Origin of the sequence: Rhizobium sp. WYCCWR 11128, from assembly GCF_013416305.1 — a bacterium.
Classification (GTDB): Bacteria; Pseudomonadota; Alphaproteobacteria; order Rhizobiales; family Rhizobiaceae; genus Rhizobium; species Rhizobium indicum.
The window spans coordinates 1-115343 of record NZ_JACCEZ010000003.1 but is presented as its reverse complement, the minus strand read 5'-3'; the positions used below and the strand labels follow the sequence as shown (position 1 = coordinate 115343).

The following is a 115343-nucleotide window of genomic DNA, read 5'->3' as shown; positions in this document are numbered from 1 at the left end:
CGTAGGCCTCGGCTCTGTCCATCAGTCTTTTCAGCGCATCGACATGCAATGATCTCGTCTCGCTGGCAAGCGGAATGAAGCCGAGATGGTCGATGACGATGGGCAGGCGGATGCCGGACAGCGTTGCCGCAATATCGGGAAGTTGTTCGGGATTGATCTGCAACTGCAGCGACCAGCCGAGAGGGGCAATGCTTTGCGCCAATGTCCTGGCGGCGGCGAGCGGGAGGCCGCCCTTGTTGCGCGTATTGATCCGCACGCCGCGCACGCCGAGCCGGTCAAGCCGCTCTATCTCGGTCTCTGTGGTTTCGGGATCGATGACGACGATGCCACGCAGACGATCTGGATAGGCGGCAAGCGCCTCGAGCAGCACCCTGTTGTCGAGGCCATAGACGCTTGGCTGCACCAATACGCCCTTGGCGATGCCAAGGCTGCCGGAGAATTCGATCCAGTCGGAAATCGTCGCGATGTCAGGCGTGTAGCTGCGTGGGGTGTTGAGCGGAGCGCCGGCGCGAAAGACGTGGAAATGCGTATCGACCGTGCCTTGCGGCAGTGCCGCACGCGGCAGCCGCGTCAGCGACCGACGGGGCAGGCAAAGCGGTGCCTCCATATCAGCGGCGCTCATCGCGCGTCGAGCTCCTCGCTTTGCAGGAAGTCGAAGTCGGCGCCTTCGTCGGCCTGGAGCACGCGCTCCTGATAGAGCTTCGCATAGCCGCGCGACGGCGCAGGGGAAGGCCGGTTGACGACATCAAGCATGCGGCGATCGAATTCCGCCTGGTCGATATCGAGATCGATACGCCGGCCCTCGACGTCGAGGCGAATGCGATCGCCGGTGCGTACGATCGCCAGCGGGCCTCCATCGGCAGCCTCAGGCGCGATATGGAGAATGATCGTGCCGAAGGCCGTGCCGCTCATGCGGGCATCGGAAATCCGCACCATGTCCTTCACACCCTGCCGCGCGAGCTTGCGGGGGATGGGTAGATAGCCGGCTTCCGGCATGCCGGGCGCACCCTTTGGTCCGGCATTGCGCAGAACCAGAACGTTATCGGCATGGACGTCGAGATCGTCGCTGTCGATGCGCAGCGTCATATCCTCGACGGAATCGAAGACGACGGCGCGGCCGATATGCTGCAGCAGATCCTTGGAGGCAGCGGATTGTTTGATGACGGCGCCGCGCGGCGCAAGATTGCCGTGCAGGACGGCGATCGTCCCGATCGGCTTTAGCGGTTTCTCGACGGTGCGGATGATGGTCTGGCCCGGCTCGTCAACGACATCGTCGATGATCTCGCCGATCGTTCTGCCGTAGACCGTCGGAGCGTTGCCGTCGATTTCATGGCGCACCGCCTTCAACAGAGCCGGGACGCCGCCCGCCTCGTGGAACTGCTCCATATAATGCTGGCCGGAGGGCTGCAGGTCGACGAGCAGGGGAATGCTTCGGCCCAGCCGGTCGAGTTCGGCCATGTCGAGGCGTAGGCCGAGGCGGCCGGTGATTGCGGCAAGATGGACGACGGCATTGGTCGACCCGCCCATTGCCTGCAGCGCGACGAGACCGTTGCGGATTGCCTGCGGCGTCAGAATATCGCGCACCGTTGGGGCAGCCTCATCCATGGCGAGACGCGCGGCCACACGCCCCGTCTCCTCGGCGAGGCGGACCCGTTCGGATTCGACGGCGGGCGCCGAACCGGCGCGAGGGAGGCAGAGACCCATGACTTCGGTCAGGTTCGCCATGGTGCTCGCCGTGCCCATCACCGTGCAGGTGCCGATCGAGCTGGCCAGCTTGTTGTTGACCTCGGCGATCTCGGCCTCGTCGATCTCTCCGGCGCGGAAGCGTCCCCAGAAACGGCGACAATCCGTGCAGGCGCCAAGCCGTTCGCCCTTGTGGTGGCCGACGGCCATCGGGCCGGTCGGCAGGAAGATCGCCGGTATCTCGCTGCTGGCGGCCGCCATGATCTGGGCCGGCAGGGTCTTGTCGCAGCCGCCGATCAGGACGACGGCATCCATCGGCTGGGCGCGGATCATCTCTTCCGTTTCCATCGCCATCAGATTGCGCAGATACATCGAGGTCGGCGAGGCAAAGCTCTCGTGGATCGAGATCGTCGGAAACACCATGGGCATCGCACCCGCCAGCATCACGCCGCGCTTGGTTGCCTCGATGAGTTGCGGCACATTGCCGTGACAGGGATTGAAATCGCTGTAGGTATTGGCGATGCCGACGATCGGACGGTCGAGCGCATCGTCCGAATAACCCATGGCCTTGATGAATGCTTTGCGCAGGAAAAGGGAGAATCCCTGATCGCCATAACTCGTCAGCTTGCGGCGAAGACCGTTCGACAAACCTGTTCCTCCCTCGCCAAATTGATCCATGGCCGTGACGTCAGGGTAGAGGGATACGGATGATTGTCAATAAATAAGATGGCTCCACTGTATCGTATTTTTGGATTTCTTGGGCGATCACCATAAAATACAATGGTAATCTCCGAAATTGGCGCTTTCGTTCGGCAATCAAATGATTGGCTTTTGCGAAGAAGCGGGATAGATTATTGATAAAATGGGATTGAATACAGAGGAAGCGTAATGATGGGAACGGAACGACGGCGTATCGGCATTGTCGGTGCCGGCTGGGTCAGTGCCTACCATCTGCCTGCATGGATGCGGCAATCGGAAAGAGCCGAGGTCGTGGCGATTGCCGACCCGTCGCCAAGCGCCATCGAAGCCCGGCTTGCCGCCTTCGATATCGCGCGCAACTATACGAGCGTGCAGGCGATGCTGGATGCCGAGCAGCTCGATGCCGTTGATATCTGCGCGCCGCGGGAATTCCATGTCGAACTGGTCCGGCTGGCGGCGGCAAAAGGGCTCAACATCATCTGCCAGAAGCCGCTCGCACCCTCCTACGGCGAGGCGGTCGACCTGCTGGCAAGCCTTTCCGGCAGGGGCAGGCTGATGATCCACGAGAACTGGCGGTTTCGCGCCTATTATCGACGGCTGAAGGCGTGGCTCGACGAGGGACTCGCCGGCGAGATCCGCCATGTGCAGTTCGAATTCCTGTCCAGCGGCATGATCGCGGATTCGGAGGGAAGAAGGCCGGCGCTGATACGCCAGCCGTTCTTCCGGACGCAGGAGCGGCTGCTGGTCATGGAGGTCATGATCCATCATCTCGATACGCTGAGATATCTTCTGGGCGAGATGGAGGTGGTCAGCGCGCGGCTTGAGAGGAGCAATCGCGATATCGTCGCGGAGGATGTCGCAAGCGTCGTCCTGCGCCGGCTTAGCGACGGCGTTCTCGTCACCATCAATGCCAATCTCGCCGTGCATGGCGCGCCGCCGGCGCCGCGCGATCACCTACGCATCTTCGGGGCGCGCGGCACGCTCGAACTTAACGGCAATCTGCTCTCGGCTGAGGGTGCGCAGCAGCGCCGGGAAAGCTTCGATCCTGACGAGACCTACCAGGGCGCCTATGACGCGACCATTGCGCATTTCCTTGACAGCCTCGATGGAAAGGTCGCGATGGAGACATCGCCGGGCGATAACATCAAGACGCTTGCGCTTGTCGAGGATATCTATCGCCTGAGCCGGTTCGACCCGGGACGCAATCCACTGTAACATGGCCCGCCGCCGTCAGAGGAGATGACATTGCAGACGCTCAACGAAAGCCGCGAAGACGGCATCGAGCATGATGATCTAAGTATTGCCCGCGCGCTGGAGGAGGACATTATTTTCGGGCGGCTTGCGCCCGGAACCCGTCTGACCGAAGACACGCTCCTTGCCCGCTTTCATGTCACGCGCCATTTCGCCCGGCAGGCGATCGTGCAACTCGAGACGATGGGCATCGTCGTTCGGGAGCGCAACAAGGGGGCGACAGTCCGTTCGCTGACTGCTCGCCAGGTTCAGGAAATCTACGATGTGCGTGAGTTGCTGCAACGGCAGGCGGCGCTGTGGATAAAGCTGCCGGCACCCGAGGCATTGATCGAGGAACTGCTGGCGCTGCACGAGGAGCATGGCCGGCACATCGAATCCGGCTATCTCAGGGGAGTGCACGAGGCCAATGACAAGTTCCACCTGACGCTCTTCGGCGCCTGCGGCAATGCCCATCTGGTGCAATCGATCGAGCTCTATATGCGGCTCAGCCTGCCGGTTCGCGCCAATTCAATGTCGAGCAAGGAGTCGCTGCGCATCTCGCATGAGCACCACCGGCTGATGATCGAGATGCTGCGTGGTGGGGATAACTGGGTTCTCGCCCAGCTCTGCGTCGACCATTTGCAGCCGAGCAAGAAACGTTATCTTGCCTATGTCAGCGAGAATTGACCGGGTCGTTTGAAAGGGAGCGCAAACTTTCGATTGCGCTCCCTTCGCCTACCGGCTCACCAATCGAGGCGCAGGAGAGACACGCCTTGACGCGGTAGGGAGACCTTGAGGGCGATCTTGCCGTCATCAACCTTGACCGACGTCTCACCGTCGATCTCGGCGAGCTTTCCCGAGGCTTCCAGTCTGGCATAGTCTTCGCCGGCCGGATTCTGCGGCTTGCCCATCGCTTTCCAGACGCCGAAGGCGTTGGAATGCTCCTCGTCCATCCTGAAATGCCTGAGCGAGGCGGACTTGTTGCCCCATCCGTCGAGATTGACCGTGATATTGGCGGACGGCCCGGCTTCATCATCGTCGTGGTAGTGCCAGACGAGAATGGAAACGCCCTTGTCGTCGCGGGTTGCCACGACGTTGACATCGGGCTTGCCGCGAACGCCATGGCTCATGATATCTTCGATGTCGCGGCGATAATCGCTTTCCGATTCCAGCCATTCGCCGCCAAGTTTGCCGAGCATGCGGAAGCCGTTGAGAACAGCCTTGTCGACGCCGTTGGTTGCAAGATCGCGGAAGCCGTCGAAATAGGGCTGGTCGTCGAACAGGAAGGCCCAGGTCACTGCGCCTTCGATATGGATGTTGGCGCGTCTTGCAAGCTCATAGGTGCGGATCATGCTTTCGACGACATAGACGCCATAGAGCGGACCGTTGCGATAGCCGTTCTGGGGATGGACGCGTGCGGAGCAGGCGGCACAGCCTTCCGGATCGGATTCGCCGATCACCACGGGCAGGTGGCGGAGTTCCGGAAACTCATTGATGATGGCAAGGTTCGTCTCGATGTCGCGGAGCTGCTTGTGCAGGCCCATCCGCACGTGACCCTCGTAGATCACCGGATTACCCTTGGCGTGGAAGGCGAGGAAATCGATCGGCGACTTGTTGTCGACGACATGCTTGAGGAAGGCGCGCAGAAAGGTCTGGGCTTTTTCGTTGGCAAAGGCGCCGCAGGTGTGCGGCCCGCCGACGCGGGCATTCGGAAGCGCGCGTTTCAAGGCCTTGGCGCTGACGTCATACATTTCGCAGAACTGCGGGATGGTGCCGGTCCAGTAGTGACCGTCCGGCTCGTTCCACACTTCCCACGGCCAGCTTGAAACGACGTCCTTGCCATATCTTTCGGCCAGATGGCGCGCCCATGCTTCGATCAGGTCGCCCCATTTCTTCAGGTCGTTTGGCGGGGCCGTCCAGCCGGTGGTGATCGTTGCGTATTTGTCGGCCGGCTCCCATTGGTGGCGATAGGGACCGTCGAAATCGGAGAGCGCTTCGGGCGTGAAGCCGATCTGGATGAGCGGAATGTTGCCGGCTTCGACGTAGGTGTCGAAGATCTTGTCGATGACCGTCCAATCATAGACCGGATTGCCGTTCGCATCCTCGGTATAGGCATTGGTCGAACCCCATTTGAGGGCAGGCAGGCCATCGCCGCTGGTCAGAAGATTGTGCGCGCGGATGCGGGGTGGCTCGGGGCTGAGTTCTGTCAGTTCCTTGAGCAGCTTCCTGCCATGCGGGGAGTAAGTGTAGTTCGGCTCGTCGTATCCGAACCAGTTCCACAAGGGTTCGTATTTGCCGGTCGGCCGGTTGGCGTGAACGGAAATTGTCACGTCATAGGGGCTGCTCATCCTGGTGTCCTCTTGAACGGTCATGCCAAAGCCTCCTCCCGAAAGCAGGCGACCTGTCTGGTGATGAAGTGCGGCCTCTTGGGAGGGCGCCGCGCTCGCCGCAAAAGCTAAGCCAAATGCTCACTTTGTCAATAATATAAAAAAGCCGATCGCTGCCGCGCATCAAAAATGCCTGAAAATGCGCTATTTTTTATGATCAGCAAAATTATCAGTTGCCGTTTCTCAAAAAATTGTCGATAACTATGGCGTGAGTTCGCCCACCGCCGAGGAGTGCATGTGTCCCTGCGGCATGTGCAGGCAGGGTTCGCTGGACGCTATCGTCAATTGATTACGGGAAGCGCTCGCCGTGGCGAGTTGAGGAGGAGGAACATCCGATGAAGTTCCGTAAATATGCAGCCATTGCCTTATTGTCTCTCATGGCCCTTCCGGCATTTGCGCAGGATTTCATTGCCGGCATACCGCGCAACGAAACGCTGATCATCCAGGGCACGCCGCAGCAGAATGCCGACTGGTTCAACGTCTGGGCTCCGGGCGGCGGGGCGGCGGCAAACCTCAATGGCCTGCAGCAACTGACCACCGATACGCTGTGGTTCATCAATCCCGAGGGCGGCAAGGATGCCTGGCAGAATGCGCTGGCTAGCGAACCGCCGAGCTACAACGCCGATTTCACCGAGATGACGGTGAAATTGCGCAAGGGCATCTTCTGGAGCGACGGCGTCGAATTCACCAGCGACGACGTGGTCTATACCGTGCAGACGCAGATCGATCATCCCGGCATGGCCTGGAGCGCGCCCTTCACCGTCAATGTCGCGAGCATGGAAAATCCGGATCCACAGACGGTCGTCTTTCATCTGAAGAAGCCGAACTCGCGCTTCCACACGCTTTTCACGGTGCGCTGGAATGCCGCCTGGATCATGCCGAAGCACGTCTTCGAGAAAGCCGCAGATCCGCTGTCCTTCAACAATAATCCGCCGGTTTCGCTCGGGCCCTACCAGCTGCAGAGCTATGACAAGGGAGGCAACTGGACGATCTGGAAGCTGCGCGACGACTGGCAGCGCACGTCGATCGGCCTGGCTGCGGCACAGCCGCCCGAGGTCAAATACGTCGTCTATCGTGCGGCCGGCAATCCGGAAGCTCGCGTCATCGAACAGCGCAACCACAATCTCGACGTCATCAACGACATGGCGCCCGAGGGCATGTTCTCGATCATGCGCGACAGCAAGAGCACGGCCTCCTGGCTGAAGGGCTTTCCTTTCGCGCATCCGGACCCGACGCTGCCTTCCGTTCTCTTCAATACGAAGAAGGCGCCCTTCGACAACAAGGACGTGCGCTGGGCTCTCGCTCTGCTGATCGACATCCGCGAAGTGGCGCTTGGCTCCTATCGCGGCGCGGCCAATATCGCCGCCCTTGCTACGCCGCCGACGGGTTCTGCCCCGGACGATTATTACGCACCGATGCAGGACTGGCTGACGAATTTCGAACTCGACACCGGTTCCCGCAAGATCAAGCCCTACGATCCCAATATCTCGTCGCAGATCGCTAATATGGTGCGTAGCCAATGGGCCGATCAGATCCCGACCGATCCGGCCAAGCTGCAGCGTACCTTCGGCTTCGGCTGGTGGAAGAAGGACGTTGAGGCTGCGACCGAGTTGCTGCAGAAGGCAGGCTTCAAGAAAAGCGGCCGCCAGTGGGTGAAGCCTGACGGCACGCCCTTTACGATCCGCCTGCAGGTGGAAGGCGATGCCATCCCAACGCTTGCCCGCGCCGGCACGGTGATTGCCCAGCAATGGTCGCAAGCCGGCATCGCCACCAAGGTCGATGTCGCCGGCCCGACCAATGGCCAGCGCCTCAGCACCGGCGATTTCGAGACCGCCATCTACTGGAGCATCGAGACTTGGGGCGGTCATCCCGACCTTTCCTTCTTCCTCGACAGCTATCATTCGGAGTTCATCAAGCCGGTCGGGCAGATCCAGCCGCCGCGCAATCTTCAACGCTGGCAGGATCCGCGTCTCGACCAGCTGATCGAGAAGAACCGATCGATCGCCTTCGATTCGCCGGATGTCGCCAAGCTCGGCCAGGACTTCCTGAAGCTTGCCGTCGAGGAAATGCCGATGATCCCGCTGATGGCCTACAACAAGTTCGCGCCGCTCGATACGACCTATTGGACCAACTATCCGAGCGCGGACAACCCCTATTCGGCCTCGGGTCCGAACTGGTCGAACATCCGCTACATGGTGGTCGGGCTGAAGGCCAATCCGGATGCGCCGAAGCCTTGATCGAGGCACAACAAAGGAAACAGCCGGCCGCCGGCTGTTTCCTTTCTGCTATTGAAGGGTCGATGTCATGAACGGCTTTCTGATCTATGCGGCAAAACGCTTTCTGCAATTTCTCTTCGTGGTCTTCACCGGCATCACGCTGGCCTTCCTGATCGCGCATTTTTCGCCGGTCGATCCGATCGAGCAGACCGTATCGCTGTTGACGAGCTTCGGCTCCACCGATCCACAGGCCGTCGAAATCCTTCGCGAATCGCTGCGTGAGCTTTACGGTACCGGCGGACCGCTGCTGGACCAGTATTTCACCTTCTGGGGCCGCGTCCTGACCGGCGATTTCGGCCCGTCTCTCTCCTCTTTCCCGACCCCCGTGATGACCGTTATCGGCCGGGCGCTGCCCTGGACGGTCGGGCTTCTGACGCTCGCAACGATCATTTCCTGGATCATCGGCAATTTTCTCGGCGCGCTTGCCGGCTATTTCCGCAGCAGCAAGCTGCTGAAGGTTGCCGGCATCGTCATCATGGCGCTACAGCCGATCCCGACCTACATCATCGGGCTCAGCCTGGTGATCCTTTTCGGTTTCATCTGGCCGATCCTGCCGATCAGCGACGGTGCTCAAGTCAATCTCGCGCCGGCCTTCAACTGGGCCTTCATCAGCTCGGTGATCGAACACGGCATCCTGCCGGCCCTGACCCTCGTGCTCGTCGGCATCGGTGGCTGGTTCATCTCGATGCGCTCGCTGGTTTCCAACATCGTCACCGACGACCACGTCGTCTATGCCGAACTTGGCGGCGTGCGCTCGCGCAGCATCTTTTCGCAATATGTGGCGCGCAACGCCATGCTGCCGCAAGTCACCGGCCTGGCACTCAGTCTCGGCAACGTCTTCGGCGGCGCCGTCATCGTCGAATTCGTCTTCAATTATCCAGGCATCGGCAAGCTTCTGATCTCCGGCATCTATTCCGGCGACTACAGCCTCGTGCTCGGTGTCACCACCATCGCCATCATCGCGGTTGCCGCCGCGGTCTTCGTGATCGACATCATCTATCCGCTGATCGATCCGCGCGTGAAACTGGGGTAATCCGTGATGTTCAAAGTCCTCAGAGACCTGCTGCGCTACAACAAGGAGTTCCTGCTCGGAACCGTCCTGATCTCTATCATCCTGGCGCTGATCGTGGCGTCGTTCTTCTCGCCCTATGACGAGAATGCCATCTATGTCGTCGCGCCCGACATGCCGCCTTCGGCCGAATTCTGGCTCGGCACCACCTCGCGCGGCCAGGAGGTTTTCTGGCAGATCGCCGCCTCGATGCGAAATACGCTGTTCTTTGGCATCATCGTCGCCTTCGTCAGCCGCATCATCGCCATCGCCGTCGGGCTGATCTCCGGCTATATCGGCGGCCGGACCGACCAGATCATCATGGCGGTCAACGATACGCTCGGCGCCCTGCCGAACATTCCGATCTTGCTGCTTCTGGTCTTTGTGCTCCGCGACCAGATGACGTGGTTCATGCTGGCGATCACCGCAGCGCTGCTCGGATGGACGCACGACAGCCGCCTGATCCGTTCCGTCGCCCTGTCTCTCCGTCAGCGGGAATTCACCCGGCACGCGGTCTTCTCGGGTATGCGCACACCGCAGATCCTCATCCGCGAACACCTGCCCTATGTCATGCCGATCGTCTTCTTCACGACGATGAACAATATGATCTGGGCGATCGGTCTCGAAGTAACGCTCTCGGTGCTCGGATTTTCCGACATCAACCGGCCGACGATCGGCGGCATGATCTACTGGGCCAATGCGCATTCCGCGATGGTATCGGGCGTATGGTGGTGGGTCGCCTTTCCGATGCTCTTCGTCGTCATCCTGTTCCTTGGCCTGTTCATGCTCGCCATGTCGGTCAACGAATATATCGACCCGCGCTCGCGGCTCGCCCGCATGGGAGCTTGAGGAGATGCAGAACCTGATGAGGACGCAGCCTTTGACCCTTGCTGAAAACGCCATGGACGCACTGACGATCGACGGGCTGAAATGCTATTACGTCAACGATTATTTCGGTGTGCGGCGGGAAATCCGCGCAGTCGACGATATCAGCCTGACCATCCGCAAGAACGAGATCTACGGCATTGCCGGCGAATCCTCGAGCGGCAAGACATCGTTGATCAAGACACTGGCCGGCGCCATCCGCCCGCCGATGCGCGTCGTCGGCGGGACGGTGAAATTCAATTTTGCCGACGGGCCGATCGATGTCTATGGCGAACCGGCGAAGATGAAGGCGGCACGGTGGCGTCACCTTTCCTACATCATGCAGGGCTCGATGAACGTGCTGAACCCGGTCAGAAGGGTCAAACACGCCTTCACCGATTTCGCCTCCCGCCATATGAACCTCGATCCCGCCGCCTTCCGGGCGCGCGTCGAGGCGCATCTTGCCAGGCTGCATCTCGATCCTCATGTGCTCGAGGCCTTTCCGCACCAGCTTTCCGGCGGCATGCGCCAGCGTCTGACCATTGCTCTCGCGACTGTCTGCGAGCCGGAATTCATCATCGCCGACGAGCCGACGACGGCGCTCGACGTGCTCGTGCAGCAGGACGTTCTGGCGCTGATTAAGGAAGTGCAGGCCCGCCTGCAGTCCTCGGTCATCTTCGTGACCCACGACATGTCGGTGCATGCCGCCATCACCGACCGGCTGGCCATCATGTATGCGGGACGGCTGGCGGAGGAGGGGCCGACCCAAGCGATCTTCGACAATCCCCAACATCCCTACACCGTCCACCTGATCGGCAGCCTGCCGCGCATCGGTGATGTCTCGACGCGAAAGAGCCTTAAGGGCAAGCCGCCGGCACTTTCGGATCCGCCTTCGGGATGCCGTTTCCATCCGCGCTGTCCGATCGCGATCGACAAATGCGCACGCGAGGTGCCGGCCATGCTGCCGAGCGCGACGGGAGGGCGGGTCGCATGCTTCCGTGCCGGGGAGTACCAGATCCAATGAGCAGCAATCTCCTCGAACTCGACCATGTGACCAAGCTCTTTCCGATCGGCGGTTTCTTCTCGCGCGAAAAGATGAAGGCGGTCGACGATGTCAGCTTCGCGCTCAGCGCCGACAAGCCCGAGATATTCACGATCGTCGGCGAATCCGGCTCCGGAAAATCGACGCTGGCGAAGATGATCCTCGGCAGCGAAAAGGCCGATCGGGGCAGTATTCATTTCGACGGCACGGATGTGAAGGCGGTTCGGTCCCGCAGGGATCGCGAGGCTTTCATGGCCAAGGTCCAGCCGGTCTTCCAAAATCCGTTCGAGGCCTTCAATCCGCTGACCCGGATCGACGAGTATCTGCTGGCCACCGCGCATCGCTTCAAGGGAGCAAAGAGCCGCGCCGAGAAAGAGGCGCTTGCCGACGTTGCCCTCCAACGCGTCGGCCTGTCGATGGCGGAGATAAAAGGCCGCTTCTCGCACGAGCTTTCAGGCGGCCAATTGCAGCGCATTGCCGTCGCTCGTGCGCTGATACCTGAGCCGAAGCTGATCGTGGCGGACGAGCCGGTCTCGATGGTCGACGCATCGCTTCGCATGTCGATCGTCAATCTCTTCCGCGATCTGCGTGATGCGCTCAACGTTTCGATCGTCTACATCACCCATGACCTTGCGACCGCCTATTACATTTCCGACCGCGTGGTGATCATGCGCAAGGGTGTGGTGGTGGAGAGCGGCGATGCCAGGGATGTGCTCGAACATCCGAAACACGCCTATTCGATCGCGTTGAAGAACGCCGTTCTGCCGCCCAATCCTCGCGAGGCATCGGCCATCCTGCGTCTGCGGCAGCGCAATGCCGAGACAAATGAAGCCACTTCCGGCAGTGGCGACCGCCTTGCCAGGTGAAGCGCAATTTCTGAGCTTCACTGTTTAAATCGCCGCGACGACCCCGAACGCGTCGCTCTGTCTTTGCAGTTCCAATTCCATCGATTTGCGGGCATGGTCTCGCGCGATGAGCACAGATTCGTCCGATCTCTTTGGCGCGCTTTTCGAGGCACCGCCCGCGAACCGAACGGTTCCCGTGCTGGTGCCGATGCCGGCGCCGAAACCCTATTCCTATTCGGTGCCGGATGGCATGGCGGTCGAGCCCGGCTCGGTCGTGCAGGTGCCGCTCGGTCCGCGGCAGGTGATCGGCGTCGTCTGGGACGGCGGCGAAGACGGCGTCGATCCGAAGAAGCTTCGGCCGATCAGCCATGTCTTCGACTGCCCGCCGCTTACCAGGGAGATGCGGGATTTCATCGATTGGGTGGCGACCTATACGCTCTCGCCGCCCGGCCTCGTCGCCCGCATGGCGCTACGGGCGCCGAACGCCTTCGAGCCGGAACCGATGGTGGAGGGGTTGAAGCTCGTCGGCGGCGAACCGGAGCGGATGACGCCGGCGCGCGCCCGGGTGCTCGATACGGCCTCCGACGGCTTTTCCTGGACACGCAGCGGCCTTGCGCATGCGGCGGGTGTCTCGACGAGTGTCGTAGACGGGCTGATCACGCTCGGCATCTTCGAGACTGTATTCCTGCCGCCGCCGCCGGTCGTAGCGATGCCGGATCCGGATTTTGCCGCAGCACGTCTCGAAGGGCCGCAAAGGCAAGCGGCCGAGGAGATCGTTGCCGACGTCCGCAAGGGTGAATTTTCGGTGTCGCTGATCGACGGGGTGACCGGCTCCGGCAAGACGGAGGTTTATTTCGAGGCGATTGCCGAGACGCTGAAACGCGGCAAGCAGGTGCTGATCCTGCTGCCGGAGATCGCGCTGACGGCCAGTTTCATGGAGCGTTTCCAGGACCGCTTCGGGGCAAAGCCGGCCGAATGGCATTCCGATCTTGCGCCGCGCATGCGCGAAAAGGTCTGGCGCCAGGCGGTGACCGGCGAAGTGCGGGTGGTGGCCGGCGCTCGCTCGGCGCTCTTCCTGCCCTTCGAGGATCTCGGCCTGATCATCGTCGACGAGGAACACGATCCCGCCTACAAGCAGGAGGATCGCGTGTTCTACAATGCTCGCGACATGGCCGTCGTGCGCGGCCGCATCGGTGATTTTCCCGTTATTCTGGTGTCGGCGACGCCGTCGGTCGAAAGCCAGGTCAACGGCCAGAGCGGACGCTACAGCACCGTCCACCTGCCGACGCGTTTCGGCGATGCGGCGATGCCGGACCTGCATCTGGTCGATATGCGCAGGCATGCGCCGGAGCGGGGCGGCTTCCTGTCGCCTGTGCTGATCCGGGCGATCGGCAAGACGGTGGAAAAGCGCGAACAGGCGCTGCTCTTTCTCAACCGGCGCGGTTATGCGCCACTGACGCTCTGCCGGGTCTGCGGCCACCGGTTCCAATGCCCGCAATGTTCGAGCTGGCTGGTGGAGCATCGCTTCCGCAAGCAGCTGCAATGCCATCAATGCGGCCATGCCGAGCGCACGCCGGAGGCATGCCCGGAATGCGGCACGCTCGACCATCTCGTCGCCTGCGGGCCAGGCGTCGAGCGCATCGCCGAGGAGGTGGAACGGCATTTTCCGGAGGCGCGGACGATCGTTCTCTCCTCGGATATCATGGGCGGGGTGAAGCGGCTGCGGCTGGAGCTGGAAGCGATCGCCAAGGGCGAAGCCGATATCGTCATCGGCACCCAGCTTGTGGCCAAGGGCCACAATTTTCCGCTGATGACGCTGGTCGGCATCGTCGATGCCGATCTCGGCCTTGCCAATGGCGACCCGCGTGCGGCCGAGCGCACCTTCCAGCTTTTGTCGCAGGTGACCGGCCGGGCCGGGCGCACCGGCCTCAAGAGCCATGGGCTGCTGCAGACCTACCAACCGCAGCATCCTGTCATGCAGGCGATTGTCTCCGGCGATTCCGACGCGTTCTACGAGCGTGAGATCACCGAACGCGAATGCGCCCTATTGCCGCCCTTCGGCAGGCTCGCCTCGATCATCGTTTCGGCCGAAACACGCCACGACGCCGAAAACCATGCGCGTGGCATGCGCAACGCCGCGCCGCAGGTGTCGGGCATCTCGGTGCTCGGCCCGGCCGAAGCGCCGCTTGCGCTGGTGCGCGGCCGCCACCGTTTCCGTCTTTTGGTCCACGGCCGGCGGAACTCGGACATGCAGGGGTTCCTGCGGGCGATGCTGTCGCAATCGCCCAAAGAGCGCGGATCGGTGCAGGTGCAGCTGGATATCGATCCGCAGAGTTTTCTCTAAATGAATGACGCCGCCATTCCCTCCTTTTTCGGCCCATGCCATAAAACACTGATTCATCCGGTGATTTGGGGCTGACGCATGGAGTTTTACTTTCCGACCGAGTTTGGCGAGCAGCTTGCCTTTTGCTCCGCCGCTTTCACGGCGCTCGCCGGCTTCATCATGATGTTGGCGCCGGGCCAAACTTTCCGTCTTCTCGGTCTGCAGGCGCAGGAGGGGCGGCCGGAAGGCTTCGGCGAGGGGCGCTCGATGGGCGGTTTCTATCTCGGCTTCGGGCTGTCGGCGATCATGCTCGCCCAGGACTGGATCTATATGGCGCTCGGCGCCTCCTTCGCGATGGCTGCCTTTGCCCGTGTCATCTCGATCCTGTCCGATAAGGGGAGTAATCTCGTCAACTATTTACTCCTGGTTGTGCAGATCGCTTTGGCCGCGCTACCGCTGCTCTACGTTTTCGGCTTCACCCAGACGTGACTCTCGCTGCCGGCAGACGGCTTCTTCGGCCTGCTTTCAGGCCATTGCGCGATTTTGCAGACAGAAATTCATGTGAAAGGCGTATTCGGGCATTACGCGTGTTGCGAGTCCGAACATCCTATGTTAGACGGACCCCGAATTTCGGAAGAAGCAAGAGGCTTCTCTTGTGATTTCTGGGGGAAATCAAAACGAATTCAAGATCATAGGTTCGGCGCCCGCCGAGAGCCGGATTTTGGGTTGAAATCAGGGAAATTTGTGCCAGTGGCAGACACGTCCCAGCTTACTTCTGGTGTTGCAGAACGCTATGCCTCGTCGCTTTTCGAACTGGCGCTCGAGCAGGGCGCCGTCGATAGCGTCACCGCCGATCTTGACCATTTCCAGGCTATGCTGGATGAGAGCGCCGATCTGAAGCGCTTCGTCGCAAGCCCGGTTTTTTCCGCTGAAGACCAGCTGAAGGCGATCGTCGCCATCAGCGAGAAGGCCGGTATCAGCGGTTTCTTCGCCAATTTCTTGAAGGTCGTGGCGCGCAACCGCCGCCTGTTCGCCCTGCCGGGCATGATCAAGGCCTTCCGCATCATCGCCGCGAACCATCGCGGTGAAATCTCCGCCGAGGTCACCTCGGCGCATGCGCTTTCGCAAGCGCAGGAAACCGAATTGAAGGTGGCACTCAAGAGCGTTACCGGCAAAGACGTGACGATTGCCGTCACGGTTGATCCGTCAATTCTTGGTGGTCTGATCGTGAAGGTCGGGTCCCGTCAGATTGATACGTCTCTTCGTACCAAACTCTCTACCCTTAAGCTCGCATTGAAAGAGGTTGGCTGATGGATATCCGCGCCGCGGAAATTTCCGCAATTCTCAAAGACCAGATTAAAAATTTCGGCAAAGAGGCAGAAGTCTCGGAAGTCGGCCAGGTTCTCTCCGTCGGTGACGGTATCGCTCGTGTCTACGGTCTGGACAATGTCCAGGCCGGTGAAATGGTCGAGTTCCCGGGCGGCATCCGCGGCATGGCGCTGAACCTCGAATCCGACAATGTCGGCGTCGTCATCTTCGGCTCCGACCGCGACATCAAGGAAGGCGACACCGTCAAGCGGACCGGCGCCATCGTTGACGTTCCGGTTGGTCCGGAACTGCTTGGCCGCGTCGTCGACGCGCTCGGCAATCCGATCGACGGCAAGGGCCCGATCAACGCGACGCGCCGTTCGCGCGTCGACGTCAAGGCTCCCGGCATCATTCCGCGCAAGTCGGTTCATGAGCCGATGTCGACCGGCCTCAAGGCCATCGACGCATTGATCCCCGTCGGCCGCGGCCAGCGCGAGCTGGTCATCGGTGACCGCCAGACCGGCAAGACCGCGATCCTTCTCGATGCCTTCCTCAACCAGAAGGCCATTCACGACAACGGTCCGGAAGGCGAAAAGCTTTACTGCGTCTACGTCGCCGTTGGCCAGAAGCGTTCGACCGTTGCCCAGTTCGTCAAGGTGCTCGAAGAGCGCGGCGCACTGAAGTATTCGATCATCGTTGCCGCCACCGCTTCCGATCCGGCGCCGATGCAGTTCCTGGCACCGTTTGCCGGCTGCGCCATGGGCGAATATTTCCGTGACAACGGCATGCATGCGCTGATCGGTTACGACGACCTGTCCAAGCAGGCCGTCTCCTACCGCCAGATGTCGCTGCTGCTGCGCCGCCCGCCGGGCCGCGAAGCCTATCCGGGCGACGTTTTCTATCTGCACTCGCGCCTGCTCGAGCGCGCTGCGAAGATGAACGACGACAAGGGTGCCGGTTCGCTGACCGCTCTGCCGGTCATCGAAACGCAGGGCAACGACGTGTCGGCCTTCATCCCGACCAACGTGATCTCGATCACCGACGGCCAGATCTTCCTTGAAACCGATCTGTTCTACCAGGGTATCCGCCCGGCCGTGAACGTCGGTCTGTCGGTTTCCCGCGTCGGTTCGTCGGCGCAGATCAAGGCGATGAAGCAGGTTGCCGGCTCGATCAAGGGCGAACTTGCCCAGTATCGCGAAATGGCCGCCTTCGCTCAGTTCGGTTCGGACCTCGACGCTGCGACGCAGCGTCTGCTGAACCGCGGTGCACGCCTGACCGAACTTCTGAAGCAGCCGCAGTTCTCGCCGCTGAAGACGGAAGAGCAGGTCGCCGTGATCTTTGCCGGCGTCAATGGCTATCTCGACAAGCTGCCGGTCGCTTCGGTTGGCAAGTTCGAGCAGGGCTTCCTCTCATATCTGCGTTCGGAAGGCTCCGCCATCCTCGACGCGATCCGCACGGAAAAGGCAATCAGCGACGATACCAAGGGCAAGCTCAACGCTGCTCTCGATAGCTTCGCAAAGTCTTTCTCGTAATCAGGCCCTAAGTTAGGACGGATCACGGATGCCTTCACTTAAGGATCTGAAAAACCGGATCGCCTCCGTCAAGGCGACGCAGAAGATCACCAAGGCGATGAAAATGGTCGCCGCGGCGAAGCTTCGGCGTGCGCAGGAGGCGGCCGAGGCCGCCCGGCCTTATTCGCAGCGCATGGGTGCGGTTCTGGCGAACATCGCCAAGGCCGTCACCGATGCCGACGGCGCCCCGACGCTGATGACCGGCACCGGCCAGGACAAGGTCCATCTGCTGGTGGTCTGCACGGCCGAACGTGGTCTTTGCGGCGGTTTCAACTCGCAGATCGCACGCTTTGCACGCGAACATGTCCGCAAGCTGCTTGCCGAAGGCAAGACGGTGAAGATCTTCACCGTCGGCAAGAAGGGGCACGACATCCTTCGCCGCGAATTTGCGTCGTTGATCATCGAGCGCAAGGAATTGCGCGACGTCAAGCGCGTCGGCTTCGAGAATGCGGACCAGATCGGCAAGCGCATCATCGAGATGTATGCTGCCGGCGAGTTCGACGTCTGCACGCTGTTCTATTCCGAGTTCAAGTCGGTGATCAGCCAGATTCCGACGGCGCAGCAGCTCATCCCGGCTTCAACGGGAGCTGTGCAGGCCGAAGATGCGGCACATGCAGGCGCCGTCTACGAATACGAGCCGGATCCGGCATCGATCCTCGAAGATCTGATCCCGCGCAACATCTCCGTCCAGATCTTTCGCGCGCTCCTTGAGAACGTCGCGGGCGAGATGGGCGCAAAGATGAGCGCTATGGACAATGCGACGCGTAATGCCGGTGAGATGATCAACAAGCTGACGCTGAGCTACAACCGCCAGCGTCAGGCGCAGATCACCAAGGAACTCATTGAAATCATTTCGGGCGCGGAAGCGCTCTGAGGCTAGGAAAAGAGGGTCAGAAAATGGCTGAGGCAGCTACCCCCAAGATCGGCTCTGTCGGCAGAGTCACCCAGGTTATCGGCGCCGTCGTCGACGTTGCATTCGAAGGCGAACTGCCGAAGATCCTGAACGCGCTGGAAACCAGCAACAACGGCAACCGCCTGGTTCTCGAAGTTGCGCAGCACCTTGGCGAAAACGTCGTCCGTACCATCGCGATGGACTCGAGCGAAGGTCTCGTTCGCGGCCAGGAAGTCGCCGATACCGGCGCTCCGATCATGGTTCCGGTCGGCAACGAGACGCTCGGCCGCATCATGAACGTCATCGGTGAGCCGGTCGACGAAGCCGGTCCGCTGGTTACCGCTCACAAGCGCTCCATCCACCAAGAGGCGCCGTCCTATGTCGAGCAGTCGACGGAATCGCAGATTCTGGTGACCGGCATCAAGGTCGTCGATCTTCTGGCTCCCTATGCGCGCGGCGGCAAGATCGGCCTCTTCGGCGGCGCCGGCGTCGGCAAGACCGTTCTGATCATGGAATTGATCAACAACGTCGCCAAGGCGCATGGTGGTTATTCGGTTTTCGCAGGCGTCGGTGAACGCACCCGCGAAGGCAACGACCTCTACCATGAAATGATCGAATCGAACGTCAACAAGCATGGCGGCGGCGAGGGCTCGAAGGCGGCGCTGGTTTACGGTCAGATGAACGAACCGCCGGGCGCCCGCGCCCGCGTTGCTCTGACCGGCCTGACGGTCGCCGAACACTTCCGCGACCAGGGCCAGGACGTTCTGTTCTTCGTCGACAACATCTTCCGCTTCACGCAGGCAGGTTCCGAAGTGTCGGCTCTGCTCGGCCGCATCCCGTCGGCCGTCGGCTATCAACCGACGCTCGCAACCGACATGGGCCAGATGCAGGAGCGCATCACCACGACGACGACCGGCTCGATCACCTCGGTTCAGGCCATCTACGTTCCGGCCGACGACTTGACCGACCCGGCGCCGGCAACCTCGTTCGCTCACCTTGACGCAACGACGGTTCTGTCGCGCTCGATCGCTGAAAAGGGCATCTACCCGGCGGTCGATCCGCTCGACTCCACGTCGCGCATGCTCGATCCGCTGGTCGTCGGTGAAGAACATTACGACGTCGCCCGTAAGGTCCAGTCGACGCTGCAGCGCTACAAGGCCCTGCAGGACATCATCGCGATCCTTGGCATGGACGAACTGTCCGAAGAGGACAAGATTGCTGTCGCCCGCGCCCGCAAGATCGAGCGCTTCCTGTCGCAGCCGTTCTTCGTCGCCGAAGTCTTCACCGGCTCGCCGGGCAAGCTGGTTGCTCTCGAAGACACGATCAAGGGCTTCAAGGGCCTCGTCAACGGCGAATACGATCACCTGCCGGAAGCTGCCTTCTACATGGTCGGCTCGATGGAAGAAGCGGTCGAAAAGGCCAAGAAGCTCGCAGCTGCTTAATGAGCGATGCGCTAGACGAGATATTCTGCTGCGACTCCCTGAAAGGGGTCGTGGCGGGTCTTCCGGAACCGGCAGCGCCGACCGTCTATCGCGCCGATAATGGCGTGCTGATGATGGTGGTGGGGCTGGTCCAGAGCGAGGAAGGTCTCGGTTATCTCGACCAAGCGATAATGCACTGCCCGTTCTGCGGGACTAAATTGCAAGATGCGAAAGCCATAGCCGAGAAGGTAAGTCACTGATGGCTGACAATTTCAACTTTGAGCTCGTTTCGCCGGAGCGTCTGCTGCTGTCGGAGATGGTGACCGAGGTCGTCATCCCCGCGACTGAAGGCGAGATGACGGTCATGGCAAACCATGCGCCGACGATGACGACGATCAAGCCGGGTGTCGTGAGCGTGCGTTCTGCCTCCGGCAAGAAGCAGGACTACGTCGTGTTCGGCGGTTTTGCCGATATCCTGCCGACCGGCTGCACATTGCTCGCCGAATCCGCAGTTCCGGTCGAGGAACTCCACAAGGACGAACTGACGCGCCGCATCGAGGCCGCCCGTAAGGAACTCGAACATGCCGAGCTGCACGAGCACAAGTCGAAGCTCGAACACTTCATCATGGAACTGACGCACCTGCGCGGCGTCGTTCAACAGGATTGATTACAATCGGTAAGATCCATGAAAAGCGGCCGCGATGGCCGCTTTTTTGTTTCTGCCTTTATCTGTCGATGTACGGAAAACAGCGCTATCGGCCGAGTTGAAATTAAGACGCGGCCGCAGCAATTCAAAGGGCTAATGCGACCTTTGGGCGTCTGAAAAGACGCGTGACGCTGCAGGGGTCGCCTACCTCTGGCAGTGATGCCGGATCGTCTCAGAAACCGGTGCCGCCGCGCAGCTCGATGACGACCGTCTTGAACAGGATCTTCACGTCGAGCAGCAGGCTGAAATTCCTGACATAATAGATATCGCAGGCGATGCGAGCGCGGGCTGCCAGCGGCCGCGCCGTCGGGCCGCGCCAGCCGCGCGTCTGCGCAAGGCCGGTGATGCCGGGGCGCATGATGTGGCGGTGGTGGTAGTCCGGCACCAATTCCTCGTAGAGCCGGCCGGCTGCCCGCATATTGATGGCGTGGCAGCGCGGGCCGACCAACGACATCTCACCCCTGAGAACGTTGAAAAGCTGCGGCAGCTCGTCGATATTGGTCTTGCGCAGCAGCGCGCCGACGCCTGTCACCCGGCTGTCGCCCTTGACGGTCTGTTGAATGCCGCTGGGATCGCAAGCTTCCGCGCGCATCGACCGGAACTTGAAGACCGTGATCTTCCGGCCGTTCAGCCCCCAGCGGATCTGCCGGAAAAACACCGGACCGCCATCGTCGAGTTTGATGAAAAGAGCGATTGCCAGAAAAAGCGGCGCCAGCACGATGAGGGCGCTGAGTGAGGCGACGATGTCGATCAACCGCTTCACGCTGAGCCGCACAGCCATCTTTCTTTCGATAAGGGAAAAGCTATCCGGCTGGCGAACGTTGGAGTTCGCTATAACCAGGGTCTTGGTTTTGTCCTGACGCTGAGACGGATCGAAGCGTGGATTCGTCTTCGAAGTAAAAGCATTCATTACGCAAGGTCCACAAGTTTAGATGCGATACTGAACAACATGGAGACAAATACATGGTCACGTATCGTTTGTCATCGGTATAAATAAGAATTTGATAACCCTAAAGATGCCAAAAATGGGAGTATTCCGCGTTAACCTTAACGCCTGTAGTTGCGCTTACGGGAAATTTATACTTTGAAAGGAGTAGCCCGATTGGGTTGACGAGATGTCAGCCGGTTGCCGAAATCGATCGCCGGTTTTTCCAGCAGGAAGTAGCTGAGGGTTGCGACCAGAAGGATGAGCGCTGCCGCCAATCCGCAAGACTGCAGCCAGCCGGTAACGACATTTTCCGAGGAAACGCCGAACGAACCCGGGTCGAGCCTCTGGATCAATATCAGAATGATCTCCTGCCAAATATAGATGCCGAAGGAGATCTTTGCGATATAGCGGACAGGAGCGTTGTCGAGCAGCCTGCCCAGGTGTTGCGAATGGCTGAGCGAAACGAGCGCCGTTGCGACCGCCAGCGGAAAGACCGGAAAACCGTAGGGGATTTCGAGCCAGCCGTAAGCTTCGGCAGAGCCGCCGGGCGATATGACGAGGCGGTAGGCGGCAATGGCGAGGCCGAGGAGCGCTGCGGCATCGAACCAGGAGGAGCGCCTTCTTGGCAGCATGACCTCGACGCCGGCGGCAAGCGCGCCGAGCGCGAAGACGGCGAAGAAGCCGATCGGGTTATATCTCGGCATCCATTCCTTCGCCCCGCCCTGCAGGCCGTACTGCCAGCCGCGTTCGATGTCGTCGAGCGGAAAGAGGGTCAGGATCAGCACATGGGCGAGGAGTACGCCCGTGATGACGCAAAGCCAAGCGAAGCGGGTAAGCAATGGGCGCTGCCTGAGGAATGGCAAACGAAACAGCAGGAGAAAGCAGACCGGCAGGAGCACATAGCTGGTGACCTCGAAGGGAATGGACCAGAGCGGCCCGTCGGCTTCGACAGGAAACAAGGTGCGCCAATGCCACTGGCTCATGAACAGCAGCCCGGAGACGTAGCGGAGCACAAGCTCAGGCGTCAGCGGCAGGGCAAGCAGCGTCAGGCTGAGGGCGAAGCCGGTGGTGGCGGCGAACCAGAAGCCCGGAGCGATGCGCGCCATCCTGCGGATCGTATAATGCCGCAGGCTCGGCATGTCGCTGCCCGCGTCGAGCGCGCGCCAGAAGGGATGGGCAAGAAGGAAGCCGCTGAGGACGAAGAAGATGGCGACGCCGAAATTGCCGAAGCGGAGGATGTTTGCGGTCGGTCCGAGTTCATCAGGGATTCTGCGCATATCCAGCCGCAGCGCGAAGTGGTGGGCGAGCACCAGCAGACAGGCCGTCGCGCGCAGAAAGTCCGCTCCGGCCAGTCTCTCTTGTAGTCGCATCCTGCCTCCCCACCTTGCCCAGAGCATGATGCCGAAAAGTGTGAGTGGTTTCCGGACGACATCATGCTCTACTTCTTTGATTTAGATACGGATTCGGACCTTAAGCCGATCCGGCCTAAGATCTGAATCCGTATCTAGGATTTTGCAGCGGAAAGCCGCGACGGGCAAGGCAGGCGTTGGGCTCAGTCGAGAAGTTCGTTGGTATAATAGGTGGAAAAGTCCGGCTTCTCCTTGAGTGCGGCGCCATTCGCATCGACCAGAATACCGTTCTCCATCAGGAAGCTGCCGAGGGCCTCGGCTTTTGCCGGGTCGAGCTTACCGATCACACCGGCTTCGGATTTCAGGAAGTGCCCCTCGATCAATGCCTTCTGAGAAGCCTTTACCAGTTCCGTATTCATCAGTGCGCCGTTGCTTCCAGAGATCAGCAGGTCGCAGGCTTCGTCGGGATGGTCGACGGAGTAGGTATAACCCTTTCGTGTCGCCTGGATGAAGGCGCGGGCGTGTTCCCGGCTTGCGGAGAGATAGGCGTCGCTGGAGACGATGACCGTCGTCTGCTCATCGGGAATGCCATAATCGGAATAGTGGAAGCGGCCGATCTTCCGGTTTTCCAGTTCGGCAGCGATGCCTTCCCAGGTGTAGATCTCCAGCGTGAAATCGATCGAGCCATTGTCCAGCGCCTCGTAAGCGGAGGTGCCGAGGGTGACGGTCTTGACGTCGCCTTTGCCGCCGTCATTGCGGATCATCGCGGAGATCAGCGCGCTCTCCCAGGTGCCGCCAAAGCCGCCATAGGTCTTGCCGTCGAGGTCTTTCGGGCTCTTGATGTCGTCGCGTCCGCCCTTGAAGATCAGGCGTGCGGTTTCCGTCTGGACGACGCCGTAGACCATCTTCACGTCACCGCCGCCAGCGCGCTGCGTCAGGGTCTCGATCTCGCTGCTGATGCCGAAATCGGCAACGCCGTTCGACACCAGCGTTCCGGCGCTGGTATCGGTGAAGGGAAGAATCTCGACATCGAGCCCGGCATCGGCATAGAAGCCCTTCGCCTTGGCGACATAGATGCCGATATGGTTGGTGTTGGGCGTCCAGTCGAGCGCGATGCGAACCTTTGCGGGCGCCGATTGGGCGAAGGCGGGGTGGCCGGCGAGGCTTGCCGCGATGGCGGCGAAGATCGTCTGGCGACGGGTGAGAAGCAGCATGGTGACCTCCTCAGGTCTCTAGAGCATGATGCCGAAAAGTGTGAGCGGTTTTCGGACGACATCATGCTCTAACTCTTTAACTTAGAACAGGATTCAGATTTTAGCCCGACCGGTCTAAAATCATCCTGTTCTAGCGGATGAAGCAGGGTTTGCAGGATTTCGGTTTCGATCGCCTGGGCCGCCGGCGAGCCGAGATCGGCAATGCTTCTCGGACGGGGCAGGGGAACGCGGAATTCGCGGATAATACGCGCCGGACGGGCCGAGAGCACGTAGATCCGGTCGGAAAGGAACACGGCCTCGCGAACATCATGGGTGATCAGCAGTGCCGTCCAACGGTGTTCGGTCCACATGCCCTGCAGCCATTCCTGGATCTGCGTGCGCGTCAGCGCGTCGAGGGCGCCGAAAGGCTCGTCGAGCAGCAACATGTCCTGGGTCTGGACGACGGTGCGCAGCAGCGCGGCGCGCTGGCGCATGCCGCCTGACAGTTCGGAGGGATAGTGATGCTCGAAGCCTGCGAGGCCGAAGCGCTCGAACAGTGGCGCGACGGCGGCGCGGGCCGCGCGGCGGCTCATGCCGCGCACCTCGAGACCGAGTGCGGCATTGTCGATGATCCGGCGCCAGGGCATCAGCGCATCGCGCTGCGGCATGAAGGCGAAGGAATGCGGCGCCTGTTCCAGCGGCGCGCCCTTGAAAAGCATGGTGCCGGAATCGGGCCGAAGCGCCTGTGTCAGCAATCTCAGTACCGTCGATTTTCCGGAGCCGGATGGGCCGACGATCGAAACGAACTCGCCGCTTTCGACAGCGAGTGAAATATCGCCCAGCACCTTCATGCCGTCGAATGACTTCGAGATGTTGTGCAGTTCAACCATTGCATCGCTCATCGGCGCAGCTCCCCGGATTGTTGCCAGGGCATGACGAGGCGCTGGATCAATAGCGTCGCTCCGAAGAGGCAGAGTGTCAGCACGGCGCTGACGACGACGGCGGCGAGCACGAGATCGGGGCGGAAGTTGTTCTTGGCGTTGAGGATATAGATCCCGAGGCCGCGGGCGGCACCGGCATATTCGGCAAAGATCGCGCCGACGACGGCATAGGTGATCGAGATCCGCAGGCCGGCGAAGAAATAGGGCAGCGAGGAGGGAAGCCGTGCCAGGCGGAAAATACGCCAGCGGCTCGCCTTCATCGAATTCAGCAATTCGGCGATGTCGCGATCGGTCGATTCATAGCCCTGCAGCAAGGCGACGAGCAGCGGGAAGAAGGTGACGAGCGCCACCAGCAGGATCTTCGGCAACAGGCCGAAGCCGAACCAGAGGACGACGAGGGGGGCGATCGCCACCAGCGGCAGGGTCTGGCTGGCGATGAAGATCGGCAGCAATGCCCGGCGCATGAAAGGCACGAAATCCATGAGGATCGAGGCGGCGAAGGCGAAGGCAAGCGACAGGGCGAAACCACCGAGTGTCGCGCCGAGCGTCGGCCAGGTGTTTGATATCAGTGACTCGCGGTTCAGCCAGCCCTGGATGACGATGCGCGAAGGTGCCGGCAGGATGGACGGTTTGATGCCGGATAGATCGACATAGAGTTCCCATGCCGCCAAGAAGGCGCAGCCGGCGAGCAAGGCGGGTATGCCCCGGTAGAGAGCGGAGCGGAGCGCGGCAAGTCGCGAATCCGATGGTTTTGACGGTGTCATCAGCGTTCGATTTCAAGCTTTCGTCGGGCACCGCATAATTCCTTAAATCGGAATCGATTTAAGGATAAAATTATGCAGCAATTTAAAGTGTTACAGCGTCCTTTGCGCGTCTTAAAAGACGCGCGGCGCTGTATTGGCCGACACCGTGATGTCGAGGGTCACATGCCCTTCGGGTTCGCCGAAGCGAAAGAAGGCCTCACGAATGGTGGTGAAGACCGCGCCGGCATCGCCAGAGAGCCTGGTGCAGAAATTCTTGGCACGGTCGAAGGTGCCGGAGCGCTTCAGGAAGTCGATGCAGCCATAGATCTCGTCCATATGGGTACCAGTTCCCATGACGTAGAGCGAGAATTGCGCAGCGGTCGGCTGTCCGGTTTCGGCGGTGATGTCAACGGCGGCAAGTGCGGCTGTTATGCGCTCGGCAAGCGGCTCCGCCTGGCCGAGGGAGGGGTTGATGCCGCAGATGGCGTCGTCGGGTTCGCCGGGGCAGCCGCGTGAAACGGCAGCGGACAGCACGCAATGCTCGCCGGTCTTTGCGGCGGCGATGAAAAGATCGTGCATGGCGGCGAAGAGAATGTCAGGCGGGCCGACCAGCAGTGTGGAGATGTCATCGGTCTCGATGCGCAGCCGGTCGCGATAGGGATCTAGCGCCTTGACGGCATCGAGAATGATGCCGACGAAATTGCCGGACATCGGATAGAGTGACACTTGTGCGCCTGAGAACATCTGAACCTCGCTCCGCTGGCATTACCCAGATCAGCTTTGAAGGGTCCAGAGGCTTGCGCCTCACATCTCAGCCCCGGCAATACGGAGCTCCCCTGTTATTTGCGCGGAAACTATCACCGGGGGTTTCTCCCCGCAACCGCAAAATTGCGAACCCGTCCGTGCGGTCGGAATGAGCCTGATGTGACGGGAAACACCCGGACGGAGGTCCTGTCCGGGTGTTCCCAACGGTTCCGTACCTGCCGGGAACGGAACCGGAGCTTCCTGCCTCAGGCGGCTAGCGCATAACCCCGAAAATCGGAATCGGTTTTCGGAAAGGATTATGCGTAGATTCAAAGTGATAGAGCGTCTTTAGCGCGTCTGAAAAGACGCGCGGCACTCTATGTCGGCATAGGGACGATTGCTGCGGGCGGTAACAAGCGCCCGTATCCACCATTCCAGCCCTCGCCATCATCTGGTGTTTGCATGCGTCGCTCCTTGTTGCGATTGAACTTTACGATTGCGGGAGCAAGGGTTATAAAACCTCAACTATTCTTGAGGTCAAGAGGTGATGGATACAATTCCGGCAGCGCCGCTCGGCAAGCTCCTGACGGTTGGCGAAGTGGCGGAGCGCAGCGGCCTCGCCGTCTCGGCGCTGCATTTTTACGAGACCAAGGGGCTGATCTCGAGCATCCGCTCCCGCGGCAATCAGCGGCGCTATGGGCGCGATGTGCTTCGCCGGCTCGGGATCATCAAGGTGGCGCAGCGTGTCGGCATTCCGCTTTCGGAAATCCAGGCGGCGTTCGAGTCCTTGCCGCAAGGACGCACGCCGACCGTCGCCGACTGGCAGACGCTGTCGGCGCTGTGGAAGGATGATCTCGACGCGCGAATCAGGCGGCTTAGCCTGCTGCGCGACCGGCTGACCGGCTGCATCGGCTGCGGCTGCCTGTCGATCGAAAGCTGTCCGTTGCGCAACCCCTGCGACCGGCTCGGCAAGGAAGGGCCGGGCGCGCGGCTTCTGGAGACCGAAAACTAACCCCTGTTTTCACCGGGAAAGATCGATACGCGCCTTTCTTTCAGTCGGTGCGCTCATATGTTAATGGCGAATGACACAACCGGCGGCACTGTCCGCGAGGAGGACGGCTTCGTGTTCCATCCCAGACTGTTCGAAAATCGCAATGTCGTGGTGACCGGCGCCGGCCGCGGCATCGGCCTTGAAGTGGCCCGGCAGTTCCTGGACTGCGGCGCGAAGGTGATCGTCCATACCGGGCGCAAGCCGGGACGCGACCTGCCGGATTTCCTGCTGACGGCTGAATCCGAAAGACGGGCGCTGCTGCTTAATGCCGATTTCTCTGCAGTCGGTGGGGCAGCGCAATTTGCCGAGGATACTCTCGCCTTCTTCGATAAGGTCGATGTGCTGGTCAACAATGCCGGCACCATGCTTGGCCGTTTTCCCGCCGCCACGCTCACCGATGCAGAATATGAGGCGGTCGTGCGTCTTAACCAGACATCGGTGGTGGCGCTGACGCGGGCGCTGCTGCCGGCATTGAAGGCGGCTAGTGATGCTGCCATCGTCAACACAGTTTCGATTTCGGCGTTGACCGGCGGCAGCCCCGGTTCCTCGATCTATTCGGCCTCGAAAGCCTTCGTTGCGACCTATTCCAAGGCGCTTGCCCGCGAGCTTGCACCGGACGGCATCCGCGTCAATTGCGTATCGCCGGGAACGATCGAGACGGATTTCCATGAGCGCTATTCCTCGCGCGAAAAGCTGGAGCAGACGAGAAAATCCATCCCCCTGCAGCGGCTCGGCACGGCGGAGGATTGTGCTCCCGCCTATCTGTTCCTGGCCGCTCCCTCGCTCTCGGGCTACATCACCGGACAGGTGATCGAGATCAATGGAGGTCAGCTTATCTGCTGATTTGTTTGGACTTTTTTTGACATTTCATCACTTTTGACCAATTCGCTTGTGCGAATATGCTATTGTGCTGATCTACTCATTGCCTCCCTTCCGAGATACCGTATGCCTTTGCCCAAACCCGAGCCGGGGATGTCCGGCCAGGAATTGCACAAACTCGCTGGAAAAGCCCATGAAGCGAGCGATCTGCTGAAAGCGCTAGCGCACCCGACCCGACTTCTGATCCTCTGCATATTGACGAACGAGGAGCGCACGGTGGGTGAGATCGAAAGTATCCTCGGCATCCAGCAGGCAATGGTTTCGCAGCAGCTGGCGCGGTTAAGGCTCGAAGGCCTGGTCCATACGCGCCGCCAGGGCAGGCTGGTCTATTACAGCATCGGCAATGTCAGCGTGCTTGCCTTCCTCGAATCGGTGTTCGATCTTTTCCCGGCTGCAGAAAACAGCTAGAGCATGATGCCGAAAAGTGTGCGCGGTTTTCGGACGACATCATGCTCTATTTCTTTGATTTAGATCAGGATTCAGATTTTAGGCCGATCGGGCCTAAAATCATCCTAATCTAGAGATCGCCCTTGCGGAGCACGGCTGCTGCGTCGAAGATAAACTGACCCGGACGATGTCACGCCGGATCGGGAGACCGGATGATCGACAAGCTGGAATTCTTCATCGCCCTTGCCAATGAAAAGCATTTTGGCCGCGCCGCGGAGGAGTGCGGGATCTCGCAGCCGACACTTTCGGCCGCCATCCGGCAGCTCGAGGATCAGCTCGGCGTCATGCTGGTGCAGCGCGGTTCGCGGTTCCAGGGGCTGACGCCGGAGGGGCAGCGCGTGCTCGAATGGGCCCGGCGCATCGTCGGCGATGCCCGCACGATGCGCGAGGAGATGCGCGCCGCGCGCCGCGGCCTTTCCGGCCACATTCGGCTCGCCGCCATTCCGACCGCACTTGCCATGCTGTCGCGCATCACCACGCCCTTTCAGGAGCGCCATCCCGGCGTGACCTTCTCGATCGTCTCGCGGAATTCTCTGCAGGTGCTGAGCATGCTCGAAAACCTCGAAATCGATGCCGGCATCACCTATCTCGAAAACGAGCCGCTCGGCCGCGTCACGACCGTTCCCCTTTATGCCGAGCGCTATAATCTGATCACGGCTGCCGGCAGCCCGCTATCTGATCGCGACAACGTGACCTGGCGGGAGATCGGCGACCTTCGGCTTTGTCTATTGACTGCCGACATGCAGAACCGCCGGATCATCAACCGCCACTTGACGGAAGCAGGCGCCACCGCGCATCCGACGCTCGAATCGAACTCGATGATTGTGTTGTTCTCGCATGTCAGGACTGGACGCTGGGCGAGCATCATGCCGCGCAACGTCGCCAAATCCTTCGGATTTCCAGTGGAAATCCGCATGATCCCGATCGTCGAGCCGGAGGCGCATCATCTGGTCGGCCTTGTTGCGCCTTATCGCGAGCCCTTCACGCCGCTTGTCTCGGCCTTGCTGCATGAAGCCAGAGTGCTCGTGCAAGATGAAGAACTTTGATAGAGAAAACCTATCAAGCAACGAGATAGCTTTATTGATCGCCGGCTGCTTCCCTGAGATGGTGGTTGCAGAATAGCACTCGGCCGGGGGGAGGCCCGCTATTCCGCAACGAGCAAGCGGCTGGGAGGGCTGCCTTATGACCATTCATATCGCCGAAGGCGATATTGCAGCACGCACCCGAGCCATCGTCGCCGATCTTCGCTTTCTCGAAGGGCCGCTGCTTCCCATTCTGCACGAGGTTCAGCAAGAATTTGGCTACGTGCCGCAGGAAGCCATGCCTGTTATCGCGGAGGAATTGAACCTCTCCCGCGCTGAGGTGCATGGCGTGGTGACCTTCTATCACGATTATCGCGACCATCCCGCCGGCCGGCATGTGCTGAAGCTCTGTCGCGCCGAAGCCTGTCAGTCGATGGGCGGCGATGCGCTGGCTGAACGCGTCAAGGCGCTGCTCGGCATCGATTTTCATCAAACGACGCTCGATGGCGGCGTGACGCTGGAGCCGGTCTACTGTCTCGGGCTCTGCGCCTGCGCGCCGGCAGTTATGCTCGACGGCGAGGTCTATGGCCGGGTCGACGATCAGACGGCGGCGGAACTCGTCGCGGAGGCACGCCGATGACGGTCAGGATATATGTTCCGCGCGATGCCGCAGCGCTGGCGCTCGGGGCCGAAAAGGTGGCAAAGGCGATTGCCCAGGAGATCGCCGCCCGCGGCTTCGATGCCGAGATCGTGCGCAACGGCTCGCGCGGAATGTTCTGGCTGGAGCCGCTGGTGGAGGTCGAGGTTGCCGGCAAGCGCATCGGCTACGGGTCGGTGAAGGCGAAGGATGTGCCTGATCTGTTCGATGCCGGGATGATTGATGGAGGCGAGCATCGGCTCTGTCTCGGGGAGGTTGAAGACCTCCCGTTCCTCAAGGAACAGACCCGCCTGACCTTCGCCCGCTGTGGCGTCACCGATCCGCTTTCGCTTGGCGATTACGAGGCGCATGGCGGTCTTGCCGGCCTTCGCCGCGCCATCTCGATGACACCAGTCGATATCGTCAAGGAAATCACCGATTCCGGCTTGCGCGGACGCGGCGGCGCCGGCTTTCCCACCGGCATCAAGTGGAAGACCGTTCTCGATGCCGCCGGCGAACGCAAATATATCGTCTGCAATGCCGATGAGGGCGACAGCGGCACCTTTGCCGACCGGATGATCATGGAGGGCGATCCCTTCGTGCTGATCGAGGGCATGGCGATATCAGGGCTCGCGACCGGGGCGACCAAGGGCTTCATTTATACGCGTTCGGAATATCCGCATGCGATCGCTGTCATGACCGAGGCTGTCGGCATCGCACGCCAGGCCGGCATTCTCGGACCATCGGTGCTCGGCTCCGGCCGCGCCTTCGATATCGAGGTGCGCACCGGCGCCGGCGCCTATGTCTGCGGCGAGGAGACGGCGCTGCTCAACAGTCTCGAGGGCAAGCGCGGCATCGTGCGTGCCAAGCCGCCGCTGCCGGCGCATAAGGGGCTGTTTAACTGTCCGACCGTCATCAACAATGTGATCTCGCTGGCTTCGGTGCCCGTCATCATGGAAAAGGGCGCGGCCTTCTATCGCGATTTCGGCATGGGCCGCTCACGCGGCACCATCCCGCTGCAGATTGCCGGCAATGTCAGATATGGCGGCCTCTTTGAGACGGCCTTCGGTCTTTCGCTCGGAGATATCGTCGACAGGATCGGTGGGGGGACGGCGACGGGACGGCCGGTCAAGGCCGTGCAGGTCGGTGGACCGCTCGGCGCTTATTTCCCCCGGGCGCTGTTCGACACGCCGTTCGATTACGAATCCTTCGCCGCCAAGGACGGGCTGATCGGCCATGCCGGCATCGTCGTCTTCGACGACACGGCCGATATGCTGAAGCAGGCGCGTTTCGCCATGGAATTCTGCGCCGTCGAAAGCTGCGGAAAGTGCACGCCCTGCCGCATCGGCTCGACGCGCGGCGTGGAGACGGCCGACAAGATCGCTCACGGCATCGAGCCGGAGAAGAACCGGGCGCTGCTTGCCGATCTCTGCAACACGATGAAGTTCGGCTCGCTCTGTGCGCTGGGTGGGTTCACACCCTATCCTGTGATGAGCGCCATGACGCATTTCCCGGAGGATTTTTCGCCGGCACCTCTGGTGGAGGCGGCGGAATGACGCGTTTTTCATGGAACGCCTGCGCTGACCTCACCATCTCAAGCAAGGAGACCCATCATGTCTCTCATCCATGAAATCGACTACGGCACCCCCGCTTCGAAATCCGAGGCCATGGTGACGCTCACCATCGACGGACAGCAGATCAGCGTGCCGGAGGGCACCTCGATCATGCGCGCCTCGATGGAGGTCGGCATCAAGGTGCCGAAGCTCTGTGCCACCGATATGGTCGATGCTTTCGGCTCCTGCCGGCTCTGCCTCGTCGAGATCGAGGGCCGCAACGGCACGCCCTCCTCCTGCACGACGCCGGTGGCGGCAAACATGGTGGTGCACACGCAGACGGGGCGATTGAAGGATATCCGCCGCGGCGTGATGGAACTCTATATTTCCGACCATCCGCTCGACTGTCTCACTTGCGCAGCCAACGGCGATTGCGAATTGCAGGACATGGCAGGCGCCGTCGGCCTGCGCGATGTGCGCTACGGCTATGAGGGCGACAATCACGTCAAGGCGCGCAGCAATGGCGACATCAATCTGAAATGGATGCCGAAGGACGAGTCCAATCCCTATTTCACCTATGATCCTTCTAAGTGCATCGTCTGTTCGCGCTGCGTGCGCGCCTGCGAGGAAGTACAGGGAACCTTCGCGCTGACGATCGAGGGGCGCGGTTTTGGCTCGCGCGTTTCGCCCGGCATGCATGAGCATTTCATCGATTCCGAATGCGTCTCCTGCGGCGCCTGCGTCCAGGCCTGCCCGACGGCGACGTTGACGGAGAAGTCGGTGATCCAGATCGGCCAACCGGAGCATTCGGCCGTGACCACCTGCGCCTATTGCGGCGTCGGCTGTTCTTTCAAGGCGGAAATGCGCGGCGAGGAACTGGTGCGCATGGTGCCGTGGAAGGACGGTCAGGCCAATCGCGGCCATTCCTGCGTCAAGGGCCGCTTCGCCTATGGCTATTCCACCCATAAGGACCGCATCCTCAATCCGATGATCCGCGAGAAGGTCAGCGATCCCTGGCGGGAAGTGAGCTGGGACGAGGCCTTCGCGCATGTGGCGCTGGAGTTCCGCCGCATCCAGTATCAATACGGCCGCGAGGCGATTGGCGGCATCACCTCGTCGCGCTGCACCAATGAGGAAACGTATCTGGTGCAGAAGCTGATCCGCGCCGGTTTCGGCAACAACAATGTCGATACCTGCGCCCGCGTCTGCCATTCGCCGACGGGTTACGGCCTCGGCCAGACCTTCGGCACGTCGGCGGGCACGCAGGATTTCGACAGCGTCGAGCATTCCGACGTCGTCATCGTCATCGGCGCCAATCCGACCGACGGACATCCGGTGTTCGGCTCGCGGCTGAAGAAGCGGCTGCGCCAGGGCGCCAAGCTCATCGTCATCGATCCGCGCCGCACCGATATCGTCCGCTCGCCGCATATCGAGGCCTCCTATCACCTGCCGCTGAAGCCCGGCACCAATGTCGCGGTCATGACGGCGTTGGCGCATGTGATCGTCACCGAAGGGCTCTTTGACGAGGCGTTCATCCGCGAGCGCTGCGACTGGTCGGAGTTCGAGGACTGGGCGGCCTTCGTCGCCGAACCGCAGCACAGTCCCGAAGAGACCGAGATCTTCACCGGCGTGCCGGCGGCGGATCTGCGCGGTGCGGCACGGCTCTATGCCAAGGGCGGCAATGGGGCGATCTATTATGGCCTCGGCGTCACCGAACACAGCCAGGGCTCGACCACGGTGATCGCGATTGCCAATCTGGCGATGGCGACCGGCAATATCGGCCGTCCCGGCGTCGGTGTGAATCCGCTGCGCGGCCAGAACAATGTGCAGGGCTCCTGCGACATGGGCTCGTTCCCGCACGAACTGCCGGGCTACCGGCACATTTCCGACGATGCGACGCGCGATATCTTCGAAAAGCTCTGGGGCGTGAAGCTCAACAACGAGCCGGGCCTGCGTATTCCGAACATGCTGGATGCGGCAGTCGACGGCTCCTTCAAAGGCATTTACATTCAGGGCGAAGACATCCTGCAGTCCGATCCCGATACCAAACATGTCGCGGCCGGGCTTGCGGCGATGGAATGCGTCGTCGTGCAGGATCTGTTCCTCAACGAGACCGCCAATTACGCCCATGTCTTCCTGCCGGGCTCGACCTTCCTCGAGAAGGACGGCACCTTCACCAATGCCGAACGACGCATCAATCGCGTGCGCAAGGTGATGTCGCCGCGCAACGGCTATGGCGACTGGGAAGTGACGCAGAAGCTTGCCCAGGCGATGGCGCTCGACTGGAATTACACCCATCCGTCGGAAATCATGGACGAGATCGCCGCGACGACGCCGAGTTTTGCCATGGTCTCCTACGACTATCTCGATAAAATGGGCTCGGTGCAGTGGCCCTGCAACGAGAAGAACCCGCTCGGCTCGCCGATCATGCATGTCAACGGCTTCGTGCGCGGCAAGGGCAAGTTCATCCGCACCGAATACGTGGCGACGGACGAGCGTACCGGTCCGCGCTTCCCGCTGCTGCTGACAACCGGCCGCATCCTCAGCCAGTACAATGTCGGAGCGCAAACGCGGCGGACCGAGAATGTCGTCTGGCATGCCGAAGACCGGCTGGAAATCCATCCACACGATGCCGAGCAGCGCGGCGTTCGCGACGGCGACTGGGTGAAGCTCGGCAGCCGCTCCGGCGACACGACGCTCAGGGCGCTGATCACCGATCGCGTCGCGCCGGGTGTCGTCTATACGACCTTCCATCATCCAACGACGCAGGCGAACGTCATCACCACCGATTTCTCCGACTGGGCGACCAACTGCCCGGAATACAAGGTAACGGCGGTGCAGGTCTCGCCCTCTAACGGGCCGAGCGAATGGCAGCTCGAATATGACGAGCAGGCGCGGCAGTCGCGCCGCATCGCCGGCAAGCTCGAGGCGGCGGAGTGACGATGCGGGGGCGGCTCTGTAGGCAGGAACGCGTATCATGACATTCACCGTCACCGCCCGTGCTCCCGAAACCGCCCGCCGCAACGGCGTCCTCCAGACCGGTTCGCGCATCGTGCCGGAAGAGGTGCCGATCGCTTTTTCCTATGGCGGCAGTTCGCATGCGGTGATGATGGCAACGCCTGATGATCTCGAGGATTTTGCGATCGGATTCAGCCTGACCGAAGGGATCATCACCGGGCCGGCGGAGATATCAGGCATCGAGGTCGTCGAGGGCGAGCAGGGGATCGATGTGCAGGTGAGCCTGATCGACGACGTCGCCGATCGGCTGCGGGCACGACGCCGTAGCATGGCGGGACCGGTCGGCTGCGGGCTCTGCGGCATCGAAACGATCGAACAGGCGGTACGGCCGGTGCCTGACGTTTCGACATCGCCGTTGGCGCTGTCGCATGCGGATATCGTCCGCGCCGTTTCGCTTCTGAACGAGGCGCAGCCGCTGCATCGTGAGACGCGGGCGGTGCATGGCGCCGGGTTCTATCTTCCCGACAGGGGGCTGATTGCCGTGCGCGAAGATGTCGGCCGGCACAATGCGCTGGACAAGCTCTGCGGCGCCGTTATCCGCGCCAGTGAAAGAGGCGGGGATGGCGCCGTCGTCGTCACCAGCCGGCTCTCCGTCGAGATGGTGCAGAAAGCGGCGATCCTCGGCAGCCCGGTGCTCATCGCCATATCGGCGCCGACGGCTCTCGCCATCCGCACGGCCGAAGAAGCCGGCATGACGCTCGTCGCGCTGGTGCGCGGCGAGGATTTCGAGATTTTCACCCACCCGCACCGCATCTCGCCCGGAAGCATTGCCGATGTCGCATGATACCAAGACCAAGCTCGTTTATATGGCAAACCAGATCGCCACCTACTTCAAGAGCCAGCCGGAAAGCGAGGCAGCGCAGGGGGTCGCCACCCATATCAACAAATTCTGGGACCCGCGCATGCGGCGGCAATTGTTCGAAATTCTGGAGAATGAGGAGAATGGCCTGGACGCGCTCGTGCTTCAGGCCATTCCTCTGATTAGAAAGCCGGAGCCGGTAACACACTAAAGCGCGTTCCTCGCGCTTTAGGTATTTATTTCAATGCTTTAATTCCAAAGTCCAGGATCGGTCCGTGCGGAAGGGAGGCAGGAGCAACCTGCCTGCGCATGTGCCGGTGGACAGTAAAGGCTGAAATCAAACCAGATTTGAATCAAGGAGGAGTTTTCATGACTGCAGCGGAAACACGTACAGACGGGGCGTTGGCGGGCCTAGGCCTGCTCGATCGGGAAAGGATCGTCGCAAGGCCCGGGTTCAATCGGTGGCTGGTGCCGCCGGCAGCGCTCGCCATCCATCTCTGCATCGGCATGGCCTATGGTTTCAGCGTGTTCTGGCTGCCGCTTTCCAAGTCGCTCGGGATCACGGCCTCGACGGCCTGCCCCGATCTGACACTTGCCTCGGCGCTGTTCACCACGACCTGCGACTGGCGCGTTGCCGACCTCGGCTGGATCTATACGCTGTTCTTCGTTCTGCTTGGTTCGTCCGCCGCCATCTGGGGCGGCTGGCTCGAGCGCGCCGGTCCGCGCAAGGCGGGCGTCGTTTCCGCCTGCTGCTGGTGCGGCGGCATCATTCTTGCCGCGATCGGCGTCATCACCCATCAGCTCTGGCTGATGTGGTTGGGTGCCGGCGTCATCGGCGGCATCGGTCTCGGTCTCGGCTACATCTCGCCGGTCTCGACGCTGATCAAATGGTTTCCCGACCGGCGCGGCATGGCGACCGGTATGGCGATCATGGGCTTCGGCGGCGGTGCGATGATCGGCGCCCCATTGGCCAACCTGCTGATGAATACTTTCAAGACCGACAGTTCGGTCGGCGTCTGGCAGACCTTCATCGTCATGGCGGTGATCTATTTCGTCTTCATGATGGGCGGCGCCTTCGGCTATCGCATTCCGCCGGCCGGCTGGCGTCCCGAGGGTTGGACGCCGCCTGCAGCCAAGAGCACGATGATCACCACCAAACATGTGCACCTGCGCGATGCCCACAGGACAAAACAGTTCTGGCTGATCTGGGCGGTGCTTTGCCTCAACGTTTCGGCCGGTATCGGCGTTATCGGCATGGCCTCGCCAATGCTGCAGGAAATCTTCGCCGGTTCGCTGATCGGCCTGCCGGATGTCGGCTTCGCCCAGCTCGACGCCGGGCAGAAGGCATCGATCGCCACGATCGCCGCCGGTTTCGCCGGTTTGCTGTCGCTCTTCAACATCGGCGGACGATTCTTCTGGGCGTCGCTGTCCGACAAGATCGGCCGCAAGAATACCTATTATTGCTTCTTCGTCCTCGGCATCGTGCTCTATGCGCTGGCGCCCACTTTCGCAGGCATGGGCAACAAGGCGCTGTTCGTTCTCTCCTTCGGCATCATCCTGTCGATGTACGGCGGCGGCTTCGCGACGATCCCGGCCTATCTTGCCGATATTTTCGGCACGCAGTTCGTCGGCGCCATCCACGGCCGGCTGCTGACGGCCTGGGCAACGGCCGGCATCGTCGGGCCCGTCGTCGTCAACTATATCCGCGAAGCGCAGATTGCCGCCGGCGTTGCACCCGGGCCAACCCTCTATACCGGCACCATGTATATCCTCGCCGGCATGCTGGCGGTCGGGCTCATCGCCAATGCGCTGATCAGGCCTCTTTCGGACAAGTGGTTCATGTCCGATGACGAGGTTGCTGCGCTGCAGGCGAAGTCGGCGGCGGTCAATGCCGGCCCGACGGGTTCCTTCGGCATCGGCACAGGCGGGCTGGACGCCAAGGCGATGCTTGCCTGGGCCGTCGTCGGCATTCCGCTGCTGTGGGGTGTCTGGGTGACGCTGAGGGCAACCTTCGCGCTGTTCGGCTAAGCCATCAAAGCGCGTCGCATGGGTTTCATGCGGCGCGCTTTATCTTCGTATACAGCGCATCTGATCAAAGTGCCGCCTGCACCGGTATGGTTCAGAACTCTTCCCAGCTCTGGGCGGTCGCTGCGCCTGCACTATGCGCCTTTGCGACACGTGAAACGAGGTGCAGCGCCGGTGAGCCCGCCTGTCTTGGCCCAGCTCCGCCGATGGACTGCGTTTGACCCGGTAGGCGGAACCTCGCCAGCAGGACACGCAGCGTTTCGGCTTCTCTCGCAAGGCTGTGGCTGGCGGCGGTACTTTCTTCGACCATCGCGGCATTTTGCTGGGTTGCCTGATCCAGCGTATTGACCGCCTGGTTGATTTCCTTGAGGCCGGTTGCCTGTTCCCTGGAGGCTTCGACGATGGCGACGACATTGCCGTTGATATCGCCGACCTGTGCGACGATCGCCTCGAGCGCCTTGCCGGTCTCGCCGACGAGGCCGACGCCGTTCTTGACATGCTCGCCCGACGTGTTGATCAGTGCCTTGATCTCCTTGGCAGCTTTGGCGGAGCGCTGGGCGAGCTCCCGCACTTCCTGAGCCACGACCGCAAAGCCCTTGCCGGCTTCACCGGCGCGGGCCGCCTCGACGCCGGCATTCAGCGCAAGCAAGTTCGTCTGGAAGGCGATGTCGTCGATGACGCCGATGATGTTGGTGATCTCGCGGGAGGACTGTTCGATCTGACCCATGGCGGCGACGGCATTGCGGACCACGACGCCGGAATGTTCGGCGCCCTGTTTGGTGATGGCGACGAGGCGACCCGCCTCGTCGGCGCTACGGCTGGAATCGTTGACGGTCGTGGTGATCTCCTCCAACGCGGCGGCCGTCTCTTCGATCGATGCTGCTTGCTGTTCCGTTCGCTTGGAGAAGGAGTCGGCCGCTGCGCCGATCTCGCTCGACCCTGCGGCGATCGCACCGGCATTCTCACCGATCGTCTTGATGGTCTCGGATAGGCCTTTGACAGCGGTGTTGAAATCGTGCCGCAGCTGCTCCATCGATGGAACGAAAGGCGTGTCCACCGTTCTTGTCAGGTCGCCTTCGGAGAGATTGCGCAGCGCTGTGCCGAGAAGGGAAATGGCGCTCATGCGCTGGGTAACGTCGGTCGCGAACTTCACGATCTTGTAGACTTTGCCGTCGGCATCGAGGATCGGGTTGTAGGCCGCCTGTATCCAGATTTGCCGGCCACCCTTGCCGAACCTGACAAATTCGTTGGCGATGAACTCGCCGTGCGCCAACCGCTTCCAGAAGTTGGTGTAGTCGGCCGTATCCGTATAGGCACGATCGCAGAACATGCTGTGGTGCTTGCCGGTGATCTCGGCGAGCGAATACCCCATGGCATTGCAGAAATTCTCGTTGGCGGTCAGGATTTCACCCACCGGGGTAAATTCGATCACCGCCTGCGAGCGCGAGATCGCCTCCAGCTTGCCGGAATCCTCCACCGCCTTCTTTTTCGTTGCGGTGATGTCGGCCGCGAATTTCACGACCTTGTATGGTTTGCCCCCTTTGAAAACCGGATTGTAGGACGCCTGGATCCATATTTCCCGATTGCCCTTGGCAAAGCGTTTGTAGGCGCCGGCGTCATATTCGCCGCGCCCGAGCCGCGCCCAGAATTCGCGATACTCCGCGGTTGCCGTATAAGCCCGCTCGCAGAACATGCCGTGATGCTTACCAACGATCTCGCTCAGGCTGTATCCAAGCGCGTTGCAGAAATTTTCGTTCGCCTTGAGGATATTTCCTTTGAGATCGAATTCTATGATCGCCTGCGATTTGGAGATGGCATCAAGAATGTATTTCGTATCGGAGCTTAGACCAAACATTCCTGTCCCTTTGAGATGCGCAGCTTTGCTGCTTAGGCTGGTAGACGCAAAGGTCGACGAGGAGTGCCGGTCCCGGGACGAACCGTTGACCGGTTCGCAATCCCAATGTGCCGCAAACGTGTCATCCGAACGCTTCACAATCATGCTGACGGGGCATGGTTAATATTGCGTATAAAAGCTGTTTCTAATTTTATGATGTCAGGATGAAAGTCGCAGCTTAGCCGGGTGTCTGGCGCAATAAAAAACCGCCTGAGAGGGCGGTTTTTCAATAAATTAGTGGTTTTTCAAAGATCAGGCGGCCAGTTCATCCGTCTCGTTTTCCTTGAACATCTTGGCGAGGTTCAGGAAGCAGATCATGCCATTCTCCGAGGCGATGATGCCTTCGCAATAGGCCCGGTCGAAGGAGGCGGTTACCTCGGGCACCGGCTGGACCTGGCTGGACGAGATGGTGAGAATGTCCGAGACGCGGTCGACCAGCATGCCGATGACCATGCTGTGAACTTCGGCGACGACGATGGCGCTGCGCTCATTGGCGACCGTGCTCTTCATGCCGAGCTTGAAAGCAAGATCGATGATCGGGATCACCGAGCCGCGCAGGTTCATGACACCGATGACATCGGCCGGTGCATGCGGGATCGGCGTCGACGGCGCCCAGCCGCGGATTTCGCGGATGGTCGTGGTCTTGACGCAGAATTCCTGATCATGCAGGCGGAAGGCAATAATTTCGAGCGTATCGCCGCTGAAGTTAGTCGAATTGATCGTGGCCATTAGAATTCTTCCCAACTATCGTAAGCCAGGGCAGAAGCGGATGCGCCACCATTGGCGCGGACAAGCTTTGCCTTCATACCACGCGATGGCTTTGCGCTCGGCGAAGCATCGTTACGGTTATCGATGACTTTAGCGAAAGAGTGTTGCCCAAATCTAAATTGAAAGACGAGATTGAGAAGGTTTTTAAGCTCGGATGAAGGGGAGGCAGTTTTGCTGCCGATCTCCTCCAGCCGATATTTTTGCAGCAATTCAAAGTGCTACAGCGTCCTTTGCGCGTCTAAAAGACGCGCGGCGCTGCAGTCGGGATTCTGAAGAAGAATTTCGCCGATTTACTCAGCTTATCGTCTTTTCGATCTGCGAGACCGCCCAATCGACCTGCTCCCTTGATATGACCAGTGGCGGAGCGAGGCGAATCGTGTGGTCGTGGGTGTCCTTGGCGAGAAGGCCGCGCTCCTTCAGCGCATGGCAATATTGCCGGGCGCCGCCGGCTTCGGGTTCCAGCTCGATGGCCATCATCAGGCCGCGGCCGCGTACGTCCCTGACGATGTTCGAGCGGATCGATCTCAGGCCTTCGAGGAAGTAGTCGCCCATAACAGCGGCGTTCTCGATCATGCCCTCTTCCGCCAGCACCTTGAGTGCTGCGCGCGCCACTGCGCAGGCGAGCGGATTGCCGCCGAAGGTCGAACCGTGCTGGCCGGGCTTCAGCACGCCCAGAACTTCGGAATTCGAAAGCACGGCCGACACCGGATAGAAGCCGCCGGACAGCGCCTTGCCGATCAGCGTCACGTCGGCCTCGATGCCTTCGTGCTCCTCGGCCAGCAGCTTGCCGGTACGGCCGAGGCCTGTCTGGATCTCGTCGAGGATGAGGGTGACGTTGTTTGCCGTGCAAAGCTCGCGGATGCGGGTGAAATAGCCCGACGGCGGGATGATGACGCCGGCTTCCCCCTGGATCGGTTCGATCAGGGCGGCCACGGTATTGCTGTTGATTGCGGCGGCGAAAGCCTCGGCATCGCCGAAGGGAATGATGCGGAAACCTGACGTGTAGGGGCCGAAACCGCTGCGGGCATCGGGATCTGTGGAGAAACTGATGATGCTCAGCGTGCGGCCGTGGAAATTATCGGCGCAGACGATGATTTCCGCCTTGCCCTCCGACACGCCCTTGACCTCGTAACCCCATTTGCGCACCGCCTTGATGGCGGTCTCCACCGCTTCGGCGCCGGAATTCATCGGCAGGATCTTATGCGAGCCGGTGAGAGCCGCGAGCTCTTCGTAGAGATAGGCGAGCTGATCATTGCGGAAGGCGCGGGAGGTGAGCGTCAGCCTGCCTGCCTGTTCGACCATGGCGGCGAGGATTTTCGGATGGCAGTGGCCCTGGTTGACGGCGGAATAGGCCGAGAGACAATCGAGATAACGGTTGCCGTCGGTATCCCAGACATAAACACCTTCGCCACGCGTCAGCACCACGTCGAGCGGCTTGTAGTTATGGGCGCCGAGCCGTTGTTCCGTGGCGATCAGTTTTTCCGAAGTGTTCATGGTCGTACTCCCTCTAATCTTATTTCACGCATGTCGTTATCGCAAAACCGCTGCACACTTTTGCTCGACATGCTCTTATGCAGCGCGTGTCGGACGATCGAAGATACGGCGGCCGAAGAGGCTTGCCGTCAGCTCGACCAGGATGCGGGCGCTCTTGCCGCGATCGTCGAGAAACGGATTGAGCTCTACGAGATCGAGCGACGAGACGAGGCCGCTGTCCGAAAGCATTTCCATGACCAGATGCGCCTCGCGAAAGGTCGCACCGCCAGGCACCGTCGTGCCGACGCCGGGGGCAATCTCGGGATCGAGGAAATCGAGGTCGAGGCTGACATGCAGCAGGCCGTTCGCCTTGGTGACGACATCGAGGATCTCACGCATGATGGCGCCGATGCCCTGCTCGTCGATCGCGCGCATGTCGAAGACATTGACGCCGTGTTCGTGGATTTCCTCGCGCTCGCGCGCATCGACCGAACGGATGCCGACCTGGAAGACATTCTTCGGATCGACGAACGGACGGTCGTTCGGCAGGATCTCGGCGAACTCCGCCTCGCCGCAGAAGAAGGCGACCGGCATGCCATGAATATTGCCGGAGGGCGACGTCGCCGGAGAATTGAAATCGGCATGGGCATCGAGCCAGAGCACGAAGAGCGGGCGGCCTTTGCTGGCGGCATAGCGGGCCATTCCGGAGACGCTGCCCATGGAAAGGCTGTGGTCGCCGCCAAGAATCAGCGGGAAACGGCCGGAGGCGGCCACGTCGTGGACGCTGCTTTCGAGGGCGCGCGTGAAGGCGCCGACGATCCTCAGATTGTGGGCTTTTGGATGGTTCGGCAGATCCATCGCCGGCACGATCCTGAGATCGCCGATATCGGCGACGTCATGGCCAAGCTCGATCAGCGTCTGGTCGACGCCGGCTATGCGCAGGGCCGCGGGGCCCATGGCAGCCCCTCTGCGGCCGGAGCCTTCTTCCAGCGGCGCGCCGATGAGGGTGACAGATCGCGATTGCGCATTCATGTGGAGGGCTCCGTGTTGAGGCCTGTTTCGGCCGATAGTGGGACAAAGGGCTGGCGGCAAAAAGATGGAAAAGTGTCAGAAATGGACTATGATTGCGCAGATTGATAAACCCATTTTGACAAAGTGATCAGCGTGGATGATCTCGACACCGAACTTCTGAGTGCACTTCGCCATAACGCCCGGATTTCCGTCTCCTCGCTTGCGGCGATGACCGGCGCATCGCGGGCAACGGTTGCCACCCGTATCGACCGGCTGGTGGCCAGCGGCACCATCGTCGGCTTCACCATCCGCACCGGCCATGAGACGCGCTCCGCCGGCGTGCGCGCCATCGTCATGATCGAGGTGCTCGGCAAGCTCGCCGACAGGGTGGCCGATCAGTTAAGGGGCCTGCCGCAGGTGCGCGCGCTTCACAGCACCAACGGCAAATGGGATTTCGTCGCCGAACTCGAGGATCGCGACCTTGCCGCCTTCGACGAGACGCTGCGCCGCATCCGGCTAATCAACGGCATCAATTCGACCGAGACCAACATCCTTCTGAAGACCAGCAAAACCGGTTTCTAAGCCGGCTTAAAGCTCGTGCATGCTGTCCTCAAACTGCTGCACAGCTTCTTGCGAGAGGCATCAATATTCCCGTTCGTAGACAATCCCGGCTTCGCCCTCACCGTTGCCACCGGCCCCCCCGCGCAGCTTGACGCCGCGGCCGACATCGAGGTTGATCACCGCCTTGGCGCCAGCCGAACCGCCCTGCTGCAACTCGAAATAGGTGCGGTCGTTGAGATAGCGGCCGACGCTGACGCTCGTCTGGCCCTTGGAATCGGTGCTGACGTCGAAATCGTCGACGCCGAGCTGGTTGCGCAGGCCTTCGAAAAGCGAGGTGGAGCGGTTGCCGGCCAGCTGACTGACGGCGTCGGCGAGCTGGGCGATCTGCACCGGCGAGAGCTTCGACATCGACTGGCCGAAGATCAGCTGCGCCAGCACTTCGTCCTGCGGCAGCTCGGGGGACGAGGAAAAGGTGATCGCAGGGTCGGTGGCGAGGCCGGCGACGTCGACCGTCAGCGTCGTCGAGCCGGAGGCCGAGGTCGCTTCCATATCGAGCGCCGGCGTCAGGTCGCCGGCGAAGGTGATCCTGCTCTTGTCGGAAAAATCCAGCCGGCGGTTGAGAATGGTCATGCGGCCGCGGCGCATGGTGAAACCGCCGGTCACGATGGGTGCAGCCGCCGTTCCGCGGATCGTCACCAGACCGCCAAGCTCGGCATCGATGCCGCGGCCGCGCACGAAGATATGCGAGGGCGCGTCGATTTCGAGATCCAGCGTGATCACGGAGGATTTCTCTCCGGGTTTCTGCTCGCCGTCATCCCGCAACTGCGCAAGTACAGCCCGCGGCGCATTCTTATGCCGAATGTCGATTTCTCTCAGCGAGGTGGGCAATTTTTCCGGGACCGTGATCGAGGTCTTGTCCAGTCGAAGCTTGCCGCTTAGCGTCGCATTGGTGATCGGCCCGCGCAGGCCGACCGTGCCATTGACTGTCGAGACGACAAGGGTTCCATCGACATAGACCGCCTTGTCGAGCTTGATCGAAATGTCAGCGGGAAAACCTCCGGCCGGCTGGATGCCGATGGTGCCGCTGGCCGAAATCGTACCGCCGCCGCCAAGGTTGCCGGTGAGGCGCGATATCACGGCCTGGCTGCCATTGAAGGTCACGGTCGCCGTCAGATTGTTGACGGCCATATTGCGCCGAACGTCGACGAGCTTTGCGCCATTGGTCGAGACAGTGCCGTTGATGACGGGTGCTGCGGCCGTTCCGCCAATCTGCAGGTTGACGGTGGCGACGCCGTCCGCGACGAGGCCCTGTTGCGCAAGCGGGGCGCCGAGCACGGCGAAAGGAAGATTGCCTGTGAAGCGCATGTCCATAGCGCGATTGCCTGTGATGACGACGCTGCCGCCGCCCTTCAGCGACATGCCGGCGTCACCGGCAAGACTGGTATCGACCGTCAGCTTGTTTCCGGCAAGTTTGCCTGATGCGCCGATGCTGAACGGCGAAAGGCCGGCACCTTTTGTCTGGCTCGTCGCTGCGTTCTTCCAGTCGACCTTGAAGTCGACGGAGGGCGCCGATAGCGCGCCGGTGGCTTTTACGGTCGCAGAGACCGCGCCCTCGGCTGCAAGGCCGGGAACGAAGCCGTTGGCAATGCCGGCCGGAAGATTGTTAGTATTCGCCGTGACATCGAGCGACCGGATCGACGTGCCGGCGATGGCAAGATTGCCGGCAGCTTTCAGCGCGATGCCGCCGTCGCCGTTGAGGGCGGCATCGAAATCCAGCCTGTCACCGGTGTATTTTCCCGTCGCCGCCAGCGCAAGGCGAGATAGGCCGGCAGCCTTGGTGTAGCTGGTCGCGGCATCCTTCCAGTCGAGCTTGAAATCGACGATCGGATTTGCCGGCGTTCCCGACGTGACGGCACTTGCCGAAAGCGTGCCTTCGGCGCCGAGACCGGGAACGAAGGCATTTGCGATATTTGCCGGCAGCGCCGGAATATCGGCATTGATCGAAAGGTCCCGGATGGCCGTTCCCGCGATCGTCACGCCGCCCGTCGCCTTGGCCAACACACCGTCCTTACCGGCGAGATTGGCGTCGAAATCGACCCTGTCGTTGGCGAATTTGCCGGAGGCTGCAGCACTCAGGCCCGAAAGGCCGCTGCTCTTGGTCTGGGCGGTCGCGGCGTTCTTCCAGTCGAGCTTGAAATCGACCGCCGGCTTCGGAAGCGCGCCGGAAGCGGATGCCGTTCCCGAGACAGTGCCTTCGGCGGCAAGACCCGGGACGAAGCCGTTGGCGAGGCCTGCCGGAAGGTTGGCGAGATCGGCCTTGACGTCAAGATCGCGGACCGACGTGCCTGAAATCGCGACGTTGCCGGCGGCCTTCAGCGAGAGGCCGTCCTTGCCGGCGAGATTGGCATCGAAATCGAGCCGGTTGTCGGCGAAGCGTCCCGATGCGGCAAGTGCGAGGCCAGAGAGGCGAGCGCTTCTGGTCTGGCTGGTCGCAGCATCCGTCCAGTCGAGCTTGAAGTCGGCTTTCGGTGCGGCGGGTGTGCCGGCGGCGGACAGGGTGCCTGATATCGTGCCGCCAGCCGCCAGATCGGGAACGAAGGCATTGGCGAGACTGGCCGGAAGCTTGGCGATCTCGGCATCGACCTTGATGCTGTCGATCGCCGTACCGGCCAATGCGACATTGCCAATGGCCTTCAGCGAGAGGTCTTTGTCGCCGCTCGCTGCCGCATTGAAATCAAGCTTGTTGTCGGCAAATTTTCCCGATGCGGTCACGCCGATCGCGGCAAGGCCGGCACGTTTCGTGTGGCTCGTCGCAGCATCTTTCCAATTGAGATCGAAATTGGCGGCCGGAGCGGAAAGAGAGCCGCTGGCCGAGACCGTTCCTGAGATCGCGCCTTCGGCGGCGAGATCGGGAACGAAGCTGTTTGCGATATTTGCAGGGATATTTGCCAGCGCGGCGTCGACCTTGACATTGCCGACTGTCGTGCCGGTGACGGCGATATTGCCGTTAGCCTTCAGCGAGACGCCGTTGGCGCCGCCGATCACGGTGTCGAAATCGAGCTTATTGTCTGCGAATTTTCCCGATGCCTTCAGGCCAAGATCCGCAAGGCCGGCGCGTTTCGTCTGGGTCGTCGCAGCGTTTTTCCAATCCAGATCGAAATTGGCAGTGGGAGCAGCGAGCGAGCCGGAGGCCGCTACCCTTCCTGAGATCGTCCCTTCGGCGGCGAGATCGGCGACGAAGCTGTTTGCGATGCTTGCGGGAACATTTGCCAGCGCGGCGTCGACCTTGACGTTGCCGATCGTCGTGCCGGTGATGGCGACATTGCCGTTTGCTTTCAGCGAGAGGCTGTTGGCGCCGCCGATCACTGTATCGAAATCGAGCTTGTTGTCGGTGAATTTTCCGGATGCCTTCAGGCCAAGATTCGCAAGGCCGGCGCGTTTGGTCTGGCTCGTCGCGGCATTCTTCCAATCGAGATCGAAATTGGCGGTGGGTGCAGCGAGGGAGCCGGCGGCCGCCACTTTTCCTGTAATCGTGCCTTCGGCGGCGAGATCGGGAACGAAACCGTTGGCGATGCGGGCAGGCAAGTTGAGGATATCGGCGTTGACATCAAGTACCGGTGCCTTCGGGTCGGCGAGCGCGAGATTGCCGGCGGCCTTCAGCGAGAGGCCGTCATTGCTGCCGACCGTGGTGTCGAAATCGAGCTTGTTATCAGCGAATTTGCCACTGGCGGTGATGCCGAGCGGTGCCAGGCCGGCTCCCTTTGTCTGGCCCGTCGTCGCATCCTTCCAGTCGAGCTTGAAGTCGGCGACCGGTGCTGCCGGCGTTCCGGTCACGGCAATCGTTCCGGAGATCGTGCCGCCGGCTGAGAGATTCGGCACGAAACCGTTGGCAAGCGCTGCCGGCAGCTCGCGGATGTCTGCATCGATCTTCAGCGTTTCGCCGGCGGAACCGGTGACCGTCACCGAGCCGGTGCCGGTTTTCAGCATCAGTCCGTTCAGGCTGGCGGCACCGCCGCCGATTGAGACCTGCGTCGGTGCGGCAAGCTCGATCGGGATATTGCGGGGGCTTGCCGAGAAGCGATCGAGGTTCAGGTGCATCGTGCCGTCGGCCGCTTCGATATTACCGGCGGCCAGTACGGGATTGCCGTCATAGGCAGCATCGAGATCGAAATCGGTATGATCTTGCTGCTTGGCAAAATCGAGCGAAAGGCCGGCGAGCCTGTTCGTTCCGGCACTCACCTCCTCGGCCTTGACCGTGCCGTTAGCCGCAAGGACTTTGAGATCGCTGACCGTGACATCGATATCCGGCTTGACGATCGCAAGCGTATCACGGCGGATGGAGCCGCCGGTCGCAAGCAGCTTGAGCGCAATCCTGCCGCCATCGCTGCTGACGCCGAGCGACCCTTTGAGATCGCCTTCGGCCTTTTGTCCGCCGAGTGCGGCGAGCAGGCCGATATTGGGGAAATCGAAGGTCAGCGCGCCTGTCGGCTCAAGGGAAGACGAGAATTCCACATTGCCGGTCAGCCGGTTGCCGCCGATGTCGGCGGTCAGCGCCGGAATGCTTATCTTGCCGTCCTGCGAGGTGATGTTGCCGTTGATGCCGATCGGTTGGCCATCGATTGTGCCGGTGGCGGCGATCTTGCCCTGCGGCGCCTTGGGATCGGCGAGACCCGACAGGTCGATATTGAGGTTGCCGAGCACGCGGTCGGCCATTTTAAGGCTGGGCGCCTTGAGATTGGCCGTGACGGAGATTGCCGGGAGCTCACCTCCCACTCTCAACGCATAACCCGCCCCGCCGCTGGCGCCGGGGATGAGCTTGTCGATGTCAGGCAACCGGCCGGAGAGATCGGCGTTCAAGATCCCGCCGTCGAGCGCGACGTTGCCCGCGGCTTCGAGCGTGCCGGACTTCAGGACGAGGTTGGACAGCGCGAATTTCGACGGGATGGTGCCGACCACCTGGCTCTCGAGCGAGATCGGCCCGTCGAACTTGCCTGTTGCCGCAGCCGGCAGGGCTGCCGGGTTGATCATGAGCTTGAGGTTGCCGGTCAGCGCTTGGTCCGTCAGCCGATAGGAGCCGTTGAGGCTGCCGTTGATATTGGCGCTTTCTACGGTAGTGCCGTTGAAGCCGATGCCGGAGGGTGAGATCTGCAGGGGCGAGGCGATCGTGATCGGGCCCTGGACCGCGCGATTGAGGTTCGGCTCGGCAAAGGTCGCGTCGCCGGCAACGAGGCGCAGCTGGACGCTGCCGGAACGGGCGGCGAGATTGAAGGCGTCGCTCTTTGCGGTCAGCTTGATGTTGCCGATATTGGCCTGCGGCAGGGTTGCGCTGTCGAGCGAGCCGCTGACGTTCAGTCGGGCGGTCTGCGCATCGCCTGTTAGCGCCAGGTTGAGGCCTGATATCAGGAAGCGGGCTTCGCCTTCGGCGAGCGGCCAGCGGAAATCGACAGGCCCCGACGTGCCGAGCAGATTGGCGTTCAGGCTGTTGTTGCCGGCAGGATCGAGGGTGCCCGAGGCGGCGATCACAACGCTGCCGGTGGCGATATTGCCGGTCTGGATATCGATCTTGCCGTGATTGTCGAAGGTGGTGGCAAGATCGATATTGGTCTGGCCGGCAAAAAGCGGCCGGAATGCCGATGGAAGCAGCGAGCTCAGGTCACCGCCGCCTTTGAGGTCGAGGTGGTGCAGCCCGTCTTCCGTAATCTGGTGCCGAGCTTCGATTGCGGCACGTTGCTGCCCGTCTAGGGCAGCCTGCAATTTGCCTTTCCAATCGGATATCGGCCCCTGGCCATCGAGATCGATGTTGACGGCCGGGCTGTCCGGCAGGCCGAGAAAGCCCGCCAGCAGTCCGCCCTTCGGCTCGGACAGCTGCGCCTTCAGTCGCAGCCGGTTTTCGGCTGGCGCAAAAGCGATGTCGGCGGCAAGCCGCGCATCCGGAACCGCGTGACGGCTGACATTGACGACGGCCTCGCCGCCATCGCCGTTCGCCGAAAGGCTGCCTTCGGCGGCCAGCGCAAAGGCGCGGCCGGCAACGGGTGCGGCAAGTTTGATATCGGGCAGCGCGATGCGGTCGACATCGACTTTGATCGGAAGGCTGAATCCGCCGGAATTTTCAGCTTGGGGCCGCGAGGGCAGGGTGCGTACCGGCTTGCGCAGCACGTTGATCGCTTCGATCTCGAAGCGTTTGGCATGGAAGGTTCCGGTCAGCAGCGCAAGCGGATTCCAGTCGATCGCGACGCCATGAATTTCCGCAAAGACGCCCCTGGTGTCGGAGATGGAGATCTCGGCGGCGCGAAGCCCGCCGGTCAAAAGGCCTTGCGGTTCGCGAACCTCGATCGTCATGTCGCGATTGGACAGCGTGGAGGCTATCTTTTCGGTGACGATGCGGGCACCAAAACTGGTGAAGCCGAAGATCGCCAGTGCTACGACCGCGAGAATCAACGTGGCGCCGACGACATAGCCGGTGAGCCGTACGACCCAGTTGACGATTTTTGTCAGCGTTTGCATCGGCGCGGACACTACCCCGTTTTCATGACGGCCCACAGATCGGAAAACACGAGCGGAATCGGCAATCCTAGAAAGATTGGCCGATGCCGGCGTAGATTCCGTAATCTGTGCCATCTTCGTACTTGTTCAGCGGCATGGCAAAATCAAGCCGCAGCGGGCCGAAAGGCGTTGCATATCGTATTCCGGCGCCGGCACCGGCGCGAATATCGGAAAAACCCGGAAAGGTGCTGTCCGATACGGTGCCGACATCGATGAAAGGCACGATGCCGATCGTATCGGTGATCTTGATGCGGGCCTCCAGCGAACCGGTCACATAGGAACGGCCGCCGGTGGGATCGCCATCGTCGTTATAGGGCGAGATTTCCTGATAGCTGTATCCGCGCACGGAGCCGCCGCCGCCGGCAAAGAAGCGCTGCGTGGCGGGAATGTCCCCAATGCTGTCGCCGCCGATCAGGACGCCGGCGGCAACCTTGCCGGCAAGCACCACGCCGTCTTCCTGTCCGAACGGCAAGTAGCCGGAGATCGAGCCCTCGAATGCCGCATAGGGCGTGGCGTTGAAGATCTCGTAGCCGGGCTTAGCCGAGAGCGTCGCGCGATAACCCTCCGTCGGGTTGAATTTGTCGTCACGTGCGTCGCGATCATATTGGATCGGCAAGGTGAAGGTCAGATAGTCGTTCGTGCCGAAGGCGTCGTCGTCGCGCTCCCAGCTGACCTCGCCGCTCGCCGAGACGGTGTCCTGGTCGGTCAGTTCGTAGGAAAGGCCGAGCGAGGCGGTGACGAGCGTGGCGTTATAGGCATCCGGATTTTCGGTCTTGGCGACGATGCCGGCCTTCAGCGTGGCGGCGGGAAAGAAGGCGCCGGGCTTGGTGAACAGGATGCCGGCGGAATAGTCGAGGCTGCCGACATCGGTCGTTTCGCCAAGCCGCGAGACCGCTCCCTCGATCCTCAGCGTTTCGGCTTCGCCAAAAAGGTTGCGGTGGCCCCAATAGCCCTGAACACCGAAGCCGTCGGTGGTGGAATATTGCGCGCCGACGCCGAAGTAGCGCCTCTTGCCCTCTGAAACTTCGATCGTCATCGGCAAGGTGCCGTCCGATGCCAGCGCATCTCCTTGGTGAATGGTGACGCTCGAAAAGACGCCGAGGGCGCGAAGCCGCTCGCCGGCTTTCTTCAACGTTTCCGGGGAATAGGCTTCGCCCTTGTTCAGCCGGGAATAACGCTGGATGAAAGCTGGCTTGACGGTCTTCTCGCCGGTGACGCCGACATCGCCGATCGGAGCGATGGGGCCGCCCTCGGCAGCAAGGACGATATCGACGGTATCGCTGTTGTGATCGGCGACCACCTTGCGTTCGGTCAACTTGGCGAAGGGCCGGCCTTCGCTCTTCAATTGTTCGACGATCTTGTCGCCGGCCCTGATGATCGCGAGCGAGCCGGCCTGCGCGCCCGGGGCGAGATCGTAATCGGCGGGATTATGGTTTGCGGCATCGCCGCCGAACTGGACCTCCCTGACCTTGAAAACGGGGCCGGGAGCAATGGCGACGGTGACGGGGATCGGCCCGGACCGGTCGAATGTCGGATTGGGCGGCAGGTCGTCGATATTCTTGCCGTCGATGGTGATCGTCACCAGGCCGCCATAACGGGCCTTTTCATACAGAGTGGCGATCAGCCGCTCCCGGTCGTCGCGCGCCTTGACGACGACGCCGAGATCGCCGGAAACCGGCAGCTTCTGGTCGCTGACGAGACGGGAACTGTTTTCCAGCGCTTCTTTCAGGTCCGGATCGGCGGTATCGGCTTTGAGGTCGACCTGGTAGCGCACCGGATCGGGCACCTGTTCGCCTTCGTCTTCCTCTTTGCCGAAAATGGTGATGCCGAAAAGCTTGAAGGCGTAAGCGTCGCCGATCAGCACCGGTGAGAACGCAGCCGCCGCTGCGACCACCATCATGGTGCCTGTTCGCCGATACGCAGTACCTGTTTTCGGGCCTGTCCCTCTGATCCGCATCCGCCGCTTTTGGTTGTGTCTACATTGAAGCTTCGTTGCCCAGCCATGAACAGCTTAGCGGCAAAATCGCGCGAGGTGTACCATTTTAAATTGCCAACGCGCTAATTTAGCACAAAAAATCCCGGACCTGTGTCCGGGATTTCTTGAATTTGCCGATTTCAGTGCGCTCAGCGCGGGCAACTATCGATATAGCGGCGGCCGTAGCGGTCGCGATAGTAGCACTGGCCGGGCTGTTCGGCGACGCTGCCGATGAGGGCGCCGGACACGCCGCCGATAGCGGCGCCGACTGCCGCGCCACGGACGTTGCCGGTGACTACGCCGCCGATGACGGCGCCTGATGCAGCGCCGATGCCGGCGCCTTGCTGCGTCGGCGTGCAGCTTGCGATCGACAAGCCGATCAATGCGAGTATGACAACTTTCTTCATCTTTTCTCTCCGAGGTTGTTGCCCAGCGGGCAAAGGCCGTCCCTTTTATTTTTTGTCAGGCTAGACCGAAAACTATGTCGGAAGAAAGGGTTGTCCACTGCTGTCCTGATTTTTTTCGATACAGGATGTTGTCGCCAGCTGCACGGTTTCGCGAATTTCCATTATGCTTGCCACATCAATTTCGTTGATCGCGGCTCGCATATTCTTTATCTGGAATCATTCAAAACTCTGCGCCTTTTGCCGCAGTTGATGTTAAAGCAAAGGGCAAGGGTTGACGCGCGAACGTCCGGTCAGCAAGAACGGTCGCGTGATACTGGAGCATATGATGGATTTCGAAGCGTATTTTAAAAGCGAGCTGGACGGGCTTCACATCGAGGGCCGTTACCGCGTTTTTGCCGATCTCGAACGTCACCGCGGCAATTTTCCGCGCGCGACGCGCCATACGGCCGATGGCGCAAAAGAAGTTACCGTCTGGTGCTCCAACGACTATCTCGGCATGGGCCAGCATCCCAAGGTGATCGAGGCGATGAAGAACGCCATCGACCACTGTGGCGCGGGTGCGGGAGGCACCCGGAATATCTCTGGCACCAACCATCACCACGTCGTGCTCGAACGTGAGCTTGCCGATCTGCACGGCAAGGAAGCGGCCCTGATCTTCACATCAGGCTATGTTTCCAACTGGGCGGCACTCGGCACGCTCGGTGCGAAGATTCCCGGGCTCATAATCTTCTCCGACGCGATGAACCATGCCTCGATGATCGAGGGTATTCGCCACGCCAAGTGCGACAAGGTGATCTGGAAGCACAATGACGTGGCCGATCTCGAGGCCAAGCTCGCTGCCGCCGATCCGAGGGCGCCGAAGCTGATCGCCTTCGAGAGCGTCTATTCGATGGATGGCGATATCGCCCCGATCAAGGAGATCTGCGATCTCGCCGACAAATATGGCGCGATGACCTATCTCGACGAAGTGCATGCCGTCGGCATGTACGGCCCGCGTGGCGGCGGCATTGCCGAACGCGAGGGGCTGATGGACCGGTTGACCGTCATCGAGGGCACGCTCGGCAAGGCTTTCGGGGTGATGGGCGGCTATATCGCCGCTTCGACGGCGCTTTGCGATTTCATTCGCTCGTTTGCCTCCGGCTTCATCTTCACCACGGCGCTGCCGCCGGCACTTGCCGCCGGCGCCGTCGCCTCGATCCAGCACCTGAAGGTCAGCCAGTTCGAGCGCGCCCGCCATCAGGATCGTGTCCGCAAGCTGAGAGCACTGCTCGACCAGCGCGGCATTCCGCATATGCCCAATCCGAGCCATATCGTGCCGGTGCTGGTCGGCGATGCGGCCAAGTGCAAGTGGATCTCCGATCTGCTGCTCGACAATTGCGGCGTCTACGTCCAGCCGATCAACTATCCGACCGTGCCGAAGAAGACCGAGCGCCTGCGCATTACGCCGACGCCGCTGCATTCCGACGCCGATATCGCCCATCTGGTTGAGGCGCTGCATTCGCTCTGGTCGCGCTGCGCACTCGCAAGGCACGTCGCCTGATTTTTCGATGATCGCTCGGTTCGAACCGTAATTCAGGGCCTCCACCGGAGGCTCTGACAGCGATCGGTCTTGCTCCCGCAAGACGCTGGAACAAACCTCCCTTGCCCGTCCAAGATCGTCCGCTCTGCGCTTGGTCTTAACACCGATGACACATCGCAATCGGCCTGACCGATGCGCATCGATCTTTCCCTGTGCTTGCCTCTTGCCGCAACTGTGTTGCCGATCCGAGCTTTGGTGTGGCGTGAGAAAACCTTTTCGCACTTGACATAAGGATTGGTAAAAGCTTTTCTCAGATCACTTCAGAAGGAGGACGTTCTGAACATATCGGGAGGAAAAAGAGGCAGGATCACCATCCACGAGGTGGCGGCGGCTGCCGCGGTGAGCATCTCGACGGCGTCGAAAGCTCTCAACGATACCGGCCGGATGGGGTCGGAAACGCGCGAACGGGTGAAACGGATCGCCGCCGAGATCGGATACCGGCCGAATGCTCTGGCGAGAGGTCTTCTCAGCAAGCGCAGCTTCACCATCGGGCTGCTGACGAACGATACTTACGGCCGTTTCACGCTGCCTGTCATGGCGGGTATCTCGGATGCTCTCGTCGATCACGGCGTTTCGGTCTTCCTGTGCGCCATCGAAGACGATCCGGCGCTCGCCCAGATCCATGTCGATGCGATGCTGGACAAACAGGTCGACGGCATCATTGCGACGGGAAAACGCCTGGATCGGCGCCTGCCTGTCGATCTTTCGAATTTGCATGTGCCTGTCGTCTACGCATTCACGGAGGGGACGCAGAACAGTGTCACCTTCCGTTCGGACGACGAACAGGGTGCGCGGCTGGCGGTGGAATGGCTCGTGAAGATCGGACGGCGGCGGATTGCGCACATCACCGGGCCGGAGGACTTCTTCTCAGTGCGGGAACGTGCCGGCGCCTATCACGAGGTGGCAGGTCACCGTGAGCCGGTGCTCTACGGCGTCTGGTCGGAAAGCTGGGGGCATGATGCGGTCGAACAGCTTTGGAAGAGGTCGGGAGAAAAACCGGATGCTCTCTTCTGCGGCAATGACCAGATCGCCCGCGGCGCGGTGGATGCGTTGCGCGAGCGCGGCGTCAAGGTGCCGCAGGACGTCTCGGTCATCGGCTTCGACAATTGGGAGATTGTCGCGGCCCAGACGCGGCCGCCGCTGACGACGGTGGACATGGAACTGAAGGAGCTCGGGCGGCAAGCCGGATTGACGGTGCTCGCGCTTGCGGAAGGACGGCCTGTCGAGCCGGGAGTGAGGAAATTGCCGTGCCGGCTGATCGTCCGGCAGTCATGCGGGGGTACAGCCCCGAAGGAATGAGAACAAGAGAATGAGCAAAGGCGCGAGGAGATGCGCCATATCGGGAGGAGTGTCATGATCAAGCGTCTATTGGCGGCGACCAGCATCGCTACCTTGTGCCTGTTTTCGGCCGCGTCAGCTGCCGAGAATGTCGAAATGTGGGTTCGTACGGGGATCGGCGACGCCTTCAAGAAGGTCGTCGAAGCCTATAATTCCGGTCACGAGAACAAGGTCGTGATGACCGAGGTGCCGTTCTCCGAACTCGTGCAGAAATATGCGACGGCGATCGCCGGCGGACAGGCGCCGGACGCCCTGTCGATGGATCTGATCTATAATCCGGCCTTTGCTGCGGCCGGCCAGCTGGAAGACCTGACGGACTGGGCAAAATCCCTGCCCTATTTCAACTCGCTTTCGCCATCGCATGTTCGCCTCGGCACCTATCAGGACCGGATTTACGGCCTGCCGCTTTCGGTCGAGACCTCCGTCTTTGCCTGGAACAAGGATCTCTACAAGAAGGCAGGTCTCGACCCGGAAAAGGCACCTGTGAATTGGGACGAAATCACCGCCAATGCCGAGAAGATCCGGGCGCTGGGTGACGATACCTACGGCTTCTATTTCTCCGGCGGCGGCTGCGGCGGCTGCATGATCTTCACCTTCACGCCGTTGGTCTGGGGTGCGGGCGCCGATATCCTGTCGGCCGACAGCAAGACGGCGACGCTCGATACGCCGCAGATGCGCAAGGCCGTCGATATCTACCGCAACATGATCAAGAAGGACCTCGTGCCGGCAGGAGCCGCCAGCGACAACGGCGCCAACTTCCTGACCTTCACCAACGGCAAGATCGGCCAGCAGAGCCTTGGCGCCTTTGCCATCGGCACGCTGGTGACCGAGCATCCCGATATCAACTTCGGCGTAACGCTCATTCCTGGCGTCGACGGGAAGCCTTCGTCCTTTGCCGGCGGCGACAACTTCGTCATCACCAAGGGCACGAAGAAGATCGACGCGGTGAAGGAGTTCATCGAATATGTATATTCGATGGACGGCCAGAAGATCATGGCGAAGTATGGCAGCCTGCCGACGCGCGGCGATATCGCCGACAAGGTGCTTGAGGGCCTCGATCCGCGCATGCAGGTCGGCCTGAAGGCGATCGGTGTGGCCAAGACCCCCTATACGCTGCAGTTCAACGATCTGATCAACAGCGCCAACGGGCCATGGGCAAGCTTCACCAACGCCGCGATCTTCGGCGAAGACGTCGACGGCGCGTTTTCGAGTGCGCAATCGGAAATGCAATCGATCATCGATAGCGGCCAGTAAACTCTCCCCCGGCCGCGGCCGGGGAGCGGTGGCAGCTTCCCGGCCAATCCCACTCGACAGATGCGGAGCGTTTGATGACCGGTTCCGGTTCAGAGATTCTATTGCCTCGACGCAGGCGACGGCGCCGATCGAACTGGCGCGGCCTCGTCTACATCGCACCGGCCATGGCGCTGGTCATCGTCTTCTTTATCATGCCGGTTCTCTTCACCGGATGGATGAGCCTGCACAACTGGCCGCTGATGGGGGCGTCCCGCTGGATCGGCTTCAACAATTATTTCCGCATGGCCAACGATACCCGTTTTATGACGGCACTGAATTTCACGGCCTATTATACCGTGATCGTCACCATCGCGATCTTCGCGATCGCGTTTCCGCTGGCAATCTTCGTCGAGAAGGAACGGCAGTTCGTCGGCGCCTACCGGACGATCATCTTCCTGCCCGTCGTGGTCGGTCTTGCGACAGCCTCGCTGCTGTGGGTCTGGCTCGCCAATGTCGATAGCGGCTTCATCGGCCCGGCCTTGAAGGCGCTCGGCCTCGTCGAAAAGAGCCCCAATCTTCTTGCGACCTTCGACACCGCCTTTCTGACGATCGTGGTGATGGTCGTCTGGAAGATCGCCGGCTTCACCATGATCATTCTTTTGACCGGGCTTCAGGCCATTCCGTCCGAGCTGACGGAGGCTGCCCGCATCGACGGCGCCGGCCGCTGGCAGCGTTTCCGGCATCTGACGCTGCCGCTGATGCGCAAGACGATCGCACTGGCGCTGATCGTCTCCGTCACCGGTTCGATCCTCGCTTTCGATCAGTTCTACATCATGACGTCAGGCGGACCGCAGAACAAGATGATCTCGGTGGTCTACTACATCTTCAATCAGTCGTTCGTGTCGTTCAATCTTGGTTATGGCGCAGCGCTGTCGATCGTGCTTCTCGCCATCCTAATGGCGATCAGCATCGTGCAGCTCTGGCTGCTTCGCGTCGGGGAGGAGCGTCCATGACCACCTCAAGGGAGCGCCGCGCGCGCAAGGCCATCCGGACGAAGTCGGCCTATCACCTGACCGGCATCGCTATCTCGATCTTCTTTCTCGCCCCCTTCGTGATCACGCTGTTGTCGTCCTTCCGGCATGGCACGGAGGCCAGCCTGCCGCCCTTGCCGCCATGGCCGACCTCAGGCGTCAGCATCGATTCCTACGCGCTGCTTGACACGTTCGGCGCCGGCATCTGGCGGCACATGATCAATTCGCTGTTCGTTTCGGTCGCCACGGTGGTGCTCACCGTCGCCGTCAGCCTGCTCGCCGGCTACGGCTTCTCGCGGTACCGATTCCCGATGAAGAATGCGCTTTTCGTGCTGATCATCGCGACGCTGATGATCCCGTTCCAATCGATCCTGACGCCGCTCTTCATCATCCTGGCAAAGCTCGGCCTCAACAATTCGCTGCTTGGGCTGACGCTCGTCTATGTGACGCTTCAACTGCCCTTTTCGGTGTTCATGATGCGCAACGCCTTCGACGCCGTGCCGAAGGAGATCGAAGAGGCCGCGCGCATCGACGGCGCGCGCGACCTCAGGCTCTTGGTCCGGGTTCTTCTGCCGCTGGTGCTTCCCGGTGTGGCGACGGTGGCGATCTTTGCCTTCCTCAATGCCTGGAACGAGTTTCTGGCCGCCCTCGTGCTGCTCTCCAGCAACGAGAAATACACCCTGCCGGTGCTGATGACGGCGGTTCGCGCCGGGCGGCTCGGCGCCATCAACTGGGGAGCGGTGCAGGCCGGTGTCGTCGTCATGACGATCCCTTGCCTGATCGTCTTCCTGCTCCTGCAACGCTACTACATGCGCGGGCTGATGGCCGGCGCCGTGAAATGATCCCAAGAAGGTAGAGCCCATGACCAAATCAACCAATGACCGCCAGTTTCGTCCCGTCGCCGTTCCCGATGTGGAGCTCGGCGGCTTCTGGGGAAAATGGCAGGATGCCGTCTGCAATTCCACGGCCGAGACCCTGCTCGACCGCTGCGTCGAGGCCGGCATGCTGAAGGCGATCGACGTCAACCAACCGAGCCCCGGGGTGGTCATTCCCATTCAGCCATGGGGCGGGACGACGCAGATGTTCTGGGATTCCGACCTCGGCAAGTCGATCGAAACGATCGCCTATTCGCTCTATCGCCGGCCGAACCCGAAGCTCGAGGCCCGCGCCGATGAGATCATCGACATGTATGAGAAGCTGCAGGACGAAGACGGCTATCTGAACGCCTGGTTCCAGCGCGTCGAGCCGAACCGCCGCTGGACCAATCTGCGCGACCATCATGAGCTCTATTGCGCCGGCCATCTTATGGAAGCCGCCGTCGCCTATTATCAGGCGACCGGCAAACGCAAGCTGCTCGACATCATGTGCCGCTATGCCGATTACATGATCAAGATTTTCGGCCATGGCGAAGGCCAGATATCAGGCTATTGCGGCCATGAGGAAGTCGAGCTCGCGCTGGTCAAGCTTGCCCGCGTGACCGGCGAGACGAAATATCTCGAGCTTTCGAAATACTTCATCGACGAACGCGGCACCGAGCCGCACTTCTTCACGGCCGAGGCCGCTCGCGACGGCCGGAGCGCTGCCGACTTCCATCAGAAGACCTATGAATATGGCCAGGCACACCAGCCGGTGCGCGAGCAGACGAAGGTGGTCGGCCACGCGGTGCGCGCCATGTACCTCTATTCGGGCATGGCCGACATCGCCACCGAATACAAGGACGATAGCCTGACGGCAGCGCTGGAAACGCTCTGGGACGATCTGACCACCAAGCAGATGTACATCACCGGCGGCATCGGGCCGGCGGCCTCAAACGAAGGCTTCACCGATTACTTCGATCTGCCGAACGATACCGCCTATGCGGAGACCTGCGCCTCGGTCGGCTTGGTGTTCTGGGCAAGCCGCATGCTCGGCCGCGGTCCGGATCGGCGCTATGCCGATATTATGGAGCAGGCGCTTTACAACGGCGCGCTGCCGGGGCTTTCGACCGACGGCAAGACATTCTTCTACGACAATCCGCTCGAAAGTGCCGGCAAGCACCACCGGTGGAAGTGGCACCATTGCCCCTGCTGCCCGCCCAACATCGCCCGGCTGGTGACCTCGATCGGCTCCTACATGTACGCCGTTTCGGACAATGAGATCGCCGTGCACCTCTATGGCGAGAGCACCGCAAGGCTGAAGCTGGCCAACGGCGCCGAGGTCGAACTCGAGCAGACCACCAACTATCCGTGGGACGGTGCCGTCGCCTTTACCACCAAGCTGGAGAAGCCGGCGAAGTTTGCACTGTCGCTGCGCATTCCGGACTGGGCTGAAGGCGCAACCCTCAGCGTTAATGGAGAGATGCTCGATCTCAACGCCAATATGCAGGACGGATATGCCAGGATCGATCGTGAGTGGGCTGCGGGCGATCGTGTCGCCCTCTACCTGCCGCTGGCGCTTCGGCCGCAATATGCCAACCCGAAGGTGCGCCAGGATGCCGGGCGCGTCGCATTGATGCGCGGCCCGCTGGTCTATTGCGTCGAAACGACCGACAACGGCGAAGACCTCAACGCCATCGTCCTGCCGCGTGAGCTCTCCACAGCCGAAACCGTCGTACTGAAGGATCTCAATGATGCCGTCGCCCTCGATCTCAAGGTCGAGCGCGAGGAAACATCGAACTGGGGAACGGCGCTCTACCGCAAGGCGCCTGCCGAAAGGCAGGTCGCCACCGCGCGTTTCGTGCCCTATCATCTCTGGGACAACCGCGCGCCCGGAGAGATGCTCGTCTGGGTCCAGTCGGACAGATAGGTCTTTTTGGGGATGACGAACGGTATGGGTAACAAGAGCGTCGTGCTCCAGGACGTGCGAAAAAGCTATGGCAATCTGCAGGTGGTCCACGGGATCGACCTGACGATCGCAGAGGGCGAATTCGTCGTCTTCGTCGGCCCTTCCGGCTGCGGAAAATCGACGCTTCTTCGCATGATCGCCGGCCTGGAAGACGTGACCGACGGGGAGGTCGAGATCAAGGGACGTATCGTCACCGATCTCGATCCATCCGAGCGCGGCATCGCCATGGTCTTTCAGTCCTACGCGCTCTATCCGCATATGAGCGTGCGCGACAACCTAGCCTTCGGCTTGAAGATGGCGCGCACGAATGCCGCCGAGATAGAGACCCGCGTCAAGGCCGCCTCCGCGATCCTGAAGATCGATCATCTTCTCGACCGGCGGCCGGGACAGCTTTCAGGCGGCCAGCGGCAGCGTGTGGCGATCGGCCGGGCGATCGTGCGCAAGCCCGACGTCTTCCTGTTCGACGAACCGCTGTCCAATCTCGATGCGGAACTGCGCGTTTCGATGCGCATCGAGATCGCCCGCCTCCACCGCGAACTCGGCAACACGATGATCTATGTCACGCACGACCAGACGGAGGCGATGACGCTCGCCGACAAGATCGTCGTGCTGCGCGACGGCCGCGTCGAACAGGCGGGAACGCCGCGGGAAATCTACGAGAATCCCTCGAATACCTTCGTGGCGGGCTTCATCGGCTCGCCGAGGATGAACCTGCTCAATGCCCGCTGGGGTGAGGGGGGCCTGGTCGAGGTCGCCGGCCGGCAGATCGAAAGCGGCCTGCCGCCGGCAGACAGGCCGGTTGGTGGCGCGGTGACGCTCGGCCTGCGGCCGGAGCATCTAAAGGTGGCATCCGACCTATCAGGCAGCCTGACGGCCAGGTTGGATTTTTCAGAGTATCTCGGGGGAACGCAATATCTCTATTGCCAGCTTGCCGATGGCCAGTCACTGACCGTCGAACATCGGTCACCGATCAGTATTGCGGCGGGCGAGCAGGTGAGCCTGCTGTTTGGACCGTCGGATTGCCGATTGTTCGACGAGGGTGGGAACCGGTTGCGCTAATCGCGGGCGTCAGGATCACAGGCGGGCGACCACTCGGCGATCGGCCCGTCTGAACTTCACTCGGCGATCGCGAGTGTCATGAGCTCCGCCGCCCTTTGCCGGGCTTGCCTGTCGGCGGCGAAGACATCGTCCATGGTGGAGGCCGGCGGCAGGCCGGCCAGATCGTCCATGACCCTCTCGGTGACCTCGGCCATGGCGAGGAAGGAGAGCTGCCCTTCGATGAAGGCTTCGAGCGCCACTTCCTTGGCGCCGTTCAGCACCGCGCCCTGAACACCGCCGCGCGTCATCGCCAGGCGCGCGAGCCGCAGCGCCGGAAACCGCACCTCATCCGGTGCCTCGAAATCCAGCCTGGCGAGCTTGGCGAAATCCAGCCGCTCGACCGGCAGGTTCGGCCGGCGCGGAAAGGACAGGGCATAACCGATGGCGGTGCGCATATCCGGCGCGCCGAGCTGCGCCAGCACCGATCCATCGGTATAGCCGACCATGGAATGAATGATCGATTGCGGATGGAAGATAACCTCGATCTGTTCGGGTCTGAGACCGAAAAGGTGCCGGGCTTCGATCATCTCCAGCGCCTTGTTGAACATCGAGGCGCTGTCGATCGAGATCTTCAATCCCATCGACCAGTTCGGGTGGGCGCGCGCAGTTTCCACCGTCACATCCGCCATGTCACGCAGCGAGGCGGTGCGGAAGGGGCCACCCGACGCCGTCAGGATGACCCGCTCGACGGCGTGGCGCTGGTTCTCTTCCAGCACCTGGAAAATCGCGTTGTGCTCGCTGTCGACCGGAAGCAGCTTGCCGCCGCCCGCCCGGATCGCTGCGATGAACAGGTCGCCGGCCGATACCAGGCATTCCTTGTTGGCAAGGGCGATATCGGCGCCGCGGCGGGCAGCGGCAAGGGTGGGCGCCAGGCCAGCAGTGCCGACGATTGCCGCCATCACCCAGTCGGCTTCGCGGTCCGCGGCTTCCATCAGGCCGGATTTTCCTGAAGCGACCGCGATGCCGGTGCCGGAAAGTGCGCTCTTCAGTGATTCGTAATGCCGGTCATTTGCCGTCACCGCCAGCCGCGCGCCCGATGATTTCGCCTGCCGGGCCAACAATTCGACATTGCCGCTGCCGGTCAGCACGGAGATTTCGAAGTTCTCCCGTCCGCCCAGATGATCGACGACATTGAGTGTATTCTGGCCGATCGAACCCGTCGAACCGAAGATGCTGAGGCGCCGCGGCGCGCTTTTGCCGGTCATCATGTAGAATTTCGCGAAAATTTCTCTCGTAGGCTCAGGCTCTACTAGGCTTTGGGGGGGGCGGCAAGTGTGCAGTGCAGCAGATTTCAACCCCTGAGGGGTTTACAGAGCAGCGGCCGGATGTGATCCTTATAACATTGCTGGTGGATTCGGTTCCGCCGCGGCCGGTCGCGGTCGCAGGGCAAGTCGGGGCGCTGCGGAGCCCATCGAAGAACAGGCACTCGGTGCCGCCGGCCTTTCGGCCAACCATTAAATCGAGGGTGAAACCGGGATGGGCGGCTTGGCCGTGATCCCCATCGCGTTCGCTGCTGCTTCGGTTTCGGAGCCGCAGCCCTGTGTCAGGCAAAACGTTCTTACTTCATGACGACATTCAAATTAGCATGCATCCTTTTCGCCATCCTGCCCTCGCTCACAGCCGCAGCCAGGGCAGACGACCTGCTGATCTGGTCGCCGGCCAAGCTCTCGGACCGGTCCTACAAAGCGACGATGGGTTTTCGCCTGCCGGCGGAATGGGAAACGAGTGCCGGCGCCGACATCGCGCTTGCCTCGACCAAAGGCGGGGCGCTGCTGCCCGATTCCGAACAGGCAATGCTTTGGGGCAGGATCAGCAGAACGAGCGTTACCCCGGCAGGCCGGTCACAGCAGGGTGCCAGCGTCAGCGTCGATACGCTGCGCGGCAGCGGCGCGCTGACCCTCAGCCGCTCGCGCAGCTGGATCCTGTCCGATTCGCTCGACATGCAATCGAGCCGATCCATCAGCGTGCAATATGACGCGGTCGAGGCCCGGCAGGCTTCGGTGACGGCATCGCAGGCGCTGAAGCTGATTCATCCCTGGACGGGAACCTCGCTTTCGGCAGGGACAGGCGTCAGCAATGCCAGCGGCGACTTCTCGAGCACGGTAGGGGTCAGCCAGACCATTCTGCCGAACCTCAATCTCGATGCCTCGGTGAGCAATCCATTTTCGGGAGGTGAGGCGGGCAGTGTCAATCTCCGCTATCGCGTCAACTGGTAGCGGGGACTGAACCAAACTCCGCCGATCAGCGTTTCCTACGAAGCTTTCACGGAGGAACGGATCATGGTTTTCAAGGAGCAGACATTTCACGGGCTCGAACCCGAGATGGAGATAGAGATCGCCAATCGCGCAACGGTCGAGTCAGCCGTTGCCAATGCGCTGGCGATTGCCGGCGGCATCGATGCGTCGGATGTCGAGGTGACGATGGAAAACGACCAGATCATGCTGAGCGGCACCGTCGGCACGGTGGGCGAAATCGAACGGGCAACCGCGGTCGCCAAGGCGGTCGAGGGCGTGCATGCTGTGCAGAACCGGATCCTGCTTGGCGGATCCTCGCTCGACGGCTCGCACTAACCAACGGCGGGCCGCTCCGAGCCTGGACCCTGCCGGGCGAGGACTATTTCCACATCGTCGCCTATAAGCCGCCGATCAACCGGCGAAGCGTTCGACGAGGAAGGACGAGCCCGCCAGACGATCCGTTTTCTGCGCGGCGCCCGATCCCTGCGGCTGGTAGGCGATGGCGAGCAGCAGGACACTGACGGCGACATAGGCGATTGCCAAAAGAGTCATCTTGATACGCATGATGAATACTCCTGTTTCGCGATAAACGCAGCTGGTATGGCGAAGTTCCGCATCGGCGAGATCAGAAAGAAAAAGCCCGGCCGAGGAGGATCGGCCGGGCTTTTCCTGCATGGATTGCCTTATCGGCAGATTCGGGTTTCCTTGACGACCGTATGGCCGTGACGGCGAATCTTTTCCGTCTTGGTGAAGCAATCGCGGGAAACGTGGCGCGCCCTCATTTCATGGCGGTAATTGGGCCTGTCCGAATGGCGGTAGTAGGGGCGCGCGTCATCGGTGGTGATCGTCACACTTGCTGCCTGGGACGGCATTGCGGAAAAGATGGACGCAGCAGCGAGCGTGCAGGCAAGGATAATCTGTTTCATGACAAGCCTCTCTTTCTGAGTTGGTCACGGCATCAACTCGCCGGAAGCGCCGTCGGTTCAATCACATAGAGTTACCGATTGTGTCGACGGCAGAAACCTTTGACGCGCCGGATCGTTAGCGCAAGGGGATAGCCGGAGGCATAGATCATGGGACCGATTGCAAGGATCATCACCATCGTCGCCGGGCTTGCCGGCGGCACGGTTTTTTCGCAGGCACCGGAATTTGCGCAGCAATACCGCCAGCGGATCGGCGGGGCGATCGACGAATTGCGGGTCATCGTCGAGGATTTCAATGCCCAGGCCGCCGAGCACCATCTCGATCGCCAGCAGGCGCTGAGCGCCTATGCGCAATCATCCGACGATTTCCTGCGCGACCGCGGCGTCTCGATGCAGAGCACGATCTCGCGCTACGAAACGCTGCTGTCGCAGCAGCTCCACCTCGGCACCGCCGCACCCGTCGTCAAGCCGTTCGTGCTGATGCGGAATGCGGATGATGTGGTTTTCGCCAATACCTGGCGGGACTTCGTGCCTGGGGTGCCGGTGAGCTTCGCCGGCCTCGTCTGGGGTGCGATTGGATTTCTTGGCGGCTGGGTCGTGGCGGCGCTGCTGGGATTGGGGGCGCGGCGGGTCACGAGGGCACGGCGCGTCCATCGTCAGGTGCGGTGAACCAATCGGTGGCGAACGTGGCACTGGCCCCGGAACGCAATGATATCAGCCAAGCTTTGCGCTGAAATGACCCCCGCCAAACTTCGGCGGGAGTCGTCGATATTAATCGGAACCGGTTCGTCCAGTTGCTTTCCCGGTGATCGGGCCAGAGAGCCTTGTTACGTGGACGCTGCCGCTTCCTTGGCGATGCCACCTGAAAGCAAACGCCAAATGCCGAATGCCACCACGCCCATCGCGAGGAAGATCACAAAGATCAGGAAGTTGTAGTAGATCATCGCTGCCAGCGCGACGAGGGCGAGCCCGAGAGCAATGGCTGGCACCACGGGATAACCCCAGGCCCTGAAGGGTCGGGCGAGTTCAGGTTCGGCCTGACGCAGCTTAAACAGCGACGCCATCGAGACGATGTACATGATGATCGCGCCGAACACCGACATGGTGACAATATTGGCGGTCAGCGGCAAACCGCCGATCTGGATCAGGCTGTCGGAAAAGATGGCTGCGATGCCGACGGCGCCACCTGCAAGGACTGCGAGATAAGGCGTGCGGAATTTCGGATGGATTTTTGCAAGGACTTCCGGGAGGTAGCCGGCGCGGCCCAGTGCAAAAATCTGCCTGGAATAGCCCATGATGATGCCGTGAAAGGAAGCAATCAGGCCGAACAGGCCGATCCAGACCAGCATATGCAGCCAACCGGAGGATTCGCCCACGACCGCCTTCATCGCCTGCGGTAGCGGATCGTTGATGTTGGACAGCGTACGCCAGTCGCCGACGCCACCGGCGAAGATCATGGTGCCGAAGGCGAGGAAGACGAGTGTCAGAATACCCGCAATATAGGCAATGGGAACGGTGCGGGTGGGGTTCTTGGTCTCCTCAGCCGCCATCGCCGCGCCTTCGATCGCCAGGAAAAACCAGATGGCAAATGGAATGGCGGCAAAGATGCCTCCAATGGCACCGACCGAGAATTCAGGGGCGCCAGCCCAGCCATTGGCCGCGAAATTGGCAAAAGAGAAGCCCGGCGCGACGACACCCATAAAGATCAGCAATTCGGCAATCGCCAGAATGGTGATGAAGAGTTCGAAGGTTGCCGCGATGGTAACTCCGACGATATTGAGCCCCATGAAAATGATATAGGCGCCGACAGCCGCCATTTTCGGATCGAGCCCCGGGAACTGCACATTGAGATAGGCGCCGATGGCCAGCGCGATGGCCGGAGGGGCGAAGACGAATTCAACCAGTGTCGCAAAGCCCGCAACGAAGCCGCCGAGCGGCCCGAAAGCCCTGAGCGCATAGGCAAAAGGGCCGCCGGCATGCGGAATGGCCGTCGTCAATTCCGTGAACGAAAAGATAAAGGTGGTGTACATCACGGCGATCAGGATCGTGGTGATCAAGAAGCCGAGTGTGCCGGCAGCCGCCCAGCCATAGCTCCAGCCGAAATATTCGCCGGAGATGACGAGGCCGACGGCAAGTCCCCATAAGTGCAGCCCGGTCAGGCTTTTGGCGAGCGTCGGTTGCGAATTTGACATGATTGTTCCCCTTTTTGTAAATTGAACTATGCTTCTTGGTGTGACAGCGCTTCTATGGCGCCTTCGGCATTTTCCTTGAGATCGACACCGGTCAGCTGCAAGCGAAGCGCCTCCCGGACGATCCAAACGATCTTGTCGGCTGCGACCTCGTAGCCGAGCCCGTCGGCATGAATATTTGAAATACAGTTGCGCTCGCTGTCACGCCGTCCCGATTGCGGACGGAACGTGATGTAGGCGCCGAGGCTGTCAGGCACGCTTAGCCCCGGCCTCTCGCCGATCAGCACGATGGCAACTTCTGCGCCAAACGCCGCCGCCGCCTCATCACCAAATGCCACACGCGCCTGCTCGCCCAATATCACCGGGGCGACGCTGAAGTCGCCGAGACGCTTCATGCATGCCTTGAACAGCGGTACCGCGTGGTGCTCGACCGCCGAGGCCGAAAGTCCGTCTGCGATGATGAAGGCGATATCATAATGATCGCCTGGGCCTGGCAGATCGGCTGCATGGGTCTGACGGCCGAGATCCGGACGCGCCAGATAGATCGTACGGTCTTTGGCGCGAGAGCGAATCCGGACCGTAGCCACGGGCGCAAGTGCCTTAGCGAGGGCGACAAAATCCACTTGACCATGCACGGCATCGCGCGCCCGGGCATGGGCGAGCTGGAAGTCGAGGATTGCCGATGTCGGCAACGCGTCGCCCGCCCTGCCAAGCCCAATCCGGGCGCGTGTGGCATTGCGGAACCGCGCAAACGGATCTGGTTCGATGGAATTCATGCCGATGCCCTGTAGCTCAAGAGATTGCGGGAGAAGGCGCCCGAGGCGCTGGCCGGTGCAAGACGACCCGTCTGATCAAGCATGCCCATGCGGTGGAGCCAGGCTTCGAATTCTGGGGCGGGCGGGCGATTGAACTGGTGCCTGAGGCCGACAATATCGTGGTAGGAAAGGCTCTGATAATTGAGCATGACATCGTCGGCGCCGGGCACTGCAATGAGGAAGCTGACGCCAGCGACAGTCAGCAATACCATCAGATTATCCATATCGTCCTGATCGGCTTCCGCATGGTTCGTGTAGCAAACGTCGACCCCCATCGGCACGCCAAGCAGTTTGCCGCAGAAATGATCTTCGAGCCCGGCGCGGATAATTTGCTTGGCGTCGAAAAGATATTCGGGACCAATGAAGCCGACCACTGTATTGACAAGCAATGGATTGAGTTCACGTGCAACGGCGTAGGCCCGGGTCTCAATCGTCTGTTCGTCGACACCATGATGGGCGTCGGCCGAGAGCGCGCTGCCCTGGCCGGTCTCCAGATACATGACATTGTTTCCGACCGTGCCGCGTTTCATGGAAAGTGCTGCCTGATGACCTTCCCTGAGGACGGCGAGATCGACGCCGAAACCCTTGTTGGCAGCCTCCGAGCCGGCGATTGACTGGAACACCAGATCGAGCGGCGCGCCGGCCTCGATTGCCTTGATTGACGTGGTGACATGGGTCAACACGCAGGATTGGGTCGGGATCTCGAACCGTTCGCGCAGCCGGTCGAAAAGAACCATCAATCTTGTGCAGGCCTCGAGATTGTCGGTCGCCGGGTTGATGCCGATCACCGCATCGCCGATCCCATAGAGAAGTCCGTCGAGCGTCGAGCCGGCAACGCCTTCAGGATCATCGGTGGGATGATTGGGCTGAAGGCGGCTCGACAGTCGGCCGGGCAGACCGATCGTGGAACGAAAGGCCGTGACCACCTTACATTTGCCGGCGACGGTGATCAGATCATGGTTGCGCATGATCTTGGAGACTGCCGCGACCATCTCGGGGGTGAGGCCTGGTGCAATAGCAAGCAGTTTTTCGGAGGTCGCGTCATAAGAGAGAAGCCAATCGCGAAACTCACCGACCGTCATATGAGATACCGACGCGAATGCCATCCAATCATGGCGGTCGACGATCAGCCGACTGACCTCGTCGGTCTCGTATGGGATGACGAGATCCTCCAGGAAAGTTTTGAGAGGCATATCCGCGAGCAGGTAGCGGGCGGCCACCCGCCGCTCGTTGCTTGACGCTGCGATCCCGGCCAGCACGTCACCGGATTTCAGCGGCGAAGCGCAAGCCAATACCGATTTCAGATCCTGAAAGACATGGCGTTCGCGTCCTAGAACGATCGAATATGTTGTCATCTGCTCCTGGCCGTCGACCGGCCTATTCTCAATGCCCGAGAACTCGTCCACCTTTGTGGGCACTCCCAGGCTTCCGCCGAGTAGATTTGCTCGGCCCTAGGCCAATCAAGGCAAGAAGCGTGCCATTCTTATCGGCTAAGATACCGAGGCAGCCGTGCCAAAGGCTCCGCATGGCTGGACCATGACCGCTTACGCCGGCGCGGCTATCGCAGAGATCGTTTTCAATTTAGGGTAGCTAACTCGCCAAGGTGGTTGTATCCACTTTACGATAACATGCTCCGATGTGCGCAGATTTGCGTCCGGCTCAACACCGATAGCGAAAATATTCGTTGATCATCCTGATCCAGTGGTTCTGTCCCGATTGCTTTTTTGGTGGGGCAGTCTGCGCTGGGACGCGATCGTCAATTATGAGCGAACTGACCGTGGATCGACGCCGATGTTGAAAAACTAGCCAGTTGAACGAGTCCAATCGATCGCCAATTTCTTCGGCCGAAGAGCTTGGTCGTGCGGCCTCAACGCGACACTCGGCCTCGCTACTGCCGATCAAAGGCCGGTTTCTCATGACATCATTATTGCGTTCTTGCATGTCTGCAGGAATGTGCGTTGTGTCGAGGGAGATAACCATCTGATTGACTGGTGATCCCGGCGCGATTCGAACGCGCGACCCCCAGATTAGGAATCTGGTGCTCTATCCTGCTGAGCTACGGGACCACTTAAGTGCCATGCATACAAAAGGCTTGGCGTGAAGCCAAGCCTTAATTGTTGCAAGAGCATGTCGCGCAAAAGTGTGCAGCGGTTTTGCGCCAAGGACATGCGGAAACAAAGGCCTAAAGTGCGGCAACCGAATCTGAAAGATCGCGACGCGCTTTAGAGACCGAGGCGCTGTTCGGCGAGGCGGACCCAGTAGGAGATGCCGTGGGCGATGGCTTCGTCGTTGAAGTCGTAGGCCGGGTTGTGGAGGCCGGCGCTGTCGCCGTTGCCGATGAAGATGAAGGCGCCGGGCCGGGCGTTCAGCATGTAGGAGAAATCCTCGCCGCCCATCATCGGATCGATCTCGGCGTTGACGTTGCCTTCGCCGGCGATGGCGCTGGCGGTGGCGACCGCATGCTCGGTCTCATCCGGGTGGTTGACGGTAACGGGGTAGTTGCGGTGGAAGCTGATTTCGGCCTCGGCGCCGTGGGCCGCGACCAGGCCCTCGATGATCTGCCGGAACCGCGTCTCGGCGAGCGTGCGCACCTCGGGGTCGAGGGTGCGGACCGTACCGGCGAAGGTCGCATCGTTCGGAATGACGTTATGGGCGAAGCCGGCATTGAACTTGGTCACCGAGACGACGACCGAGCGCAGCGGATCAGCGCTGCGCGAGGCGATCATCTGCAGATTGGCGATGATCTGGGCGCCGATGGCGATCGGGTCGATCGTCTTATGCGGCTGGGCGGCGTGGCCACCGCGGCCCTTGACGGTGACGGTGAATTCATCGGTCGCCGCCATGATGGCGCCCTTGCGGGTGGCGAACTGGCCGACCGGTAGGCCCGGCAGGTTGTGCATGCCGTAGACCTCTTCGATATCGAAGCGCTCCATCATGCCGTCCTTGACCATCAGATTGCCGCCGCCGCCGCCTTCTTCTGCGGGCTGGAAGATAACAGCGACATTGCCGTTGAAGTTGCGGGTCTCGGCCAGGTATTTTGCGGCGCCGAGCAGCATGGCGGTGTGGCCGTCATGGCCGCAGGCATGCATCTTGCCCGGCGTCTTCGAAGCCCAGGGTTTGCCGGTGATTTCGGTGAGCGGCAGAGCGTCCATGTCGGCGCGCAGGCCGACCGTGCGGCGGCCTTCGCCCTTGCCCTTGATCAGGCCGACGACACCGGTTCGGCCGATGCCGGTGACGATCTCGTCGACGCCGAATTCCTTGAGTTTTTCGGCGACGAAGGCGGCCGTGTTTTCCACCGCGAAGAGGAGTTCGGGCCGAGCGTGGATGTGGCGGCGCCATTCGGCGACCTCGTCCTGCAACTCCGCGGCTCTGTTCAAAATCGGCATATCGGCGTTCCTGTTATGAAATCTCGACAATCTTTCATCGCATCACAAGGGTGTGAGGCTGTGGAAATTACTTAGTCAATGACCTTTGCCATGTCATAGCCATATAGGCTAAATAGGGGAAGATTTCGAGATTTTCCTGATATCCGAAGGACGAACCGTGTCGACGAGCCACTTCCGTTTGTTTGCTGCCTTGCGGCCGCTTTCTTTCGCGTCAGCGGCGACGGCCGTTTTTCTGGCCTCCGTTCCGCTGGCCCAGGCCAATCCGCATATTCTCGTCGATGTGCAGACCGGCCGCGTGCTCGAGCATGAAGAAGCCTTCCGCAAATGGTATCCGGCCTCGCTGACCAAGCTGATGACCGTCTATACCGTGTTCGATGCGATCCGCGCCGGTCAGATCAGCCTTGATACGCCCGTCGTCATCAGCAAACGCGCCGCCGCGCAGCCAGCCGCCAAGATGTATTTCAAACCAGGCCAGAAACTGACGCTCGACAGCGCATTGAAGATCCTACTGGTCAAGTCGGCGAACGATGTGGCTGTCGCGGTCGCCGAAGCCATCGGCGGTACGCAGGAAGGCTTCGTGACGCGGATGAACGGCGAGGCGCTGAAGCTCGGCATGACGGATTCGCACTTCGTCAATCCGAACGGCTTGCCCGGCAAGGGCCAGTATACGACGGCGCGCGACCTTGCGGTGCTGACGGTGGCGCTGCGCCGCGATTTTCCGCAATATGCCGGCTACTTCTCGCTGGAGGGTTTCACCAACGGCCAGCAGAACGTGCCGAGCCTCAACATGCTGATCGGTCGTTTCGCCGGCGCCGACGGCATGAAGACCGGCTTCATCTGTGCCTCGGGCTTCAACCAGATCGGTTCGGCGACGCGCAATGGCCGCACGCTGGTCTCCGTCGTGCTCGGCACCGACAGCCTTGCAGCCCGCGCCGATGCGACGGCGAATCTTTTGCAGAAGGGCTTCACCACCCAGCCTGCCAGCAACGACACATTAGGTTCGCTGAGACCCTACGGGTCGGGACAGGACCAGGTGACCGACATCAGTGCCGATATCTGTAGCGCCAAGGGCGCCAAGGTGCGCAGCGAAACGCGAGACGAAGTCGGCCGCATGAAGGTACAGTCACCCTATATCCAGCCGATGGATCACGATCCGCAATTCGTCTTTGCCGGCCTCATTCCGGGCCAGGATCCGCAGCCGGCCGCGCAGCCGGAAAAAATGGCGCGGGGCGATACGGCGGGAGCGATTGCCAACGTGCCGGTGCCGATGCCGCGCCCGACATCCTTCTAAGCTTTTAAGGTAAAATGACATGAGCGCGCTCAACGACAGGATTCCGGTCACCATCCTGACCGGCTTTCTCGGCGCCGGCAAATCGACGCTGCTCAACCGCATCCTCAAAGATCCTGTCATGAAGGATGCGGCCGTCATCATCAACGAATTCGGCGATGTCGGCATCGATCATCTTCTGGTCGAAAGTTCCGGCGATTCGATCATCGAGCTGTCCGATGGCTGCCTCTGCTGCACCGTGCGCGGCGAGCTTGTCGATACGCTCGCGAACCTGATGGACGCCGTGCAGACGGGCCGCGTCAAACCGGTCAAGCGCGTCGTCATCGAGACGACCGGTCTTGCCGATCCTTCACCGGTCATGCAGGCGATCATGGGCAATCCTGTCATCGCCACGAATTTCGAGCTCGATGGCGTCGTTACCGTCGTGGACGCGGTGAATGGGCTACAGACGCTCGACAATCACGAGGAAGCGCGCAAGCAGGCGGCGGTCGCGGACCGGCTGATCGTCTCGAAAAAGACGATGGCCGAGGCAAAAGACGGGCTGGAAAAGCGGCTGCGGGCGCTCAATCCGCGCGCGACGATGATGGATGCCGACAGCGCCCAGGCGGGTAGTGCCGCGGTGCTGGTCAACGGGCTCTACGATCCGGCGACGAAGATCGCCGATGTCGGCCGCTGGCTGCAGGACGAGGATGCACACGAGGCGCATCACCATCACGACCACGGTCGTGATGGACATCACAATCATGGCCATGATGGTCACCACCACCATCATCACGCTCATGCGGATCAGGATCCGCATGACGTCAACCGTCACGATGCCTCGATCCGCTCTTTCTCGATCATCGAGGAGAAACCGATCGATCCGATGGCGCTCGAGATGTTCATCGATCTTCTGCGTTCGGCCCATGGCGAGAAGCTGTTGAGGATGAAGGCGATCGTGTCCGTCTCCGACCGGCCGGATCGGCCGCTGGTGCTGCATGGGGTGCAGAGCATCTTCCACCCGCCGGTGCGGCTTCCCGCCTGGCCGGGGGAAGACCGGCGCACGCGCATGGTGCTGATCACGCGCGATCTGCCGGAAGCCTTCGTGAAGGATCTTTTCGACGCTTTCCTCGGCAAGCCGCGCATCGATATGCCCGATCGTGCGGCGCTGTCGGACAATCCGCTCGCCATCCCTGGCATGCGGATTTAAACCGTTGATTTTGTTGTTGCGCGATTTTCTTCAGGTCTTGCGTTTAAGGATACTTGAAAGCCACTTGGCCTGCTGGCCGCTGAGAAGGCTGCGATAGCGCTCCTGGCTTGCCGCCAGATGGGCGCGCATGGCGGCGCGGGCGGCTTCCGGGTCACCGGCAGAAATCGCCTTCAAAATCGCCAAATGCTCGCGCTGCAGGCCTTCCTGATAGTCACGCGACAGCGTGCTATCTGTACCCCAAGGGGAGGCGATGTCGCAGGGGATGGCCCGCATGCCAAGCGCATCGAGAACTTCGACATAATATGAATTATTGGTGGCAGCCGCGATTTCTCGGTGGAAAGCGAAGTCGCTCTTGCCGGTTGCTTCGCCACGCTCGAGCAGCCGGTCGAATTCGAAGAATGCTTCCTGAATCTGCGCTTCCTGAGCCGCATTGCGCCGTAGCGCAGCAAGCCCTGCGCTCTCGATTTCCAGCCCCATGCGCACCTCGATGATGTTGAGTGCATGGGAAACCTTGTTGCCGACATCAGCGCTGATCGAACCGAAGGCAATCGTCGGATGGTTTTTGACGAAGACGCCGGCGCCTTGTCGCGCCTCGACGAGGCCGTCGGCGGCAAGGGTTGCAATCGCCTCACGGACAACGGTGCGGCTGACGCCGAAGAGTTCGCCCATCCGGGTCTCGGTCGGCAGCTTTTGGCCGGGCGCGTATACTCCGGACACGACCTGAGCGCGGATGGCCGAAACGACGCCTTCGGAGAGTTTCGGCCTTCGCTCGACCCTGAAATCTAAGGCTGTGTCGGTCGCCATGTCGCACTCCTATTTGAAGACGCTCGGCAGCCACAGCGAAATCGCCGGGATGTAAGTGACCAGCCCGAGCACCACGATGCCCGCACCGTAGAACGGCCAGATCGAGCGCATGGCCTCCCAGACCGTGATTTTGCCGACTGCACAAGCCACGAATTGCACCGCGCCGACTGGAGGCGTGTTCAGCCCGATGCCGAAATTCAGGATCATGATCACGCCGAAATGCACCGGGTCGACACCGTAGGCCTGTGCAACCGGCAGGAAGATCGGCGTGCAGATAATGATGGTCGGCCCCATGTCCATAAAAGTGCCGAGCACAAGCATGAGGACATTGAGCAGGAGCAGCACCGTCAGCGGATCATCGGCGACGCTCTTCATCCAGATCACCAGCGAGGCAGGCACCTTCAGGAAGGCCATCAACCAGGAGAAGGCGGCCGCTGTGCCGATAATCAAAAGCACCATTGCCGTCGTGCGCACGGCACCCTGTGTGGCGTGAACGAAGTCTCTCCAACTCATCTGCCGGTAGACCAGGAGAGTTATCAGCAGCGCGTAGAGCACCGCGATGCAAGAGCTTTCCGTCGCAGTGAAGACGCCGGACCTCACCCCGCCGAAGATGATGGCGATCAGCAGAAGCCCGGGCAGTGCGACGGCGAACAAATGAGCCACCATGACAAAGCCCGGAAAGGGCTCTGTCGGATAGCCGCGCGAGCGCGCAACGATGTAGGCCGTCACCATGAGCGCGACCGCAAGCAATAGTCCGGGTAACACGCCGGCGGTGAACAGGTCGGCGATGGAGATCTTGCCGCCGGCAGAGATCGAATAGATGATCATGTTGTGGGAGGGCGGCAGGAGCAGCGCGATCAGCGCTGCCATTGACGTGACGTTCACCGCATAATCGGCGCCATAGCCGCGCTGCTTCATCTGCGGGATCATCAGGCCGCCGACGGCCGCGGCTTCTGCCACGGCCGAACCGGAGATGCCGCCGAACAGCGTGGCTGTGACGATGTTGACCTGGCCGAGGCCGCCGCGCACGTGGCCGACCAGTGATGCGGCGAAGGCGACTATACGGCTGGCAATGCCGCCGCGCACCATCAGATCACCGGCGTAGATGAAGAAAGGGATGGCGAGGAGCGAAAATACGCTCATGCCGGAATTCAGCCGCTGGAAGATGACCAGCGGCGGCAGGCCCATGTAGAGCACCGTGGCGAAGCTGGCGACGCCGAGGCAGAAGGCGATCGGCGTGCCTATCAGCATCAGGGTGGTGAAAACACCGAACAGGATCCAGAGTTCCATCGCACTACACCTTCAATTTGACGTTCGGATCGGCATTGATGTTTTCGATCTCGACGGCGATTTCCGCCGGCAGAATCTCATCCAGCGCATCGTCGATCGGTTCGCCGGCGATGCGGAGCACGATGCGCTCCAGCGAGAAGATCACAGCAAGCACGCCGCCGCCTGCGAGCGGCAGATAGTCGAACGCGCCGGAAATACCCAGCGACGGCAAGGTTGTGTTCCAGGTCAGGCTTATGAGCGCGCCGCCGTACCAGACCATGCCGGCGCCAAAGGCGAGAATGACGACGTCCGAGATCATGCGCAGGACGCGCTTGCCGGATTTCGGCAGCACATAGAGCAGCACGTCGAAACCAAGATGATTATTCTCCCGGATGCCGACGGCGGCGCCGAGGAAGATGAACCAGCTCATCAGCATGACCGAGCCCGGCTCCGTCCAACTCGGCGAGTCGTTCAGCACATAGCGGCAAAATACCTGCCAGGCGACAAAGACCGTCATCAGCACCAAGCCGGTGCCCGCGAGCCAAAGGGCGGCGTTGCTCAGGCGTGTCAGAGAATTGACGACGGGTGTCAGGTTGTTCGACATAAGGGCCTCGTCGAAATTGGGCGCTCACTCTCCCTTGTCGGGAGGATCGAGAAAGATGTGCACGAAACGGCGGGTGAACCGGGGTGGCGATACCTGTCCACCCCGATAACCGACGCCGCTTTCCGCAAAAAAGGAAGGCAAGCTATGGCTATTGCACAGCCTTTACATCCTCGACCATCTTCTTCAGCACGTCGTCTTTCACGTGCTTTTCATAAACCGGGGCCATGGCGTCGATGAACCCCTTTTTGTCCGGCGTGCTGATCTGGGCGCCGAGCTTTTCGACATTGGCGCGCGATTCAGTGACCTTGGCTGACCACAGCTCGCGCTGCTTGGCGACGCTGTCCTTGGCTGCCTGTTTGAAGACCGCCTGATCCTCAGGCGTCAGCTTGTCGAACGCCGCCTTGTTCATGACGAACACCTCTGGCAGGATCGTATGCTCGTCGAGCGAGTAGTTCTTCGCTACTTCGGCGTGCTTGGCGGTGTCGTAGCTCGGGAAGTTGTTTTCCGCGCCGTCGATAACGCCCGTTTCGATCCCCGAGTAGACTTCTCCATAGGGCATCGGCGTGGCATTGGCGCCGAGGGCCGCCACCATGTCGACGAAGATATCGGACTGGATAACGCGGAACTTCAGACCTTTCATATCGGCAACCGAATTGATCGGCTTCGTTTTGTTGTAGAACGAGCGCGCGCCGGCATCGTAGAAGGCAAGCACCACGAGACCGGCCGGTTCGAACGCCTTCTTGATCTGGTCGCCGATGGCGCCGTCCATGACCTTGTGCATGTGCTCTTCCGAACGGAAGATATAGGGCAAAGCCGGAACGATCGATTCCTTCACCGTGCCGTTGAAGGGCGCCATTGACACGCGATTGAGCTCGATTACGCCGGAGCGCACCTGCTCGATCGTGTCTTTCTCCTCGCCGAGCTGGGCGGAATGATAGACTTCGAGGGAATAGCGGCCCTGCGTCCGCTCCTTCAAGAGCTCGCCGAAATATTTGACGCCCTCGACTGTCGGATAGCCGTCCGGATGCGTATCGGACGATTTCAGCACCGTTTGAGCGCTGGCCGCGCCACTCATGAATGAAGCGGCAACCATAAGACCGGCCGCCAGTTTAACGAAATTTTTCATGCTCTCCTCCCGTTTTGCATGACGATGAATTCTCAGAGTCGGTATCCCGGCTTTGCGACTTAGAGGAAGGTCCTCTGCACGCTTCGCCTCCTTCCAGCGATATTTCCACAATCGGGCACTGATGGTCCGGCACGAAAAGTTGCGCGAGTTGGAAGAGCCTCATCGAGACATACCGACATGGCTCAGCGGTGCCCATCGGGTTCGATGGAGCAGCTGCTGACCTCTACACGCGAACACTGTCGCTCTTCTTGTGGAAACAGAAGACTTGGATCAATAGCCTCCTCTATTCTTGCCGTTCCTCCGACCGGCTCACTATGGCTAGAACCTGTAAAGTATAATGTCAACATACAAAAGCTGTGTAGTTGTATGATGAATTTTCACCGCGCCTGGTCTCAGATCGGCAGCTGCGGAAGCGCGAGCAGGCAAGGTTGGAGATGCGGACGACGGCCTTATGGTGGAGGCGTACGCTTCGGCGAACTTTCGGATTTAATCGTCGCGTTTTAGGTTTTTGTTTTTACGCATCTCGTTGTCGCAAATACCGCTGCACAGTTTTGCGCGACGCGCTTTAGCGCTTGCGGATCAGGAAGCGGTGGCCGTTTTCGGTCTTTTCCGTCTCGACCAGTTCGTGGCCGTCCTCATTGCAGAAATGCGGCATATCGATCACGGCCAGCGGGTCGGTGGTGTCGACGCGAATGAGCGTGCCGCTCGCCATGGCGGCGAGCTTCTTGCGTGTCTTGATCACGGGCAATGGGCATTTCAGGCCGCGAAGATCGTAGAGAACGGGGTTCAAGCCGTTCAGTTCCTCGCCCAGAATTTCCAGAACGGCTTCTTTGCCGTGGCTTCCGCCGTTTCCTGCGGTTCGGGCGCCGCAAAGGCCAGCGGGTTCTGCATCGGCACCGGCACGACCGCAGGTGTCGCGGCAGCGACGGCCGTTGCCTGCGGCTGGGCAGAGATTGCCTGCGGCCCGGCAGGTGTTGCCGGCGTGGCGCCCGGCGCGCTCTTGGCGGCGAGGCCCTGCGCGGTGCGCTTGGCCATCATGTCTTCGAGTTCGGCGACCTTGACCATGCGGCCGGCTTCCAGCGAGGTGCCGGTCGGAGCGTAGGCAAGCTCGCGGCCCTTACGCTGCTTGGCGACCACGGCCTTGCGTTCGGCTTCGGTGGGATCGTACCAGGCCATGCCGTCAAATTTGCTCATCGCCTTGGCATAATCGGCATCGTAGGTCTTGCCGTAGGAGGCAAGGGCGGCCGTCAGCGCCGGCGGCGTCGACATTGCCGGGCATTTGCCGGCGGCATTGAAGGCGTTGCCGTCGGTTGCCTGCTGATTGAAGACGTATTTCTTCTCGCAGACATTCACCTCAGGCGGGCGCTTCGTCACTTCGAAATTGTCGTAGCCGACCTTCAGCATCTTCCAGAAGTCGTAATTGCCGTCGAGGCGATGCTTCACCATGTTTTCCGCCGTCATGCGGAAGGGGAAGGCCTGCAGCTGCACCGTCGCCTGGCCGCCCTTGAAGGCGTCGCGGGCAAAAGCGTAGATCTCCAGCACCTGCTGGTCGGTCATCGAATAGCAGCCGGAGGACGAGCAGGCGCCGTGGATCATCAGATCGGAACCGGTGCGGCCGTTCGCCGCGTCGTAGCGGTTCGGGAAGCCGGTGTTGATCGCCAGATAATATTTGGAATTGGGATTGAGGTTGGCGCGCGTCAGGTCGTAGAAACCTTCCGGCGCCTGCCGGTCGCCGGTCTTTACCTTCGGGCCGAGACGGCCGGACCAGGCGCAGATCTTGTAATCGGCGATCTTGTCGAAACGGTTGTCGGTTTTCGCCTTCCAGATCTCCATGGCACCTTCTTCCTTGAAGATGCGGATCATGATCGGCGAATTACGGTCCATGTCCTTGGCGGACATCTGAGCGAGGATATGGCTGGGAAGCGGCTGCTCGACCTTGTTCTTGACCTTGGAAAGATCGACCTGCGCGGTTTCCAACGCGTCATTGCAGCCGGACAGAGCCAGCGCCATGAGGGAGATATAGGCAAAATGACGTATGCGCATCCCAACTAGCCCATAAAGATAATGCGACCCGGTCCGCCCATGGAGTCCAGGCATCAAACGGAATCATAGACGGTTTATACTTTACAAGTCCTTACCAGCCTATGACGTGCCTGAAACATCCCCGCAAGCGCGAATGCTACAGATAACATCAATGTGGCCAAGATTTGGCCCCAATCGATGAGAAACCGAATGTCCGTTAGAGATTGCGGCCCATGGCGAGGAATTTCTGGCGGCGGTCGTTGCGCAGCTGTTCGCCGGAGCGGGGTGCCATCTCAGCCAGCGCACTGGCGATTACGTCGCCGGTTGCGGCTATCACGCTGTCGGGATCGCGATGCGCGCCGCCGAGCGGCTCGGAAATGATGCCGTCGATAACGCCGAGCGACTTCAGGTCCTCGGCGGTGATCTTCATGTTGGTCGCCGCTTCCCGGGCGCGGGTGGAATCGCGCCAGAGGATGGAAGCTGCCCCTTCGGGCGAGATGACGCTGTAGATCGAATGCTCGAGCATATAGACCTTGTTGCCGGTGGCGATGGCGATGGCGCCGCCCGAGCCTCCTTCGCCGATGACGACGGAGACCAGTGGAACCTTGACGCCGAGACACATTTCCGTTGAGCGGGCGATCGCCTCGGCCTGGCCGCGCTCTTCGGCGCCGACGCCGGGATAGGCGCCTGCCGTATCCACCAGCGAAATCACCGGCAGGCCGAAACGATCGGCCATTTCAAGGATCCGGATCGCCTTTCGATAGCCTTCCGGACGGGGGCTGCCGAAATTGTGCTTGATGCGGCTCTTGGTGTCGTTGCCCTTTTCCTGGCCGATGACGGCGACGGGTTGGCCGCGGAAGCGGGCAAGGCCTGCCTGGATCGCGGCATCCTCGGAAAATTTGCGGTCGCCGGCGAGCGGTGTGAATTCCTGGAACAGGGTCTTGGCGTAATCGATGAAATGCGGGCGCTGCGGATGGCGGGCGACCTGCGTCTTCTGCCAGGGATTGAGCTTGGAATAGATTTCGACGATCGCCTCACGGACGCGAACCTCCAGCCGGCCGATCTCATCGGTGGTGTCGATGCTCTCGTCTTCCGTTGCGAGCTTCTTCAGCTCGATGATCTTGCCTTCGAGGTCGGAGATCGGCTTTTCGAAGTCGAGATAATTGTGCATGAGGTGCGTTTCCGTTCCTTGTGCCCGGGGCGTTTTCCTGGCTCCGCCCCATGTCGCCGGTCCTATTCGTGCTTTTTCGCCTGTTTGGCAAGGGGGTGATGCGTCTGGACAAGCTGCTGCAGCCTCTCTTCGAGGACATGTGTGTAGATCTGCGTGGTCGAAATGTCCGAATGGCCGAGGAGTTCCTGTACGACGCGCAGATCGGCGCCGTTGGCAAGCAGGTGGCTGGCAAAGGCGTGGCGCATGACATGCGGCGAGATCAGCGACGGCGTCAGACCAGCACGGATCGCCAGGTTCTTGAGGTCGCGGGCAAAAACCTGGCGCGGCAGGTATCCCTCCTTCGAGGCGGAGGGAAACAGCCACGGGCTTTCCTGCTGTTCCTTCACGGCTGCATTTTCGGCCGCCAGCAGGCGCCCGTAGGATTTCAGGGCTGATATTGCCGAATGCGACAGCGGCACCAGCCGCTCCTTGTTGCCCTTGCCACGGATCATCAGGAAACGGCCTTCCTGATCGAGCACGCGGGCGGGAAGCGAGACGAGTTCGCTGACCCGCATTCCGGTGGCATAGAGCAGCTCCAGCAACGCCAGCATGCGCAGGCGCTGCAACTGGCCCGGAGCCGGATCCTCGGCTTCGGCCTCGGCCTGCGAAAGCAGCCTGCCGACCTCGTCGACGCCCATCGTCTTCGGCAGCGGACGGCCCTTCTTCGGCGCGTCGAGAATGCCTGTGGGGTCGTCGGTCCTCAGTCCCTCGGCATAGAGGAACTTGTAGAACTGCCGCATGGCGGCAAGCCGGCGCGCCTGGGACGAGGGTTTGAAACCCTTTCGGGCGAGCGAGGAGAGATAGGCGGCGAGATCGGCGGAGGCAGCTTCGGTGAGCCGTATGCTACGCTCCGTCAGAAAGGAGCGGACGTCGTCGAGATCGCGTTCATAGGATTGCAGCGTGTTGGCGGCAGCGCCGCGCTCGGCGCTCATCATCTCCAGGAAGGATTCCACATGGACGCGGCCGAGATCCACCATGCCGGTCACTTCCTGGTCGTGTCGATCGCGCCCGTCGCGGGCGGATTGACCCGCTCGGACGGAATGCGGATCGTCACGTCGCGCTGCTGCGGCTCCACGAAGGTCACAAGCGCCAGCATCGCTCCGTAGACCGTCCCGGCGAGGATCGCGCAGACGAACAGGAAACGGAACAGGGTCGGCATCCAGCAACTCCTTCATGCTCTGCTTCTGTTATAAGAAGCCTATCTGCAAGTGCAAGAAGCGGTATTCAAGCCATGATTCCCTTGTCCGCGACTTGACGCTCCATCTGCATTTGTCGATACCGTTTGCAAACAAAGTGTGAATGGACCGATGAGTGAACAACTGCTGACCGTTGCTGAAAGCTTGAAAGACAGAGCTCGCGCCGCGCTCGGTTCACGCAATCTCATCCTTGTCGGCCTGATGGGCGCCGGCAAATCCTCTGTCGGGCGCATCGTCGCCAGCCAGCTCGCCATTCCCTTCATCGACAGCGATCTCGAGATCGAGCGGGTGTCGCGCATGACGATCGCCGAGCTTTTCGCCGCCTATGGCGAGCAGGAGTTCCGGGCGTTGGAAGCGCGGGTGATCAAGCGGCTGCTGAAGAGCGGGCCGCGTGTCGTCTCCACCGGAGGCGGCGCCTTCATCAACGACCGGACGCGCAAACATATCAAGAAGGGCGGTCTTTCCGTCTGGCTGAAGGCCGATCTCGACGTGCTCTGGGACCGGGTCGCCAAGCGCGACACACGGCCGCTGCTCAAGACCGAAAATCCGAAGCAGACGCTCGAGGGCCTGATGAATGCGCGTTATCCGATCTATGCGCAGGCCGATCTGACCGTGCTTTCGCGCGACGTCCGCAAGGAAATCATGGCCGACGAAGTCTTAAAGGCCTTGATCGAAGCTCAGAAAGAAAGTGCAGCGTCATGAATGCGATAACCTCCGCCTCCGCCATCCGAACGGTGCATGTGCCGCTCGGCGAGCGCGCCTACGACATCCTGATCGGGCCGGGGCTGATTACGCGGGCCGGCGCCGAGATCGCCTCTCGCCTCAAGGGCCGCAAGGCGGCTGTTGTCACCGATGAAAATGTCGCGCCGCTCTATCTCAAAGCCCTGGTCGCAAGTCTGGATGAAGCAGGTATCGCCTCGGCTGAGGTCGTCCTGCCGGCCGGCGAGAAGACCAAGAGCTTCGAACATCTGATGACGGCCTGCGACAAGGTGCTGGAGGCGCGCGTCGAGCGCAATGATTACATCATCGCGCTCGGTGGCGGGGTCATCGGCGATCTTTCGGGATTTGCGGCCGGCATCGTCCGTCGCGGCGTGCGCTTCGTGCAGGTACCGACCTCGCTGCTGTCTCAGGTCGATTCCTCGGTCGGCGGCAAGACCGGCATCAATTCCCGCCACGGCAAGAATCTGATCGGCGTCTTCCATCAGCCGGACCTGGTTCTGGCCGATACGGATGTGCTGAATTCGCTGAGCGAGCGCGAATTCCGCGCAGGTTACGCCGAGGTCGCGAAATACGGGTTGATCGACAAGCCGGATTTCTTTGCCTGGCTGGAAGCGAATTGGAAAGCGGTTTTTACCGGCGGCTCCGCGCGCATCGAGGCGATTGCCGCAAGCTGCCAGGCAAAGGCCGATGTCGTCGTTGCCGACGAGCGTGAGAATGGTCAGCGAGCGCTGCTCAATCTCGGCCATACCTTCGGCCACGCGCTGGAAGCGGCGACCGCCTATGACAGTTCTCGCCTCGTGCATGGCGAGGGCGTTTCGATCGGCATGGTGCTGGCGCACGAATTCTCCGCACGGATGAACCTTGCAAGCCCGGACGATGCGCGGCGCGTCGAGCGGCATCTGAAGGAGGTCGGCCTGCCGACCCGCATGTCCGACATTCCAGGCGACCTGCCGCCGGCCGAAACGCTGATGGACGCGATCGCCCAGGACAAGAAGGTCAAGAGCGGCAAGCTTACCTTCATCCTGACACGCGGCATCGGCCAGTCCTTCGTCGCCGACGATGTTCCGGCGTCCGAAGTGATCAGCTTTCTCCGGGAAAAACACGCCTGATGTCGGTCGAAGGCGCTCTGGCATTTCTTTCGACATATTGGCCGGAGATCCTTTCGATCACGGCGCTCGTGCTCATGTCCGCCTTCTTTTCCGGCTCCGAGACCGCGTTGACCGCCGTTTCGCGCAGCCGTATCCATACGCTCGAGGTCAATGGCGACGAACGCGCCGGCCTCGTCCGGCAGTTGATCGAGCGGCGCGACCGGCTGATCGGCGCGCTGCTCATCGGCAACAATCTCGCCAATATCCTGTCCTCCTCGATCGCCACCAGCCTCTTCCTCGGGCTGTTCGGCAGTTCCGGCGTGGCGCTGGCGACGCTTGCGATGACCGTCATTCTGGTCATCTTCGCGGAAGTGCTGCCGAAGAGCTGGGCGATTTCGGCGCCTGAGCGCTTCGCACTCGCCATCGCGCTGCCGGCCAAGCTCTTCGTCGCCGTCGTCGGCCCGGTTTCCTCCTTCGTCAATGCGATCGTCCGGCAGATTCTTTCGCTGTTCGGCATCAATCTCTCACGCGAGACATCGATGCTGACGGCGCATGAGGAGCTGCGCGGCGCCGTCGATCTGCTGCACCGCGAGGGATCGGTGGTGAAGGCCGACCGTGACCGCCTCGGCGGCATACTCGATCTTAGCGAGCTCGAACTCTCCGACATCATGGTCCACCGCACCGCGATGCGGGCGATCAACGCCGACGATGCGCCGGAAGCGGTGGTGCGCGTCATCCTCGAAAGCCCCTATACGCGTATGCCGTTGTGGCGCGGCACGATCGACAACATCATCGGCGTCGTCCACGCCAAGGATCTGCTGCGGGCGCTCGCCGAGCCGAACATGGAGCCGCAGAACCTCGATATCGTGAAGATCGCGCAGAAGCCGTGGTTCGTGCCCGACAGCACCAACCTCGAGGACCAGCTCAACGCTTTCCTGCGCCGCAAGCAGCATTTCGCCGTCGTCGTCGATGAATATGGCGAGGTGCAGGGCATCGTCACGCTGGAGGATATTCTCGAGGAAATCGTCGGCGACATCTCCGACGAGCACGATATCGAAATACAGGGTGTGCGCCAGGAGGCCGACGGTTCCGTCGTCGTTGATGGCGGCGTGCCGATCCGCGACCTGAACCGCGCGCTCGACTGGAACCTGCCGGACGAGGAGGCGACGACGATCGCCGGACTCGTCATCCACGAATCGATGACCATCCCGGAAGAGCGCCAGGCCTTCACCTTCTACGGCAAGCGTTTCGTCGTCATGAAGCGGGAGAAGAACCGCATCACCAAGCTGCGCATCCGCCCGGCCGGGGAAGACGGCGCAAAGCCAGGCTGATTCTGCTTGGATCTTAGACGGCGAATGCCCATATGGGTTGCGTGCCGCTACCAGCGGGTCGGTTCATCAGGTGCAGCCGGTTCGACGGCCAGCGCATGCAGGCCGGCATCGAGCTCCGGTTTCAACAGGTCGGTGATGGCCCGGTGGCGCGCCAGCCGCGACATGCCGGCGAATTTTCCGGAAACGATCCTCACCCGCATATGGGTTTCGCCGGTGCCCGTGATATCGGGCTGGTGGCCGGCATGCAGATGGCTTTCGTCGATGACGCTCAGGCGGTCGGGCGCGAAGGCTTCGACAAGTTTTTCTTCGATGCGGGTTCGCAGGGTCATCATCCGGTCTTGCTGTTCGCGAAAAGGGTTCCTACCAAGCCAGCAACATTCCCGTTTGTCAATTCTTGTTGTCGCTTCGCGACAGCCCCATAATTAGCGCCGTCATGAGACTTGATTCCAAATATTTCGATCGCATCCGAACACGCCGCAAACGCGAGCCAGAGACAGAGCAGGCGCCGCCTACCTGTCAGTGGGACGGCTGCGACAAAAAGGGGGCGCATCGCGCTCCCGTAGGCCGCAATGCGGAAGGCCAGTTCTTTTTGTTCTGTTTCGAGCACGTCAAGGAATACAACAAGGGCTACAATTATTTCTCCGGTCTTTCGGACGGCGAGATCGCGCGTTACCAGAAAGAGGCGATCACCGGTCACCGGCCGACATGGACGGTCGGCGTCAACAAGGCGGCGAAGGACAGTCCGCTGCATTCGGAGATCCGCTCCGGCGCCTATACCCGCGTTCGCGATCCCTTCGGCTTCGTCAAGGAAGGCGGCAAGGGCAGCGGGCCGCGTTTTCCGCAGGCACGCAAGCTGAAATCGCTCGAAACCAAGGCCTTCGAAACGATGGGCCTCGACGCCAATGCGACATCGGCGGAGATCAAGAGCCGCTACAAGGAACTGGTGAAGAAACACCATCCGGATGCCAATGGCGGCGACCGCGGCTCGGAGGAGCGTTTCCGCGCCGTCATCCAGGCCTATCAATTGTTGAAGCAGAACGGTTTTTGTTAATTCCCGTCCTTGCTCTTGGGCTTCAATCGGGTATGGTCCAAATCGGCTGAGGCCGCAGGCAAACGCGGCTCATATTTGTGCGTTTTCCCGACATCGCCTCCGCCGACCTTCCGGACGCGGCGTTTCTTGTCCGGGACTCTTTCAAGAATGCTCGCACGCGGTCATTATCCCGCCGAGGTTTCGTTTCAGTCCCGGAGAAGCATCGCCGACGTTCCGACCTGGACGGGCGCGGAATAAAAAAACGCGGCGTCACGGTTGCGACATGGCCTGAGACAGTATGGCCGGGTGGCATCACCCGCCTTGGAGACATGATGAGCAAGATCGACCTTGATATTTCCGAACTGCCCGATACCACCGTTTCGGTTCGCGAGGCCTTCGGCATCGATTCCGACATCCGCGTTCCCGCCTACAGCAAGGGCGACGCCTATGTGCCGGACCTCGATACCGACTACCTGTTCGACCGCGACACGACGCTCGCCATTCTCGCAGGCTTCGCCCATAACCGCCGCGTGATGATCTCCGGCTACCACGGCACGGGCAAGTCCTCGCATATCGAGCAGGTGGCGGCGCGGCTCAACTGGCCCTGCGTGCGCATCAACCTCGACAGCCATGTCAGCCGTATCGATCTCGTCGGCAAGGATGCGATCGTCGTCAAGGACGGGCTGCAGGTCACCGAATTCAAGGACGGCATCCTGCCCTGGGCCTATCAGCACAATGTTGCGCTCGTCTTCGACGAATATGATGCCGGCCGTCCCGATGTGATGTTCGTAATCCAGCGCGTGCTCGAATCCTCCGGTCGCCTGACGCTGCTCGACCAGAGCCGCGTCATTCGGCCGCACCCGGCATTCCGTCTGTTTGCGACCGCAAATACGATCGGCCTCGGCGACACGACCGGCCTCTATCATGGTACGCAGCAGATCAACCAGGCGCAGATGGACCGCTGGTCGATCGTCACCACGCTGAACTATCTGCCGCATGATCATGAAGTGAATATCGTCGCCGCCAAGGTGAAGAGCTTCGGCAAGGACAAGGGCGGCCGCGAGACCGTGTCGAAGATGGTGCGCGTCGCCGACCTGACGCGCGCTGCCTTCATGAACGGTGATCTCTCGACCGTCATGAGCCCGCGCACCGTCATCACCTGGGCCGAAAACGCTGAGATCTTCGGCGATCTCGCCTTCGCCTTCCGCGTCACATTCCTCAACAAGTGCGATGAGCTGGAGCGTCCGCTGGTCGCCGAGCACTATCAGCGGGCCTTCGGCGTCGAGCTGAAGGAAAGTGCCGCCAATATCGTTCTCGGAGCTTGAGACCGACCGATCATGGCAGCTCGCGGTGACAATTCGAAAGCAAAGCCCGGCGCGCCTGTCGACGTCGAGCCATTGCGCCGGGCGATAACCGGCTGCGTGCGCTCGATCGCCGGCGACGGCGACGTTGAGGTGACCTTCGCCAATGAACGGCCGGGGATGACCGGCGAGCGCATTCGGCTGCCGGAACTTTCCAAGCGGCCGACGGCGCATGAGCTGGCGGTCACCCGCGGTCTCGGCGATTCGATGGCGCTGCGGCTCGCCTGCCATGACGAGAAGGTGCATGCGACGATGGCGCCGCAGGGCTCGGATGCCCGGGCGATCTTCGATGTGGTCGAGCAGGCGCGTGTGGAATCGATCGGCGCGCTGCGCATGGAGGGCATGGCGTCGAACCTGCGCTCCATGACGGATGAGAAATATTCCAAGGCGAATTTTACCGGCATCGAGCGCCAGGAAGACGCACCGGTCGGCGAAGCCGTTGCGATGATGGTGCGCGAGAAGCTGACCGGCCAGCGCCCGCCGGCCTCTGCCGGCAAGGTGCTCGACCTTTGGCGCGACTTTATCGAGGACAAGGCAGGGTCCGAACTCGACAATCTGTCGAGCGCGATCAATGACCAGCAAGCCTTCGCCAAGGTCATCCGCAACATGCTGTCGGCCATGGAAATGGCCGAGGAGTACGGCGACGACGACAGCGACGCCGACAATGACGACCAGTCGGAGCAGGAAGACCAGCCGAGCGGCGATGAGCAGGACCAGGACGAGGTCGACGAGGATGCCGGCACCGATGCCGCCCCCGTCGAGGACAGTGAAGTCGCCGACGAGCAGATGGAGGACGGCGAGACCGAAGGCGCCGAAATCTCCGACGACGATATGATGGAAGAGGGTGAGGACGATTCGGAAACGCCGGGCGAGACCCGCCGGCCGAATACGCCTTTTGCCGATTTCAACGAGAAGGTCGATTATCACGTCTTTACCGAAGAGTTTGACGAGATCATCACCGCCGAGGAACTTTGCGACGCCGCCGAGCTGGAGCGCCTGCGCGCCTTCCTCGACAAGCAGTTGGCGCATCTCCAAGGCGCCGTCGGCCGTCTCGCCAACCGGCTGCAGCGCCGCCTGATGGCGCAGCAGAACCGCTCCTGGGATTTCGACCTGGAAGAGGGTTATCTCGATCCGGCCCGGCTGCAGCGCATCATCATCGATCCGATGCAGGCGCTCTCCTTCAAGATGGAGCGCGACACCCAGTTCCGCGATACCGTCGTTACCCTGCTCATCGACAATTCCGGCTCGATGCGCGGCCGGCCGATCACGGTTGCCGCCACCTGCGCCGACATTCTCGCCCGCACGCTGGAGCGCTGCGGCGTCAAGGTCGAGATCCTGGGCTTTACGACCAAGGCCTGGAAGGGCGGGCAGGCGCGTGAAAACTGGCTTGCCGGCGGCAAGCCGCAGACGCCAGGCCGTCTCAACGACCTGCGTCATATCATCTACAAATCGGCCGACGCGCCGTGGCGGCGCGCGCGCGCCAATCTTGGGCTGATGATGCGCGAGGGCCTGCTCAAGGAAAATATCGACGGCGAGGCGCTGATCTGGGCGCATAATCGCCTGCTCGCGCGCCGTGAGCAGCGCCGTATCCTGATGATGATCTCGGACGGCGCGCCGGTGGACGATTCGACGCTGTCGGTCAATCCGGGCAATTATCTGGAGCGGCACCTGCGCGCCGTCATCGAACAGATCGAGACGCGCTCGCCTGTCGAACTGCTGGCGATCGGCATCGGCCACGACGTGACGCGCTACTATCGCCGCGCCGTGACGATCGTCGATGCGGACGAGCTTGCCGGTGCGATGACCGAGCAGCTTGCCTCACTGTTCGAGGACCAATCCGTCCAGCCGCGCGGCGGCCGGATTCGCCGTGCCGGCTGACGTCGCTGGAAGAATGACAGTCAAGCGCCTCTGCCGTGCGGCGTCGATCGCTCTCTGCATCGCGGCCGGCGCTTCCTCGTCATGGGCCGGCGACGACGTGCCGGTCATTAGCCGGCAAATCTCCGATTTCAGGATCGGCTCTTCGGAGACGCAATTCGGTTCGCTGGAATTTCTCGGCGGGCTGGAAATGGTCTCCAGCCGAGCGCTATTCGGCTCGCTCTCCTCCATCCGTTTCCGGCCGGACCAAAAACATTTCGTCGTCGTGCTCGACACCGGCCAGTGGCTGACCGGCAGCATCGAGCGCGACGTCAAGGGCAGGCTTTCCGGCCTTTCGGATGTCGAGATCACGCCGATGAAGAACAGCGCCGGGCGCAGCTTCGAGGGCAAGGGACATATGGATGCCGAAGGCCTGGCGCTCGACGGCGACCGGATCCTGGTCTCCTTCGAGCAGGCTCATCGCGTCGATGTCTATCCCGATCCCGGCTTTGCCGGCTCGGGAGTGATCGCCACCCTGCCGATCCTCATCCCGCGAAAGATGCTGGACGACAACCGCGGCATCGAAACCATCGCCGTGGCGCCGGCATCCAGCCCACTCAAGGGCGGCGTGGTCATCGTCTCCGAACGCGGTCTCGACAGTGACGGCAATCGGCTGGCGGCCATTCTCAGCGGGCCGCTGAAAGGCCGTTTCTCGGTTAAGCGAGACGGCAGCTTCGACATCACCGACGGTGCCTTCCTGCCGAACGGCGACCTGCTGCTGCTGGAGCGCCGCTTCAACATGGCCGAAGGCATCGGCATGCGTCTTCGGCGCATCAAGGGCGCCGACATCAGGCCCGGCGCCGTCGTCGACGGCGACTTGCTGCTGGAAGGCAATTTCAACTCGCAGATCGACAATATGGAAGGGCTCGATGCTTTCCAGGCCGCCGACGGCACGACCCATATCATTCTAGTGTCGGACGACAATCATTCGATCCTGCAGCGCAATCTGATGCTGGAATTTCGGCTTTCGGAAGAGGCCGCGTGGTCAGCGCCGAGTTCCCGGAAGCGGAATTGATCCTAGCCATCGGCCCGAAAATCGGAATCGATTTTCGGAAAGCACGATGCGTAGATTCAAAATGTTAGAGCGTCCTTTGTGCGTCCGAAAGGACGTAGACGTCAGACTGATGTCATATGCCTCGGCTATCCCGCCGCAATCGGTCGGCTTGCGACATCGGGAAAGCAGCCTCGGAGGGAAGTTCGTGGTGCATATTCATGTCATGGGCGCGTCCGGTTCAGGCACGACATCACTCGGCCGTGCGCTTGCCGAGAAGCTCGATATCGCCCATCTCGACACCGACGATTTCTTCTGGTTACCGACTGATCCGCCCTTCGCGACGCCGAGGGATGCCGACGAGCGCATCGGGCTGCTCCTCGATGAGGTGGCGCGGCATGACGGCTGGGTCCTCTCCGGATCGGCGCTGAAATGGGGAAGGCCGCTCGAGCCGCTTTACGATCTGATCGTGTCCCTCAGGATCGACTCGGAGCTTAGAATGGCGCGCATCCTTGCGCGGGAGATTGCCCGATACGGCAATAGAATCAGGCCGGGCGGCGACATGGCCGTAAAAAGCGGGGAATTCCTGGAATGGGCGGCCAGCTACGATACGGCCGGCCCCGAACGCCGCAGCCTTGTGGCACATGAGCAATGGCTGGAAACACAGACAGCGCCGGTGCTGCGGCTCGATTCATCGCTAGGTATCGACGATCTGACGGCAGAGGTGCTGCTGCATCCGGCCCTCGCCGCCGGTGCGGTCCGGCGGCGTCCGTAACTTCAGCTAGCTGGCGCGAGCAGCCTGCATCGGCCGCAGCACATTCATCAGTGCGCCATAAGGCAGCAGCATGACGAGGCCGACGATCATCTTCACGGCGAAATCGCCGATCGCCCAGGAAATCCAGCGCGGAGCCTCCGCGGCGAAGACGCCGAGGATGGGGGCTGCTTCCAGCGCAAAGGGATCGTTCGGGCCGAGGAAGACGAAAAACGCCGCGAAGGACAACGAGAAGAACATCACCGTATCGAGCGCCGAGCCGATCAGCGAGCCAACCAGCGGCGCGCGCCACCAGGCCTGGCGGCGAAGGCGGTTGAAGACGGCGATATCGAGCAGCTGGCCGGCGAGATAGGCCGAGCCGGAGGCGATGGCGATACGCGGCACTGAGGTGAAGAAGGAGAGCGTCACGCCGACGACGAAGCCGGCAAACACGACCTTGCGGGCTGCCTGCGGGCCGAACTGACGATTGGTCAGATCGGTGATCAGGAAGGCGATCGGATAGGAGAAAGCGCCCCAGGTCAGGATGTCGGCAAGGTTGATGCCGGCGACTTCGGCGTTCAGCGGAAACTGGACGAGGAAGTTGGAGGCGACGACGACGAGCGTCATCAGCGCGACATAGGCGATGGTATAGCGGGTCTTCAGCATTTTTTTATCCTGGGTGATGCCACCAGTTGGAGGAGCAAACCGGCAAAGCAAAAGGCTTGTCCGGTATTATCCGTTCAAGCCTTTTGAAGCCGTATAAAAGAAGGGCAGAAGCTTACGCAGCAGCGGCTTCAGCAGTCTTCTTGGCGATCTGACGGCGCAGCAGGCGAGCGCGCATCGACAGTTCGTTTTCGCTGGCCTTCAGCAGGAAGGCATCGAGGCCGCCACGATGCTCGACGGTGCGAAGAGCGGCAGCCGAAACGCGAAGACGATAACGCTGGTTGAGAGCGTCGGAAATCAGCGTTACCTGGCACAGGTTCGGCAGGAACCGGCGCTTGGTCTTGTTGTTGGCATGGCTGACATTGTTACCAGTCAGGACGGCCTTGCCGGTCAATTCGCACACGCGGGACATGGAACACCTATTCTTGTTTTTCTCGGGCCATCGAATTGCCATTCCCGGCAAAGCCAGGCGCGCAATCCAACGGGCATGATTGGAAAGTTGCGGTTCTATAGTCAGACAGGCTGCTCGCGTCAAGCCAAACCTTGGCCTTTCCCGCAATTCTGTCAAAAAGCTGCTGTTTTCTTCCCTTCGCGGCAGGAGTATAGAGCGCTCAGCAAGGGCCTGCCAGCGCGCAGCAAGACAAGGCTTTTTTCCATGGCTCATTCGGGCAGACGGATTTTCATTTCGGCCATCGCCGCACTTCTTGCCATACCGGCATCGGCGGCCGAAATCCAGCATCGGACGGAATACCGGGTGGCGCTCGCCGGCCTGCCGATCGCGCGCGCCGCGTTCCTGACGCAGATCGAGGACGATCACAGCTACAAGATCGCCGGCGACATCAATTCTGCCGGTCTTGCCGATCTCGTCACGACGATTTCGGCCAAGACCAGCGTCACCGGCGTAGTTCGCAATGACAGATTGCAGGCGCAAAAATACTCTCTCTACTACAAGAGCGGCAAGCGGAAGGCCCGCTTCTACGAGGTCAGCTACCGCAACGGCAACATCATCTCGGCGACGACGACACCGATGCCGAAGCGTCCGAAGAACTGGATCGACGTCACGCCGCGCGACATGCGCTCGGTGCTCGACCCGATCTCCGGCCTGGTCTTCACCGGCGACACCAAGGTCTGCTCGCAGACGCTGCCGATCTTCGATGGCGAGACACGCATGGATCTGGTGCTGTCGCCGAAGGGCGACGAGGATTTTTCCACCAATGGCTTCAAGGGCAAGGCGACCGTCTGCAGCGTGCGCTTCGTACCGCGCTCGGGCTACAAGAAGGGCCGCAAGGACATCGACTATCTCAGCAAGAGTAACCGGATGGAAATCTGGTTTGCCAAGTCGGACGCGGCAAATGTATACGCTCCTGTCTATGTGCGCATTCCAACCGAATATGGAATGGTGACGATCACTGCCGTCAAATACGGCAGCAACAGCTGACGGGGCTTCTGCCTCCGTGAAGGGGGACAGGTGAAGCTTCGCGCGACGTTGATCGGTTTTACGGCCATTCTGATGTGGTCGTTCCTGGCGTTGTTCACGGCCGCCTCCGGCAAGATGCCGCCGTTCCAGCTTTCGGCCGTCTGCTTTGCGATCGGCAGCCTTCCCGGCCTTGTGGTGCTTATCCTCAATCCCGCGCGGCTGGCGCTGCTGAAGCAGCCGGCCAAGGTCTGGATAACAGGCATTGCGGGGCTGTTCGGTTATCATTTTCTCTATTTTACCGCGCTCCGGAACGCGCCGGCGGTGGAGGCGGGGCTGGTCGCCTATCTTTGGCCGCTGCTGATCGTCGTCGGTTCGGCGCTGCTGCCGGGCGAACGGCTGCGCTGGTATCATGTGGCGGGTGCGCTTGCCGGACTTTGCGGTACCTTCCTGATCGTTGGCCGCAACGGCGTCGATTTCGACGGCGCCTATGCCGTCGGTTACGGTGCCGCCTTTCTCTGCGCCTTCACATGGTCCGGTTATTCGCTGCTAACGCGGCGTTTCGACGCCGTCTCCACGGATGTCGTCACCGGCTTCTGCCTTGCGACCTCCATGCTGTCGCTCTTCTGCCATCTCGGCCTTGAGACGACCGTCTGGCCGGAAACGATTTTCGAATGGGTCGCCGTCGCCGGGCTCGGGCTCTTTCCGGTCGGTGCTGCCTTCTACGCGTGGGATTACGGCGTCAAGAACGGCGATATCCAGATTCTCGGCGCGGCAAGTTATGCAGCACCTCTGCTTTCGACGCTTATTCTGGTGCTGATTGGATTTGCCGAGCCGAGCTGGCGCATTGCTCTCGCCTGCCTGCTCGTCACCGGCGGGGCGGTGCTCGCCGCTCAGGACATGTTTCGCCGCAAAGTTCCGGCGCAGCCTGCGGCTGCAGCATAGGCCTTAGAACAGGATGACTTTAGGCCCGGTCGGCCTAAAATCTGAATCCTGTTCTAAATTAGATAGTTGGAGCATGATGTCGCCCGAAAACCGCTCACACTTTTCGGCATCATGCTCTAGCCGCCTGGCTTCCAACCGGGTGGAGCCATCTCGAAGCTCGAGAATTCGAAGCCGGGTGAGACGGTGCAGCCGACCAGGGTGAAATCGCCGAGGGTTTCGGCCGATTGCCACCAATTGGCGGGAATGATTGCTTGCGGCCGCTCGCCGGCAGGAAGATTCGTTCCGAGCGTCAGGGTCTCGCTTGCCTTTCCGTCTTCCGACCGATGCAGCGAGAGCGGCGCGCCGGCGTAATAATGCCAGACCTCGGCCGCATCATGGACACGATGCCAGTGCGAACGTTGCCCCCTGGTCAGCAGATAATAGATCGCCGTCGAATGGCCGCGTTCTCCGCCCGCCGTATCGCGGAACGTCTGCACGTACCAGCCACCTTCGGGATGCGGCTGCATGCCGAGTTCGCTGATGATGTCCTCAGGCGACATCAGAAATGGTCCTTGCGCTTGCGGATCTCTGCAAAGACTTCCTCGTTGGTCTTACCTTCCATCAGCAGATTGCGGCGGATCGCCGGATCGGCGGCGCGCAGAAACGGGTTGGTTTCCTTTTCCAGCCCCAGCGTCGTCGGGATGGTGAATTTGCCGTCGGCGCGCAAGGCCTCGATCTCGGCGGCGCGGTTCTTCAGTCGCTCATTGTCGGGATCGACGGTCAGCGCGAAGCGGGCATTGGACAATGTGTATTCATGGCCGAAATAGATGGCGGTCTCATCGGGCAGCACGGCGAGTTTCTGCAGGGAATGCCACATATCGGCGGCCGGGCGTTCGAACAGCCGGCCGCAGCCGAGCGCAAACAGCGTGTCGGCGGCAAACAGCAGCTTGTCATCGGCAAAGTAATAGCAGATGTGGCCGGCGGTGTGGCCGGGCGTCTCGATGACGTTGACCGTGTGATCGCCGAAAAGGAAGCTGTCGCCATCGGCCATCGTCCGATCGAGGCCGGGAATGGCAATGGCCTCGTTGATCGGGCCGATGATCTCACAGCCGAACTGTTCCTTCAGTGCCAGGTTGGCAGTGACATGGTCGGTGTGATGATGCGTGGTGAAGATATGGGTGATTTTCCAGCCGCGACGTGTCGCCGCTTCCAGAATCGGCGCCTCCTCCGGCGCATCGATCGCCGCGGTAAAGCCTGTCTCCGGATCATGCACGAGAACGCCGAAATTGTCGGTGCGGCAGAGAAAAACGTCTAATTCCAAAGGTTTCATCGTTCAATAATCCCTTATCCCAGGAGTCTCGCGGAAATGTAGAGGTTCCGGCCTTGAAGTCCAACCGCCCGCTGATAACATTTGTCGCAATGCACGCCGATATCGTCGACTTACGCCAATTCTATCATTCCGAGCTCGGACGTCTTGCCGAGCAGTCGATCGCCATGGCGCTGTCCTCGCTCTGGGTGCGGCTGCCGCAGGAGCGTCTGGTCGGTCTCGGTTATGCCGTGCCCTTCCTCGATCGCTTCCAGGCCGATACCGAACGCACCTTCGCCTTCATGCCGGCCGGGCAGGGCGCGGTGAACTGGCCGATGGGCTCGCTCTCGACGACGGCGCTGGTTTTCGACGAGGAATTGCCGCTGCCGGATTCCTCGATCGACCGGGTGCTGATGGTGCATTCGCTGGAATTTGCCGAAAGCCCGCGCGAGACGCTGAAGGAGCTCTGGCGGGTGCTGGCGCCGGGCGGACGGCTGGTCATCGTCGTGCCGAACCGGCGCGGCGTCTGGGCACGCATGGAGCATACGCCCTTCGGTTCGGGCCGGCCCTATTCCCGCGGTCAGCTGACAAATCTGCTGCGCGAGACGAATTTCACGCCGGGCGCGACGGCTGAAGCGCTGTTCTTCCCGCCTTCGAAGCTCAGAACCATCCTGCGCCTGCGGCGCGCCTTCGAGCGGATCGGCCGAACGCTTTGGCCGGCCTTCTCGGGCGTCATCATCGTCGAAGCGCAGAAGCGGCTCTATCAGGGGCTGCCGGTTGCTGCGCGGGCCTCCCGCCGCGTCTTCGTGCCGGTTCTCGCACCTCATGGCGTGCCGACCACACGCACGACAGCGCCGCGCGTCTTTTAAGACGCGCAAAGGACGCTGTAGCACTTTGAATGCTGCATAATTTTATCCTTAAATCGATTCCGATTTAAGGAATTATGCGGGAGCTGACGTCGCTCCCGGCGGTGTCCAACTGCTTGTGTCACGCCCATAGCTCTCGACAACAATCGCATTCCGCTTTAATGCCACTTGGTGTTTTTCAGCCCGGATTTACCGGCAATTCCAAGGTCGAACCCATGAGCGTTGAGATGAGCAAGCCCGTTCCGCGTCCCGGTATTCTCGATATCGCAGCCTATGTGCCGGGCAAGGAACATGCGCCGGGTGTTGCCCGTGTCTACAAGCTCTCGTCCAACGAAACGCCGCTCGGCGCCAGCCCGAAGGCAATTGAGGCCTTCAAGACGGTTGCCGACAATCTGGGGCGTTATCCCGACGGGCAGGCGATCGAACTGCGCGAGGCGATCGCCGCCGTGCACGGTCTCAATCCGGCAAACATCCTCTGCGGCAACGGTTCGGACGAGCTGCTCGGCCTGCTCTGCCATGTCTATCTCGGCGCCGGCGATGAGGGCATCATCACCGAGCACGGCTTCCTCGTCTACAAGATCCAGATCCTGGGCGCAGGCGCCACGCCTGTCGTCGTCAAGGAGAAGGACTATACCGTCGATGTCGATGCGATCCTTGCCGCGGTGACGGAGAAGACGAAGATCGTCTTCATCGCCAATCCCGGCAATCCGACCGGCACCTATGTTTCCGTCAGCGAGATCCGCCGCCTGCAGGCCGGACTGCCGAAACATGTCGTCCTGGTGCTCGATGCGGCTTACGCCGAATATGTGCGCCGCAACGATTATGAAGCCGGCATCGAGGTCGTATCCTCCAATGCCAACGTGGTGATGACCCGCACCTTCTCGAAGGCCTATGGTCTTGCGGCGCTGCGCGTCGGCTGGATGTATGCGCCCGCCGAGATCGTCGACGCGCTGAACCGCGTGCGCGCGCCGTTCAACTTGAACGCACCGGCAATCGCCGCCGCAGCCGCTGCCATCCGCGATCAGGCCTTCATCCAGCAGGCCGTCTCCTTCAACCAGATGTGGGTGGAGACGCTGACCCAGGCGCTCGAAGCGATCGGGCTGAAGGTGACGCCGTCCGTCGCCAATTTCGTCCTCATCCATTTCCCCGAGATCGACGGTAAGCGCGCCGCGGATGCCGACGATTTGCTGACGAGCCGCGGTTACATCCTGCGCGCCGTGCGCGGTTATGGCTTCGCCAATGCGCTGCGCATGAGCATTGGCCCCGAGGAGGCCAATCGCGGCGTGATTGCCGCGCTCACCGAATTCATGGGTCATCAGCCATGAGCGTGCAGTTCGATCGTATCGCGCTGATCGGCATCGGCCTGATCGGATCGTCGCTCGCCTATGACATCAGGCGGCTTGGTCTTGCGAGGGAGATCGTCGTCGCCACACGCAGCCCCGATACGCTGAAGCGCGCGGAAGAGCTTGGCCTCGGCGATCACTATACGGCGTCGTCGCAGGATGCCGTCACGGATGCCGATCTGGTGATCGTCTCGGTGCCGGTCGGCGCTTCGGAAAGTGTGGCGAAGGAGATCTCGGGAAACCTGAAGCCCGGGGCCATCGTCACCGATGTCGGTTCGACAAAGGCTTCTGTCATTGCGCAGATGCTGCCGCATATGCCTGATAATGTGCATTTTATCCCCGGCCATCCGCTGGCCGGCACCGAGAAATCCGGCCCGGATGCCGGCTTTCCCGGCCTCTTCGAAGGTCGCTGGTGCATTTTCACGCCGGTCGCCGGCACCGATGAGACGGCGCTGAAGCGGCTTCGCAGCTTCTGGGAAGCGCTGGGCTCGAAAGTCGACGAGATGGATGCCGAGCATCACGACAAGGTGCTCGCCATCGTCTCACACCTGCCGCATATCATCGCCTACAATATCGTCGGCACCGCCGACGATCTGGAGACGGTGACGGAATCGGAAGTCATCAAATATTCCGCCTCCGGCTTTCGCGATTTCACCCGCCTTGCTGCCTCCGACCCGACGATGTGGCGCGACGTCTGCCTGCATAACCGCGATGCGATCCTCGAAATGCTGGCACGGTTCTCGGAGGATCTCGCCTATCTGCAGCGCGCCATCCGCTGGGGCGAGGGCGACAAGATATTCGAACTCTTCACCCGCACGCGCGCCATCCGCCGTTCGATCGTCCAGGCTGGCCAGGATGTCGACGCGCCGGATTTCGGCCGCCATGCGCTGGACAAGAAGTAGCCGCGGCGATGGTGGAGGTGGCACGTGCCGGCCGGGCGGATATCGACTGCCTGGCGCGCGAGGATGCTAGCGCCGGTGCGGCATGGGTATCGCGCTGCGTCGCGCTCGGCGAATATCTGGTTGCCAGGGAGGCCGATGAGATTGTCGGTTTCCTGCGCTTTTCCCGCTTCTGGGGCAGGGTTCCCTATATGGAAATGATCCGCGTCCTGCCCGGTCACCGCCGGTCGGGCGTCGGCACGGCGCTGTTTCTCGCCTGGGAAGACGCTATGCGCGGCGACGGCGCCCGCCTGCTGATGACGTCGAGCGAATGCGACGAAAGCCGGCCTCAGGACTGGCATCGCCGCAACGGATTTTCCGAAACCGGTGCGATCGAGCTGCCCGACCTGCAATCGGTGCCGGAAGTCTTCTTCATCAAGCGAATCGCCTGAAGCGCCTCGCGTCGAGCCGGAATCATGCGACGCGCTTCAGGCCTTTCCTATGCATCCCGTTATCCCAGAAACCTCTGGACACTTTTGGGGGGATGCATCAGATCGGCGGAATCCGGCCGAGCGGGATGAAACCGCTGACGGTGGCATTGCCGCGATCGACGACGAGATCGACAGAGACTTTGTCGCCGCCGCCGGCAAGCGCCTTCAAGAGCTTGGTCGCCGTATTGACGGTCGAGGCGATATCCGGAAAGGCCTGTTTCAGGCTGTCCCCCCAAGGACCGAGCTGTTCGATCTCCAGCTTGAATTTTCCCGAGAGCAAGCCCTGCTCATCGAAGGAGAAGGGGCCGGTGAGCGTCATCACCTTGCCGTCGCCGATGTCGGCGACGATGCGGCGCAGGTCGCCGGTGGCACCATTGAGGCCGTTCCGGTCACTGCCGTCGATCAGGCCGGCCTTGCCGGCGACGGTCAGATCGATGCTGGCAGACAATTTCGGGAAGATCTGCGGCCAGTCCTTGATCGCCGCGTTGGCGTCCTGCACGGAAATCGCACCGTCGAGATCGGCACCATTCTGGCGCAGATGGATTTCGGTGCGAGCGGCATCGAAGCTCATGGTCTGGCCGGTGTAGGAGGAGACGGCCATCGCCTTCAGACCTTCGATGACGGTCGAGCTGCGGTCGACGCCCTGCAGCCTGGTTGCAAGACTTGCCTGCAGGTCCGTCCATTGGGCCGAGATCGAAAGGCCGTTGCTGGTGCGGATTTCGGCCGGCGAATCGAGTTCCCAGACGATATTGCCGGGCGCATAGACCTGGGCTGCCGAACGCAGTGCGCCGAAGGTGGCGGAGACGCCGTTGACATTGTCGTCGACGTCAATCTTCGAGCAGAACAGACCGATACGGAAGGGATAGCCGCGGAATTCGATATCGGAGCATTCGCCGCTGACGCCTGCCTGATCGCGCGGCGCGATCGCTTTCAGCACTGTGTTCTTCAGCGCCGAGGCCGCATAGAACCAGCCGCCGGTATAAAGCGCAATCACCAGGAGGACGCCTCCACCCAGCAACCAGAATTTCTTACCGCTGCCGGATTGGCTTGACGCTGCCATGATGTTCTCCAATGGTGAATCGCAAATGTGATTCCCGGTCTGGCGTGCGATATGGACGAATTTTGGGTATTTGGCTACGGTTCGCTGATGTGGAATCCGGGCTTCGAGTTCATGGAGCGGGCAGAGGCCCTGGTCTACGGCTACAGGCGTTCGCTCTGCGTCCGCTCCTTTGTCCATCGTGGCTCCCGCGACAATCCGGGCCTGGTTCTCGGCCTCGACAGGGGTGGCGCCTGCCGCGGCATGGCTTTCCGCATTTCGCCGGAAAAATGGGATGAGGTGATCGATTATCTCCGCGCCCGCGAGCTGGTCACCAATGTCTACCTGGAGCGCCGGGTGCGGCTGCAGCTTGCCGGACGGCGCCGGGTGGAGGCGGTCGCCTACATCATCGACCGCGAGCATGAACAATATGCCGGCGCGCTCGATGCGCTGGCGGCGGCGCGCGTGGTGAACGAAGCAAAAGGCCAGTCTGGTCCGAATGACGCCTATGTCTTCAACACGCTGACGCATCTGAAGCAGATGGGCATTCGCGACCATTGGCTGGAGCAGGTCGTCAACGAAGTGGAGCGGCTACGCGCCGCCTGATCTCAGCCAGTTGCCGCGTTCAGCTTGCGCAACTCGACCAGCCTTTCGACCGCCGTCGGCGGGAGCGGCAGATGCGGATTTCGCTCGACGGTTTCGAGCAGGAGCTCGTCGCTTGCCCGCTCCGATACCTCGATCAGATGGGTAAAAAAGGCGTCCGGATCCATTCCCGGCATGATCGGCGGCAGGATCCTCACCTTGAAATGGCCGGGATAACGACGAATGCTCCGTCGCGGCCAGAAGAGGCCGGGATGCATGGCGACCGGCACGACGGGGAGGTTAAGATCGCGGTACATGCGGGCGATGCCGTATTTATAGAGCGGTTCTGCGCCCGGCGGGCGGCGGGTGCCCTCCGGATAGATGATGAGCTGGCGGCCGGTCGAAAGCTCTTCCTTCGTGCGTTTCAGCACTTCCACCATCACCTTGCCGCGGGCGCCGCGATCGACCGGGATCATGCGCTGTTTCTTCGCATACCAGCCGAAGAGCGGAATCCACATCAGTTCGCGCTTCAGGATATAAACCGGATCCTTCAGCCAGGGCAGCAGTGCGTAGGTATCCCAGAAGGACTGATGCTTCGGCGCCAGGATGTAACTGCCGTCAGGCAGGTTCTCCAGGCCCTCGATCTCGAAGGTGGTGCCGACGATCACCCGCATCAGCCAATGGTTGGAGCGCGCCCAGTTCTTCGGGATCGCATAGGCGATCTTGCGCGGCACCACGAAATAGTAGGGCGAGAGCACAATCATCCGGATGATGAGGTTGGCGTAGAAGATCGTGTTGAAGAGAACGGAACGCAGGGCGATCATGAAACTTTCCCGAGGCATGCTCACGCGACCGGCCTACACGATATTGCCCGCCATAAAAAGCGTTTGATGCTGCCTTGATGTAAAAGCCTGGAGCAATTCCAGCAAAAGTGCGCAGCGGTTTTGCGTCCGGAATTGCGCAAAAACAAGAAGATAGCGCGTGACCCCGAAAGTCGGAATCGATTTTCGCAAGGGATTATGCGCGACTTTCAAAGGGATGGACCGTCCTTGCGCGTCCTATCGAAGCGCGGCGCTCTATTCTTGGCCGGACGCACTTGCCGAGCGCAAGCCAGTGTGGCGGCCGAAGCCGGTGATGTTGCGGGCGCCAGTCAGCAGCACTTTCACATATTCGGCCAGCATGACGCGCATCGCATTCGGGTCGGTGAACCAGTTGCGGCTCTTCAAATCCGAGTTGACCACGGGATAAGCGATGAACTCGATGTCGGGATCGACATAGGAGAGCTCGGCGAGGCTTCGCGGCATGTGGTAGTTGTTGGTGACGATCAGAACGCTGCGGTATCCCTTGGCGTGGATCCAGTTCGAAGCTTCCTCGGCATTGCCGATCGTGTCGATCGCATCGTAGCCGATATCGACACAGCAGGAGAAGAGATCGGCCGAACCCTGCGTCATCTTGCGGATCTGTGCCGGTGTCGTCGTCGGGTGGGCGCCGGAAATGAGCAGGCGCTTGCCGGCACCCTTCTGCAGCAGCTCCACGGCCTGGTCGATGCGCTGGTAACCACCCGTCAATACCACAATGGCATCCGCTTTAGGCTCGGCCGGCGGCCTGAGTGTCGTCACCGAATCGGCAAAACGCAGAAAGCCGCCGAACACCAGGGCGATTACCAGCAGGCAGCCAAAGCCGCCCCAGCGCAGCAGGCGGCGGATCGGCCCACGCCGCGGCGGCAGACCCGCCGGGCGATCAAGCTCCGGGTCCTGATGAATCGGGTTGGGTGTCGTGTGTCCCATCGTCATGAATCGTGATTATACGCTGATTGCGGCGCGGAACAGACGCTTTCATGGCAAAACGGCACGGTCACGATCAACTTCCGATGCCGTCCGTGCGTGTCGGGTCCGAGCGTAGCGTATCGATTTCGTAGATCGTCCGCATGACGGTGAGCCGGGCGGTGAAGGTGGTGAGCAGCGCGATGACGATCATCGTTGCGAAGATGCCGGCATAACCGAGCACGCCGACGGAGAAGGTGCCAAAGAGCGCGGTCGCCTGGTCCGTTTCGGGGGTGGCGAGGGTGCGGCTTTGCCAGAAACCGGCGGTGGCGAAGAAGAGGGCGGCAAGCGCGCTGCCGATCGCCGAGCCCTTGAGGCTGATCTTCAGGAAATGCTTCTGGAATTCGGTGGCGACGAAGGAGCTTTCGGCGCCGACGAAATGCAGCACCTCGACGACGTGACGATTGCCCGACAACGCGCCGCGCGTGGCGAAGACGACAGTGAGCACCATCGCCGTGAAAACCAGGAGTAGGATGCCGGTGCCGATCATCACAGTCGTGTGCGCCATGGACACCAACCGGTCGACCCAGGTGCGGTGATCGTCAAGGGTGGCCTGCGGAATGCTTTCCTTCAGCAGCGCCCGCATCGAATCGAAATCCGGTGGATTGCTCTCGTCGATGGTGATGATGACGAGGCGGGGAACGGGCAGATCCTTGAGATCGAGACCAGGGCCGAGCCAGGGTTCGAGCAGGCGAGCGGTCGCCGCCTCATCGACGATCTGGCCACTCTTGGTGCCGACGAAGGTCAGCGCGAGATCGCGCGCCTGGGTCAGCGCCTTTTCCATGTCGAGATTGTCGTCCGGCTTGATCTGGATGGTAATCTCGCGCGAGATCTGGCTCTCCCAGCTGGCCGCCGTCGAGCGCACCATGCTGACGCCGCCGAGCGTCAGGCAGGCGAGAAAGGCCATGATTGATATCACCACCATCAAGGCGCTGCCCTGGATGTTGGAAGGCGGCAGGATCGGCGCGGTCGGACGCACGCGCAATTCTGGCCGCTTCTGCTGGGTCTTGGCAGACGCCTTCTCGGGGTTTCTGGACGGGGGCTCAGTCATAAATATCGAGATGCCCCTCTGAGAGGATCATGCGGCGGGCTTCCACCTGCTCCATCAGCGCCAGGTCATGCGTGGCGATCACGACTGCCGTGCCGAGGCGGTTCAGCTCGAGGAAAAGGTTGAGTAGGCGCTTTGCCATCGGCGGGTCGACATTGCCTGTGGGTTCGTCGGCCAGCAGCACTTCCGGCCGATCCATCAACGCCCGGGCGATTGCGGCGCGCTGCTTCTCGCCGCCGGAGAGTACGGGCGGCAGCACGTTGATGCGTTCGCCGAGGCCGACCCATTTCAAAAGTTCCAGGACGTCGGTCTTGTAGGAGCTCTCATCCTTGCCGCGCACCCGTAAGGGCAAAGCGACATTCTCATAGGTGGTGAGATGGTCGAGGAGGCGGAAATCCTGGAAGACGATGCCGACGCGGCGGCGCAGAAGCGGCAGTTCGGGGCGGGGGATTTCGGAAATGTCGCGCCCGAACATGCGGATCAAGCCGCGCGTCGGCTGCAGCGACATGAAAAGCATCCGCAGCAACGACGTCTTGCCGGCGCCCGATGGACCAGTCAGGAACTGAAAGGATTTCTTCGGAATGTCAAAGGTCAGGTCCCGGAGGATTTCCGGGCCCATGCCATAACGCAAACCGACATTCTCGAAGTGGATCAACGGGCAGCTCAGTCTGTTGTGGGTTTCACCGCACGACTTGTTAACCAACACCGTTAACAGCCGGTAAATTTTGCTGGAAAGACGCCCGTTTGATGGCGATCTTTGCGAAGCATTAACCATTAAAATTTACGACTGAGCAGGATTCGTTTCAATGCCAAGATTTCCCCTGGCAGCGAAACCATGTGGACATCTGCGAGGCAGCCACCATGGAAGCATCCTCCTTCAGTCGCCGGACGGGCCAGGCCTATGATTTCCTGCCGCCGGAACCCACCAACCGTCGGTACCGCTCGGCGCGTCCTGCCGATATCTCCGACGCCGAATTCGTCACCCTCGGCAAAGTTCGGCCCAGGGAATTCAATGCAAGGACCTATAACGACAACCGCAAGCGTATGGCTGCCGCAAACGCCGCACCGCCGCCGTTCATGCCGGCAATGGCTGCTTCCGTTCTGCAGACCGTGGAATCCTGGCTGCAGCGCGCGTCGATGCGGAGCTTCGCAGCGCTGGTGCTGGCGCTCGTCGTGCTCGTCTTCGGGCTTGCGGGTGGTTTTTCCGGCCTTTCCGGGGAGCGAGCCACTTCCGGCGCATCGCTGCATTTCACCCATGTCACGGTGACGCCGCGTGATGCGAACGGCATGCGCGTGCTCGTCATCAACGGCATCATCGAAAACGAGAGCGGCACGACGCAGACGGTGCATCCGATCCGTGCCGATCTCGTGACCGACGAACGGTTGACCGCAAGCATCGTCATCAACCCGCCAGCCGATGTGATCTATGGCGGCCAGAGCCGGGGCTTCTCGGCGCGCGTCCAGCATGCCGGCGGAAAAATGCCGGAGGTCCGGCTTTCCTTCCTGCCGCAGACGTAACAGGACATGGATTGCCGATTTTCGCGTCGCAGGTCGCGCCAATCGCGTTAATTTCATAGCCGGCGAGGCTGTTTCAGGCTCGCATATGTGCTAACGGCTTACCCTTCTTTTCATGGAGCAAGCCCTTATGCCTGTCGTGCGCGGAAAAAACATCGAGCCGCTCTTCACCGCCGAGCAGATCGCCGAGCGCAATCATTCGATGGCGCGGGAGATCGCCAATGGCCCGACCAGGGACTTGCTGGTCATTGCCGTGCTCAAGGGCTCCTTCATCTTCGCCGCCGACCTGATCCGCGCCCTGCATGACAGCGGGCTTGCCCCGGAGGTCGAGTTCATCACCCTGTCGAGTTACGGCATCGGCACGGTTTCTCAGGGCGTGCGCATCGTCAAGGATATCGACAGCGACGTGCATGGCCGTGACGTCCTGCTGATCGACGATATCCTCGAATCCGGCCGGACGCTGCTCTTTGCCAAGGAGCTGCTGTTCGAACGTGGCGCGCGCAACGTCACGATCGCCGTGCTGCTCGACAAGCGCGTCAAGCGCAAGGAAAAGCTGGAGGCTGATTATGTCGGCTTCGAATGCCCCGACTATTTTGTCGTCGGCTACGGCATGGATGTCGCCTACGCCTTTCGCGAACTGCCCTTCGTCGGCGTGGTTACCGGGGACGCCTGAGCTGTTGCCTTCAAGACGGGTTGTTAACCATCTCGTCCATCGCTTCCTCATCTTTACCGATCGAAAAGGAAAGTCTGGTGATTTCCGTCGCGGGGCTGATACGGAGCGATGCACATATGGCAAGAATTCTGATTACGGAAGACGAGGACTCCCTGCGGTCCTTCGTGGCCCGGGCCCTGCGGCTTGATGGCCACGAGACCGATGAGGCGGCCGATGGGGCCGAGGGCTTGGAGAAGCTCAAGGACGGGGTCTACGATCTGCTGCTTTCAGATATCCGCATGCCCGTGATGGACGGCATTGAACTCGCCCATCAGGCAAAAGACGCTTTTCCGGGTTTGAAGATCCTGCTGATGACCGGTTATGCCGAACAGCGCGAACGGGCCGACGATCTTGCCGAAAAGATCATCGATGTCGTTGCCAAGCCGTTCGCGCTTCCCGATATCCGCAAGGCTGTTGCCCGGGCGCTCGTCGCCTAGGGCGTAATGCCGAAAGGTGTGAGCGGTCGTCGGACGAGATGGTGCTCACCTTCCTCGATTGAGATCCGGATTTAGATTTTAGGCCGCTCCGGCCTAAAATCATTCTGTTAGAGCGACTGCGATCCATTGTGCGGTGGCGTAGGACCTACTGGATGTCCAACAGCCGCTCGAGATAGCGCCGTTCCATTTCCTGCGGTGGATTGTTGCCGAGTTTTTCGCGGATCGCGTCAAGGATTTCTCGCGCCCGCTGAACGTCGATTTCGTCAGGCACCTTCACGTTGTCGCCGAATTCAGGTCCCTGGGTCCGGCGTGGCCGGCCGAGCGGGTCGCGGCCGTTCTGGTCGCCCTGGCCAACCTGGCCGTTCGGACCTTGACCTTGCTGGCCCTGCTGCGCCTGCATCATCTGGTTCATCATGTCGCGGGCGCCCTGGCGAAGTGCTTCGAGCGCGCGGCCCTGGCCCTCGACGGCCGGCTGGCCGCGGCCCTGGCCGAGTTCACGGCCGGCGCCTTCCATCTCGCGCTGCGCCTGGCCGAAGCCCGGGCCGGGCTTCATGCCCATCTCGCCGAGGCTCTTCTGCAATTCGCCGAGCTGCTTGCCGAGCGCATCCTGCTGGGCGCGCAGCTGTTTCAGCGCCTCCCGCAGCTGCTCGGCCGTCATCTGGTCGGAGGGCTGCTGGCCTTCCTTGCCTTGCTGGCCCTGCTGCTGGTCCTGTGGCTCGCCGTTCTCTCCGGGATTCATCTCGTCGAGCAGCGGATCGTTTTCGCCCATGTCAGTCTCGCCGCGCTGCATGCGGTCCCTGAGCTGCTGGTCGAGCCGGAAGGTCTGTTCCATCAGCTTCTGCTGGTCGCGCAGGATCTCGCCGAGCTTGTCGATCTGTTTGCGGGCTTCGCTGTTTTCCTGGCCCTGCTGACCGCGCTGCGGGCGGCCCGCCTGCAGGTTGTTCATCATCCGCTGCAATTCCGACAGCATCTGCTGGGCCGCGTCACGATTGCCGGAGCGGGCGAGATTCTCGATCTGGTCCATCATCCGTTCCAGATCCTGCTGGCGCAGGATATTCTGCGCATTCTGGTTCGGTTGCATCGGCGCGTTCTGCATGCGCTCTGCAAGCTCGGTCATATAGTCCTGCATCGCCTTGCGCAGCTCGTCCATCAGCTTCTTGATCTCCGCGTCGGGAGCGTTGCGGTCCAGCGCGTCGGCAAGCTTCTGCTGGGCTTCGCGCAGCTTGCGCTCGGCCAGCGAGAGATCGCCGTCCTCCATGCCGAGGGCAATCTCCCAGAGATATTGGGCCGTATCCTTCAGCGCATCCTCACCCTTTGCGAGCTTCATGCGAGCCAAGGCGGATTCGAGCAGCAGATAGTTGGTGAGCTTGGGGATCGTCTCCTCGGGGCGGATGGTCAGCGCCTCGTTCAGGGCGATCGCCTGCGGCATCTTGCGCGTATCGAGCGCGAAAACCTGCCGCTCCTCGGCGACGGCCGCGGCAAGCGGCTCGTTGAAGGGCCGCGACGGCAGCACCATCTCATGCGGTGGGCTGCGGCCGGTCTGGCCGGCGGCATCCTTGGCGACGAGGGTGATGCGCACGCGCTTGCCGGCAAGCGGATGTTCGGTCAGGTTCCGGCTGGTCACACCCTTGGCGTCGCGGGCGTTGCGGCGGGGGACATCCAGCCGGTACTCCGGCAGCGGATAGAGCGGCGTTGCCGTCGGGTCTGTTTCGACGGGAACGATCTCCGCATGCGCTTCCTGGATGCCGTAATCGTCCTTGACGGTGAAACCGATTTCGAGCGCGCCGTTGACGCTGGGCTTCGGCAGGCCGTCAAAGGCAATCTCAGGCGCCTTGTCGGGGAGCACGTCGAAGCTCCAGCGCCGGCCATTGACCTCGAGTGCACCGTTCTCCTGAAGCTTCATCATATGCGTCTGCGCAACGAGAGCCTGGCTGGCTGGTGCCGCCGTCGGCTGCTCGCTGGCTGATGCCGCGGTCTGCTGCGGCTTGGTATCGGCCTGCACGGCGATATCCTGTGCCTCGCCGTTCGCCTTGCGGAACACGACTTTTTCCGCCGTCTTTCCGCCGCTGACGCGGACAGTGAGGCCTGAAAACTGCGGAATGCCGATCGGCGCCTGCTCGCTGCCGTCAGCCGTCAGATAGATCGGGGCGCGGCCGGTATAGGAAGGCGGCGTCACCCAGGCGTCGATGCGCACTGCCGGATCGCTGACCACCTGCTCGGGTGCTGCCTGCAACGCGTCGCGGATCGAGCCGCCGTTGATCGACAGCGAATAACCGAAGGCAGTGACGAGCAGCAGCGCCGGGACGGCGCGCAACGCGAAACGGTCATGCGCGGCAATATCAGGCCGCGGCAGTCCGGCATCAAGCGCTGCGATCTTTTCGGCCATGCGCGTCTGGTGCTCGCGCCAGAGCGCCCGGCCGAAGGGCGTATCGAAGGCCGGCTCGTCTTCCTGGACGGTGACCGGCTGGTGCGGCAGGCCGTTGCGCTCTTCCAGCATGCGGTCGGCTTCTGCAACCCTCGGCCAGCGCAGGGTGCGGAAGGGGAGGAGCGAGACGAGAAAAGCGCCAGCAAAGGCAATCAGCAGCAAGATGCGCAGCCAGTCCGGCACGCTGCGGAAGAGGCCGAACCAGGAGGCAGAGAGATAAAAGGCGATGACGGACAGTACCGGCATCAAAGGCGGCAGCAGTTGCTCGAAAAAGAGCACGATTCGCGCCAGCAGTCGTTTCGTCGTCACCAGCCGGGCAAGCGAGGGACGATAGGCAAATGCGCCTTTCTTCTGCCGCGAGGGGCTTGTCATCGGTCCGGTCTCCGCGATCTGGCGTTCTGGAACAGAGGGCGCTTCCGGCGATTGCAGGGCAATACGCTCATGAACGAAAGGATAACACTCTTTGTGGCGAAGGCGAGGGCGAGCGGCCGGCAATACCGGCTTTTCACGTTTATTCGCCAAAAAGTGATGGCGACTTAAAGCGCGTCGCGATCTTTCAGATTGCTTCGCGCGCTTTAAATCTTCGTTTTACGCATGTGGTAGTCGCAAAATCGCTGCCCACTTTTGCGCGAAAATCGATCCCGATTTTCGGGCCGATGCGCTAGAACAGGATGATTTTAGGCCGGGTCGGCCTAAAATCTGAATCCTGTTCTACATTCTATAGTGAGAGCATGATGTCGTCCGAAAACCGCTCACACTTTTCGGCATCATGCACTAGTCGAGCCAGGCCGGAACGGAGTCGAGGCTGATCAGTTCGGCATAGGTTCTGCGCGGTCGAATCGTGTGGAAATCGCTGCCCCTGACCAGAACTTCGGGCACCAGCAGGCGGCTGTTATAGGTGCCGGCCTGGACCGCGCCATAGGCGCCGGCGCTGCTGACGGCCACCAGGTCGCCGGGCTTCGGCATCGCCATCTCGCGGTCGAGCGCCAGATAGTCGCCAGTCTCGCAGACGGGGCCGACAACATCGGCGCGGATGCGGGGGGCGTTGGCCGCCGAAATCGTTACCGGCCGGATCTCGTGATAGGCCTCGTAGAGCGTCGGGCGGATGAGATCGTTCATCGCGCCGTCGACGATGACGAAGGTTTTTTCGCCGCCATCCTTCACATACAATACTTCGGTCACGAGGATGCCGGCATTGCCGACGATCAGGCGTCCGGGTTCGGTGATGATCTTGCAGTTTAGACCGCGCAGCTGGTTCTTGACGATTGCCGCATAGGCGTCCGGCAGCGGCGGCGGATTGTTGTCGTCCTTGTAGGGGATGCCGAGGCCGCCGCCGATATCGACGTGATGGATGGTGTGGCCGTCGGCGCGCAGCGTCGCGACAAGGTCGTGCAGTAGCTTGAAGGCGTCGTCGAAGGGCTGCAATTCGGTGATCTGGCTGCCGATATGCATGTCGATGCCGGTGACCTCGATGCCCGGCAGCTTGGCGGCATGGGCATAGATGGCGCGGGCGCGCTCCCAGGAGATGCCGAACTTGTTTTCCTTCTTGCCGGTCGAGATCTTGGAATGCGTCTTTGCATCGACATCAGGGTTGATGCGGAAGGAGACCGGCGCTTTCTTGCCCGCGCTGACGGCGCGCTGATTGAGGATCTCGAGTTCAGGCTCGGATTCGACGTTGAAACAGTAAATGCCGGCTTCGAGAGCGAAATCCATCTCGGATGGGGTCTTGCCGACACCTGAGAACATGATGCGATTTGCCGGGATGTCGGCGGCAAGCGCGCGGCGCAGCTCTCCCTCCGAGACGACGTCGATGCCGGCGCCGAGGCGGCCCAGCGTCTTCAGCACCGCCTGGTTCGAATTCGCCTTCATCGCATAGCAGACCATGGAGTCCATGTCGGCGAAGGCTTCCGAAAAGACGCGGTAATGGCGCTCCAGCGTCGCGGTGGAGTAGACGTAGAAAGGGGTGCCGACCGCCTTGGCGATCTCGGGAACGGGGACGTTCTCCGCATGAAGGACGCCGTCGCGGTACTCGAAATGGTTCACGGGTTTATGCCTTAAAGAAGGGGATCGAGAAGGAAGGGCCTGTCGACGGTTCCCGGCCGTTTCGTCGGCTTGGAAACGTCGCCTTCCTTGGTTGCCGCAGCGCTCGGCGGATCGAGGTCGCCCTTGCGCCCGCATCCGGCAACGGCAAGGCCGATGACGGCGAGAACCGCCGTCAGGCGGACGAGGTGCGGCAAGCTCTTCATGAATATCCTCTTCTGCGGCATGTGATGGCATCATTCATATCGAATAATGGACATCTTCATAGCGAAGTTTATCCGCCTTGTGCACCCTGATTGTTGGCGGTCTTTGCGCGCTCCGCAGGAAGGGCGCGGCGGCTTTTCGCCACGCTTGGTATCTCTTAGTTGCGGGCGCGCCAGAAGGCGATCTGCCTGCGCACTTCGGACGGCGCGGTGCCGCCGAAGCTCTTGCGACTGGCGACCGAGGCCTCGACGGTCAGCACGTCGTAGACCTTGTCGGTGATGTCGGGATGGATCGCCTGCAGATCGGAGAGCGGCAGCTCGGCAAGGTCGCAGCCTTTGCTTTCGGCGAGTGCGACGGCGCGGCCAGTGACGTGATGGGCGTCGCGGAAGGGAAGGCCCGCTTCACGCACCAGCCAGTCGGCAAGATCGGTCGCCGTCGAATAGCCGGAGCCGGCCGCCGCCTTCATGCGCGCGGTATTGACGGTCATATCGCGCACCATGCCGGTCATGGCGGCAATTGCCAGTTCCAGACTCTCGGCGGCGTCGAAGACCTGTTCCTTGTCTTCCTGCATGTCCTTGGAATAGGCGAGCGGCAGGCCCTTCATGATCGTCAGCAGCGCCACCAGCGAGCCGTTGATGCGGCCGGTCTTGGCGCGCACCAGTTCGGCCGCATCCGGGTTCTTCTTCTGCGGCATGATCGACGAGCCGGTCGAGAAGGCGTCGGAGAGACGCACGAAACCGAATTGCGGGGTCGACCATATGACGATCTCTTCCGCCAGACGCGATAGATGCATTCCCGCAATCGCCGCGATCGACAGGAATTCGATGGCGAAATCGCGGTCGGAGACCGTATCGATGGAGTTGCGGGTCGGCTCGCGGAAACCGAGCGCCTTGGCCGTCATGTGGCGGTCGATCGGATAGCCGGTGCCGGCAAGTGCGGCGGCACCGATCGGGCTTTCATCCAGATGCTCGATGGCGTGGCGCACACGCGAGCGATCGCGGCCGAACATTTCGACATAGGCCATGCAGTGATGGCCGAAGGTAACGGGCTGGGCTGCCTGCAGATGGGTGAAGCCCGGCATGACGCTTTCGGCATGTTCTTCGGCGCGGTCGAGGAAAGCCGCGATCAGGCCGGTCAGCATCTGCTCGGTCTTCTGCAGCTCTTCCTTCACCCAGAGACGGAAGTCGAGCGCCACCTGATCATTGCGCGACCGGGCGGTGTGCAACCGGCCGGCCGCCGGTCCGATCAATGTCGCCAGGCGTGCTTCGACATTCATATGGATGTCTTCGAGCTGACGCGAGAATTCGAAATTGCCGCTTTCGATCTCTGACAGGATCGTGTTTAGCCCGTGAACGATCTTGACCTTATCTTCGGCGGAAATGATCCCCTGATGGGCGAGCATTGTCGCATGGGCAATCGAACCGCGGATATCCTGCGCGAATAGCTTCTTGTCGAAACCGATCGAGGCATTTATCTCCTCCATGATCGCGTCCGGGCCGGAGGCGAAGCGACCGCCCCACATCTGGTTGGAGGATTTGGTGTCCGTGGTGTCGTCGGCCATGAAGGTGTCCGCCTTGAGGATGCATGTCCAGGAGAATGAAATGACGACAAGAAAACCCCTCGGGCTGCCATCCCTGAAATGGATCGCGATGGCCGCCGTTGCGGGTGTCGTTGCCGGTGCGGCAGCGGTATACGTGAAGGAGACGGGGATTGGCAATGGCGGCGGCGAAACGGCGTCAGCCGAATGCAAGCTTGCGAGGGATCGCGTCGCCAGCGTCACACCACTGATGAAGGGACAGGTGGCCGCCATGGTCGCCGCCTATGAGCCGCGCAAACTGACCGCAGTCTCCTTCAACGGACCGGACGGCAAGCCGCTGACGCTCGATCATTTCGCCGGCAAGACCGTGCTTCTCAATCTCTGGGCGACATGGTGCGTTCCCTGCCGCGAGGAGATGCCGGCGCTGAACGCGCTCGAGAAGGAGATGGGCAGCGACAGGTTCCAGGTGGTGCCGGTCAACATCGATACCGGCGACGACGAGAAGCCGAAGACCTTCCTCACCGAGATCGGCGTCGATGCGCTGCAGCTCTATCGCGACAATACGATTTCGGTGTTCAACAATCTGAAGAAAGAGGGCCTCGCCATGGGGCTGCCGGTGACGCTGTTGATCGATGACAAGGGATGCCTGATTTCAGCAATGAACGGGCCGGCTGCCTGGGACAGCGAGGATGCCAAGGCGCTGATCAAGGGCGCGATCGGGTCGTAGCGCCGCGGGCGCTGATGAGGATGCTTCGAGCAGCAGAAGTTTATCGCGTCGGGACCGGCACTTCACCGCGATAGTCATAGAAGCCGCGGCCGGACTTTCGTCCGAGCCAGCCGGCTTCGACATATTTCACCAGCAGCGGGCAGGGACGATATTTCGAGTCCGCCAGGCCGTCATGCAGCACCTGCATGATCGAGAGGCAGGTGTCGAGGCCGATGAAATCGGCAAGCTGCAGCGGTCCCATCGGATGGTTGGCGCCGAGCTTCATCGCCGTATCGATGGCGTCGACCGTGCCGACGCCCTCATAGAGCGTGTAGATCGCTTCGTTGATCATCGGCAGCAGGATGCGGTTGACGATGAAGGCCGGGAAATCCTCGGCGACGGTGATGGTCTTTTCCAGCGTGCCGACGAATTGCTTGGCGGCGGAAAAGGTCTTCTCGTCGGTGGCGATGCCGCGCACCAGTTCAACCAGCTTCATCACCGGCACCGGGTTCATGAAATGTATGCCCATGAAGCGCTCGGGGCGGTCGGTGGCGGCAGCAAGCCGGGTGATGGACAGGGAAGAGGTGTTGGTGGCAAGCAGTGCTTCCGGCTTCAGGACCGGACAGACCTGCGTATAGATCTTGCGCTTGACCGTTTCATCCTCGGTGGCGGCCTCGATGACGAGATCGGAGGGGGCGAGATCATTGACATCGGACGAGCCTGTGATGAGCGACAAGGTCGACTTGCGCTCCTCTTCGGTCATCTTGCCGTTCGTCACCAGCCGGGCCAGGTTGCCGTTGATGGTGGCAAGACCGGATTCGATGCGGTCCTGCGAGAGATCGTAAATGTGAACCCTGTAACCTGCGGCGGCCGAAACATGCGCGATGCCGCAGCCCATCTGGCCGGCACCGATAATACCAATATTCTTCAACACCGCATTCATCTCCAAACCCCCGCACGGCATTCGCCCCCGCGCCGCCGCATTTTTCTAGCAATGCTGCCGGACGAAGGATCGCCCGGCAGCAGTAGTAGCCCGATAAAAGATAATTTTCCAGTCATTCGCAAGTGCGAAAGAAAAGCATTTGACGCGGTCAGAGCGCCTTTTCCAATTCCGGCAGGGCGTCGAAGAGATCGGCGACCAATCCGTAGTCGGCGACCTGGAAGATCGGCGCCTCCTCGTCCTTGTTGATGGCGACGATGACCTTCGAATCCTTCATGCCGGCCAGATGCTGGATGGCGCCTGAAATGCCGCAGGCAATGTAGAGCTGCGGCGCCACCACCTTGCCGGTCTGGCCGACCTGCCAGTCGTTCGGGGCATAGCCGGCATCGACGGCGGCTCTGGATGCGCCGACGGCAGCACCGAGCTTATCGGCAAGCGGCAGGATAACTTCCTTGAACTTCTCCGCCGAGCCGAGTGCGCGGCCGCCGGAGATGATGATCTTCGCTGACGTCAGTTCCGGCCGGTCGGAGGCCGACAGCGCGTCCCTGACGAAGGTCGAAAGCCCCGGATCGGAAACCGCCGGGATTGCCTCGATCGTTGCCGAACCACCTTCCGGTGCAGAGGCGAAGGAAGCGGTGCGCACGGTGATCACCTTCTTGGCATCGCTCGCCTGCACCGTCTGGATGGCATTGCCGGCATAGATCGGCCGCTTGAAGGTATCGGACGAGATCACCTCGATGATCTCGGAGACCTGGGCGACATCGAGAAGAGCGGCGACGCGCGGCAGCACGTTCTTGCCGACCGAGGTGGCAGCCGAGACAATGGTATCGTAGCTACCCGCCAGCGAAACGATCAGGTCGGCCAGCGGTTCGGCCAGATTGTTGGCGAGTTCGTCGCTTTCGGCCAGCAGCACCTTGGAGACGCCGGCAAGCTTGGCCGCCTGTTCGGCAGCAGCCTTGGCAGCCTTGCCGGCGACGAGCACATGCACGTCGCCGCCGATCTTGGTGGCTGCCGTCAGCGTCTTGGCGGTCTGATCAGACAGGCTGGCATTGTCGTGGTCAGCCAGAAGAAGAATGGTCATGATGATGGCTCCTGTTCCCAGCTGATTACAGCACGCCGGCTTCGTTTTTGAGCTTGTCGATCAATTCGGCGACCGACTTGACCTTGACGCCGGCCTTGCGGCCCGACGGCTCCTCGGTCTTCAGCACTTTCAGGCGTGGCGTGGTCGAGACACCGAAATCATCAGGGCTCTTCTTGTCGAGCGGCTTCTTCTTCGCCTTCATGATATTCGGCAGCGAGGCATAACGCGGTTCGTTCAAGCGCAGATCGGTGGTCACAACAGCCGGCAGCTTGATCTCGATCGTCTGCAGGCCGCCATCGACTTCGCGGGTCACCTGAGCCTTGCCATCCCCGATCTCGATCTTCGAGGCGAAGGTCGCTTGGGCAGTTCCGAGCAGTGCTGCCAGCATCTGGCCGGTCTGGTTCGAATCGTCGTCGATTGCCTGTTTGCCGACGATGATCAGCCCGGGCTGTTCGGCATCGGCGACAGCCTTCAAGATCTTGGCGACGGTGAGCGGCTCGATCTGATCGTCGGTCTCGACCAGGATCGCCCGGTCGGCACCCATGGCAAGGGCCGTCCGCAGCGTCTCTTCGG

The 115343-nt window shown here is 61.3% G+C and carries 106 protein-coding genes, 1 tRNA gene, 1 pseudogene and 1 riboswitch (1 of these 109 running past the window's edge); of the genes and pseudogenes, 57 read left to right on the top strand and 51 right to left on the bottom strand.

Going from position 1 to position 115343, the window contains the following annotated elements; all coding sequences use genetic code 11:
• Both HX898_RS12915 and HX898_RS12910 read right to left on the bottom strand, forming a co-directional pair.
• Positions 1–622: the 5' portion of an amidohydrolase family protein gene (locus HX898_RS12915; protein WP_180194815.1), read on the bottom strand. 251 nt of this gene lie to the left of the window's left edge; only the first 622 of its 873 coding nucleotides appear in the window; its start codon is at positions 620–622; its stop codon lies beyond the left edge, outside the window.
• Positions 619–2331 (bottom strand): IlvD/Edd family dehydratase, encoded by a 1713-nt coding sequence (locus HX898_RS12910; RefSeq protein ID WP_138389513.1) that lies wholly within the window; start codon positions 2329–2331, stop codon positions 619–621. Before HX898_RS12910 ends, HX898_RS12915 begins: the two co-directional genes overlap by 4 nt.
• Before the next feature lie 240 nt (positions 2332–2571).
• Between HX898_RS12910 and HX898_RS12905 the strand changes: the two genes are divergently transcribed.
• Both HX898_RS12905 and HX898_RS12900 read left to right on the top strand, forming a co-directional pair.
• Positions 2572–3597: a Gfo/Idh/MocA family oxidoreductase gene (locus tag HX898_RS12905; protein WP_138389514.1), complete on the top strand. Its 1026-nt coding sequence runs from the start codon at positions 2572–2574 to the stop codon at positions 3595–3597.
• 30 nt (positions 3598–3627) lie between these two features.
• On the top strand, positions 3628–4299 hold the full coding sequence (locus HX898_RS12900) for a GntR family transcriptional regulator (protein ID WP_017962371.1): 672 nt from the start codon (positions 3628–3630) through the stop codon (positions 4297–4299).
• Between the two features lie 56 nt (positions 4300–4355).
• Here HX898_RS12900 and HX898_RS12895 read toward each other — a convergent pair whose 3' ends face one another.
• Positions 4356–5984, bottom strand: a complete 1629-nt coding sequence (locus tag HX898_RS12895) for a beta-xylosidase (protein ID WP_180194814.1) — start codon at positions 5982–5984, stop codon at positions 4356–4358.
• 350 nt (positions 5985–6334) lie between these two features.
• Here HX898_RS12895 and HX898_RS12890 point away from each other — a divergent pair, with 350 nt between their 5' ends.
• The 13 genes from HX898_RS12890 (at position 6335) to HX898_RS12830 (ending at position 20256) form a co-directional block, all read left to right on the top strand.
• Positions 6335–8236 (top strand): ABC transporter substrate-binding protein, encoded by a 1902-nt coding sequence (locus tag HX898_RS12890; RefSeq protein WP_180194813.1) that lies wholly within the window; start codon positions 6335–6337, stop codon positions 8234–8236.
• A 67-nt stretch (positions 8237–8303) separates the two neighbouring features.
• Positions 8304–9308, top strand: coding sequence for an ABC transporter permease (locus tag HX898_RS12885; RefSeq protein ID WP_029870994.1), 1005 nt, complete (start codon positions 8304–8306; stop codon positions 9306–9308).
• Positions 9309–9314: 6 nt separating this feature from the next.
• Positions 9315–10172, top strand: a complete 858-nt coding sequence (locus HX898_RS12880; RefSeq protein ID WP_180194975.1) for an ABC transporter permease — start codon at positions 9315–9317, stop codon at positions 10170–10172.
• A 4-nt stretch (positions 10173–10176) separates the two neighbouring features.
• Positions 10177–11211 carry an ABC transporter ATP-binding protein gene (locus HX898_RS12875; RefSeq protein WP_138389517.1) on the top strand — a complete coding sequence of 345 codons (1035 nt, stop codon included), beginning with the start codon at positions 10177–10179 and terminating at the stop codon, positions 11209–11211.
• Positions 11208–12095, top strand: coding sequence for an ABC transporter ATP-binding protein (locus HX898_RS12870; RefSeq protein WP_180194812.1), 888 nt, complete (start codon positions 11208–11210; stop codon positions 12093–12095). Before HX898_RS12875 ends, HX898_RS12870 begins: the two co-directional genes overlap by 4 nt.
• 106 nt (positions 12096–12201) lie before the next feature.
• Positions 12202–14418, top strand: coding sequence for a primosomal protein N' (locus HX898_RS12865; protein WP_180194811.1), 2217 nt, complete (start codon positions 12202–12204; stop codon positions 14416–14418).
• A gap of 78 nt (positions 14419–14496) precedes the next feature.
• Positions 14497–14886, top strand: coding sequence for a DUF4345 family protein (locus HX898_RS12860; RefSeq protein ID WP_180194810.1), 390 nt, complete (start codon positions 14497–14499; stop codon positions 14884–14886).
• 255 nt (positions 14887–15141) lie between these two features.
• A complete protein-coding gene (locus HX898_RS12855; RefSeq protein ID WP_012759251.1) occupies positions 15142–15708 on the top strand; it encodes a F0F1 ATP synthase subunit delta in 567 nt (188 codons plus the stop codon).
• On the top strand, positions 15708–17237 hold the full coding sequence (atpA, locus tag HX898_RS12850) for a F0F1 ATP synthase subunit alpha (RefSeq protein ID WP_012759250.1): 1530 nt from the start codon (positions 15708–15710) through the stop codon (positions 17235–17237). Before HX898_RS12855 ends, atpA begins: the two co-directional genes overlap by 1 nt.
• A 28-nt stretch (positions 17238–17265) precedes the next feature.
• Positions 17266–18150 carry a F0F1 ATP synthase subunit gamma gene (locus HX898_RS12845; protein WP_097618016.1) on the top strand — a complete coding sequence of 295 codons (885 nt, stop codon included), beginning with the start codon at positions 17266–17268 and terminating at the stop codon, positions 18148–18150.
• A gap of 23 nt (positions 18151–18173) precedes the next feature.
• Positions 18174–19610, top strand: coding sequence for a F0F1 ATP synthase subunit beta (gene atpD, locus HX898_RS12840; protein ID WP_017995355.1), 1437 nt, complete (start codon positions 18174–18176; stop codon positions 19608–19610).
• Complete coding sequence (locus tag HX898_RS12835) at positions 19610–19849, top strand: hypothetical protein (RefSeq protein WP_180194809.1); 240 nt, start codon at positions 19610–19612, stop codon at positions 19847–19849. The genes atpD and HX898_RS12835 overlap by 1 nt, the downstream gene beginning before the upstream one ends.
• The gene (locus HX898_RS12830) at positions 19849–20256 is read left to right on the top strand and encodes a F0F1 ATP synthase subunit epsilon (RefSeq protein WP_012759246.1); all 408 of its coding nucleotides are present in this window, start codon (positions 19849–19851) and stop codon (positions 20254–20256) included. Before HX898_RS12835 ends, HX898_RS12830 begins: the two co-directional genes overlap by 1 nt.
• Positions 20257–20467: 211 nt before the next feature.
• Here the strand turns inward: HX898_RS12830 and HX898_RS12825 are convergent, their stop codons facing one another.
• The 7 genes and pseudogenes from HX898_RS12825 to HX898_RS33535 all read right to left on the bottom strand — a co-directional run.
• Positions 20468–21205, bottom strand: coding sequence for a sugar transferase (locus HX898_RS12825; RefSeq protein WP_138331749.1), 738 nt, complete (start codon positions 21203–21205; stop codon positions 20468–20470).
• Positions 21206–21372: 167 nt separating this feature from the next.
• A complete protein-coding gene (locus HX898_RS12820) occupies positions 21373–22593 on the bottom strand; it encodes an acyltransferase (protein ID WP_138331748.1) in 1221 nt (406 codons plus the stop codon).
• Between the two features lie 182 nt (positions 22594–22775).
• Entirely contained in the window at positions 22776–23786 is a 1011-nt protein-coding gene (locus HX898_RS12815) for an ABC transporter substrate-binding protein (RefSeq protein WP_138331747.1), read from the bottom strand.
• Positions 23787–23854: 68 nt separating this feature from the next.
• On the bottom strand, positions 23855–24667 hold the full coding sequence (locus tag HX898_RS12810) for an ABC transporter ATP-binding protein (RefSeq protein ID WP_138331746.1): 813 nt from the start codon (positions 24665–24667) through the stop codon (positions 23855–23857).
• Positions 24664–25470, bottom strand: a complete 807-nt coding sequence (locus HX898_RS12805) for an ABC transporter permease (RefSeq protein WP_138331745.1) — start codon at positions 25468–25470, stop codon at positions 24664–24666. Before HX898_RS12805 ends, HX898_RS12810 begins: the two co-directional genes overlap by 4 nt.
• Positions 25471–25581: 111 nt before the next feature.
• Positions 25582–26193, bottom strand: coding sequence for a YkoF family thiamine/hydroxymethylpyrimidine-binding protein (locus HX898_RS12800; protein ID WP_180194808.1), 612 nt, complete (start codon positions 26191–26193; stop codon positions 25582–25584).
• Positions 26184–26297, bottom strand: a riboswitch (TPP riboswitch). It overlaps the preceding gene by 10 nt.
• A gap of 244 nt (positions 26298–26541) precedes the next feature.
• Positions 26542–26631: pseudogene (locus HX898_RS33535) on the bottom strand (FMN reductase); the annotation flags it as partial.
• A gap of 109 nt (positions 26632–26740) precedes the next feature.
• Between HX898_RS33535 and soxR the strand changes: the two are divergent.
• The 10 genes from soxR (at position 26741) to HX898_RS12750 (ending at position 37627) form a co-directional block, all read left to right on the top strand.
• A complete protein-coding gene (gene soxR, locus HX898_RS12795; RefSeq protein WP_017962353.1) occupies positions 26741–27205 on the top strand; it encodes a redox-sensitive transcriptional activator SoxR in 465 nt (154 codons plus the stop codon).
• 111 nt (positions 27206–27316) lie between these two features.
• Entirely contained in the window at positions 27317–28087 is a 771-nt protein-coding gene (locus HX898_RS12790) for an SDR family oxidoreductase (RefSeq protein WP_138389582.1), read from the top strand.
• Between the two features lie 102 nt (positions 28088–28189).
• Positions 28190–28531, top strand: coding sequence for a metalloregulator ArsR/SmtB family transcription factor (locus HX898_RS12785; RefSeq protein WP_138389523.1), 342 nt, complete (start codon positions 28190–28192; stop codon positions 28529–28531).
• A 191-nt stretch (positions 28532–28722) separates the two neighbouring features.
• On the top strand, positions 28723–29616 hold the full coding sequence (locus HX898_RS12780) for a LysR family transcriptional regulator (protein ID WP_003543441.1): 894 nt from the start codon (positions 28723–28725) through the stop codon (positions 29614–29616).
• 136 nt (positions 29617–29752) lie between these two features.
• Entirely contained in the window at positions 29753–30232 is a 480-nt protein-coding gene (locus tag HX898_RS12775) for a formate dehydrogenase subunit gamma (protein ID WP_138389524.1), read from the top strand.
• On the top strand, positions 30229–31785 hold the full coding sequence (locus tag HX898_RS12770; RefSeq protein WP_180194807.1) for an NADH-quinone oxidoreductase subunit NuoF: 1557 nt from the start codon (positions 30229–30231) through the stop codon (positions 31783–31785). Before HX898_RS12775 ends, HX898_RS12770 begins: the two co-directional genes overlap by 4 nt.
• 57 nt (positions 31786–31842) lie before the next feature.
• A complete protein-coding gene (fdhF, locus tag HX898_RS12765) occupies positions 31843–34722 on the top strand; it encodes a formate dehydrogenase subunit alpha (RefSeq protein WP_138389526.1) in 2880 nt (959 codons plus the stop codon).
• 37 nt (positions 34723–34759) lie between these two features.
• Complete coding sequence (gene fdhD / locus HX898_RS12760) at positions 34760–35584, top strand: formate dehydrogenase accessory sulfurtransferase FdhD (protein WP_138389527.1); 825 nt, start codon at positions 34760–34762, stop codon at positions 35582–35584.
• Complete coding sequence (locus HX898_RS12755) at positions 35574–35810, top strand: formate dehydrogenase subunit delta (RefSeq protein ID WP_180194806.1); 237 nt, start codon at positions 35574–35576, stop codon at positions 35808–35810. The genes fdhD and HX898_RS12755 overlap by 11 nt, the downstream gene beginning before the upstream one ends.
• Before the next feature lie 158 nt (positions 35811–35968).
• Positions 35969–37627 (top strand): OFA family MFS transporter, encoded by a 1659-nt coding sequence (locus tag HX898_RS12750; RefSeq protein ID WP_138331737.1) that lies wholly within the window; start codon positions 35969–35971, stop codon positions 37625–37627.
• Between the two features lie 91 nt (positions 37628–37718).
• On the opposite strand, the gene HX898_RS12745 is transcribed toward HX898_RS12750, so the two are convergent.
• The 4 genes from HX898_RS12745 to rocF form a co-directional block, all read right to left on the bottom strand.
• Positions 37719–39479, bottom strand: a complete 1761-nt coding sequence (locus HX898_RS12745) for a PAS domain-containing methyl-accepting chemotaxis protein (RefSeq protein ID WP_138331736.1) — start codon at positions 39477–39479, stop codon at positions 37719–37721.
• Between the two features lie 291 nt (positions 39480–39770).
• Positions 39771–40247 (bottom strand): chemotaxis protein CheW, encoded by a 477-nt coding sequence (locus HX898_RS12740; protein ID WP_003543427.1) that lies wholly within the window; start codon positions 40245–40247, stop codon positions 39771–39773.
• A gap of 333 nt (positions 40248–40580) precedes the next feature.
• Positions 40581–41780 carry an ornithine--oxo-acid transaminase gene (gene rocD / locus HX898_RS12735; protein WP_180194805.1) on the bottom strand — a complete coding sequence of 400 codons (1200 nt, stop codon included), beginning with the start codon at positions 41778–41780 and terminating at the stop codon, positions 40581–40583.
• A gap of 75 nt (positions 41781–41855) precedes the next feature.
• The gene (gene rocF, locus HX898_RS12730; RefSeq protein ID WP_138331734.1) at positions 41856–42791 is read right to left on the bottom strand and encodes an arginase; all 936 of its coding nucleotides are present in this window, start codon (positions 42789–42791) and stop codon (positions 41856–41858) included.
• Positions 42792–42914: 123 nt separating this feature from the next.
• Here rocF and HX898_RS12725 point away from each other — a divergent pair, with 123 nt between their 5' ends.
• On the top strand, positions 42915–43352 hold the full coding sequence (locus HX898_RS12725; RefSeq protein WP_011653765.1) for an Lrp/AsnC family transcriptional regulator: 438 nt from the start codon (positions 42915–42917) through the stop codon (positions 43350–43352).
• A 60-nt stretch (positions 43353–43412) separates the two neighbouring features.
• On the opposite strand, the gene HX898_RS12720 is transcribed toward HX898_RS12725, so the two are convergent.
• The 3 genes from HX898_RS12720 to HX898_RS12710 form a co-directional block, all read right to left on the bottom strand.
• A complete protein-coding gene (locus tag HX898_RS12720) occupies positions 43413–49835 on the bottom strand; it encodes a translocation/assembly module TamB domain-containing protein (RefSeq protein ID WP_138331733.1) in 6423 nt (2140 codons plus the stop codon).
• A 67-nt stretch (positions 49836–49902) separates the two neighbouring features.
• Positions 49903–51831, bottom strand: coding sequence for an autotransporter assembly complex family protein (locus tag HX898_RS12715; RefSeq protein WP_173862979.1), 1929 nt, complete (start codon positions 51829–51831; stop codon positions 49903–49905).
• 167 nt (positions 51832–51998) lie between these two features.
• Positions 51999–52256: a YMGG-like glycine zipper-containing protein gene (locus tag HX898_RS12710; RefSeq protein WP_012759223.1), complete on the bottom strand. Its 258-nt coding sequence runs from the start codon at positions 52254–52256 to the stop codon at positions 51999–52001.
• Between the two features lie 325 nt (positions 52257–52581).
• On the opposite strand from HX898_RS12710, the gene hemA reads away from it, so the two are divergent.
• The 7 genes from hemA (at position 52582) to ugpC (ending at position 61319) form a co-directional block, all read left to right on the top strand.
• Positions 52582–53796 carry a 5-aminolevulinate synthase gene (hemA, locus tag HX898_RS12705; protein WP_138331732.1) on the top strand — a complete coding sequence of 405 codons (1215 nt, stop codon included), beginning with the start codon at positions 52582–52584 and terminating at the stop codon, positions 53794–53796.
• A gap of 360 nt (positions 53797–54156) precedes the next feature.
• The gene (locus HX898_RS12700; RefSeq protein WP_138332022.1) at positions 54157–55134 is read left to right on the top strand and encodes a LacI family DNA-binding transcriptional regulator; all 978 of its coding nucleotides are present in this window, start codon (positions 54157–54159) and stop codon (positions 55132–55134) included.
• 54 nt (positions 55135–55188) lie between these two features.
• Positions 55189–56427 (top strand): sugar ABC transporter substrate-binding protein, encoded by a 1239-nt coding sequence (locus tag HX898_RS12695; RefSeq protein WP_138331731.1) that lies wholly within the window; start codon positions 55189–55191, stop codon positions 56425–56427.
• A 74-nt stretch (positions 56428–56501) separates the two neighbouring features.
• Positions 56502–57419, top strand: a complete 918-nt coding sequence (locus HX898_RS12690) for a sugar ABC transporter permease (protein ID WP_129421912.1) — start codon at positions 56502–56504, stop codon at positions 57417–57419.
• The gene (locus HX898_RS12685; RefSeq protein ID WP_072640387.1) at positions 57416–58279 is read left to right on the top strand and encodes a carbohydrate ABC transporter permease; all 864 of its coding nucleotides are present in this window, start codon (positions 57416–57418) and stop codon (positions 58277–58279) included. The genes HX898_RS12690 and HX898_RS12685 overlap by 4 nt, the downstream gene beginning before the upstream one ends.
• Positions 58280–58298: 19 nt before the next feature.
• Positions 58299–60221, top strand: a complete 1923-nt coding sequence (locus tag HX898_RS12680) for a glycoside hydrolase family 127 protein (RefSeq protein WP_138331730.1) — start codon at positions 58299–58301, stop codon at positions 60219–60221.
• 24 nt (positions 60222–60245) lie between these two features.
• Positions 60246–61319: a sn-glycerol-3-phosphate ABC transporter ATP-binding protein UgpC gene (gene ugpC / locus HX898_RS12675; protein WP_180194804.1), complete on the top strand. Its 1074-nt coding sequence runs from the start codon at positions 60246–60248 to the stop codon at positions 61317–61319.
• Positions 61320–61375: 56 nt separating this feature from the next.
• On the opposite strand, the gene dxr is transcribed toward ugpC, so the two are convergent.
• Positions 61376–62566, bottom strand: a complete 1191-nt coding sequence (gene dxr / locus HX898_RS12670; protein WP_171600155.1) for a 1-deoxy-D-xylulose-5-phosphate reductoisomerase — start codon at positions 62564–62566, stop codon at positions 61376–61378.
• Between the two features lie 357 nt (positions 62567–62923).
• Here dxr and HX898_RS12665 point away from each other — a divergent pair, with 357 nt between their 5' ends.
• Complete coding sequence (locus HX898_RS12665) at positions 62924–63574, top strand: hypothetical protein (protein ID WP_138331727.1); 651 nt, start codon at positions 62924–62926, stop codon at positions 63572–63574.
• Between the two features lie 63 nt (positions 63575–63637).
• Positions 63638–63928: a BON domain-containing protein gene (locus HX898_RS12660; RefSeq protein ID WP_180194803.1), complete on the top strand. Its 291-nt coding sequence runs from the start codon at positions 63638–63640 to the stop codon at positions 63926–63928.
• A 75-nt stretch (positions 63929–64003) separates the two neighbouring features.
• Here HX898_RS12660 and HX898_RS12655 read toward each other — a convergent pair whose 3' ends face one another.
• Together HX898_RS12655 and HX898_RS12650 are read right to left on the bottom strand one after the other, a co-directional pair.
• Positions 64004–64156 carry a hypothetical protein gene (locus tag HX898_RS12655; protein ID WP_003543398.1) on the bottom strand — a complete coding sequence of 51 codons (153 nt, stop codon included), beginning with the start codon at positions 64154–64156 and terminating at the stop codon, positions 64004–64006.
• Between the two features lie 119 nt (positions 64157–64275).
• Entirely contained in the window at positions 64276–64518 is a 243-nt protein-coding gene (locus HX898_RS12650) for a hypothetical protein (protein WP_180194802.1), read from the bottom strand.
• Positions 64519–64665: 147 nt separating this feature from the next.
• Between HX898_RS12650 and HX898_RS12645 the strand changes: the two genes are divergently transcribed.
• Positions 64666–65184 (top strand): DUF2937 family protein, encoded by a 519-nt coding sequence (locus HX898_RS12645; protein ID WP_180194801.1) that lies wholly within the window; start codon positions 64666–64668, stop codon positions 65182–65184.
• A 158-nt stretch (positions 65185–65342) separates the two neighbouring features.
• Here the strand turns inward: HX898_RS12645 and eat are convergent, their stop codons facing one another.
• The 5 genes from eat to HX898_RS12620 all read right to left on the bottom strand — a co-directional run bounded on the left by eat (position 65343) and on the right by HX898_RS12620 (position 70905).
• Complete coding sequence (eat, locus tag HX898_RS12640; protein WP_180194800.1) at positions 65343–66707, bottom strand: ethanolamine permease; 1365 nt, start codon at positions 66705–66707, stop codon at positions 65343–65345.
• 26 nt (positions 66708–66733) lie between these two features.
• Positions 66734–67480: an ethanolamine ammonia-lyase subunit EutC gene (gene eutC, locus HX898_RS12635; protein WP_180194799.1), complete on the bottom strand. Its 747-nt coding sequence runs from the start codon at positions 67478–67480 to the stop codon at positions 66734–66736.
• Positions 67477–68925: an ethanolamine ammonia-lyase subunit EutB gene (locus HX898_RS12630; RefSeq protein WP_180194974.1), complete on the bottom strand. Its 1449-nt coding sequence runs from the start codon at positions 68923–68925 to the stop codon at positions 67477–67479. The genes eutC and HX898_RS12630 overlap by 4 nt, the downstream gene beginning before the upstream one ends.
• Before the next feature lie 583 nt (positions 68926–69508).
• Positions 69509–69585: transfer RNA gene (locus HX898_RS12625), tRNA-Arg, on the bottom strand.
• 156 nt (positions 69586–69741) lie between these two features.
• On the bottom strand, positions 69742–70905 hold the full coding sequence (locus tag HX898_RS12620; RefSeq protein WP_138331720.1) for a M20 aminoacylase family protein: 1164 nt from the start codon (positions 70903–70905) through the stop codon (positions 69742–69744).
• A gap of 157 nt (positions 70906–71062) precedes the next feature.
• Between HX898_RS12620 and HX898_RS12615 the strand changes: the two genes are divergently transcribed.
• Positions 71063–72196 (top strand): D-alanyl-D-alanine carboxypeptidase family protein, encoded by a 1134-nt coding sequence (locus tag HX898_RS12615; RefSeq protein WP_180194798.1) that lies wholly within the window; start codon positions 71063–71065, stop codon positions 72194–72196.
• 19 nt (positions 72197–72215) lie between these two features.
• Positions 72216–73382, top strand: coding sequence for a GTP-binding protein (locus HX898_RS12610; protein ID WP_180194797.1), 1167 nt, complete (start codon positions 72216–72218; stop codon positions 73380–73382).
• 30 nt (positions 73383–73412) lie between these two features.
• Here the strand turns inward: HX898_RS12610 and HX898_RS12605 are convergent, their stop codons facing one another.
• The 9 genes from HX898_RS12605 to HX898_RS12565 form a co-directional block, all read right to left on the bottom strand.
• On the bottom strand, positions 73413–74186 hold the full coding sequence (locus HX898_RS12605) for a FadR/GntR family transcriptional regulator (protein ID WP_180194796.1): 774 nt from the start codon (positions 74184–74186) through the stop codon (positions 73413–73415).
• A 9-nt stretch (positions 74187–74195) separates the two neighbouring features.
• Complete coding sequence (locus tag HX898_RS12600) at positions 74196–75476, bottom strand: TRAP transporter large permease (RefSeq protein WP_029871070.1); 1281 nt, start codon at positions 75474–75476, stop codon at positions 74196–74198.
• 4 nt (positions 75477–75480) lie between these two features.
• Positions 75481–76059 (bottom strand): TRAP transporter small permease, encoded by a 579-nt coding sequence (locus HX898_RS12595; protein ID WP_180194795.1) that lies wholly within the window; start codon positions 76057–76059, stop codon positions 75481–75483.
• Positions 76060–76207: 148 nt separating this feature from the next.
• Positions 76208–77185: a TRAP transporter substrate-binding protein gene (locus HX898_RS12590; protein WP_180194794.1), complete on the bottom strand. Its 978-nt coding sequence runs from the start codon at positions 77183–77185 to the stop codon at positions 76208–76210.
• Positions 77186–77750: 565 nt separating this feature from the next.
• Positions 77751–77975 (bottom strand): sulfurtransferase TusA family protein, encoded by a 225-nt coding sequence (locus HX898_RS12585; RefSeq protein WP_128404958.1) that lies wholly within the window; start codon positions 77973–77975, stop codon positions 77751–77753.
• A gap of 5 nt (positions 77976–77980) precedes the next feature.
• Positions 77981–79228: a murein L,D-transpeptidase family protein gene (locus HX898_RS12580; RefSeq protein ID WP_180194793.1), complete on the bottom strand. Its 1248-nt coding sequence runs from the start codon at positions 79226–79228 to the stop codon at positions 77981–77983.
• Positions 79229–79424: 196 nt separating this feature from the next.
• Entirely contained in the window at positions 79425–80378 is a 954-nt protein-coding gene (locus HX898_RS12575; protein ID WP_138331713.1) for an acetyl-CoA carboxylase carboxyltransferase subunit alpha, read from the bottom strand.
• Positions 80379–80440: 62 nt separating this feature from the next.
• On the bottom strand, positions 80441–81394 hold the full coding sequence (gene xerD, locus HX898_RS12570; protein ID WP_171600150.1) for a site-specific tyrosine recombinase XerD: 954 nt from the start codon (positions 81392–81394) through the stop codon (positions 80441–80443).
• Between the two features lie 5 nt (positions 81395–81399).
• Positions 81400–81576: a hypothetical protein gene (locus tag HX898_RS12565; protein WP_012759201.1), complete on the bottom strand. Its 177-nt coding sequence runs from the start codon at positions 81574–81576 to the stop codon at positions 81400–81402.
• Between the two features lie 148 nt (positions 81577–81724).
• Between HX898_RS12565 and HX898_RS12560 the strand changes: the two genes are divergently transcribed.
• Genes HX898_RS12560 through HX898_RS12550 form a run of 3 tightly spaced genes read left to right on the top strand, consistent with a single transcriptional unit; the run spans position 81725 to position 84752 of the window.
• Complete coding sequence (locus tag HX898_RS12560) at positions 81725–82315, top strand: shikimate kinase (protein ID WP_003543361.1); 591 nt, start codon at positions 81725–81727, stop codon at positions 82313–82315.
• Entirely contained in the window at positions 82312–83442 is a 1131-nt protein-coding gene (aroB, locus tag HX898_RS12555) for a 3-dehydroquinate synthase (RefSeq protein ID WP_180194792.1), read from the top strand. Before HX898_RS12560 ends, aroB begins: the two co-directional genes overlap by 4 nt.
• Complete coding sequence (locus HX898_RS12550; protein WP_138331710.1) at positions 83442–84752, top strand: HlyC/CorC family transporter; 1311 nt, start codon at positions 83442–83444, stop codon at positions 84750–84752. Before aroB ends, HX898_RS12550 begins: the two co-directional genes overlap by 1 nt.
• Positions 84753–84799: 47 nt before the next feature.
• Here the strand turns inward: HX898_RS12550 and HX898_RS12545 are convergent, their stop codons facing one another.
• Entirely contained in the window at positions 84800–85084 is a 285-nt protein-coding gene (locus HX898_RS12545; protein ID WP_171600148.1) for a BolA family transcriptional regulator, read from the bottom strand.
• 101 nt (positions 85085–85185) lie between these two features.
• On the opposite strand from HX898_RS12545, the gene HX898_RS12540 reads away from it, so the two are divergent.
• From HX898_RS12540 to HX898_RS12520, 5 genes are all read left to right on the top strand, one after another.
• On the top strand, positions 85186–85803 hold the full coding sequence (locus HX898_RS12540) for a J domain-containing protein (protein ID WP_011653732.1): 618 nt from the start codon (positions 85186–85188) through the stop codon (positions 85801–85803).
• A 311-nt stretch (positions 85804–86114) separates the two neighbouring features.
• A complete protein-coding gene (gene cobS / locus HX898_RS12535) occupies positions 86115–87107 on the top strand; it encodes a cobaltochelatase subunit CobS (RefSeq protein ID WP_011653731.1) in 993 nt (330 codons plus the stop codon).
• Between the two features lie 12 nt (positions 87108–87119).
• Positions 87120–89021, top strand: a complete 1902-nt coding sequence (cobT, locus tag HX898_RS12530; protein ID WP_020051849.1) for a cobaltochelatase subunit CobT — start codon at positions 87120–87122, stop codon at positions 89019–89021.
• Positions 89022–89034: 13 nt separating this feature from the next.
• A complete protein-coding gene (locus HX898_RS12525; protein ID WP_180194791.1) occupies positions 89035–90072 on the top strand; it encodes an esterase-like activity of phytase family protein in 1038 nt (345 codons plus the stop codon).
• A gap of 184 nt (positions 90073–90256) precedes the next feature.
• Positions 90257–90823, top strand: coding sequence for an AAA family ATPase (locus HX898_RS12520; protein WP_180194790.1), 567 nt, complete (start codon positions 90257–90259; stop codon positions 90821–90823).
• A 6-nt stretch (positions 90824–90829) separates the two neighbouring features.
• Here HX898_RS12520 and HX898_RS12515 read toward each other — a convergent pair whose 3' ends face one another.
• The gene (locus HX898_RS12515) at positions 90830–91465 is read right to left on the bottom strand and encodes a VUT family protein (RefSeq protein ID WP_180194789.1); all 636 of its coding nucleotides are present in this window, start codon (positions 91463–91465) and stop codon (positions 90830–90832) included.
• 112 nt (positions 91466–91577) lie between these two features.
• Entirely contained in the window at positions 91578–91874 is a 297-nt protein-coding gene (rpmB, locus tag HX898_RS12510) for a 50S ribosomal protein L28 (protein ID WP_003543341.1), read from the bottom strand.
• A gap of 243 nt (positions 91875–92117) precedes the next feature.
• On the opposite strand from rpmB, the gene HX898_RS12505 reads away from it, so the two are divergent.
• Positions 92118–92900 (top strand): DUF3108 domain-containing protein, encoded by a 783-nt coding sequence (locus tag HX898_RS12505; RefSeq protein WP_029871080.1) that lies wholly within the window; start codon positions 92118–92120, stop codon positions 92898–92900.
• Between the two features lie 30 nt (positions 92901–92930).
• On the top strand, positions 92931–93821 hold the full coding sequence (locus HX898_RS12500) for an EamA family transporter (RefSeq protein ID WP_180194788.1): 891 nt from the start codon (positions 92931–92933) through the stop codon (positions 93819–93821).
• Between the two features lie 116 nt (positions 93822–93937).
• On the opposite strand, the gene HX898_RS12495 is transcribed toward HX898_RS12500, so the two are convergent.
• Together HX898_RS12495 and gloB are read right to left on the bottom strand one after the other, a co-directional pair.
• Positions 93938–94360 (bottom strand): cupin domain-containing protein, encoded by a 423-nt coding sequence (locus tag HX898_RS12495; RefSeq protein ID WP_180194787.1) that lies wholly within the window; start codon positions 94358–94360, stop codon positions 93938–93940.
• Entirely contained in the window at positions 94360–95130 is a 771-nt protein-coding gene (gene gloB, locus HX898_RS12490; RefSeq protein ID WP_138331703.1) for a hydroxyacylglutathione hydrolase, read from the bottom strand. The genes HX898_RS12495 and gloB overlap by 1 nt, the downstream gene beginning before the upstream one ends.
• Positions 95131–95183: 53 nt before the next feature.
• Here gloB and HX898_RS12485 point away from each other — a divergent pair, with 53 nt between their 5' ends.
• The 4 genes from HX898_RS12485 (at position 95184) to HX898_RS12470 (ending at position 98645) form a co-directional block, all read left to right on the top strand.
• On the top strand, positions 95184–95975 hold the full coding sequence (locus HX898_RS12485) for a class I SAM-dependent methyltransferase (RefSeq protein ID WP_130727549.1): 792 nt from the start codon (positions 95184–95186) through the stop codon (positions 95973–95975).
• 224 nt (positions 95976–96199) lie between these two features.
• On the top strand, positions 96200–97297 hold the full coding sequence (hisC, locus tag HX898_RS12480; protein WP_171600146.1) for a histidinol-phosphate transaminase: 1098 nt from the start codon (positions 96200–96202) through the stop codon (positions 97295–97297).
• On the top strand, positions 97294–98217 hold the full coding sequence (locus HX898_RS12475; protein WP_138389554.1) for a prephenate/arogenate dehydrogenase family protein: 924 nt from the start codon (positions 97294–97296) through the stop codon (positions 98215–98217). Before hisC ends, HX898_RS12475 begins: the two co-directional genes overlap by 4 nt.
• A gap of 8 nt (positions 98218–98225) precedes the next feature.
• The gene (locus HX898_RS12470) at positions 98226–98645 is read left to right on the top strand and encodes a GNAT family N-acetyltransferase (protein WP_180194786.1); all 420 of its coding nucleotides are present in this window, start codon (positions 98226–98228) and stop codon (positions 98643–98645) included.
• 97 nt (positions 98646–98742) lie between these two features.
• On the opposite strand, the gene HX898_RS12465 is transcribed toward HX898_RS12470, so the two are convergent.
• Positions 98743–99744: a DUF2125 domain-containing protein gene (locus HX898_RS12465; RefSeq protein ID WP_062941176.1), complete on the bottom strand. Its 1002-nt coding sequence runs from the start codon at positions 99742–99744 to the stop codon at positions 98743–98745.
• 51 nt (positions 99745–99795) lie between these two features.
• On the opposite strand from HX898_RS12465, the gene HX898_RS12460 reads away from it, so the two are divergent.
• Positions 99796–100326, top strand: a complete 531-nt coding sequence (locus tag HX898_RS12460) for a gamma-glutamylcyclotransferase (RefSeq protein ID WP_138331699.1) — start codon at positions 99796–99798, stop codon at positions 100324–100326.
• Between the two features lie 2 nt (positions 100327–100328).
• Here the strand turns inward: HX898_RS12460 and HX898_RS12455 are convergent, their stop codons facing one another.
• The 4 genes from HX898_RS12455 to ftsE form a co-directional block, all read right to left on the bottom strand.
• Positions 100329–101126 carry a 1-acyl-sn-glycerol-3-phosphate acyltransferase gene (locus tag HX898_RS12455; protein WP_138331698.1) on the bottom strand — a complete coding sequence of 266 codons (798 nt, stop codon included), beginning with the start codon at positions 101124–101126 and terminating at the stop codon, positions 100329–100331.
• Positions 101127–101378: 252 nt separating this feature from the next.
• A complete protein-coding gene (locus tag HX898_RS12450) occupies positions 101379–102089 on the bottom strand; it encodes a YdcF family protein (protein ID WP_138331697.1) in 711 nt (236 codons plus the stop codon).
• Between the two features lie 73 nt (positions 102090–102162).
• A complete protein-coding gene (locus HX898_RS12445; protein ID WP_011653715.1) occupies positions 102163–103176 on the bottom strand; it encodes an ABC transporter permease in 1014 nt (337 codons plus the stop codon).
• Positions 103169–103828: a cell division ATP-binding protein FtsE gene (gene ftsE / locus HX898_RS12440; protein ID WP_003543317.1), complete on the bottom strand. Its 660-nt coding sequence runs from the start codon at positions 103826–103828 to the stop codon at positions 103169–103171. The genes HX898_RS12445 and ftsE overlap by 8 nt, the downstream gene beginning before the upstream one ends.
• Before the next feature lie 206 nt (positions 103829–104034).
• On the opposite strand from ftsE, the gene HX898_RS12435 reads away from it, so the two are divergent.
• The 3 genes from HX898_RS12435 (at position 104035) to HX898_RS12425 (ending at position 105837) form a co-directional block, all read left to right on the top strand.
• Positions 104035–104691, top strand: coding sequence for a hypothetical protein (locus tag HX898_RS12435; RefSeq protein ID WP_138389556.1), 657 nt, complete (start codon positions 104035–104037; stop codon positions 104689–104691).
• A 127-nt stretch (positions 104692–104818) separates the two neighbouring features.
• Entirely contained in the window at positions 104819–105361 is a 543-nt protein-coding gene (hpt, locus tag HX898_RS12430; RefSeq protein WP_180194785.1) for a hypoxanthine phosphoribosyltransferase, read from the top strand.
• 116 nt (positions 105362–105477) lie between these two features.
• Entirely contained in the window at positions 105478–105837 is a 360-nt protein-coding gene (locus HX898_RS12425) for a response regulator (RefSeq protein WP_003543311.1), read from the top strand.
• Positions 105838–105982: 145 nt separating this feature from the next.
• On the opposite strand, the gene HX898_RS12420 is transcribed toward HX898_RS12425, so the two are convergent.
• The 4 genes from HX898_RS12420 to argH all read right to left on the bottom strand — a co-directional run bounded on the left by HX898_RS12420 (position 105983) and on the right by argH (position 112067).
• Positions 105983–108634 (bottom strand): TIGR02302 family protein, encoded by a 2652-nt coding sequence (locus tag HX898_RS12420; protein ID WP_180194784.1) that lies wholly within the window; start codon positions 108632–108634, stop codon positions 105983–105985.
• A 402-nt stretch (positions 108635–109036) separates the two neighbouring features.
• Positions 109037–110305, bottom strand: coding sequence for a diaminopimelate decarboxylase (lysA, locus tag HX898_RS12415; protein WP_138331694.1), 1269 nt, complete (start codon positions 110303–110305; stop codon positions 109037–109039).
• A gap of 11 nt (positions 110306–110316) precedes the next feature.
• On the bottom strand, positions 110317–110529 hold the full coding sequence (locus tag HX898_RS12410) for a lipoprotein (protein ID WP_180194783.1): 213 nt from the start codon (positions 110527–110529) through the stop codon (positions 110317–110319).
• Between the two features lie 134 nt (positions 110530–110663).
• Positions 110664–112067: an argininosuccinate lyase gene (argH, locus tag HX898_RS12405; RefSeq protein ID WP_180194782.1), complete on the bottom strand. Its 1404-nt coding sequence runs from the start codon at positions 112065–112067 to the stop codon at positions 110664–110666.
• 40 nt (positions 112068–112107) lie between these two features.
• Between argH and HX898_RS12400 the strand changes: the two genes are divergently transcribed.
• On the top strand, positions 112108–112770 hold the full coding sequence (locus HX898_RS12400; protein ID WP_180194781.1) for a TlpA disulfide reductase family protein: 663 nt from the start codon (positions 112108–112110) through the stop codon (positions 112768–112770).
• Positions 112771–112810: 40 nt separating this feature from the next.
• Here HX898_RS12400 and HX898_RS12395 read toward each other — a convergent pair whose 3' ends face one another.
• From HX898_RS12395 to HX898_RS12385, 3 genes are all read right to left on the bottom strand, one after another.
• The gene (locus HX898_RS12395; protein ID WP_012759170.1) at positions 112811–113692 is read right to left on the bottom strand and encodes a 3-hydroxybutyryl-CoA dehydrogenase; all 882 of its coding nucleotides are present in this window, start codon (positions 113690–113692) and stop codon (positions 112811–112813) included.
• A 148-nt stretch (positions 113693–113840) separates the two neighbouring features.
• Positions 113841–114770 carry an electron transfer flavoprotein subunit alpha/FixB family protein gene (locus tag HX898_RS12390; RefSeq protein ID WP_180194780.1) on the bottom strand — a complete coding sequence of 310 codons (930 nt, stop codon included), beginning with the start codon at positions 114768–114770 and terminating at the stop codon, positions 113841–113843.
• 25 nt (positions 114771–114795) lie between these two features.
• Positions 114796–115343 (bottom strand): electron transfer flavoprotein subunit beta/FixA family protein (locus HX898_RS12385; protein WP_180194779.1); only part of this gene is annotated, 548 nt, incomplete at its 5' end.

Bases quoted from the DNA above. Each gene is read 5' to 3' on its own strand.
- HX898_RS12895 (WP_180194814.1), bottom strand. From the start codon at position 5,984: ATGACCGTTCAAGAGGACACCAGGATGAGCAGCCCCTATGACGTGACA.
- HX898_RS12830 (WP_012759246.1), top strand. From the start codon at position 19,849: ATGGCTGACAATTTCAACTTTGAGCTCGTTTCGCCGGAGCGTCTGCTG.
- HX898_RS12575 (WP_138331713.1), bottom strand. From the start codon at position 80,378: ATGCACAATTATCTCGACTTCGAAAAGCCGATCTCCGACCTCGAAGGC.
- HX898_RS12545 (WP_171600148.1), bottom strand. From the start codon at position 85,084: ATGATGACCCTGCGAACCCGCATCGAAGAAAAACTTGTCGAAGCCTTC.
- HX898_RS12715 (WP_173862979.1), bottom strand. From the start codon at position 51,831: ATGCGGATCAGAGGGACAGGCCCGAAAACAGGTACTGCGTATCGGCGA.
- HX898_RS12660 (WP_180194803.1), top strand. From the start codon at position 63,638: ATGGTTTTCAAGGAGCAGACATTTCACGGGCTCGAACCCGAGATGGAG.
- HX898_RS12460 (WP_138331699.1), top strand. From the start codon at position 99,796: ATGGACGAATTTTGGGTATTTGGCTACGGTTCGCTGATGTGGAATCCG.
- cobT (WP_020051849.1), top strand. From the start codon at position 87,120: ATGGCAGCTCGCGGTGACAATTCGAAAGCAAAGCCCGGCGCGCCTGTC.
- HX898_RS12445 (WP_011653715.1), bottom strand. From the start codon at position 103,176: ATGACTGAGCCCCCGTCCAGAAACCCCGAGAAGGCGTCTGCCAAGACC.
- HX898_RS12805 (WP_138331745.1), bottom strand. From the start codon at position 25,470: ATGACACCGTCAAAACCATCGGATTCGCGACTTGCCGCGCTCCGCTCC.
- HX898_RS12505 (WP_029871080.1), top strand. From the start codon at position 92,118: ATGGCTCATTCGGGCAGACGGATTTTCATTTCGGCCATCGCCGCACTT.
- HX898_RS12815 (WP_138331747.1), bottom strand. From the start codon at position 23,786: ATGCTGCTTCTCACCCGTCGCCAGACGATCTTCGCCGCCATCGCGGCA.
- HX898_RS12880 (WP_180194975.1), top strand. From the start codon at position 9,315: ATGTTCAAAGTCCTCAGAGACCTGCTGCGCTACAACAAGGAGTTCCTG.
- HX898_RS12860 (WP_180194810.1), top strand. From the start codon at position 14,497: ATGGAGTTTTACTTTCCGACCGAGTTTGGCGAGCAGCTTGCCTTTTGC.
- HX898_RS12720 (WP_138331733.1), bottom strand. From the start codon at position 49,835: ATGCAAACGCTGACAAAAATCGTCAACTGGGTCGTACGGCTCACCGGC.
- HX898_RS12400 (WP_180194781.1), top strand. From the start codon at position 112,108: ATGACGACAAGAAAACCCCTCGGGCTGCCATCCCTGAAATGGATCGCG.
- HX898_RS12695 (WP_138331731.1), top strand. From the start codon at position 55,189: ATGATCAAGCGTCTATTGGCGGCGACCAGCATCGCTACCTTGTGCCTG.
- HX898_RS12475 (WP_138389554.1), top strand. From the start codon at position 97,294: ATGAGCGTGCAGTTCGATCGTATCGCGCTGATCGGCATCGGCCTGATC.
- hpt (WP_180194785.1), top strand. From the start codon at position 104,819: ATGCCTGTCGTGCGCGGAAAAAACATCGAGCCGCTCTTCACCGCCGAG.
- HX898_RS12495 (WP_180194787.1), bottom strand. From the start codon at position 94,360: ATGTCGCCTGAGGACATCATCAGCGAACTCGGCATGCAGCCGCATCCC.
- HX898_RS12665 (WP_138331727.1), top strand. From the start codon at position 62,924: ATGACGACATTCAAATTAGCATGCATCCTTTTCGCCATCCTGCCCTCG.
- HX898_RS12865 (WP_180194811.1), top strand. From the start codon at position 12,202: ATGAGCACAGATTCGTCCGATCTCTTTGGCGCGCTTTTCGAGGCACCG.
- HX898_RS12450 (WP_138331697.1), bottom strand. From the start codon at position 102,089: ATGGGACACACGACACCCAACCCGATTCATCAGGACCCGGAGCTTGAT.
- HX898_RS12835 (WP_180194809.1), top strand. From the start codon at position 19,610: ATGAGCGATGCGCTAGACGAGATATTCTGCTGCGACTCCCTGAAAGGG.
- HX898_RS12620 (WP_138331720.1), bottom strand. From the start codon at position 70,905: ATGCCGATTTTGAACAGAGCCGCGGAGTTGCAGGACGAGGTCGCCGAA.
- HX898_RS12775 (WP_138389524.1), top strand. From the start codon at position 29,753: ATGACCATTCATATCGCCGAAGGCGATATTGCAGCACGCACCCGAGCC.
- HX898_RS12680 (WP_138331730.1), top strand. From the start codon at position 58,299: ATGACCAAATCAACCAATGACCGCCAGTTTCGTCCCGTCGCCGTTCCC.
- HX898_RS12390 (WP_180194780.1), bottom strand. From the start codon at position 114,770: ATGACCATTCTTCTTCTGGCTGACCACGACAATGCCAGCCTGTCTGAT.
- HX898_RS12655 (WP_003543398.1), bottom strand. From the start codon at position 64,156: ATGCGTATCAAGATGACTCTTTTGGCAATCGCCTATGTCGCCGTCAGT.
- HX898_RS12435 (WP_138389556.1), top strand. From the start codon at position 104,035: ATGGAAGCATCCTCCTTCAGTCGCCGGACGGGCCAGGCCTATGATTTC.
- eat (WP_180194800.1), bottom strand. From the start codon at position 66,707: ATGTCAAATTCGCAACCGACGCTCGCCAAAAGCCTGACCGGGCTGCAC.
- HX898_RS12465 (WP_062941176.1), bottom strand. From the start codon at position 99,744: ATGGCAGCGTCAAGCCAATCCGGCAGCGGTAAGAAATTCTGGTTGCTG.
- HX898_RS12780 (WP_003543441.1), top strand. From the start codon at position 28,723: ATGATCGACAAGCTGGAATTCTTCATCGCCCTTGCCAATGAAAAGCAT.
- cobS (WP_011653731.1), top strand. From the start codon at position 86,115: ATGAGCAAGATCGACCTTGATATTTCCGAACTGCCCGATACCACCGTT.
- HX898_RS12565 (WP_012759201.1), bottom strand. From the start codon at position 81,576: ATGCCGACCCTGTTCCGTTTCCTGTTCGTCTGCGCGATCCTCGCCGGG.
- HX898_RS12745 (WP_138331736.1), bottom strand. From the start codon at position 39,479: ATGTTTGGTCTAAGCTCCGATACGAAATACATTCTTGATGCCATCTCC.
- HX898_RS12685 (WP_072640387.1), top strand. From the start codon at position 57,416: ATGACCACCTCAAGGGAGCGCCGCGCGCGCAAGGCCATCCGGACGAAG.
- HX898_RS12420 (WP_180194784.1), bottom strand. From the start codon at position 108,634: ATGACAAGCCCCTCGCGGCAGAAGAAAGGCGCATTTGCCTATCGTCCC.
- HX898_RS12810 (WP_138331746.1), bottom strand. From the start codon at position 24,667: ATGAGCGATGCAATGGTTGAACTGCACAACATCTCGAAGTCATTCGAC.
- argH (WP_180194782.1), bottom strand. From the start codon at position 112,067: ATGGCCGACGACACCACGGACACCAAATCCTCCAACCAGATGTGGGGC.
- HX898_RS12560 (WP_003543361.1), top strand. From the start codon at position 81,725: ATGAGTGAACAACTGCTGACCGTTGCTGAAAGCTTGAAAGACAGAGCT.
- HX898_RS12645 (WP_180194801.1), top strand. From the start codon at position 64,666: ATGGGACCGATTGCAAGGATCATCACCATCGTCGCCGGGCTTGCCGGC.
- rocD (WP_180194805.1), bottom strand. From the start codon at position 41,780: ATGAACACTTCGGAAAAACTGATCGCCACGGAACAACGGCTCGGCGCC.
- rpmB (WP_003543341.1), bottom strand. From the start codon at position 91,874: ATGTCCCGCGTGTGCGAATTGACCGGCAAGGCCGTCCTGACTGGTAAC.
- HX898_RS12885 (WP_029870994.1), top strand. From the start codon at position 8,304: ATGAACGGCTTTCTGATCTATGCGGCAAAACGCTTTCTGCAATTTCTC.
- soxR (WP_017962353.1), top strand. From the start codon at position 26,741: ATGGATACAATTCCGGCAGCGCCGCTCGGCAAGCTCCTGACGGTTGGC.
- atpD (WP_017995355.1), top strand. From the start codon at position 18,174: ATGGCTGAGGCAGCTACCCCCAAGATCGGCTCTGTCGGCAGAGTCACC.
- xerD (WP_171600150.1), bottom strand. From the start codon at position 81,394: ATGGTGGATCTCGGCCGCGTCCATGTGGAATCCTTCCTGGAGATGATG.
- hemA (WP_138331732.1), top strand. From the start codon at position 52,582: ATGGATTTCGAAGCGTATTTTAAAAGCGAGCTGGACGGGCTTCACATC.
- HX898_RS12455 (WP_138331698.1), bottom strand. From the start codon at position 101,126: ATGATCGCCCTGCGTTCCGTTCTCTTCAACACGATCTTCTACGCCAAC.
- fdhD (WP_138389527.1), top strand. From the start codon at position 34,760: ATGACATTCACCGTCACCGCCCGTGCTCCCGAAACCGCCCGCCGCAAC.
- HX898_RS12515 (WP_180194789.1), bottom strand. From the start codon at position 91,465: ATGCTGAAGACCCGCTATACCATCGCCTATGTCGCGCTGATGACGCTC.
- HX898_RS12755 (WP_180194806.1), top strand. From the start codon at position 35,574: ATGTCGCATGATACCAAGACCAAGCTCGTTTATATGGCAAACCAGATC.
- HX898_RS12845 (WP_097618016.1), top strand. From the start codon at position 17,266: ATGCCTTCACTTAAGGATCTGAAAAACCGGATCGCCTCCGTCAAGGCG.
- HX898_RS12690 (WP_129421912.1), top strand. From the start codon at position 56,502: ATGACCGGTTCCGGTTCAGAGATTCTATTGCCTCGACGCAGGCGACGG.
- aroB (WP_180194792.1), top strand. From the start codon at position 82,312: ATGAATGCGATAACCTCCGCCTCCGCCATCCGAACGGTGCATGTGCCG.
- HX898_RS12410 (WP_180194783.1), bottom strand. From the start codon at position 110,529: ATGCCGCAGAAGAGGATATTCATGAAGAGCTTGCCGCACCTCGTCCGC.
- HX898_RS12770 (WP_180194807.1), top strand. From the start codon at position 30,229: ATGACGGTCAGGATATATGTTCCGCGCGATGCCGCAGCGCTGGCGCTC.
- HX898_RS12580 (WP_180194793.1), bottom strand. From the start codon at position 79,228: ATGCGCATACGTCATTTTGCCTATATCTCCCTCATGGCGCTGGCTCTG.
- HX898_RS12905 (WP_138389514.1), top strand. From the start codon at position 2,572: ATGATGGGAACGGAACGACGGCGTATCGGCATTGTCGGTGCCGGCTGG.
- HX898_RS12470 (WP_180194786.1), top strand. From the start codon at position 98,226: ATGGTGGAGGTGGCACGTGCCGGCCGGGCGGATATCGACTGCCTGGCG.
- HX898_RS12890 (WP_180194813.1), top strand. From the start codon at position 6,335: ATGAAGTTCCGTAAATATGCAGCCATTGCCTTATTGTCTCTCATGGCC.
- HX898_RS12785 (WP_138389523.1), top strand. From the start codon at position 28,190: ATGCCTTTGCCCAAACCCGAGCCGGGGATGTCCGGCCAGGAATTGCAC.
- HX898_RS12605 (WP_180194796.1), bottom strand. From the start codon at position 74,186: ATGGCGACCGACACAGCCTTAGATTTCAGGGTCGAGCGAAGGCCGAAA.
- HX898_RS12425 (WP_003543311.1), top strand. From the start codon at position 105,478: ATGGCAAGAATTCTGATTACGGAAGACGAGGACTCCCTGCGGTCCTTC.
- atpA (WP_012759250.1), top strand. From the start codon at position 15,708: ATGGATATCCGCGCCGCGGAAATTTCCGCAATTCTCAAAGACCAGATT.
- HX898_RS12550 (WP_138331710.1), top strand. From the start codon at position 83,442: ATGTCGGTCGAAGGCGCTCTGGCATTTCTTTCGACATATTGGCCGGAG.
- HX898_RS12525 (WP_180194791.1), top strand. From the start codon at position 89,035: ATGACAGTCAAGCGCCTCTGCCGTGCGGCGTCGATCGCTCTCTGCATC.
- fdhF (WP_138389526.1), top strand. From the start codon at position 31,843: ATGTCTCTCATCCATGAAATCGACTACGGCACCCCCGCTTCGAAATCC.
- HX898_RS12650 (WP_180194802.1), bottom strand. From the start codon at position 64,518: ATGAAACAGATTATCCTTGCCTGCACGCTCGCTGCTGCGTCCATCTTT.
- hisC (WP_171600146.1), top strand. From the start codon at position 96,200: ATGAGCAAGCCCGTTCCGCGTCCCGGTATTCTCGATATCGCAGCCTAT.
- HX898_RS12600 (WP_029871070.1), bottom strand. From the start codon at position 75,476: ATGGAACTCTGGATCCTGTTCGGTGTTTTCACCACCCTGATGCTGATA.
- HX898_RS12610 (WP_180194797.1), top strand. From the start codon at position 72,216: ATGAGCGCGCTCAACGACAGGATTCCGGTCACCATCCTGACCGGCTTT.
- HX898_RS12710 (WP_012759223.1), bottom strand. From the start codon at position 52,256: ATGAAGAAAGTTGTCATACTCGCATTGATCGGCTTGTCGATCGCAAGC.
- HX898_RS12820 (WP_138331748.1), bottom strand. From the start codon at position 22,593: ATGCGACTACAAGAGAGACTGGCCGGAGCGGACTTTCTGCGCGCGACG.
- HX898_RS12595 (WP_180194795.1), bottom strand. From the start codon at position 76,059: ATGTCGAACAACCTGACACCCGTCGTCAATTCTCTGACACGCCTGAGC.
- HX898_RS12395 (WP_012759170.1), bottom strand. From the start codon at position 113,692: ATGAATGCGGTGTTGAAGAATATTGGTATTATCGGTGCCGGCCAGATG.
- gloB (WP_138331703.1), bottom strand. From the start codon at position 95,130: ATGAAACCTTTGGAATTAGACGTTTTTCTCTGCCGCACCGACAATTTC.
- ugpC (WP_180194804.1), top strand. From the start codon at position 60,246: ATGGGTAACAAGAGCGTCGTGCTCCAGGACGTGCGAAAAAGCTATGGC.
- HX898_RS12825 (WP_138331749.1), bottom strand. From the start codon at position 21,205: ATGAATGCTTTTACTTCGAAGACGAATCCACGCTTCGATCCGTCTCAG.
- rocF (WP_138331734.1), bottom strand. From the start codon at position 42,791: ATGAATGCGCAATCGCGATCTGTCACCCTCATCGGCGCGCCGCTGGAA.
- HX898_RS12740 (WP_003543427.1), bottom strand. From the start codon at position 40,247: ATGGCCACGATCAATTCGACTAACTTCAGCGGCGATACGCTCGAAATT.
- dxr (WP_171600155.1), bottom strand. From the start codon at position 62,566: ATGATGACCGGCAAAAGCGCGCCGCGGCGCCTCAGCATCTTCGGTTCG.
- HX898_RS12800 (WP_180194808.1), bottom strand. From the start codon at position 26,193: ATGTTCTCAGGCGCACAAGTGTCACTCTATCCGATGTCCGGCAATTTC.
- eutC (WP_180194799.1), bottom strand. From the start codon at position 67,480: ATGAATTCCATCGAACCAGATCCGTTTGCGCGGTTCCGCAATGCCACA.
- HX898_RS12590 (WP_180194794.1), bottom strand. From the start codon at position 77,185: ATGAAAAATTTCGTTAAACTGGCGGCCGGTCTTATGGTTGCCGCTTCA.
- HX898_RS12540 (WP_011653732.1), top strand. From the start codon at position 85,186: ATGAGACTTGATTCCAAATATTTCGATCGCATCCGAACACGCCGCAAA.
- HX898_RS12875 (WP_138389517.1), top strand. From the start codon at position 10,177: ATGCAGAACCTGATGAGGACGCAGCCTTTGACCCTTGCTGAAAACGCC.
- HX898_RS12870 (WP_180194812.1), top strand. From the start codon at position 11,208: ATGAGCAGCAATCTCCTCGAACTCGACCATGTGACCAAGCTCTTTCCG.
- HX898_RS12750 (WP_138331737.1), top strand. From the start codon at position 35,969: ATGACTGCAGCGGAAACACGTACAGACGGGGCGTTGGCGGGCCTAGGC.